The organism is Streptomyces sp. NPDC093586, assembly GCF_044764905.1.
Lineage (GTDB): Bacteria > Actinomycetota > Actinomycetes > Streptomycetales > Streptomycetaceae > Streptomyces.
Map to the genome: position 1 here is coordinate 109,255 of NZ_JBIWJA010000010.1, position 86,272 is coordinate 195,526.

General features: G+C 72.3%; 72 protein-coding genes, 1 tRNA gene and 1 pseudogene (1 of these 74 cut by a window edge). 36 read left to right on the top strand and 38 right to left on the bottom strand.

The features are described from left to right. The 3 genes from cysS to ACIRFH_RS13705 all read left to right on the top strand — a co-directional run. Window positions 1-424: the 3' portion of a cysteine--tRNA ligase gene (gene cysS, locus ACIRFH_RS13695; protein WP_403520020.1), read on the top strand. The gene continues 977 nt to the left of window position 1, outside the view; 424 of the gene's 1,401 nt are visible here — the last part of the coding sequence; its start codon lies beyond the left edge, outside the window; it ends in the stop codon at window positions 422-424. Between the two features lie 115 nt (window positions 425-539). Further along, complete coding sequence (gene rlmB / locus ACIRFH_RS13700) at window positions 540-1,481, top strand: 23S rRNA (guanosine(2251)-2'-O)-methyltransferase RlmB (protein ID WP_403520022.1); 942 nt, start codon at window positions 540-542, stop codon at window positions 1,479-1,481. A gap of 170 nt (window positions 1,482-1,651) precedes the next feature. Further along, window positions 1,652-3,367, top strand: coding sequence for a DoxX family membrane protein (locus ACIRFH_RS13705; RefSeq protein ID WP_403520024.1), 1,716 nt, complete (start codon window positions 1,652-1,654; stop codon window positions 3,365-3,367). A gap of 151 nt (window positions 3,368-3,518) precedes the next feature. Here ACIRFH_RS13705 and ACIRFH_RS13710 read toward each other — a convergent pair whose 3' ends face one another. The 3 genes from ACIRFH_RS13710 to msiK form a co-directional block, all read right to left on the bottom strand. Further along, window positions 3,519-4,256: an NDP-sugar synthase gene (locus ACIRFH_RS13710; protein ID WP_403520026.1), complete on the bottom strand. Its 738-nt coding sequence runs from the start codon at window positions 4,254-4,256 to the stop codon at window positions 3,519-3,521. Between the two features lie 58 nt (window positions 4,257-4,314). After that, the gene (locus ACIRFH_RS13715) at window positions 4,315-4,770 is read right to left on the bottom strand and encodes a hypothetical protein (RefSeq protein ID WP_403520168.1); all 456 of its coding nucleotides are present in this window, start codon (window positions 4,768-4,770) and stop codon (window positions 4,315-4,317) included. A gap of 245 nt (window positions 4,771-5,015) precedes the next feature. Beyond that, a complete protein-coding gene (msiK, locus tag ACIRFH_RS13720) occupies window positions 5,016-6,152 on the bottom strand; it encodes a diacetylchitobiose ABC transporter ATP-binding protein MsiK (protein WP_403520028.1) in 1,137 nt (378 codons plus the stop codon). Between the two features lie 218 nt (window positions 6,153-6,370). Between msiK and ACIRFH_RS13725 the strand changes: the two genes are divergently transcribed. Next, window positions 6,371-6,444, top strand: a tRNA-Thr gene (locus ACIRFH_RS13725). A gap of 45 nt (window positions 6,445-6,489) precedes the next feature. Here the strand turns inward: ACIRFH_RS13725 and xerC are convergent. Further along, window positions 6,490-8,163 (bottom strand): tyrosine recombinase XerC, encoded by a 1,674-nt coding sequence (gene xerC, locus ACIRFH_RS13730; protein ID WP_403520030.1) that lies wholly within the window; start codon window positions 8,161-8,163, stop codon window positions 6,490-6,492. Beyond that, the gene (locus ACIRFH_RS13735) at window positions 8,160-8,843 is read right to left on the bottom strand and encodes a helix-turn-helix domain-containing protein (protein ID WP_403520032.1); all 684 of its coding nucleotides are present in this window, start codon (window positions 8,841-8,843) and stop codon (window positions 8,160-8,162) included. The genes xerC and ACIRFH_RS13735 overlap by 4 nt, the downstream gene beginning before the upstream one ends. A gap of 96 nt (window positions 8,844-8,939) precedes the next feature. Here ACIRFH_RS13735 and ACIRFH_RS13740 point away from each other — a divergent pair, with 96 nt between their 5' ends. From ACIRFH_RS13740 to ACIRFH_RS13760, 5 genes are all read left to right on the top strand, one after another. After that, the gene (locus tag ACIRFH_RS13740; protein ID WP_223001486.1) at window positions 8,940-9,179 is read left to right on the top strand and encodes a hypothetical protein; all 240 of its coding nucleotides are present in this window, start codon (window positions 8,940-8,942) and stop codon (window positions 9,177-9,179) included. 311 nt (window positions 9,180-9,490) lie between these two features. Continuing rightward, the gene (locus tag ACIRFH_RS13745; protein WP_403520034.1) at window positions 9,491-10,744 is read left to right on the top strand and encodes a DUF3631 domain-containing protein; all 1,254 of its coding nucleotides are present in this window, start codon (window positions 9,491-9,493) and stop codon (window positions 10,742-10,744) included. Window positions 10,745-11,233: 489 nt separating this feature from the next. Continuing rightward, entirely contained in the window at window positions 11,234-12,034 is an 801-nt protein-coding gene (locus tag ACIRFH_RS13750) for a DUF2637 domain-containing protein (RefSeq protein WP_403520170.1), read from the top strand. A 344-nt stretch (window positions 12,035-12,378) separates the two neighbouring features. Further along, complete coding sequence (mobC, locus tag ACIRFH_RS13755) at window positions 12,379-12,939, top strand: plasmid mobilization relaxosome protein MobC (RefSeq protein WP_403520036.1); 561 nt, start codon at window positions 12,379-12,381, stop codon at window positions 12,937-12,939. Then, window positions 12,936-14,651 (top strand): relaxase/mobilization nuclease domain-containing protein, encoded by a 1,716-nt coding sequence (locus tag ACIRFH_RS13760; protein ID WP_403520038.1) that lies wholly within the window; start codon window positions 12,936-12,938, stop codon window positions 14,649-14,651. Before mobC ends, ACIRFH_RS13760 begins: the two co-directional genes overlap by 4 nt. Window positions 14,652-14,786: 135 nt before the next feature. Here ACIRFH_RS13760 and ACIRFH_RS13765 read toward each other — a convergent pair whose 3' ends face one another. Next, on the bottom strand, window positions 14,787-15,893 hold the full coding sequence (locus ACIRFH_RS13765; RefSeq protein ID WP_403520039.1) for a helix-turn-helix domain-containing protein: 1,107 nt from the start codon (window positions 15,891-15,893) through the stop codon (window positions 14,787-14,789). Window positions 15,894-15,905: 12 nt separating this feature from the next. After that, on the bottom strand, window positions 15,906-16,589 hold the full coding sequence (locus ACIRFH_RS13770) for a hypothetical protein (protein ID WP_403520041.1): 684 nt from the start codon (window positions 16,587-16,589) through the stop codon (window positions 15,906-15,908). 946 nt (window positions 16,590-17,535) lie between these two features. Between ACIRFH_RS13770 and ACIRFH_RS13775 the strand changes: the two genes are divergently transcribed. Beyond that, entirely contained in the window at window positions 17,536-18,465 is a 930-nt protein-coding gene (locus tag ACIRFH_RS13775) for a hypothetical protein (RefSeq protein ID WP_403520043.1), read from the top strand. A gap of 138 nt (window positions 18,466-18,603) precedes the next feature. On the opposite strand, the gene ACIRFH_RS13780 is transcribed toward ACIRFH_RS13775, so the two are convergent. Both ACIRFH_RS13780 and ACIRFH_RS13785 read right to left on the bottom strand, forming a co-directional pair. Beyond that, window positions 18,604-19,425, bottom strand: a complete 822-nt coding sequence (locus ACIRFH_RS13780) for a DUF317 domain-containing protein (RefSeq protein WP_403520044.1) — start codon at window positions 19,423-19,425, stop codon at window positions 18,604-18,606. Between the two features lie 291 nt (window positions 19,426-19,716). Further along, window positions 19,717-21,042, bottom strand: a complete 1,326-nt coding sequence (locus ACIRFH_RS13785) for a tetratricopeptide repeat protein (RefSeq protein ID WP_403520045.1) — start codon at window positions 21,040-21,042, stop codon at window positions 19,717-19,719. Between the two features lie 155 nt (window positions 21,043-21,197). Here ACIRFH_RS13785 and ACIRFH_RS13790 point away from each other — a divergent pair, with 155 nt between their 5' ends. From ACIRFH_RS13790 to ACIRFH_RS13815, 6 genes are all read left to right on the top strand, one after another. Beyond that, window positions 21,198-21,590, top strand: a complete 393-nt coding sequence (locus ACIRFH_RS13790) for a recombinase family protein (RefSeq protein WP_403520047.1) — start codon at window positions 21,198-21,200, stop codon at window positions 21,588-21,590. A gap of 323 nt (window positions 21,591-21,913) precedes the next feature. Then, entirely contained in the window at window positions 21,914-22,417 is a 504-nt protein-coding gene (locus tag ACIRFH_RS13795; protein ID WP_403520049.1) for an RpiB/LacA/LacB family sugar-phosphate isomerase, read from the top strand. Then, entirely contained in the window at window positions 22,417-23,622 is a 1,206-nt protein-coding gene (locus tag ACIRFH_RS13800) for a DegT/DnrJ/EryC1/StrS family aminotransferase (RefSeq protein ID WP_403520051.1), read from the top strand. Before ACIRFH_RS13795 ends, ACIRFH_RS13800 begins: the two co-directional genes overlap by 1 nt. 14 nt (window positions 23,623-23,636) lie before the next feature. Then, on the top strand, window positions 23,637-25,436 hold the full coding sequence (locus ACIRFH_RS13805) for a B12-binding domain-containing radical SAM protein (RefSeq protein WP_403520053.1): 1,800 nt from the start codon (window positions 23,637-23,639) through the stop codon (window positions 25,434-25,436). Beyond that, window positions 25,433-26,245: a nucleoside phosphorylase gene (locus ACIRFH_RS13810; protein WP_403520055.1), complete on the top strand. Its 813-nt coding sequence runs from the start codon at window positions 25,433-25,435 to the stop codon at window positions 26,243-26,245. Before ACIRFH_RS13805 ends, ACIRFH_RS13810 begins: the two co-directional genes overlap by 4 nt. Before the next feature lie 71 nt (window positions 26,246-26,316). Then, the gene (locus tag ACIRFH_RS13815) at window positions 26,317-27,195 is read left to right on the top strand and encodes a glycosyltransferase family 2 protein (protein WP_403520057.1); all 879 of its coding nucleotides are present in this window, start codon (window positions 26,317-26,319) and stop codon (window positions 27,193-27,195) included. 69 nt (window positions 27,196-27,264) lie between these two features. Here the strand turns inward: ACIRFH_RS13815 and ACIRFH_RS13820 are convergent, their stop codons facing one another. After that, window positions 27,265-28,287 carry a RelA/SpoT domain-containing protein gene (locus ACIRFH_RS13820; RefSeq protein ID WP_403520059.1) on the bottom strand — a complete coding sequence of 341 codons (1,023 nt, stop codon included), beginning with the start codon at window positions 28,285-28,287 and terminating at the stop codon, window positions 27,265-27,267. A gap of 307 nt (window positions 28,288-28,594) precedes the next feature. Here ACIRFH_RS13820 and ACIRFH_RS13825 point away from each other — a divergent pair, with 307 nt between their 5' ends. Further along, complete coding sequence (locus ACIRFH_RS13825) at window positions 28,595-29,362, top strand: HNH endonuclease (RefSeq protein WP_403520060.1); 768 nt, start codon at window positions 28,595-28,597, stop codon at window positions 29,360-29,362. Here the strand turns inward: ACIRFH_RS13825 and ACIRFH_RS13830 are convergent. Then, window positions 29,346-30,590: pseudogene (locus tag ACIRFH_RS13830) on the bottom strand (IS3 family transposase). The gene ACIRFH_RS13825 and the pseudogene ACIRFH_RS13830 sit on opposite strands and share 17 nt — an antisense overlap. Window positions 30,591-31,067: 477 nt before the next feature. Here ACIRFH_RS13830 and ACIRFH_RS13835 point away from each other — a divergent pair. Further along, window positions 31,068-31,367: a hypothetical protein gene (locus ACIRFH_RS13835; RefSeq protein ID WP_403520061.1), complete on the top strand. Its 300-nt coding sequence runs from the start codon at window positions 31,068-31,070 to the stop codon at window positions 31,365-31,367. A gap of 396 nt (window positions 31,368-31,763) precedes the next feature. Here the strand turns inward: ACIRFH_RS13835 and ACIRFH_RS13840 are convergent, their stop codons facing one another. The 12 genes from ACIRFH_RS13840 to ACIRFH_RS13895 form a co-directional block, all read right to left on the bottom strand. Next, entirely contained in the window at window positions 31,764-33,191 is a 1,428-nt protein-coding gene (locus ACIRFH_RS13840) for an NADase-type glycan-binding domain-containing protein (RefSeq protein WP_403520063.1), read from the bottom strand. Next, window positions 33,188-33,757 carry a phage tail protein gene (locus ACIRFH_RS13845; protein ID WP_403520065.1) on the bottom strand — a complete coding sequence of 190 codons (570 nt, stop codon included), beginning with the start codon at window positions 33,755-33,757 and terminating at the stop codon, window positions 33,188-33,190. Before ACIRFH_RS13845 ends, ACIRFH_RS13840 begins: the two co-directional genes overlap by 4 nt. Continuing rightward, the gene (locus ACIRFH_RS13850) at window positions 33,754-35,712 is read right to left on the bottom strand and encodes a putative baseplate assembly protein (protein WP_403520067.1); all 1,959 of its coding nucleotides are present in this window, start codon (window positions 35,710-35,712) and stop codon (window positions 33,754-33,756) included. The genes ACIRFH_RS13845 and ACIRFH_RS13850 overlap by 4 nt, the downstream gene beginning before the upstream one ends. Continuing rightward, a complete protein-coding gene (locus ACIRFH_RS13855; protein ID WP_403520069.1) occupies window positions 35,712-36,164 on the bottom strand; it encodes a GPW/gp25 family protein in 453 nt (150 codons plus the stop codon). Before ACIRFH_RS13855 ends, ACIRFH_RS13850 begins: the two co-directional genes overlap by 1 nt. Before the next feature lie 58 nt (window positions 36,165-36,222). Further along, window positions 36,223-38,145: a VgrG-related protein gene (locus tag ACIRFH_RS13860; RefSeq protein ID WP_403520071.1), complete on the bottom strand. Its 1,923-nt coding sequence runs from the start codon at window positions 38,143-38,145 to the stop codon at window positions 36,223-36,225. Continuing rightward, entirely contained in the window at window positions 38,145-38,867 is a 723-nt protein-coding gene (locus ACIRFH_RS13865; protein ID WP_403520073.1) for a LysM peptidoglycan-binding domain-containing protein, read from the bottom strand. Before ACIRFH_RS13865 ends, ACIRFH_RS13860 begins: the two co-directional genes overlap by 1 nt. 28 nt (window positions 38,868-38,895) lie before the next feature. Continuing rightward, window positions 38,896-39,318, bottom strand: a complete 423-nt coding sequence (locus tag ACIRFH_RS13870) for a phage tail protein (protein WP_217145622.1) — start codon at window positions 39,316-39,318, stop codon at window positions 38,896-38,898. Window positions 39,319-39,368: 50 nt separating this feature from the next. After that, entirely contained in the window at window positions 39,369-43,199 is a 3,831-nt protein-coding gene (locus tag ACIRFH_RS13875) for a hypothetical protein (RefSeq protein WP_403520075.1), read from the bottom strand. A 3-nt stretch (window positions 43,200-43,202) separates the two neighbouring features. Next, window positions 43,203-43,361 (bottom strand): DUF6760 family protein, encoded by a 159-nt coding sequence (locus ACIRFH_RS13880; protein WP_217146371.1) that lies wholly within the window; start codon window positions 43,359-43,361, stop codon window positions 43,203-43,205. Further along, window positions 43,358-43,864, bottom strand: coding sequence for a hypothetical protein (locus ACIRFH_RS13885; RefSeq protein ID WP_403520078.1), 507 nt, complete (start codon window positions 43,862-43,864; stop codon window positions 43,358-43,360). The genes ACIRFH_RS13880 and ACIRFH_RS13885 overlap by 4 nt, the downstream gene beginning before the upstream one ends. Further along, window positions 43,864-44,310, bottom strand: a complete 447-nt coding sequence (locus tag ACIRFH_RS13890; protein ID WP_403520080.1) for a phage tail protein — start codon at window positions 44,308-44,310, stop codon at window positions 43,864-43,866. The genes ACIRFH_RS13885 and ACIRFH_RS13890 overlap by 1 nt, the downstream gene beginning before the upstream one ends. A 79-nt stretch (window positions 44,311-44,389) precedes the next feature. After that, the gene (locus ACIRFH_RS13895; RefSeq protein ID WP_403520082.1) at window positions 44,390-46,000 is read right to left on the bottom strand and encodes a phage tail sheath subtilisin-like domain-containing protein; all 1,611 of its coding nucleotides are present in this window, start codon (window positions 45,998-46,000) and stop codon (window positions 44,390-44,392) included. A gap of 421 nt (window positions 46,001-46,421) precedes the next feature. Between ACIRFH_RS13895 and ACIRFH_RS13900 the strand changes: the two genes are divergently transcribed. The 4 genes from ACIRFH_RS13900 (at window position 46,422) to ACIRFH_RS13915 (ending at window position 51,998) form a co-directional block, all read left to right on the top strand. Beyond that, a complete protein-coding gene (locus tag ACIRFH_RS13900) occupies window positions 46,422-49,250 on the top strand; it encodes a hypothetical protein (RefSeq protein ID WP_403520084.1) in 2,829 nt (942 codons plus the stop codon). 226 nt (window positions 49,251-49,476) lie between these two features. Beyond that, the gene (locus ACIRFH_RS13905) at window positions 49,477-50,043 is read left to right on the top strand and encodes a DUF4157 domain-containing protein (RefSeq protein WP_403520086.1); all 567 of its coding nucleotides are present in this window, start codon (window positions 49,477-49,479) and stop codon (window positions 50,041-50,043) included. Between the two features lie 71 nt (window positions 50,044-50,114). Next, on the top strand, window positions 50,115-50,348 hold the full coding sequence (locus tag ACIRFH_RS13910; protein ID WP_403520088.1) for a hypothetical protein: 234 nt from the start codon (window positions 50,115-50,117) through the stop codon (window positions 50,346-50,348). A 186-nt stretch (window positions 50,349-50,534) separates the two neighbouring features. Beyond that, on the top strand, window positions 50,535-51,998 hold the full coding sequence (locus ACIRFH_RS13915) for an RICIN domain-containing protein (RefSeq protein WP_403520090.1): 1,464 nt from the start codon (window positions 50,535-50,537) through the stop codon (window positions 51,996-51,998). Window positions 51,999-52,050: 52 nt separating this feature from the next. Here the strand turns inward: ACIRFH_RS13915 and ACIRFH_RS13920 are convergent, their stop codons facing one another. The 3 genes from ACIRFH_RS13920 to ACIRFH_RS13930 all read right to left on the bottom strand — a co-directional run bounded on the left by ACIRFH_RS13920 (window position 52,051) and on the right by ACIRFH_RS13930 (window position 55,716). Next, window positions 52,051-54,147 carry an ATP-binding protein gene (locus tag ACIRFH_RS13920; RefSeq protein WP_403520092.1) on the bottom strand — a complete coding sequence of 699 codons (2,097 nt, stop codon included), beginning with the start codon at window positions 54,145-54,147 and terminating at the stop codon, window positions 52,051-52,053. After that, on the bottom strand, window positions 54,144-54,821 hold the full coding sequence (locus tag ACIRFH_RS13925; protein ID WP_403520094.1) for a DUF4255 domain-containing protein: 678 nt from the start codon (window positions 54,819-54,821) through the stop codon (window positions 54,144-54,146). Before ACIRFH_RS13925 ends, ACIRFH_RS13920 begins: the two co-directional genes overlap by 4 nt. 163 nt (window positions 54,822-54,984) lie before the next feature. Continuing rightward, window positions 54,985-55,716 carry a LuxR C-terminal-related transcriptional regulator gene (locus ACIRFH_RS13930; RefSeq protein ID WP_403520096.1) on the bottom strand — a complete coding sequence of 244 codons (732 nt, stop codon included), beginning with the start codon at window positions 55,714-55,716 and terminating at the stop codon, window positions 54,985-54,987. Between the two features lie 358 nt (window positions 55,717-56,074). Here ACIRFH_RS13930 and ACIRFH_RS13935 point away from each other — a divergent pair, with 358 nt between their 5' ends. Then, window positions 56,075-59,275, top strand: a complete 3,201-nt coding sequence (locus ACIRFH_RS13935) for an AAA family ATPase (protein ID WP_403520097.1) — start codon at window positions 56,075-56,077, stop codon at window positions 59,273-59,275. 118 nt (window positions 59,276-59,393) lie between these two features. Here ACIRFH_RS13935 and ACIRFH_RS13940 read toward each other — a convergent pair whose 3' ends face one another. Then, complete coding sequence (locus tag ACIRFH_RS13940) at window positions 59,394-60,287, bottom strand: aminoglycoside phosphotransferase family protein (RefSeq protein ID WP_403520171.1); 894 nt, start codon at window positions 60,285-60,287, stop codon at window positions 59,394-59,396. A gap of 137 nt (window positions 60,288-60,424) precedes the next feature. Between ACIRFH_RS13940 and ACIRFH_RS13945 the strand changes: the two genes are divergently transcribed. Next, entirely contained in the window at window positions 60,425-61,831 is a 1,407-nt protein-coding gene (locus ACIRFH_RS13945; protein ID WP_403520099.1) for an NAD(P)/FAD-dependent oxidoreductase, read from the top strand. A gap of 205 nt (window positions 61,832-62,036) precedes the next feature. Here ACIRFH_RS13945 and ACIRFH_RS13950 read toward each other — a convergent pair whose 3' ends face one another. Both ACIRFH_RS13950 and ACIRFH_RS13955 read right to left on the bottom strand, forming a co-directional pair. Beyond that, complete coding sequence (locus tag ACIRFH_RS13950) at window positions 62,037-63,539, bottom strand: MFS transporter (RefSeq protein WP_403520101.1); 1,503 nt, start codon at window positions 63,537-63,539, stop codon at window positions 62,037-62,039. Window positions 63,540-63,607: 68 nt separating this feature from the next. After that, on the bottom strand, window positions 63,608-64,588 hold the full coding sequence (locus ACIRFH_RS13955) for a zinc-binding dehydrogenase (RefSeq protein ID WP_403520103.1): 981 nt from the start codon (window positions 64,586-64,588) through the stop codon (window positions 63,608-63,610). Between the two features lie 202 nt (window positions 64,589-64,790). Here ACIRFH_RS13955 and ACIRFH_RS13960 point away from each other — a divergent pair, with 202 nt between their 5' ends. Next, a complete protein-coding gene (locus ACIRFH_RS13960; protein WP_403520105.1) occupies window positions 64,791-65,483 on the top strand; it encodes a pentapeptide repeat-containing protein in 693 nt (230 codons plus the stop codon). A gap of 324 nt (window positions 65,484-65,807) precedes the next feature. On the opposite strand, the gene ACIRFH_RS13965 is transcribed toward ACIRFH_RS13960, so the two are convergent. Beyond that, window positions 65,808-66,308, bottom strand: a complete 501-nt coding sequence (locus ACIRFH_RS13965) for a hypothetical protein (protein ID WP_403520173.1) — start codon at window positions 66,306-66,308, stop codon at window positions 65,808-65,810. A gap of 65 nt (window positions 66,309-66,373) precedes the next feature. On the opposite strand from ACIRFH_RS13965, the gene ACIRFH_RS13970 reads away from it, so the two are divergent. Beyond that, window positions 66,374-67,321 (top strand): GNAT family N-acetyltransferase, encoded by a 948-nt coding sequence (locus tag ACIRFH_RS13970; RefSeq protein WP_403520107.1) that lies wholly within the window; start codon window positions 66,374-66,376, stop codon window positions 67,319-67,321. Between the two features lie 21 nt (window positions 67,322-67,342). Here the strand turns inward: ACIRFH_RS13970 and ACIRFH_RS13975 are convergent, their stop codons facing one another. Then, complete coding sequence (locus tag ACIRFH_RS13975; RefSeq protein WP_403520109.1) at window positions 67,343-68,749, bottom strand: M1 family metallopeptidase; 1,407 nt, start codon at window positions 68,747-68,749, stop codon at window positions 67,343-67,345. Between the two features lie 363 nt (window positions 68,750-69,112). Here ACIRFH_RS13975 and ACIRFH_RS13980 point away from each other — a divergent pair, with 363 nt between their 5' ends. Then, the gene (locus tag ACIRFH_RS13980) at window positions 69,113-70,981 is read left to right on the top strand and encodes a hypothetical protein (protein WP_403520110.1); all 1,869 of its coding nucleotides are present in this window, start codon (window positions 69,113-69,115) and stop codon (window positions 70,979-70,981) included. Window positions 70,982-71,273: 292 nt separating this feature from the next. Here ACIRFH_RS13980 and ACIRFH_RS13985 read toward each other — a convergent pair whose 3' ends face one another. Continuing rightward, on the bottom strand, window positions 71,274-71,843 hold the full coding sequence (locus tag ACIRFH_RS13985; protein WP_403520112.1) for a heme-binding protein: 570 nt from the start codon (window positions 71,841-71,843) through the stop codon (window positions 71,274-71,276). A 325-nt stretch (window positions 71,844-72,168) separates the two neighbouring features. Here ACIRFH_RS13985 and ACIRFH_RS13990 point away from each other — a divergent pair, with 325 nt between their 5' ends. Then, window positions 72,169-73,392 (top strand): sensor histidine kinase, encoded by a 1,224-nt coding sequence (locus ACIRFH_RS13990; RefSeq protein WP_403520114.1) that lies wholly within the window; start codon window positions 72,169-72,171, stop codon window positions 73,390-73,392. Then, window positions 73,389-74,042, top strand: a complete 654-nt coding sequence (locus ACIRFH_RS13995) for a response regulator (RefSeq protein WP_403520116.1) — start codon at window positions 73,389-73,391, stop codon at window positions 74,040-74,042. Before ACIRFH_RS13990 ends, ACIRFH_RS13995 begins: the two co-directional genes overlap by 4 nt. A 67-nt stretch (window positions 74,043-74,109) precedes the next feature. On the opposite strand, the gene ACIRFH_RS14000 is transcribed toward ACIRFH_RS13995, so the two are convergent. Next, window positions 74,110-74,685 (bottom strand): TerD family protein, encoded by a 576-nt coding sequence (locus tag ACIRFH_RS14000; RefSeq protein ID WP_019326664.1) that lies wholly within the window; start codon window positions 74,683-74,685, stop codon window positions 74,110-74,112. Between the two features lie 158 nt (window positions 74,686-74,843). Here ACIRFH_RS14000 and arfB point away from each other — a divergent pair, with 158 nt between their 5' ends. Next, on the top strand, window positions 74,844-75,281 hold the full coding sequence (arfB, locus tag ACIRFH_RS14005) for an alternative ribosome rescue aminoacyl-tRNA hydrolase ArfB (RefSeq protein WP_403520118.1): 438 nt from the start codon (window positions 74,844-74,846) through the stop codon (window positions 75,279-75,281). A gap of 107 nt (window positions 75,282-75,388) precedes the next feature. Here the strand turns inward: arfB and ACIRFH_RS14010 are convergent, their stop codons facing one another. Continuing rightward, window positions 75,389-75,859, bottom strand: coding sequence for a GNAT family N-acetyltransferase (locus ACIRFH_RS14010; RefSeq protein ID WP_403520120.1), 471 nt, complete (start codon window positions 75,857-75,859; stop codon window positions 75,389-75,391). 47 nt (window positions 75,860-75,906) lie between these two features. Beyond that, window positions 75,907-76,506 (bottom strand): flavin reductase family protein, encoded by a 600-nt coding sequence (locus ACIRFH_RS14015; protein WP_403520122.1) that lies wholly within the window; start codon window positions 76,504-76,506, stop codon window positions 75,907-75,909. Between the two features lie 390 nt (window positions 76,507-76,896). Between ACIRFH_RS14015 and cdgB the strand changes: the two genes are divergently transcribed. Further along, window positions 76,897-78,558 carry a diguanylate cyclase CdgB gene (cdgB, locus tag ACIRFH_RS14020; RefSeq protein ID WP_403520123.1) on the top strand — a complete coding sequence of 554 codons (1,662 nt, stop codon included), beginning with the start codon at window positions 76,897-76,899 and terminating at the stop codon, window positions 78,556-78,558. A gap of 155 nt (window positions 78,559-78,713) precedes the next feature. Further along, window positions 78,714-79,676 carry a carbohydrate-binding protein gene (locus tag ACIRFH_RS14025; RefSeq protein WP_403520125.1) on the top strand — a complete coding sequence of 321 codons (963 nt, stop codon included), beginning with the start codon at window positions 78,714-78,716 and terminating at the stop codon, window positions 79,674-79,676. Window positions 79,677-79,680: 4 nt separating this feature from the next. On the opposite strand, the gene ACIRFH_RS14030 is transcribed toward ACIRFH_RS14025, so the two are convergent. From ACIRFH_RS14030 to ACIRFH_RS14040, 3 genes are all read right to left on the bottom strand, one after another. Then, on the bottom strand, window positions 79,681-80,613 hold the full coding sequence (locus ACIRFH_RS14030) for a 1-phosphofructokinase family hexose kinase (RefSeq protein ID WP_403520127.1): 933 nt from the start codon (window positions 80,611-80,613) through the stop codon (window positions 79,681-79,683). 220 nt (window positions 80,614-80,833) lie between these two features. Beyond that, window positions 80,834-81,979, bottom strand: a complete 1,146-nt coding sequence (gene nagA, locus ACIRFH_RS14035) for an N-acetylglucosamine-6-phosphate deacetylase (protein WP_403520129.1) — start codon at window positions 81,977-81,979, stop codon at window positions 80,834-80,836. A gap of 7 nt (window positions 81,980-81,986) precedes the next feature. Next, window positions 81,987-82,934 (bottom strand): ROK family protein, encoded by a 948-nt coding sequence (locus tag ACIRFH_RS14040; protein WP_403520131.1) that lies wholly within the window; start codon window positions 82,932-82,934, stop codon window positions 81,987-81,989. 163 nt (window positions 82,935-83,097) lie between these two features. Here ACIRFH_RS14040 and ACIRFH_RS14045 point away from each other — a divergent pair, with 163 nt between their 5' ends. The 4 genes from ACIRFH_RS14045 to ACIRFH_RS14060 form a co-directional block, all read left to right on the top strand. Beyond that, window positions 83,098-84,315, top strand: coding sequence for an extracellular solute-binding protein (locus ACIRFH_RS14045; RefSeq protein WP_403520175.1), 1,218 nt, complete (start codon window positions 83,098-83,100; stop codon window positions 84,313-84,315). A 35-nt stretch (window positions 84,316-84,350) separates the two neighbouring features. Continuing rightward, window positions 84,351-84,602, top strand: a complete 252-nt coding sequence (locus tag ACIRFH_RS14050) for a DUF3263 domain-containing protein (RefSeq protein WP_403520133.1) — start codon at window positions 84,351-84,353, stop codon at window positions 84,600-84,602. A gap of 35 nt (window positions 84,603-84,637) precedes the next feature. Next, window positions 84,638-85,513 (top strand): trehalose-phosphatase, encoded by an 876-nt coding sequence (otsB, locus tag ACIRFH_RS14055; RefSeq protein WP_403520136.1) that lies wholly within the window; start codon window positions 84,638-84,640, stop codon window positions 85,511-85,513. Window positions 85,514-85,650: 137 nt separating this feature from the next. Beyond that, on the top strand, window positions 85,651-86,272 hold a 622-nt coding region (locus ACIRFH_RS14060; protein WP_403520138.1), incomplete at its 3' end, for a hypothetical protein.

Sequence of the window (86,272 nt, forward strand, 5' to 3'; positions counted from 1 at the left end):
ACTGGCCGGCGGGACGGTCGAGCCCGCCGCCGAGGTGCCCCTCGCCTTCGCCGAGGCGATGGACGACGACCTGGGCGTCCCGCAGGCCCTCGCCGTCGTGCACACCACCGTCCGGCAGGGCAACAGCGCGCTGGCCGCCGACGACAAGGAGGCCGCCGTCGCCCGTCTCGCCGAGGTCCGTGCGATGCTCGGGGTGCTCGGTCTCGACCCGCAGGCGCCGCACTGGGCCGGCGAGGCCGAGAAGGGCGAGGACCTGCACGACGTCGTCGACAGCCTCGTACGCCTCGTCCTCGACCAGCGGGAAGCCGCCCGGGCGCGGAAGGACTGGTCCACCGCGGACGCCATCCGCGACCGGCTGAAGGAGTCGGGGCTGGTCATCGAGGACAGCCCGCAGGGGCCCCGTTGGAGCCTCGGCTCCCGCTGAACCCCTCGGTCCGGGAGATCGACTGTGCCGCCCGGCCTCCCGGGCGGCACACTGCATAAGACGCAAGCACCACGCACACCCTCGTGAAGACGCAGAGAGCGGAGACAGGTAACTCATGGCCGCGAACAACCGCCGCATGTCCGGCAAGAAGGGCGCGCAGGTCGGCAGCGGCGGCAAGCGACGCCGGGGCCTGGAAGGCAAGGGGCCGACGCCTCCCGCCGAGATGCGCAAGGGGCACGCCAAGCAGCGCGCCGCCAACGCGAAGGCCCGCCGCGCCACGGGGCGCCCGCAGCAGCGACGCGGGGGCGGCCGGTCGACGTCCGAACTCGTCGTCGGCCGCAACCCCGTCTACGAGGCGCTGCGTGAGGGCGTGCCCGCCACGACACTCTACGTCCAGCAGTTCATCGACAACGACGAGCGGGTGCGCGAGGCGCTCCAGCTCGCGGCCGAGCGCGGCGGCATCAACCTCATGGAGGCGCCGCGCCCGGAGCTCGACCGGATGACCAACGGGCTCAACCACCAGGGGCTCGTCCTCCAGGTCCCGCCGTACGAGTACGCCCACCCCGAGGACCTGGTCGCCGCCGCCCACGACGAGGGCGCGGACCCGCTGATCGTCGCCCTCGACGGCGTGACCGACCCGCGCAACCTCGGTGCGGTCGTCCGCTCCGTCTCCGCCTTCGGCGGCCACGGCGTCGTCGTGCCCGAGCGGCGCGCGGCCGGCATGACGGCGGGCGCCTGGAAGACGTCCGCCGGTACCGCCGCCCGGACGCCGGTGGCCCGTGCCACCAACCTCACGCGCGCGCTGGAGTCGTACCAGAAGGCCGGACTCGTCGTCGTGGGCCTCGCCGCCGACGGCGAGGCCGAGCTCGGTGACCTGGAGGCCCTGGACGGGCCCGTGGTCATCGTGGTCGGCAGCGAGGGCAAGGGCCTGTCGCGCCTGGTCGGCGAGACCTGCGACTTCCGGGTGCGGATCCCGATGCCCGGCGGCGCGGAGTCGCTCAACGCCGGTGTCGCGGCGGGGATCGTGCTGTACGAGGCGGCGCGCAGGCGCGCCTGACGGCGGTCGGGCGCACGGGGCCGCGCTCCACGAGGCGACCGCCCACGGGGGACCGAGTGTTCGGTTCGGTCCCCCGAACGGGGTGTTCCGGACGGTCCGGGCGAGCTTGACGCGGTCCGGACAGATCCGGCGGGTCAAGGCAGTGTCCTAACGACACGTCACTCGGTTAGATGAGCGTGGACACCAGAACACCCCGCACGCCCACGGGGGACAGCTCGTCGGGGTACGACGACGCTCCCGCGCTGAGCATGGTGAAGGTGCCGAGCGATCCGGCCCAGGTCATCGTCAACCACGCGAGTTTCCGGGTGCAGCTCGGTGCCTCCGCGCGGCGGACCCGGTCCCTGCGGATCGCGCGGCACTTGAGCGCCACCCAGGACACCGCCGGTATGCCGGCCGCCGGCACCACGGTCCCCGCGCCCGCCCGGCGCCGTCCCGTCGTCTGGAGCGGCCGGTCCGACCCGGACGACACCGGCGCCCACCGGCTGCTCCAGGCGGTGCGGGCCGGAGCGGGCCGGCACGCCGAGGACCCGCTCGCCGACACCTCCGCCGATGCCGGCGCCACCCAGGTCATCCCCCGCGTCGGCGAGGGCGGCCGCCCCGGCTACGACCCGTACGACGACTTCGGCGACGGCCCCGACACCCAGCCCCTCGAGACCCCCCTCGTCGGCGGCCGGCGCGGCACCGGCCGCGAGGGCTCCCGGCTGCTGCCCGCGATGCGCACCGTCGGCAGCGCCTACGACGAACCCGCCTACGCGACCGACGACTTCGGCCCGGACCCCGCCGACCACGACACCGGCACCGGCACGGGACCACGCGTCCGACGCCACGCCGACGACCCGGCACGGCACGCCTACTATCCCGGACGCCGCATCAATCTCGGCGTCGTGCTGCTGCCGCTGCGCGTCTTCCTCGGCTTCATCTCCGTCTACGCCGGCATGGGCAAGCTCTGCGACCCCGTCTACTTCGACGGCGGCGAACGCGGCTCCATGGTCAAGTGGCTCCACACCCTGCACCCCTGGGACGTCGCCGAACCGCTGCGCCAGTTCGCCCTCGCGCACCCCGTCGGCTCCGGCCTGGTCATCGCCTTCCTCCAGGTCATCGTGGGCGTCCTGACCGTCCTGGGCTGCTGGCAGCGCGTCGCCGCCGCCATCGGCGCGTTCCTGTCCGCCGCGCTGCTGGTCACCGTCAGCTGGAAGAGCACGCCGGCTTATGACGCGCCCGACATCATCTACCTCGCCGCCTGGTCCCCGCTGATCATCGCCGGCGCCCCCGTCTACTCCGTCGACGGCCGCCTCACCGCCGGTGCCTGGCGCCGCCTCGGCCCCCGCGCCGACATCTGGGACCTGCGCCGCTACGTGCTGCGCCGCGGCGCTCTCGTCACCTTCCTCGTCACCGGCGTCACCCTCCTCGTCGGCTCGCTGCTCGGCGGCGCCGTACGGGACGCCGACCGCGTGGTCGTCCCCGGACCCGGCGAGGGCCCGCGCAACGAACTCCCCGGCTCCCCGCTCCCCCAGGAGCCCGGTGAGCGGAAGCGGAGGACGCCGGAGGCCTCCTCCTCCGCGCCCGCCGAGGGCACCGCCACGTCCGGCGCGACCACTCCCGCCGAGGGCGACGAGACCACCCCCGGAGCGACCGGCGACAGCGGCAGCACTCCCGGCGGCGCCCCCAGCCAGACCCAGGGCACCACGGGCCAGGCCCCGCCGCGGCGGACCTCCCCGGTCGGCCAGGTCCCGAGCACCAGCGCCGGTCCGACCTCCGGCGGTACCGCCACCGGGGGCAGCGACGACGGCTCCACCGGTTCCACCGGCAGCGGGGACGGCGACGGCGGCTCCTCCTCTTCCACGGGGCAGCCGGGCAGCCGCCTGGTGGGCGGCCTCCTGGGCTAGGCCGTCCTGACCCGGTGCCGCACCGGGACACCGGCACAGGGCGCGTACGACGACGGGTCCCGCACGGACGACGTGCGGGACCCGTCGACGTAGGGGATCAGCGGCTCAGCGTGTCCGGCTCCCGGGCCGCCTCCGTGGCCCGTCGGGACGTTCAGCGGCCGGCCAGGGCCGCCAGTTCGCGGGCCGCCTCCGTCAGGTCCTTCGCGGTGTCGATCGCCCGCCAGTAGGAGCCCTGCGGGATCGGGAAACCGGCCAGCCGGTGCTCGCGGGCCAGCCGCGGGAACGTCGTCCGCTCGTGGTCGCCGCGCTCCGGGAGCAGCTCGGCGAAGGCGGGCGAGAAGACGTAGACGCCCGCGTTGATCTCGAAGGTCGACGGGGGCGCCTCGATGAAGTCCGTGATGTGCCCGAAGCCGTCCGTCTGCACGGCGCCCCAGGGCAGCCGCGGGCGGGCCAGGGCGAGGGTCGCGACGGCGTCCCGCTCGGCGTGGAAGTCGGCCATGTCGCGCAGTGAGAAACGCGTCCAGATGTCGCCGTTCGTGGCGTACCAGGGCCGGTCCGGGTGGGGGAGGTGCGCGGCGGCGTACTTCAGGCCGCCGCCGCGGCCGAGGGGCTCGGGCTCCACCACGGTGGTGACGGACAGCGGCAGGTCGGCGTTCTCCAGCCACTTCTGGAGCACTTCGGCGAGGTGGCCGCAGGAGACCACCACGTCGGTCACGCCCTCCTCGGCGAGCCAGGCGAGCTGATGGCCGATGATCGGGGTTCCGGTGCCCGGGATCTCGACCATCGGCTTGGGCCGGTCGTCGGTGTACGGACGCAGGCGGGATCCCTGCCCGCCGGCCAGGACGACGGCTTGAACGGGGCGGCGGGACGCGGCGTTCGGATCGGTCATGACCCGAACTGTACGTGGCGCCCCGCCGGCCCCGCGGGGGTGCTCGGCCGCAGGGGGCTCAGCGGTGCGCGGCCAGCACGCCCGAGGCGAAGGAGGTGTCGCAGACGGGGCGGGCGTACGACTGGGCGCGCGTCGGGCCGTAGACCTTGACCGCCGCGCGGCCTAGGGAGCGGGCGATGGACGCGCAGTGCCTGGCCAGTGACGGGCGGTCGTCGACGGCCCGCTGGAGGTCGGTGAGGGCGACGCCCGGGTCCTCCTCCTGGAGCTCGGTCAGCAGCCGGTCGCGCAGCACCTCGTGCGGGGCGCGTGCCCCGGCGCGCGTGGAGGCCCCGGCGGCGGAGGCGTCCGACGCGGTGAGCACCGAGTTCGAGGGGTCCCCCGACCAGTTGACCCGGGTGACCGCGAGGGTCCCGGAGAGCACCAGGACGACGGGCAGGACGAAGGCGAGGGAGCGGCCGATCCGGCGGGCGGGGCCCCGGCCGCTACGCGTCTGCTGGGTGGCGGAGTGCTTCACGGAGTGCTTCACGCGAGTGAGGGTAGCGCCAGGTGATGATTTGGCGACATTTAGTCACCGGTTCGGGGGATAGGGAAGGCCCGGAAAATGGGTAACGGGTTGACGCACACCGCTCGAAACGTCCGGTGTGCCGGGGTATTTGTCGACAACGGGAAGGGCCCCGCAGCAGGCTGCGGGGCCCTTCCCGTCGATGCGGGGGGAATTCACCCGTGCCGGGGACGCCCGTCCCCGGCACGCACCGGGCGTCAGTCGGAGAGACGCGCGCCCGAGGAGGACGAGAACACGTGGAGCTCGCCCGGCCGCGGCACGACGTGCACGGTCGCGCCCTTCTCCGGCACCGCGCGGCTGCTGACGCGGACCACCAGGTCCTTCGTCTCGCCGCCGACCTCGACCGTGCCGTAGATGTAGCCGTCGGCGCCGGTCTCCTCGACGACGTTGACCGAGACCGCGAGACCGGCCGGGGCGTCGGCGGAGTCCTTGGACAGGGACGCCGCGGCGCCGCCGTTCAGCTCCACCACGTCGAAGTGCTCGGGGCGGACGCCGACGGTGACCGTGCGGTCGCCCTTGTCGGACGCGGCCTTCAGGGCGTCCCGGCCGACCGGGACGACGCTGTTGCCGAACTTCACACCGCCGTCGGTGATCGGCACCTCGACCAGGTTCATGGCCGGGGAGCCGATGAAGCCGGCGACGAAGAGGTTCGCGGGCTTGTCGTACATGTTGCGGGGCGAGTCGACCTGCTGGAGCAGACCGTCCTTCAGCACGGCCACCCGGTCGCCCATCGTCATGGCCTCGACCTGGTCGTGGGTGACGTAGACGGTGGTGATGCCCAGGCGGCGCTGGAGCGAGGCGATCTGGGTGCGGGTGGAGACACGGAGCTTGGCGTCCAGGTTGGACAGCGGCTCGTCCATGAGGAACACCTGCGGCTCACGCACGATCGCGCGGCCCATCGCGACACGCTGGCGCTGACCACCGGAGAGCGCCTTCGGCTTGCGGTCCAGGTACTCGGTCAGGTCGAGGATCTTCGCGGCCTCCTCGACCTTCTGCCGGATCTCCGCCTTGTTGACGCCGGCGATCTTGAGGGCGAAGCCCATGTTGTCGGCGACCGTCATGTGCGGGTACAGCGCGTAGTTCTGGAACACCATGGCGATGTCCCGGTCCTTCGGCGGCAGGTGGGTGACGTCGCGGTCGCCGATGCGGATGGCGCCGCCGTTGACGTCCTCGAGCCCCGCGAGCATGCGGAGCGAGGTGGACTTGCCGCAACCGGACGGGCCGACCAGGACGAGGAACTCGCCGTCCGCGATGTCGATGTCGAGACCGTCGACGGCGGGCTTGTCGGAACCCGGGTAAACGCGGGTCGCCTTGTCGAACTGGACTGTGGCCATGGTGATGGGCCCCCTTCTACCGGCAGGAACGTGCCGGACGATCCGTTGTAGGAAGGTGGTGATGTGGTCCACACGAGTGAACTGGATCAGGACGGTACCCGGCGTTCACCTGATCTGTCAGTACCTGTGGGCCTGTGAACTTCGGCGAAATTTTCGCACCTCACCGTTCACCGACTCTGTGTACAGTGGAGCAGCCTCCGCGCGCACCGCCGCGCGACGCCTCCTTAGCTCAGCTGGTCAGAGCGCCGCTCTTGTAAAGCGAAGGTCGTCGGTTCGAATCCGACAGGGGGCTCTTCTAACACCGCGCTGACCTCGGGTTTCTCCCCAGGGAGGCGCTTTACTCGGCCTCGGACTCCTCGTCCGGGGCCGATTGCGTGAGCGGTGCGTGAGCGGATGCGTCATCAATGCCCGACTGGGCTGCGGATTCCCCGGCATCCGCCGGCATCTCCTCGGCGCCTGACTCCACGCCGTCAGGCGCCTCTCGCTCGGCTTCCGCCCCCTCGGCATCACCCGTTCGGCGTGCGCGCGGGACAAGGCGGGCGGCGGCCTCTGCGATCGCGCGGTCGGCTTCCGGGAGCAGGCTCGTGTACGTGTCCGCTGTGATGGCGATCGAGGAGTGGCCGAGCATCTCCTGGATGTCCTTCAGGTCGGCACCAGCCGCGTGGGCGAGCGTCGCCGCGCCGTGGCGGAGGTCGTGGAGCCGGATCGGCGGGAGGCCGATCTCCTCGTACAGCTCGATGAAGCGTCGGGTGACGTTGGCGGGGTGGAGCATCTCGCCGTTCTCCTTGGTGAACACACGGGCGGTCTCCACCCAGGCGCTGCCCCATTCCTCTCGGTCCTTGTCCTGCTGGACGCGGTGCTGCTTGAGGGCCTGGACCGTGTCGGAGTCGAGCGCGATGGTGCGGGCGCCGGCGTCGGTCTTGGGATCGTCCTCGTACACCTCCCAGCCGCTGACGACGAGCTGCTTGGCCACGGTGATACGGCTCTCATGGAGGTGAGTGTCGGTCCACCTCTGCCCGCACGCCTCGCCACGCCGCAGCCCACGGAAGGCGACCAGGTGCCACAGCGCGTACAGGCGGTCCTCCGCGACGTGGTCGAGGAAGAGGCCGGTGTGCTCCGGCGTCCACACCATCACGGGTGATGGCTTCTCGCCGGTGCGCTTCCAGTGGAGAATGCGCTCCTCGGTCCACACCAGCGCCTTGGGGCGCTTGCCCGCCTCCATCGGGACGTGCGCCGCCGGGTTGAAGGTGATGAGCTGCTGGGCGATCGCGGTGTTCAGCGCGGCCCGCAGAGTGGAGCGGATGCGCTGACGCGTGGCCGGAGTGACCATGCGGCGGAAAGGATCCATCTCGGCGATGGCGGCCTTCAGCACCTTGCGGCGGGCGCGGTGCTCGCGCCCCTTCCAGGGGATCTCGGCAAGGTCCTCGATTGCCCTGCGGCGGGCGGCGTTGGCCTCCTCGATCTCGACGTTCGCCTCTGCGATGGCCTCGAACATCTCCGACAGGTGGCTGACGCGCAGGCGGTCGAGCCGGATGTGCCCGATCCGCGGTTTGAGATGGACGCGGATGTTGCTCTCATCTCGGCTGATGGCGCTCGGCCGTCCCTTCTTGGCAGCCAGCCACATGTCCAGCCACTCGCCGACGGTGAGTCGGCTGGTCAGATCCAGGCCGTGGCTGAGGCGCCGCCGCGTCTCCTCGACGTTCGGGAGCGGGGCCTTCTCGTCAGCCACCTTCTCCAGTAGCTCGGCGATATGCGCCAGCCCTTCGGGATCGTCGGATTCGGCGAGCCCGAGGAGGGCACGGACGTGGTCGAGGTCGGCCTGGGCGGCTTTGAGGGAGTCGTAGCCGGCGCGGCTGAATGAGCGGCGGGTGCCGTCCTCGCGGGACGGTAGCTCCTGGCGTATGGAGTACGAGCCGTGCTTGCGGCTGGAGAGCTTGGGGCAGTTCTTGCCGAGCGGCTTGCCGGTCTCGGGGTCGCGGCAGTAGCAGCGGCGGTGGGTGGAGCCCTTCAAAGGCGTTCCTCCGAGGTGTCGGTATCGGGTTCGGGCAGGTCTACGTCGCCGAGTGCGGGCGGTAGCGGGGGTGGGGTGGCCCCCTCGTCGCGGAGGTCGCGGCGGAGGTAGCGGAGCCTGTACTTGGCCGAGACGGCCTGGTCGGCGTACTTGCTCCGCCTGCGCTCGGCTTCCTCCTTCTCGGCGCGGCTGGTGGCCGTCTTGGCTGCGAACCGGGCGCGTTCTTCCTCTTCGAGTGCGGCGATAGCGGTGCGGACGAGACTGGCGTGAAGCTCGAAGTCAGGGACCAGGCCCGCGTCGTGGCCGGGCACCTCCTCCTCACCGGTGAAGCGGCGCAGGGCGTCCCAGGTGGGCACGAGGTGCTGGAAGGGGAGTTCCTGGGCCTGCTCGACGTAGCCGACCGGGAAGATCAGGCAGACCGGGTACGTCTCCAGGGCGGCGGCCAGGACCATGACGTCCACGAGGGGGAGGACCGCCCGGCGCCCGGACTCCATGTTGGCGATCACGTTGCGCGGGATGGGATGGCCGAGCTGCTCGCACCGGTCTGCCAGTTCCTGTGCGCTCCACCCCATCTCCTTCCTTCTGCGTCGGACTTCTCCGGCCACGTTGGCCTTGATCCGGTCCGCCCACTCGGGGACGTCGTCCTCGTCGCTTCCATCATCGAAACCGGGTTGTGTCATAGAGACACATTAGCTTGGCCATCCTGGTTTATAGACGCCTGGAGCCGGACGTGATGACCGCGTTCGCCGAGGGCTGCATGGAAAGGGGCGCACTGTATGCGCGACGACGCGATGACCGAAGACTCGAAGGGCTTGAAGGGGATGAGTCGGGAAGAGGTGCTCGCCCTTCCCGTGGCGGTTGACCTGGACACGAGCAATCGAGCGCTGGGGCTCGGCCGGAGCAAGGGGTATGAGCTGGCGAAGCGGGGCGCCTACCCGTGCAAGGTGCTGCGCCTGGGCAACGCCTACCGGGTGGTGACCGCCGACCTGTGGGAGCTGCTGGGTCTGGCGGCGTGAAGGGGCGGGAACATAGCAGACGGTTCTGCGCTGAGCTGACACAGAAATGCTGGACTGTTGCCCAGGGCGGACGTACTGTCCGTGTTCCCTCGGGGAACCGAGCGAGTGTCCCGACTCGGGACAAAGCCCCTGTTCCGACTCGGGACAGAGCCCTTGTTCCGACTCGGAACGCAGCGCGTGTTCCGTCTCGGAACGCAGCGGGCCTCCGGCGAGGCAACGCCGGAGGCCCGGGAATCCCCGTCGCCCGCATCCAACGAACGATCCGCGCCGCTGGGCCTGCATGCCCGGAGCCGCAGAAGAGGAGCCGCCCAGTGCAACCTGAGAACCCCGCGCCCTATTCCACCCCCGTACCCCCTGTCGCCGCTTGGCCGCCGGTCGCAGTGCCGGGCAAGTCCGGCCAGGGCGAATCCGAGCCCGCCGCGCCGGCCGAGGCTCCGCTGCCGGATCCGGAGCCGACCGCTGGGTCGATGCTGCTGGATGAACTGCGTGGGCAGATAGCGAAGTTCGTGATTCTGCCGTCGCCGGAGGCGCTGGATGCGGTGACGTTGTGGGTGGCGGCGACGCATCTGCAGCCCGCCTGGCAGCATGCGCCGCGGCTGGCGGTGGTGGGGCCGGCGAAGCGGTGCGGTAAGTCGCGGCTGCTGGATGTGCTGACCGAGACGGTCCACGAGCCGATGCTCACCATCAACACCACACCGGCTGCGGTCTTCCGGTCGATCACCGAGGAACCGCCCACGCTCCTGGTGGACGAGGCGGACACCATCTTCGGCACGCCGAAGCAGGCGGAGAAGAACGAGGAGATGCGCGGCCTGCTCAACGCCGGCCATCAGCGCAACCGCTACGTCACCCGTGTGGTCGGCAACGACCACACCCCGCACCGGTTCGCTACCTTCGCCATGGCGGCGCTGGCGGGGATCGGTGACCTGCCCGACACGATCATGGACCGGGCTGTGGTGGTCCGTATGCGCCGCCGGGCGGACGGGGAGCGCGTCAAGCCCTTCCGCTCCCGACGCGACATCCCGGCTCTGCACGACCTGCGCGACCGGGTCGCTGCATGGGCGAGGCCGCTGCTGGATGAGGCGGCGGATCTGGAGCCGGAGATGCCGGTGGAGGACCGGGCCGCGGACACCTGGGAGCCGTTGGTCATCATCGCGGACCTGGCTGCCGGATCCTGGCCCCGGCGCGCCCGCGAGGCGTGTGCACGGATGGTCGCCGCCGAGGTCGAGGCGGAGGAGGACCGGTCCGGCGGGGCCCGGATCCTCGCGGACATCCGCAGGGTGTTCGTGGCACAGCGCGAGCCCGACAGCCTCACCACGGACGAGCTGCTCCACCAGCTCCGCCTGGATGCCGAGAGCCCGTGGGCGGAGTGGGGACGCAACGGGCTGAACGCCAAGGACCTGGCAGCGATGCTCCGGGAGTTCGGCATCAGGCCCGGCAATGTCCGCCTCGCCGACGGAACCCAGCGCAAGGGCTACATGCGCAACAAGTTCCTCGACGCCTGGCGGCGCTACTGCCCCACCGTTCACTCGGTGAACGCCGAGCCTGCCGCCCCCGCTACAGGCTGAGCCCCGCACCCCCCGGGTGGCCGTCCCTGCCGTCCCTGCCGTGATCTCGCAGGTCAAACGGCACGCAGGCAAGACGGCAACCGGGGACAAGACGGCAGCACGATCATGGCGATCGCTGCTGCCGTGAGACGCCGCCCGGATCCGTCTTGTGCCGTCCCATGCGTCCGCGCCGTATCACCGCAGGTCAAAGCCCGGTCTGCCGGGACGGCACAACGGAGCGGTGCCGTCCCGGTCCGCAAGGGATAGGCCGAGACCCCACCGGCCGACCCTCGCCGCCAGGCCGCGCCCGCACACGCGGGAAGCGCCCGGACCCGGCCGGTACGGCACATCAAGGCCCCTGCCGTACCGGCCCTGACCTGCGCTTGCAACGGCCAAGACGGCAAGACGGATCACACCGCCACACCCCCAGGAGCACCCCGCTTGACCCTCCCCACCTCCAACCCCACACCCACCAGTCGTGGGCACCGCCCCGGCGGAGGGCGGCTGTCGATGACCAAGCAGGACATCGAGCGGTACACGCTCGGTGCGGCCGGCTTGGTCATCGTCGCCCTCACCATCAGCGGATTCTGGCTGTCGTACGCGCACCTTGCCGAGGTCGCCGGCCAGCACGGGCTGCGCAGCTCTCCCACCCGCCGCTGGGCCTGGCCTGCGACCCTGGACGCGTTCATCGTCGCGGGTGAACTGCTCATGCTCCGCGCGGGCCTGCGCAGGGTGACCGACAAGTGGGCAATCGCCCTTACGGCCACCGGGTCGGTCGGTTCCATCGCGCTCAACGTGGCCGGAGTCAACGGCACGGGCAGCGCGGGCACCGTGCCGCTGCTCGACTACGTGGTCGCCGCGGTTCCTCCGACCGCCGCACTGCTGGCCTTCGGTGTCCTGATGCGGCAGATCCACCAGCTCGTCGACCAACCCGCAGGCCATCCGGATCCCGCGCCGGTTCTGGCGCCGGAACCACCGGTCGCCGCCCCCGCCACGATCGGCGAGCCGCCGGCCGAGCCGGTCCGGCCCACCGAGCCGCTGGCCGCTGTGCCCAGCCAGCTAACGGAACCACCTTCCGGGATTGCGGAGAGCAGGCCGCGTGGTGGCCGTCCGCCCGGCGCCACGCTTGAGGAACTCGTGGAGATCGGCCGGATCACCCTCGCCGAGCACGGAACGCTGACCCGGTCACTGCTCCGAAAGGCCGTCAAGACCAAGGGGCTGACGATCAGCAGCGAGCGGCAGACCGACGTGATGACCACCCTCCGGCCCGAAATCGAATCCGCCGCCGAGACCGGTCCGGACAGCGGCTGACCGGATTCCCACCGGGGTGACCGGAACCCTTCCGGTCACCCCGGCCAGTCGATCCCCGGTTTCACTCGACGCCCGCTTATCCACATCTGTGGACGGGGCGGTGACCCCCCACTCCGCTGCCCTCTCCTGCGGAACCGCCCGCCTTGCCCATCCCCCTTGGAGCGCCGCCCGTGACGCACGACCCGCACCACCCCGAAAACGCCCCAGACGAGCCGATGGCGCTGACGAAGTCCCCGACGCTGATGAACCGTCTGCGGCGTGCGTTCGGACGGGGTGCCCCTGGCGGAGCCAGTAGTACCCCGAGTCCGACTCAAGGCCGGACTTCGGGGATCTCCGCCCCGGGGGTGGCAGAGACGGCCCGGCGCCAGGGGGCGCAGGACCAGGAGGCCGTGGCCGAGGACGGCCCTGACCCGGACACGCTCCACGCCGTCCAGCGCCAGATCCTCCACCCTGTGCGTCAAGACGCTGCTATCGCCGGCGAGCCCGCCGTGCAGAGCGTCCAGCCGACGATCCGCCGCTTCACCGGCGACAAGCGTGATGACCGCGTCGGCCCCCTGCGCTTCACCGACGACGAGCGCACCCGGCTCAGGGAAGCCGCCGCCGAGCACGGCTACAAGGGCGAATCCGGCTTCGCCGCGGACATCGTCCTGGCGTTCATCAGCGGCCGGTTCACCGCCAACCTGCCCCTGTCCGAGGACCGCCGCCGCACCCACATCTTCCGCGCGCAGGTCCTGCGCCAGCTCAACCGCATCGGCGTCAACGTCAACCAGATCGCCCGAGCCCTCAACAGCGACTACACCCCGCCCGACATCCGCCGGCACCTTGCAGAAGTCCAGGATTTGCTGGAGCTGATCGCCGAGGCCCTGCGCCAGCCCGCCGACCCAGAAACGGAGGCGTCCGCGTGATCGCCGCCATCAAACCGGCCGGGGCCAACACCCGCGGCCTGCTCGCCTACCTCTACGGACCCGGCCGCCACGACGAACACCTCGACCCGCACATCGTGGCCGGCTTCGCCATGCTCGGCATGCCCGACCCCGGCCGCGACGAGAACGCTACCCTCACCGAACTCGCCCGCCACCTCGACGAACCCGTAAGGCTGCGCAACAGCGAGTTCGGAAGGAAGGTCACCGACCACGTCTGGCACTGCCCCGTCCGCGCCGCGCCCGAGGACCGCTACCTCTCCGACGCCGAGTGGGCCGAGATCGCCCAGCGCATCGTCCAGGCCGCCGGCATCGCCCCCGCCGGCGACGACCTGGCCTGCCGCTGGATCGCCGTACGCCACGCCGACGACCACATCCACATCCTCGCCACCACCGTCCGCGAGGACGGCCGCCGCCCCAAACTCCACGACAGCGGCCTGCGCGTCGGCGACGCCTGCCGCGAGATCGAGAAGGACTACGGGCTGCGCCGCCTGAACAAGGGAGACCGCACCGGTACGCGCCGGCCCACCCAGGCTGAGATGCACAAGGCTGAAAGACTCGGCTGGGACCAGAGCAGCCGTGAATGGCTCCAGGACCGCATCCGCGCCGCCATCCCGCACGTGACCGGTGCCGAGGAATTCCTCGCCTACCTTGAAGCCGACGGCATCGAGGTCAAAGCCCGGCGCGGCCCGTCAGGAGACCTCCTCGGTTACGCAGCCGGCCGCCCCGGCGACCTCAACGAGGACGGTGAACAGATCTTCCACTCCGGAGGCAGGATCGCCCCCGACTTGTCCCTGCCCAAGATCCAGGCCCGCCTCGAATCCAGCCGAGTCGAAGAGCATCCCACCGCCCGCCGCAACCGCCCCAGCACCCCCTGGCACCAGGCTGCCGACGCACTCGACACCCTCCACAGCGACCTGGTCGACGACACTCGCGCCCAGGCCCACATCACCGCCCTCGGCGAACTGATCGAAGCCACCGCCCAGAAAGCACCGGCCAACCTGCGCGCCGAACTCCAGGCGGCCTCCAAGGCGTTCGCCCGGGCCCAGCGCTCCCAGATTCGCGCCGAAGACCGCGCTGCCCACGCCCTGCGTCTTGCGGCACGCGACATCGTCCACACCGCCACCGGCCCCGACGGCAGCGCGCTGGCCGCTCTGCTCGCCGGCCTCGTCTGGTCTGCCATCGTCGCCGGACGCTGGCACGAGGCGAAGAACCACGCCCACCAGGCCGAAGCGGCCCGCCAGGCAGTCCAGCACCTCCAGACCGCCGCCGACAACGCCCTCACCCCTACGCTCACCGAACTCGCGGCACGGCCCACCAGGGAGCAAGCGCTTGGCGTTCTGGCCAGCGACGTACGAGCGGCAGTCCCCGACCACGCCGAGCGGATTCTTACCGACCCGGCCTGGCCGGCACTCGCCACCGTCCTCGCCGATGCCCAAGCCCGCGGCTACCAGCCCCACCAGCTCCTCACAGAAGCCGCCGCACAGCGCGAGCTGACCACCGCCCGCCAGCCCGCCCGCGTCCTCATCACCCGCATCCAGCACACCAGCCGAAACCCGGCACCCAACCGCCGAGCCGAAGCCGCCCGCCGACGCTCAACCATCGCGGGTTCGGTTCCCGCCCAGCAGAACCCCAGCCCCCGGCCCTCGACGGTGGCGACGGCACCTGCCGAACAGCAGCGCCTACAGCAGCGGTAGAAGCAGGCCGCCAGGCCGCTCGCGGGTAAACAGCGGCGCCCTCCACCTGGACGCCATGGACCACGCCCCCTCCACGGTGTGGGCCGGCGGCGGACGGGATGGGAGCTGGGCAGAGTGGTGGGTTGCAGCGAGAGCTTATCCGTGCACCAACCGGAGATTGGGACGGGCAGAAGGCGCCGAACCTTCGCTCTCGCCTTCAAGCGCTAGAGGTACCAACCCGAAGACGTGCCTACTCAATTCGTCGACGGTGATATCTAGATCCTCAGCGATCTTCGACAAGGAAAATCCCCCAGCCCTCAAAGCGGAGAACACCTTGCTCAGAAGTTGAGATGTCTCCCGCAAGATACCGTCAGGCTCGCCACGCCGGTAGCCCATCTGGGAGAGCTGCTTGACGGATGTCCGGTAACCCCAGTCTGTAACGAGATCCAGATCTTTCAATCTATAGGCCAAAGCAACTGCGGCCACTTTCCACTTCTTCTTGGCGCTCAGAATCCTCTTAGCGTCTGCACCATGGAGCATTTGCGCATAGATTCCCGAGCGTGGCATCAAGAAGGCTGATGCGAATTGCTGGGCTTCCTGTTCCGCCTCCGCCCCGTGAGGCACTCGGTGTGCGGCATGCAACACAAGGTGCCCGAGCTCATGAGCCGCATCAAAGCGACCCCGCTCACCGCTCTTTTCTAGGTTGAGAAATACAAATGGCGTCTTCTCTTTCCAGCGCAGCGAGAAGGCATCGACTGAGGCGCAGTCAGCAGCCAACGAGAAGACCCTCACACCATGCGACTCCAGCAGGTGCACCATGTTCGGAATGGGCGCCTCACCTAGCCCCCACAGTGCGCGCACACGTTCTGCGGCCTCTTCTGGAGGGAGATGGGGGAGTGTAGGAACGTCCGGGCTGGGCAGGCTGAATCGATCTTCCATCCACTGGTTGATCTCCACTGCCAACCGTCCAGCACTGCGTGCCGCGTCCCTATCTAGTGCACTCATTTTCGAGAGAGCGCGAAAGGAAAGAGCGTCTACTTGAATCTCGTCAACTTCTGATGCAGTAAAGAAGGAAACTGGCACCTCAAGAGCAGCCGCCAAGGAATCCAGGGTTTCAGGCGACGGCTGCTTATGGCCATTCTCAAAGGCCGTGAGGCTGCGCACTGAAACCCCAGATTCCTGCGCAAGCCGAGATAGTGTCATCCGCCTTCGCTTTCGCGCAAGAACTAGCCGCGACGAAGTCAACATGACAACCATCTCCATAGGTAGTGCGGGTTAAATGGCTCCCTTAAACTCCACCGGAACATCAACGGCGACATCTTCGACGACCTCGTCCAGCCGCTTGATATCGAACTCCGGTCCGCGGAACGGGTTATCCGGGAGGATGATCCGTTCACGCCAGGTGTCCACGTACTTCCCATGCATCTGAATAGGCATGGAAAGTTCGAAGGAAAGACCCTCCTTCGTGGACTTGTAGAGAAGGAACCAGGTGGGCAATTCGTTCACGTCTGGCAGCTCAGCCTGCTGACCAGGGATCGGGAACAGCGCGAGCTGTTCCTCATTCCGCTGAACGAGGCGAGCTACAGCAGGCCCCTTGGGGTTCTTCGTGCGGATAGCACCCGACCAGGCAGCCCCCTCGTCACCCACGGGCCCCGAAGCACTGACGGCCGTGATGGCGAAACGCTCGGTCGGATGGAGGCACCGAAGGATCTGCTGAGAGTTGCTGTACCCCCACCCAGCCTTCTTCTGCATCTGCTCCCGGAAGAACCGATTGCAGCGCGACCAGAACGTGTAGCCAGCCATGCCGGGCGAGTCCAGCTCAGTGGCGAGCCGGGCCTCGGCCGATGCCTTGCCCAACGGCGTATAGACGTCATCGGGCACGAGCCCGAGGGTGTGCAGTCGCTGGACTGCGTCGTCACCGACGTGGCACACGGCTTCCATGTGGTCCTCCCCGATCATCGTTCCAAAAATCCTACCTCACGAGAGGGCTGATTTTTGGAACCGGGTGCGATCGAACTTTAGTTCGAGGAGAGGCTACCGTCAAGTAACAAGCAGCCTCGATGCGGGAAAGGCGCGTCAGACATGTCCAGGGGCCCAGGCTCGATACCCAGGCCCGTCTCATGATTACAGGCACTCAGGCATCAGTGCGCAGGTCAAAGCGCACTTTTCTAACGAATGGTCCGTTGGGAACGCACGGACTCGCACGACAGGCTCCAGGCGACTCCGTCTCGCGCCGTCGGTGGCGTGTGTCCTTCGGGGGCTTCGTCGTCCTCTCACTGATCCGAACAGACCAGCGCTAGAGACGGACGTCGCTGACCGAAGCCCGACGACTCGACGGTTCGGGCTCAGGGCGCCTCCCGGTTCTACCTCGGCGCCTCGCCCGACCTATGAACTGGAGGACAAGAGGGACAAAGGCGAGTTGGTGCAGCGCTTTGGCCGGCCGTGCCCCAGCGGTCAGCCACGGAGAACGTCGGACCGTACCTGGGTCCAGGCACGCGAACGGCCCCCGACCAAACACTCAGTTCAAGGGCCCTTCTCACTGCTCATCGTGCGGAGGCGGTGGGATTTGAACCCACGGTGACATCGCTGCCACGACGGTCTTAAAGACCGTTCCCTTAGGCCGCTCGGTCAACCCACCTCGGCCCCGTCCCACCTGGGGCGGAGCGGCTATAGCCTACCGGCGCCACACACTGCGCGGGCGCCGCGGTCCATACGGGGCCCATTGGCACCTCAGGGTGACTCGGAGCAGGGTGACTCGTCAGCCCCTGCAAACGTGTCTGTGGGGTGGAAGTGCAAGGCTGCGCCGGCCACCCACCCTGGATTGCTAGTCCGAGTGCGAACGCGGCGCCCAAGACTCCGGAAGTCGGCTGCGGAACATTAGGCCCACAGGCGAACATCATTCCCTATGAATGAGATCCGCATAGATGCCGTATACCAGGCATCCAGTGAGCCGACCGTCGGCCGCATGTGCCACATCGACCCTGCCCTCGCCTCTGTGCCCCTCACGACCACGGTCGATGCCTTCGATGTGGTGCTCGCCTTCCCCAAGTTCGAGGGCCAGCTTCCTGCTGAGGGATACGTCAGTTGGTGGGGCGACGGCAGCGCACCGGTGGCGCTGGGCCCGGCACGGTTCACCGCGCACACCGTTTTCACGCTCACTTCCGACCTTGATGACGATGTCGTGCGAACAGAACTGAAAGCCGCCATCACGGCCATTAGGTTCGCCGCTGCACGCCTGTCCGACGCGCTGCGGGTCGAGCAGCCGAGCGTCGGAATGGTGGGAGAGATCCCGAAGATGCTTTCTCTCACAGTGAGAGACATCACCCAGGGTCTCGAACTGCCGGCGCCTGAACCACTCAATCCCGGATACCCCATGGTGGTGGGGCTGCCCGCACTCACCGTCGACACGGCCACGAGAGCACTGCGCGACGGTGTCTCGCCCGCACGAGCGCTGCTCGCGCAAGCGCGGTACCTGACGCAGTCGACCAACAGCCCACAGCCCGGGATGGCTATTCTGTTGGCGGCAGTGGCGGCCGAGACGTATGCCAAGGAATCCCTCAAGTCTTGCCGACCCCCCGGATCCACGCCCAGCCTGCGAACACTCCAGCAAGAGCACGGTACCGCCGTCGACCTCTACGGGCCGATTGCGAAAGCAGTGATTAGCCGATCCCTCGAAGCAGATGATCCCGCGCTCTGGTCGGATCTCGGAGCGCTCTTCAACGCGCGGAATAGGATGGCCCATAAGCTCAAGACTCCGACACATCTTGATGCGAGACAATTGGTCGTCGCTGGGATGAGGGCCATGGACTGGCTTTCCTCAGGGCTGCCCAAATAGCGGCCGGGCCAACCTGTTAAATTACTATCCGCCCACGCGTTCAGTTCGACAGAAGTCTTTTTGATGCCGGCCAAGGCGCAGCAGCACGAAGCCGGGCATCCCCTTGGGGAGGCCCGGCTTCCAGGCGTTAGATGGCCGTCAGCGGGCTGGTGCGCGCAGGAGTCGGTCGCGTGTGCTCTCCGGGAGCACCCGGCGCAGCACCGGCGCGCTGGAACTGAGGGAGTCGGCGAATGTGGCGACGAGGTCGTGCGGCACGCTGGCGCTGAACGACGCGGCCCACAGGTAGGCCGCGCCGAGCACCGGCTCGGCCCACGCCTGCCACCCGGTTAGAGCCGTCTCGTCCGCCTCGGCCACCAGCGCGAGTGGGTCGCCATCCTGGATGAGGGGCGGCACCTCGCCGAGGTAGATGTGGGAGGCGAACGTCGGATCAACTGCTCCTGTGCCGGGCTGGTCGACGTCGCGCAGCCAGCCGTGTGCCGTTACCGCGTCGAGGACCAGCTCGGGGCCACCGCGCGGCAGGGCGGGCTGATCTCGGGCGTCGAGCGCGGTGAGGAAGCCGGCGAGGATCTCCCCTGGGACCTCGGGGGTGAAGTAGGCCGACCACTGGGCGAGCGGGCTGCGCAGGTCCGTACGAGCGGTCACGTGCCAGGCGATCGGCAGGTTCCCCAGGTGGAACGGCTCGTCCGGCAGAACCCACTGCGCCCACCGCAGGGAGTCGGGGCTGATGTGCAGGACAGTGCTGCGCAGGGCCTCACGGTCCTCCGGCGCCTCCTCCGGTTCCCGGCGCCCGCGGACGAGCGTCAGGCTCGTCCAACCAAGGTCGGCGAGCGTGTCAGCGACGGCGTCGTAGAGGCGCCCGTCGTCACCGGCCAGGTGCCGGGGCCAGACCCAGTACGCGGACGGGAGGCTGGCCGGAGCGGGTGGATCGATTGGGAAATCGGGATGCAGGTGCGCCTCCAAGGGCTTGGGAGTCTGTCTTTGTGCGCCGGCAGTACGCGGAGCTGGACGGGAGTGCCTGTCCGGCTGTGCGGCGGTCTCGGCTACGGGGCCCAGTTGGCTCCCCGCACGTTTCCTGCGCAGGTCCTTTGACGTGGTGTTAAGCGAGAAGTCGTCTACGTTGACATGCCATCGAGGCGTAGGCCAGCCATGTCCGGATGTTCGCTGTCTGCCCCCGGCGAACTAAGACGCGGGGCCGAAACATCGCTGCCGGACCCCGAAGGACGGCGCCCACCACCAACGCCCGCAAACCTGTCAGACGACCTGTGTGGGCAAGAGTGGAGCAGCCCGCTGCCTCAGTTCCTCAACCTCAGGCAGGTCCTCGTACCGGTCGAGTCGGACGTGCATGTCGTTGGCTGCTTCGGCGATCTTCACGGAGCGGACGCCGTCCGCGCAGTCGAGAAACGCCGTCCAGGTGGCGAGTGCCGTGTCGAGGTCGCCTTGTTGGAGATGGACCCGGCCCAGGTCGGCGAGCACAATGGCGCGGCTGCGGCGTCGGTCGAGGCCGTGGATCTCCAGGGCTTGATGGAGGTGCTGGGTGGCTCCGTCGAGGTCGCCGAGTCGCGCGAGGATCATGCCGGAGTGGTGGGCCCATCGGCCGATGCTGAAGTGCGAGGCCCACGATGCACCAGGCGGGGCGTCGGGAGTCTTCTCGATCGCCGTTTCAGACGCCTTCAGTGCCTGCGTGGCCAATCGTCGGTCACCGTCCAGTGCGGCGGCGTCGGCGAGGGTGGTCTGGTAGTACGAGACGGCCCGCGGGTCGTCCAGGGGCTTGGCCTCCTCGACGCAGCGTTCGGACAGCCGCAGAGCTGCTGCCGCAAACTTCGGCCCCAGGTCGATGGCCTGGACCGCCAGCCCGCGCAGCGCGGTCGCGGACAGTTCCGGGTCGCCGGCCTCTGAGGCGAGGGCGTAGGCGTGGGCGTAATAGTGCTGGGCCATGCCCTGGTTGCCTTCGTCCTGCGCCATCCAGCCGCACAGGTGAACGAGTTCCGAGGTCGCCGCGAACAAGTCTCGTCCGGTGGCCTCTGTGTAATGGCCGTTGAGCCAGCGTTCCACGTCTTCGGTCAGGTAGCGCACGGCCAGGTGCCGGGCGTGACCGCCGCCGACCTCGGCCGCCGTGTCACCGAACGCTTTGATCATCTGCCGTACGGCAGCGACCTCGCCCTTGCCGACGCGTACGCCACCGGCACGGTTCACGCGGCGCCGGACGGCCTCGGGGTCCGGCAGGCCAAGGGCGCTCAGCGCGTAGGTGCTCGACGCTGCGAGGAAGTTCCGGCGTAGCACGTCGCTCCTTCCCAACTCGATGACAGATGCCACGGTATCCAGCGCAGCCGACTCCGGCTCGGAGGATTGAGCGGCCTGTACCAAGTCTGCGTCCAGCTCCAGGACTTGCACGATGTACGGCAACCAGTACGTGGGGACCCTTTTACCGACCACCCATCGCCGCACGGACTGGCGGTCGAGCCCGTCAGGGCCGCGGCCCTCGGCGATCCCTAACTCCCGGGCGAGCTTCGCCGGCCCCCAGCCACGCGCTTGGTATGCCTCCCGCATCAGTTCGCCGATCGTGGGTGTTCTGGCCACCTCGCCCCCTTCTGCGTCACCAGGAGACACACGGTCCGTCCTGGGCTGGCCTACACGGGCCTACGCGGGCCTACAGCCTGGCACCTCCTCACGGTCCGTACCCAGCCCTTCACTGGTCACCACCCCGATGAGTCCCCCACATTGACCGGAAATGGGTGATCAAGACCGTGCACACCAGCAACAGCTCACACGATGGCGCCCTGGCGCCGGCAGTGCTGTACGTGTGCGCCCAGCGCGGCACGGAACGGCCTACTGTGCCCGAGGAACACGCGGTTGACGAAGGGCACGCCTTCGCCGACGAGCACCACATGCGCATCGTCGCCGAGATCACCGATCCCTACGGTGACCCGGACCCGGCCAAGCGGCCCGGCTGGCGACGGGTGAAAGAGATGGCCGAGCACGGGCAGATGACGGCCGTCATCGTCCGGTGGCCCAACAGCATCAGCCCCGACGACGCGTTGCGCTATCCGGAGATCGCCTGGTGCCGGCAACGGGGCGTGCGGGTGCTGTTCTCGTGGTCCCCGCTGGGCGCGCAGGAGGCCCCGTGAGCGGGAAGCACGCCATGCAGGCACCGCCGTCACAGCCCGGCCGGGCCGTCGCGCTGCTCGCCCTGATCGGGCTGATGCCCCCGGCGGTCATCCTCGCCCCGCATGTCACCGACGTCTACGGCTCTAGCACTTCGGCCCCTGTTTCGAGGCCGGACATGCCGGCGCAGACCTGCTGGTGTGGCCCCCGGGCCGCGCTGTAGCGGCCTTCCCCGCCCGTCCTGCGGCGGGCGCCCCAGCACCGGCGGCCGGGCGACGGCTCCCCCCTCCTCTTCCGTCCTGCCGCCGGTTACCAGCCATCCCTCACTCGATCGAGGAGGACAAGCATGAGCACGCAAGACCCCCGCCTGCGCATCGTTGTCGGCTCCGACGCGGCGGGCCGCTTCTACAAGGACGCGCTCGCCGACGACCTGCGGGCGAACGCGATGGTGGCCGAGGTCCTGGACATCGGCGTCGACGAGCCCACCCAGGCCACCTATCCGGAGATCGCCTTCGCCGCAGGCCGGCTCATCGCAGACGGCCAGGCCGACCGTGCCCTGCTGGTCTGCCACACCGGCCTCGGCGTTGCCATCGCCGCCAACAAAGTGCGGGGCATCAGGGCCGTCACCGCACACGACTCGTTGTCCGTGCGGGCCGCGGTGTGCTCCAACAACGCTCAGGTCCTCACCTTCGGTCAGGGCATCATCGGCCTCGGCCTGGCCCGCCGCCTGGCCGTCGAATGGCTCACCTACCGCTTCGATCCCGGATCGTCCGCCGCCGCGAAGGTCCGGGCGATCAGCGACTTCGAGCAGCAGCATCTGCCCGTCCTCATCCCCGGAGGGCGAGCCTGATGCCCACGAACCCGAACACGGTGCCGCAGCACACCGAGGGCCTGCGCTGGCCCGTCGAGCCGGCCCAGGGCGGCTGGTACACCGACGCCGAGCACCAGGCCCTGCTCAAGGTGTGGACCGAGTCCGACGACTGGCGGACCGGCTGGAAGCAGTCCGCCTACTGCGGGGCCTTCGAGGACGCGTTCGCCGCCCACACGGGCGTCGAGCACGCCGTGTCCTTCAACTCCGGCGGCACGGCCATGGAGATGGTCCTGCGGCACCTGCAGCTCGCGCCGGAGGACGAGGTGATCTCTTGCGCCCTCAACTTCGTCGGCCCGCACATCGCGGTCATCGGGCAGGGCGGCCGTCTGGTTCTCGCTGAGCCCGACCCGGCCACCCTCAACCTCGACCCGGCCGACACGGAGCGGGTCATGTCCCAGCACACGCGGGCGATCCTGATCACCCACTGGAACGGGGCTGTCGCCGACCTGCGGCCCTTCCTCGACCTGGCCGCTGCCCACCCCCACCCCGTGCACGGGCCGCCGGTCGTCATCGTGGACGCGGCGCGGGCCTGCGGCGGCCGTACGCCGTCCGGCGCGAGGGTCGGCGCGGAGGGCTGGGCCACGGTCTTCAGCTTCGAGTCGAAGAAGCTCATGACGACCCTGGGCCAGGGTGGCATGGTCACCACCAGCGACCCGGAGCTGGCCGAACGGCTGCGCTGGCTGCGCGCCTACGGCGGCCGCGACCACTGGGGCACCAACCAGATGCTGTCCAAAGCCCAGGCCGCGGTTGGCCTGGTCCAGCTCTCGCGGCTGGACGAGATGAACAGCGCCCGCGTCCTCCGCGCCCACTCGCGCACCCGCGCTCTGGCGGACATCGAGGAGCTGACGCTGCCGCCCACGCTCGACAACGGGCAGCACCTCTACTACCGGCACAACCTGCTCGTCCCCGAGAAGTGGGCGGGTGCCGGCCGGCATGAGCTGATGAACCACCTTGCTAACCGGTACGGCGTCGGCAGCATCATCAGCGACCCGGTGACCTACCTCAGCCACGGCCTGATCCGCGAGCACACGCAGGGCCAGCACTGCCCGCGCGCCGAACAGCTCGCCGCACGCCTGCTGTGCCCGATCCTCCACCCGCGCATCAGCCCCGGCGACGAGGCCGCCATCTGCCACGCCATCCGCCAGGCCGCGGCCGACCTCGCCCGTACCCGCCCCACCGACTGAGAGGTTCGATCCGTATGTCACAGCTCCAGCGGGAGATCGACGACATCCACGGCCGCGAGATCTACCTCGCCGACCCCTACCAGCCCAAGGACCCGGACGGGCTGCTCCGCATGGTCTTCCTCATCCCCTTCGGCCACGCCTACAGCCTGATGTGCAACGGGCCGATGAGCCTGTGCGACCTGATCAACCGCAGCGCCGACGTCCCGGCCGTCGCCGAGCGGGCCATCCAGTACGACTGCCTCGTCCGCGACGGCAACCGGCTCACCACCCCCGGCGGCGAGCCGTACCGCAGCATCGAATCCCCGCTGCCGGTCGGCCAGGCCGACGTCCTCGGCATCTCCGTCATCAACAGCGGCGACATGCACAGCGTCTTCCGCCTCCTCGACCTCGCCGGCGTACCCCGGCGCAGCGCCGACCGCGTTCCCGGTATTCACCCGCTCGTAGTGGGCGGCAACAGCGGCTTGGCCGACCCCGAGCCGCTGGCCGACTACTTCGATGTGATCGCCATCGGCGAGGCCGAACAATCCCTGCCCGAACTCCTGCGCATCGTCCACGCCCACCGCGCTCACCCCGATGGCACGTCGCTGCACGAGCAGATCGCCCGGGTGCCCGGCCTGTACGTGCCCTCCCTGTACGAGTGCGACTTCCTGCCCGGCGGCGGCGTCCGTGACATCCGGCCCAAGCGCATCACCGTCCCCGCCGGCGTCCACGCCCAGTACCTCACCGTCAAGGGCCTGCACCCCGCCCACTTCTGCTACCCGATCACCGACGGCACCGCCGCCGGCCTGCACCCGGTCCTGGGCTGCCTGCACACCTGCGGCTTCTGCAACCTGGGCCTGCCGGACTTCAGGCAGGCCCCGCTCGAGATGCTCACCGACTACGTGGACCGCCTCGAAGCCCACAAGGTCCGCAAGATCATCATCAGTGCGCCCACCTTCACCCAGTACAAGCACCGGGGCGAGCTGCTGGAGCACATCCGCGCCTACGCCCACCGCACACAGGACCAGGGTGAGAAGGTCACCACGATCATCGGCTCCATCCGGGCCGACGAGATCAGCGCCGACTACCTGCGGGCCGTCACCGAACTCGGCGACTTCGGTCACCTGTTCACCGAGCTGAACCTGTCACAAGCGCGGGGCATCATCACCATCGCACCCGAGTGGGCCGCACCCGATCTCGTCGCCCTGTACGGCAAGACGCAAAAGCGCGAGCGGGTGAACAAGGCCATCGACCTGTGCCGGGCGAGCGAGCACGTCAACGCCGTGATGCTGTACTTCATCATCGGAGCGCCCGGCGAACGGCCGGAAGACCGGCTGGCCATCGCCGACTACGCGCGCGATGTCCGCCGCCGGCTCGGCCACCGCGACGGAGCCGTGATCGTCAAGCTCCACCAGTTCATGCCCAAGCCCGGCACGCTCAGCCAGCGGCTCGCCATGACGGACCCGGACCTCGTCCAGGAGTACGGCGACCAGGTCGCCGCCCGGCTGCGGGAGCTGGTCGGGGACGAGGAGTTCAAGCAGCACTACCGGGTAGAGCAGTTCGGCGCGAGCCGGATGCACCTCGAAGTCGTGTGCTCGCGCGGGGACCGGCGAGTCGGCCACATGCTCGAAGACCTCTACGACGCCGGCATCGACCTGCACCACCTCACCAAGGAACAGCTCCTCCAGACGATGGCCAAGCACGGCCTCGACTACGACCGCCACCTTCGGCACATGGACGAGCCGGTGCTGCCGTGGCACGTCGTCAACCATGTGCACACCGGTGCCGAGCTGGAGTTCGCGGCCGCGCTCGCCGAGCGGGAATCACGAGCATGAGCAGGCAGTTCCCGCTGCACCCCGGCAAGCACGCCCTGCCGGCGGTGACTGACCCGGCCGAGCACGCCGAGTACGTGCGCGGCCGGTACCCGCAGGCAACACTCGCCGGCATCGACGGAGCGGTCCTGCTGTACCAGCGGCCCGTGCTGGAGAGGGCGAAGGCCAGCTATCCCAGCCGCCGCCTGAACTGGGTCCGCGGTGAGCTGTTCATGCTGGAACGCCAGGGCCGCCAGGGCCGCCAGGTCGCCGTCTGCGGCGGCTTCGGCCTCGGCGCTCCAGCAGCGGCCCTGGTCCTCGAACAGCTCATCGCCTTGGGCGTCCGCCGCGTCATCACCGTCGGCACGGCCGCCACGCTCCATCCCGACCTGCCGCCGGGGCAGCTCGTCGTGTGCGACAACGCACTGCGCGACGAGGGAGTGTCCCACCACTACCTCCCGCCGGGATCACACATCAAGCCGTCCAAGCAGCTCACGGAACGCCTCGCCGAGCACCTGCGCAATCGGGGTGTGGTCGCGCGGCGAGGCCCGAGCTGGACCACGGATGCCCCCTACCGGGAGACCGGCGCCGAAGTCGGACGCTTTGGCAGGCTCGGCGTTCTGACCGCCGACATGGAGGCCGCAGCCGTCTTCGCGGTTGCCCAGCACCGCGGCGTCGACGCGGCGGCCGTCTTCGCGGTCGCCGACTCCCTCGTGGATCGCAAGCCACGGCAAGGATCGCCCCATACCCGCGCGGCCCTGCACACCGCCCTTCAAGCGGCCCTGAGCACCCTCAGCGCCGCCGCCCGGCCCCCCGCTTCCCGGCTAAGGTGAGGCGTCCGCAAGGTGACGAGAAGGCGACGGGCAGGGACGCCCGCGTCGGGCAGTAAAGGACTCCAACCCCCGTGAGCACTGGCGCATCCCGGCCGGCCGTCGGAGCCGTGGTCCTGACCATGAACGACCGGCCCGAGGAGTTCCCTCGGGCCATGGCCTCCCTCTTCGCCCAGCAGGGCATCGAGCTGGACGTCGTCGTGGTCGGCAACGGCTGCACCCCTGAGCAGGTCCCGGCCGGTGTGCGCACGGTCGAGCTGGCCGAGAACGTAGGTATCCCGGAGGGCCGCAATATCGGCGCCCAGAACGTCAAGGGCGACTACCTGTTCTTCTTCGACAATGACGCCCACATCCCTGACCCCTACGTGCTTGCCCGGCTGGCTGCCGAACTCCAGCAGGATGCGGGCCTGGCCTACGTTCAGCCCCGCATCAGCGACCCTGACACCGGCGTCACCCTGCGCCGCTGGGTGCCCCGATTGCGGGCCGCCGACCCCTGCCGGCCCGGCACCGTCACCGTCATGGCCGAAGGCGTCGTCATGATCCGCCGCACCGCCTTCGACGCCGCCGGCGGCTGGCCCGGCCACTTCTTCCTCTTCCACGAGGGCATCGACCTGGCCTGGCGGCTGTGGAACCTAGGAGGCACCGGCCGGTACCTCCCTGACATCGTCGTACACCACCCCGCGACTGACCCGGCCCGGCACACCAGGTTCTACCGGCTCAACGCCCGCAACCGAGTCTGGCTGGCCCGCCGGAACCTGCCTCACGCCCTGGAGCTGCTGAACCTCACCACGTTCGTGATCCTGACCCTGTGGCGCTTTCGGGATCGCCCCGCACTCAAGGCATCCATCGACGGATTCCGAGAGGGGCTGCGTGGCGGCCACGGCGAACGGTCACCCATGAGCTGGCGCACGGTGACCCGGCTCACCCGCGCCGGGCGACCGCCGATCTTCTAACACGGACCTGAGGAGTCTCCGCCAGCTACAGCGGCACGCGCGCCCGGCTGCGCATCTTTCCGACGCCGTCTAGAGGCACGCCACGACGAACTCGGTGAAACGGCCGGTGTCTGCGAAGTAGTTCGGGTACGCGTCGCGCAGCTGGCTGATCCGGGCGATGTTGATGAGCACCGCGTCCAGGTCCTCGTCGTCCAATGCCTCCAACTCGGTGATCCGGGCCTCCGCGGCGGCCAGCGTCTCGTGTACCGTCACCGTGAGCTGTCCCTCGGTCCGCCAGAGTTCGAGGGTCAGGGTGTTCCGGCGGTCCGTCTTGGCGTGCTCGCCCACGATCGCCGCGTAGCCCCGTAGCCGCTCCAGAACGCCGACGTTCGCCTCCAGGCGCGCCAACTCGGCCGCCAACTCCTCCCGCGTCCCTTCGGCGCCGGGTACCGGGGTGGTGCCTTCCTCGTACGCCATGAGCGAGCCGACCAGGACGAAGAACCTGAGCACGTCCGCGTCGCCCTTCCCGTACTTCAGCTCGCTGCCCGAGAACAAATCCATGGTCTCGACGGCGGTCGCCCAGGCGTGCTGGAGCCGCGTGCGCACCTGCAGCTCGATCCGCAGGCCGTGGTATTCCTTTTTCGAGGCTCCGTACTCGTACACCAGGTGAACACCCCGGTAGCCAGAGTGGCGTGGCCCCGGGTCATCTCGTAGGTAGTCGTAGACCTTCTTGACGCGGTTCTTGCTCCGTGGCAAGTCCACCAGGATGCTGACCAACTCGTCCACCTCGGCGACGGTGTCGAAGACCACCCGGCAGCCCCCCAAGTCCTGCATGGTGGTCACGCTCATCGTGGGGTGGCGCTTCAGCTTGTCCAGGATCGTGGGCAGGCGCTTCCGGCGCTCGGCCACGACGGCGTTCGGGTTCACGTCGAGCGCTCGCTGCCGCACGGTCACGGTCACCGCGTTCAGAGGAAATGCGTGGGCGAGACGGTAGTTGCTCAGGACGGCCCGCGCCTCCCGGATCTCCTCGGGCGTGCCCGTCCCCTTACCGATCGTCCGGCTCGCACGTTGGACGCGCTTGTTCGAGTTCTCAGGGACCACCCACTTCTTCATGGTCGCGACCGTACAGGGCCGCACCGACGCCCGCCTGCGACTATCACCGCGGTCGGCGCGGCCCTTTCCGGAGATCGAGGAGACCGTCCGGCGGCTACCGGTCGATACGGACGCACGGCCGTCGGGATCTTGGCGGAGCTCGACGGCCGTGCGGGAGCGACACCGGACTGGCGGCCGACCGGCTCAGACAGGCGAGCCGGGCAGCGTCCGCAGCACGATGTATCGCGCTGCGTAGCCACGCGAACGCTCGTTGTCAGTGGCTAGGGATAGCCTCCCGTCACCTCAAGCACCGGTGGTTGGAGATCTCATGACTGTGGTTGCCGAAAGCGTCCAGCGAGGCAAGCGGGCGAAGCAGCCGACGTGGGTGTGGCTGATGACACTGACGGCGAACCAAGGTTCTTGTGCCTACTGCGCCGTCAACCCGTCGACAACGCTCGACCACGAGGAACCCATCGCAGACAATGGCGCGGACAGTTGGTGGAACCTTCTGCCTGCGTGTAAGCCCTGCAATGACTGGAAGGGCAAGCGCACGGCGCTGGAGTGGCTGATTGACCAAAAGCTCCATCGTGAGCAACCGACGGTGGGCTTCGACACCCGTCGTATGCCTCTCAGGATGTTCCACGGTTTCGAGGAGCGCCTCAGTCGCATCCGGCGTGAGATTCGCGAGGCGAGCCGTAGGGACTGGTTCCGCCACCACTATGGTGCAACTCGTCACAAGAACAAGGCGGAGATGCTGAGCCATCTGATGACCTGCAGAGAAGAGTTGTCCAGCTACCCCCATCTTCCGTGGACGACGCCCAACGTCTACGCGTCATCAGGCGCCGTGTGCACAAGGCGCATGTGCTGCGGTCACTGGCACCCCCAGGCGAAGAGCTTGGATGGGGTGATCCTTACAGATGACCAGTACACGGCCTTCTCGAAAGCGGCCTTCCACGAGGGCATGTCGGAAGGTGATCTCACAGCCAAACTGATCGCGACATACCTGCTCGGCGGCAGGAATTCGGCACCGTCAACCGGTCGGTGGGCCTTCCCCCGTGATGGTGGACACGCTTCGTTGATCACGCGGCGAGCGTGAGCTTAGCGGTGTGGTGTCGTCGTTCGTATTCGTTGGGGCTGAGGTGGCCGCAGGCGGAGTGCCGGCGGCGGGTGTTGTAGCGGGTCAGCCAGGCGAAGACCGTCCTTCTGCAGGTGGCGGCGTCGCCGTAGTCGTGGGCTCCCTGGAGGGTCTCGCGTTTGAGTGACGCGTGGAAGCTCTCGCAGGCGGCGTTGTCCGCGCTGGAGCCGACCGCGCCCATGGAGCGGGTGACCCGCAGCTGGTCGCAGAGGCGGGCGAAGGCTCTGGAGCCGTATTGGGCTCCGTGGTCGGAGTGGAAGGTGGAGCCTTCCAGGCCGCCGCGGGTGCGGGCGGCCATCAGCAGCGCGTCAGCGACCAGGTCGGTGCGCATGTGGTCGGCGATGGACCAGCCGACGACCTTGCGGCTGAAGCAGTCCAGGACTGTGGCGAGGTAGAGGAACCCGCCATCCGCGAGAGGCAGACAGGTGATGTCGCCCATGTATTTGCGGCCCGGCTCGGCGGCGGTGAAGTCCCGCTGGAAGAGGTCCGGGACCTGGGAGGCCGCCGGATCCGGGACGGTGGTGCGGACGCGTCTGCGCAGGCGGACGCCGGTGATGGCAAAGGTCCGCATGACGCGGGCGATGCGTTTCTCGTTGACGTGCAGGCCCTGGTCGCGGAGCTCGGCGGTCACCCGCGGAGAGCCGTAGGCGCCGCCGGAATGCACGTGGACCTCACGAATCCTCGCGGCCAGGCGCTCGTCGGCCCGCTGCCGGACCTGCCTGGCCTCCCGGCCGGAGAGCCACTTGTAGTAGCTGGACCGGTTGAGGTCCAGGACCTCGCAGAGCCGCTTCACCTCGAAGGCGTCCCGGTGGTCCGACGAACTGGAAGCGGCTCCTCACCAGTTCGTCTCCCCGGCGAAATACTTGGCCGCCTTGCGGAGTATGTCCCGCTCGGTCGCGAGCTTGCGCTCATTCGCCTCGAGCTCGGCCACCCTCGCCTCGAGCTGCCGGATCCGCTCGTCCGGGTCCGCGGACGGCGCCGCCTGCGTGGCTCGGGCGGCTGTCTGCCCGGCCCGGGCGGCGGCCGGGCCGGCACCCCGGCGTTCCCGGTCCCGCAGCACCCACTCGCGCAGGGTGGCCCGGTTGATGCCCAGGTCGGCGGCGATGCTCTTGTACGTCGCCCCGGGGGTGGACTCGTACAGGGCCACGGCATCGGCCTTGAACTCGTCCGAGTAGTCCTTCATCGCCATCGGCGGTCTTCTCGCTTCCTCCGGATCAAGCAGATCCAGTATCAGCGTGTCCACCACTCAGGGGGAGGCCCCGGTAGCTCGAAATGGCGATGCTGACTCAGCACAGGTGAGTCGCGATTGCGTCTCTGCAAGGGCGCCGAGTCGCCTTGGTAGCGAATCGGTGTCCTCGCCATCGTCGGTCACCTGTCCAGTGGAGACGTGCCGCGGGCGGGAGTAGGACCAGCTTGGCAACAACGGTATTGCCGGTCAGCACTTCGAGTGGACATGGCCACTTGCCGCGTGCGCAACGCCAAACGAACGGGAATGGTTCCCTACCGTCACGATATGACCGATAGCACCGCTGAGGCGCCGGAGACCGTACAAGCACCCGCAGAGGAGGCGCCGATGTCGGAGGGCCCCCAAGGGGGAGCAAAAGACGAGCGTCGAGACCACGGCGGAATGCCGTGCACGACTTGCGCACCCGTCCTGGAACACGAGATGAGCCGCGCAGTCTCCATCTACGGAGCCGCCAAGTTGATGGCCTCGTACGGAGACGAGTGGGAGTGCCTCTGGCACTCGCTTGAGGACCGCCGCGATGCCGTGGTCGTCCTGTCCCTCATGGCCGAACAACTGTGCCAAGAGGTCGCTCGGCACACCCAAAGCTCTGAAGAGGCGGTTCTCGGGCGCCTGATCAGCGACCAGTTCCGTGATCTTCCCAGCTTCGAGCCGAAGACGGAGAAGAGCGCGCCGAGCGTCGTCCGCCAAGCACAGAAGATCGCAGAAGCGCCCGGGAAATAGGCATCGTGGTCTACGCGGCGCTGTAGGGATGCCGATAGACAGCAGAGACAGGGGTACCAGCGCCCGCTCTGCCTCAGTCAGGAGGCTCCTGATCGCTCCCGCGCGGGTCGACCCGGCCGCCAACTGCATCTTTGCCTCCCAGGACACGTGCTCCGTGCGTGCGCGATGCGTGAGCGGACGGGTCGGCATGGGGCGTCACGAGCGGGATGGGGCATGCCGCCGCAGGGCGCTGATCAGGCATAACAGCACTCTGCGGCAGCGTCGAGCACCCCCCGGCAAGGATTCGATCCCACTTGTAAAGCGAAGGTCGTCGGTTCGAATCCGACAGGGGGCTCCGGGAAGGCCGACGGTCCCCGCCTGTGCAGGCGGGGACCGTCGTGTGTGCCGGGGTGCGGATCAGGTCTGGTTGGCGCTGGAGGGGCCGAAGAACTCGATCTCCGCGATCGCCACCTGCTTGCCCGCCGAGGCCGCGTGGGCGGACTCGATGGTGAAGCGGACCTTGGTGACCTCGCCGACGCGGAAGGGGCGGCGCTGGCCGCCGGCGCCCTGGTCCAGGGTGAGGGCGCGGGTCGTGGTGCTGCCGTCCTTCAGGGTGATCGTCGCCTTCACGCGGTGCGGCAGCGCCGACTCGCTGAGCTTGTCGGACTTGGTGGAGACGCCCGGCGTGATGATCAGGTCCAGCAGGCGGGTCGGCTCGGTGAAGCTGACCTCGATCCACTGGCCCTGGCCGGACTCTGCGACGCCCGGCCCCCACCAGGTGTTGCTGCGCTTGTCGATGAGGAGCTCCGGCTTGTGACCGGGGTAGGAGCGGGACGCCGTGATCGCGTCCGGAGAGACCGGGGCGCGCTTGGCGAAGTGGTCGCGGGCGGCCTGGACGCCGTCGGGGATGTAGAGGAAGCCGAGGACGGCCAGGGTGGCGGTGACGACGACGGTGACCCAGGTGCCGATGCGGTCGAAGACGCGGCGCAGGCGGGGGCGGTCGCCGGCCCAGGGGGTCTCGCGGCGCCGGCCGCCGAAGAGACGGCGCCACCAGGGGGCGGGGCGGTCGCCGGTGCGGTCGTGGGTCTGGGCCAGCGGCATCGCGCAGCGCGCGCAGTAGTGGCGGTCGGGGCGGTTGGGAGTGGAGCACCACGGGCAGGGCGGGCCGTCGGCGATGCCCGGGTGGTGGGCGGGGGCGCGTACCTGGGGGCGGTCGGCGTCGGGGCGGCCGGGCAGGACGGGGGCGACCGCGGGGGGCGGGGCGGGGCGCGCGGCCTCGGGGTCGGCGACGGGGACGAGGAGGGAGCGGGCGCGGTCGGACAGGGCGTCGTCGGACGGGGCGTCGTCGGACGGGGGGCCGGGGCGGTGCGCCGGGGTGGCCGGGGCGGCGGTGTACGCCGGAGCGGCGGGGGAGCCGGCCGGTTCCGCCGGTTCCCCCGGTTCCGCCGGTTCCGCCGGTTCCGCCGGGGCGGAGGGGGCGGGTGTTGCGGTGATCCGGGGCAGCTCGTCGGTGTCGCGCTCGTCCGGGTCCACCGGCTGTTCGTCCGCCGGGCGGCGTGGGCGGGGCAGGTGCGGGGTCTCCTCGGTGGTGCCGCCCCGTTCGCCGGCGGCGTCCGCGGCGGACGCCGGGGCGGTGCGGTCGCGCCGGGCCGGAGGCACGCCCGTGCCGCCCGGGCCGGGGCGGGAGAAGGCGTCCCAACCGCCGTCCTGACCGGTCGGGGAGGGAGCGGGGTGCGGGGTGCGGGCGCCGGTCTGGTTCCAGCGGAGTACGGCGCCGCACGCGTCGCAGAAGGACTGGCCCGGTTCCGCGCCGGTTCCGCACTCGGCGCAGTTCTGCGTGGTCATCTCTCCGGGGTCCTTTCGGCGGTCACTTCGACGGTGTAGGGCATGTGGGCGGGGCGGGCGGCGGAGACGAGGGCGTCCAGGCGGTGGGTGTCGGCCGGGGTCGGGTCGGGCAGCCGCAGGGTGACGTGGAGCCGGGGGCGCGGGGTGCCGGGGAACGGGCCGAGGGGACGGGCGTCCCAGGTGGCGCCGCCGCTCTCGGTGATCTCGGGCTCGGTGCCGAACGCGAGCCGTACCGCTTCGGACAGTCCGCGCCGGGTGCCGCGTACGCGGTGCAGGCGGGCGGCGGCGGCGACGGCGGCGCGCAGCCGGTCCTCGGGTTCGGTGCCGTCGGTCTCGGCGCCGACCCAGGTGCCGAGCCACCGGGTGAAGTCGGCGGGGGCGAGGGCGGGGTCGAAGTAGGCGTCCAGGCAGTCGAGGACGTTCAGGATCGGCGCGATGACGTCGTCGAGGCCGCCGACGAAGCGCTGGGCGAGGTCGTCGTCGGCGAAGACGGCCGGGAGCAGCGTGCCGATGGGCAGGGAGGAGCCGAGTCCGTCGATGGAACCCCGGTGGGTCGTGGTGGTCACGTGCCGTCTCCGATCACGCGGACGCGGTGGTCGAAGGAGAAGACCAGCGCGGGCGGTTCGAGGTCGATGCGGTCGGTGGGGTCGCCGCGTTTGCCGGTGAGGGGGTCGGCGGGGTGCAGGACGACCTCGTCGACGAGTTCGACGCCGGGGACGCGTTGCAGCACGGCGAAGAGCTCGCCGGTCTGCACGGGGCGTCCGAAGGGCCAGCCCCTGCCGTCCGCGCCGCCGGTGAGGGGGTCGAGGTGGCGGTAGAGGGCGTCGTGGGCCTGGCGGCGTACGCGGTCGGCGTCGACGCCGCGGAAGGCGTGGATGGTGGCGACGACGGTGACGCCCTGGTAGTAGGGGGGGCCGACGGCGAGGCGGGTGCCGATGAGGCGGCGTTCGTCGAGGTGGCGGGTGATGCGCTCGAGGAGGGCGTCGCCGGGGACGAGTTGTTCGAAGCGGAGGCGTCCGCCGGGGTCGGGGACGGCCTGGGGGACGACGAGGACGCGGACGGCGTGGGCGCCGTACTCGTTCTCCTTGCCTTCGAGGCAGGTGATGCGGGCGGTCTCGGGGGCGGCGCGGCGGGCGAGTTCCTCGTAGTCGCGCAGGGTGACGGCGCGTTCCTGGGCGCGGAGGGTGATGGGGGCCCGGAGCTTGGCCTCTTCGACGGTTTCGCCGTCGACTCCGCCGCGGGCGGCTTCCCGGTTGACGACTTCGGAGACGTACGGGATGGAGGTGCGCAGGACTTGTACGGCGCCGCGGGCGACGTTGCCGGCCCGGCCGCCGCCGGTGCGGTAGCGGCGGGCGCGGATGATGGCGCCCTTGGGGGGGACGGCGCCGTACTGGCGCAGGGTGCCGTCGGGTTCGCGGACGGCGGGGCCGAAGGCGATCTCGCCGGTGGCGGCGTCGAGGGTGATGTGGTGGTCGTCGGGGTGGGAGGCCGCGAAGTGGGGGACGACCTGCCAGTCCTGCCAGCCGTCGTCGTCGGTGGTCTGGAGGAGGAGGGGCGGGTCGTCGGCGACGACGGGGGCGTGTTCGAGCCGGAGGCGTTGTCCGGGCAGGCCGGTGGATTCGCCGAGGGGTTCGTCGTAGACGGTCTCGGCGTGGATGGTGCCGGTGGTGCCGCCGATGGTGTAGGCCTCGGCGGAGCGGATGGTCGGTGAGGTGGTGTAGAAGGGCTGGCCGGGCAGGGGGTCGGTGACGCGGCAGCGGATCCAGCCGGCTTCGTGGCCGCCGTTGCGGGACAGGATGTGGCCGCCGGGTATGTGGAGGACGATGTCGCCGGGGCGGTTGAGGCCGCCGGTGCCGTCGCGGTCGACTTCGCAGGTCTGCCAGCCGTCCTCGGTCCAGGCTTCCCAGACGAGGGGTGGCTGGCGGGGGTCGACGCCGACGCCGTCGACGCGGCTGTCGAGTTCGAGGGCGAGCGCGCAGTGCGGGGTGGCGGCGGTGAGGCCGATGAGCATGCAGTCGCCGGGGTTGGGTGCCTCGGCGAAGCACATCAGGTCCTTGCCCTCGGCGAGGTCCGTGGTGCGGTCGGTGACGGGTTCGCCGCGGTGCTGGACCACGAGGTGGCTGAGTGCGGACGGTATGACGGTCAGGTCGCGTTCGGTGGCGAACACGACGGCCTCGTCGCGTTCGGTGCGCAGGGTGGCGACTTCGGTGCCCAGGGGGACGAGGATCGGCTCCTCCTGGGGGGCGCTCAGCCAGAAGGTGACGTCCGTGCGGGCGGCGGACGGGGGGAAGAGGGTGATGCCGACGAGGTCGAGGAAGGCGAGGTGGTTCTTCGCGGGGACGCGGTTGAGGCGGTAGACGATCTGGTCGGCCATGTGGGCGAGCGTCTCGACGAGGGTGATGCCGGGGTCGGAGACGTTGTGGTCGGTCCACTCCGGGGCGCGTTGCTGGATGTAGCGCTTGGCGTCGTCGACGAACTGCTGGAAGCGGCGGTCGTCGAGGTTGGGGGAGGGCAGGGACATCAGCGGTCGCTTTCGAAAGAGCCCGGGTGGCCGGCGGGACCGTCGGGGAGGTCCGGCTCGTCGTGGGAGGGGATGACGTAGAACGGGAAGACGAGGCTGCGGGGGTTGTTGGTGCCGCGGATCGAGTAGCGGACGTCGATGTAGAGGACGCTCTGGTCGCCGCCGGTGGAGACTTCGACGTCGTGGACCTCGATGCGGGGTTCCCAGCGGTCGAGGCTGACGTTCACCTCGTGCTGGATGCGGCCGGCGGTCTGTTCGTTGACCGGGGCGAAGACGAGGTCGTGGATGGCGCAGCCGAACTCGGGGCGCATCGGCCGTTCGCCGGGTGCGGTGGCGAGGACGAGCCGGATGGCTTCCTCCACCTCCTGCTCGCCGCTGACGAGTGCGATCCCGCCGGTGGGGCCGATGCGCATGGGGAATGCCCAGCCGGAGCCGACGAACTGTTCGGCCATCAGGGGGCCACCTGCCTTCTTCTTCCTGCGTTCCCGGTGTGCCGGTGGGGACGTGCGGTCATGCCGGGAGGGGGTACTTCACGGTGTTGACGAACACGGCGCCGAAGAGGTCCACCTTGATGCCCTTGATGTTGACGTTGGCCACGGCGTTGACCGACACCATGCCGGTGGCGTTGATCGAGGTCATGCCGCTCGACGACAGGTTCATGGCGCCGCCCATCGCGTTGACGTTGACCGCGCCGCCCAGTGAGGTGAGGCTGACCAGGGCCTTGCCCTTCAGGGTGAGGGGGCCGCCGCTGTCGATCATGACGGACTGGCGGCCGTGCAGCCGGAGGCTGGTGCCCGCCTCCACCGACACCGAGCGGCTGCCGGTGATGCTGACGCTGCCCTTGCTGTCGACGGTGATCTCGGTCTTGGTGCGGTCGAGGTTGATGATCAGTTTGTTGTTCCCGCTGGCGATCCGGACGCCCTGCTTGCGTCCGCCGGTCTGCTGGCTGAGCAGGTCGACGCGGTTGCCCTGGCGGTCGGACAGGGTGTGCCGTACGGCCTTCTTCTTCAGGCCGTCGTGCAGGGGGACGTCGGAGACCTTGGTGGGCAGGTCCCGGCCGTTGTAGAGCCCGCCGATGACGAACGGGTGGTCCAGTGCGCCCCGGTCGAAGGCGACGAGCACCTCGTCGCCGACGTCCATGGGGAAGACTCCGCCGCCGTCCTTGCCGCCCATCTGTACGCTGCGGGCCCAGTCGCTGACGTAGGCGTCGTCCAGCCAGGGGAACTGGAGTTTGACCCTGCCCTGCTTGAGGGGGTCCTGTACGTCGGTGACGATGGCGTTGGCGACGCTGGGGAGCCGGGCGGCGCTGGCCGGGTCGACGCCGCCGCTGCCGCCGGAGGCCAGGCCGTACAGGGAGCGCCACTGGCGTCCGCTGACGGTGATCCAGGACTCGTAGTGCTTGCCGTCGCCGAAGACGTGGCGTACCGAGGTGACGGTGTACTTGCCCTCGAAGGGTTTGCCGACGTCGGAGAGGGCCACGGGGACACCGGGCCGCAGGTCGGGGTGGCCGTAGACGGCGACCTCGAGTTCCGCGAAGGAGGAGGTGATGTCGGCGGCGAGGGCCTTGGCGGCGTGCTGGACCTCGTCCTGCCTGTCGTAGGGGTTGGCGGTCTCGACGAGTTTGGCGGCCTTGAACTTGCCGGCGGCCTCTCCGGGGGTCGAGCCGATGCTGATGCCCGGGTCGGTGGTGGCGGGCGCGATCTCGGTGATCTTCTTCTTGGTGGTGACGTTCCAGCCGCGGGACTCGACCTTGCCGACCTGGTCGGCGGCGGTGACGGCGGCCCGCAGCCGGAGGATGTCGTGGCCGGCCTGGAGGACGAAGGTGCTCTTGTCGCCGTCCGTCTTCGGGGAGGGTGCGCCGGCCGACGGTTTCGGGGTGACGAACCGGAATTTTCCCTTGGCGTCGAGGGACATGACCATGTTGTTCTCGTCGGCGAGCCGGGAGAGGAAGTCCCAGTCGGTGACGTTGGACTGGCTGATGAAGGTGTAGGTGCCCTTGGTCGGCTGGACGCGGCCGATGGGCACGCCGTCCATGGCGGCGAGTTTGCGGGCGATGTCGGAGGCCTTCTGGTTCCGGTACGCGGCGACGCGGCGCTGGCGCATCATGCGGTGGCCGTAGTCGTAGCCGCGGATGACGGTGAAGCTGCCGGTGCCGTCGTAGTCGGCTTCCAGGGCGGTGACCTCGCCGGTCAGCAGGGGGTTGCCGATGCCCTGGCCGTCGGCGATCGGCGTGATGACGATTTTGGTGCCGAACTGGACGTTCAGTTTGCCGAGGACCAGACGGTAGGGGTCGCGGAAGGTGAGGCGGAACGCGGCGGGTACGCCGACGCCCTGGTCGACCCAGCCCTCCACGAGCATCGGGGCGATGTCGGCGGGGAGTTTGGCGCCGCCGATCTTGACCTCGACGATGCTGGAAAAAGCGTGCCGCACCATCAGTGAGGCACCTCCTCGGTGGCGGGCAGCATGAGTTCGGTGCCGGTCGGCAGGCGGGAGGGGTCGTCGATGCCGTTGGCCTCGGCGATGGCCCGCCAGGCGTTCGCGCTGCCGTACTCGTTCCAGGCCAGTGACTGGAGCGAGTCCCCCGCGACGACCCGGTGCACGCGCTGGGCGGTGAGGGCGCCGGAGGTCGGGTTCTGGCCCAGGGTCGGCCCGGGGATCTCCACGAGCGACACCTGGCAGGTGGCGCGGATGGGGACGCCGCTGGTGCCGAACAGGGTGTACTGCGCCTCGATGGACGAGACGTACGCGGTGAACCGCGCCGTGGAGAACGAGCCCCATTCGAAGACCACCCAGGGCGGCGACGGCTGTTTGGCGGCGATGCTCTCGGAGGTCACCTCGCAGCAGAGCAGCAGGGACTCGACCTTCTTCATCACGGTGTTGCCGTTGGGCTTCATCGAGGAGTCCAGGAAGATCTCCAGGGTCATCTCCCGCGGGTCGGCGCCCATGAATTCCGGCTTCGAGCCGTCCCGCACGGTCATGGTCGGCGTCGCCTTCCACTCGGCGCGCTGGGTGAGGGTGAGCTGCGCCGGGTTGAACTCGAAGTCGAACCTCCGCATCAGCGCGCCGGGCGTGGTGGTCGTGCCGGTGGGCGGCTGGTGGATGGCGAGGTTGGCGCGGACGAGGCTCTTGCCGGCGCCCTTGCTGCTGGTGGCCATGGGTCTTCCTCTCTGCTCTCCGGCGCCGTCAGTCCGTGAATCCGTGGTGGGCGATCTCCAGGACCTCGTTCGCCACGGCCGGGCTGTTGGGGTCGAAACTGGGGCCCTGCCAGCTGACGGGCAGTACGTCGATCAGTCCCCAGCGGGCGACCAGTGACCCGTCCGCGCGCAGCGCCGCGATCTGTGCCGTGGGCCGCTTGATCCCGGTCTGGACGGAGGAGACCCACTTGGCGACCTTCGCCGTGTCCGGGGTGAGGGGGCGGGTGAGCCGGATGTTGGAGAAGGTGACCCTGGTGGGCAGTTGCCAGACGAACCCGTTGTTGCCGCCCTCCTGGCGCTGCTCGATCTCGACCTGGGTCGACAGGCCCTCGCACCCGTTGAAGTAGCCGAGGCTCTCGCCGTCGATGGCGAGGCGGAACCAGATGGTGGAGCCCGGGTCCTGGCGGCGCATCGGGGGGTGACCTTTCTGTCGGGTGAGCGGTGGGGCACGCGGGTGGCCGGTCAGGCGCGGGGGTCGCGGAGTCTGCCGATCCGTTCGCGGTCCATGCGCAGTTCGGTGCGGACGAGGCGGGTGACGCGGCCGATGATCCGGTGCACCAGCTCGTCGAGCTGGAAGTCGGTCAGTTCACGCGGGTCGAACCCGCCGGCCGGGACCGCCGTGTAGGCGGGCGGCCGGTCGTCCTGTGCCGGGGGTGGTGTGGCGGAGCCGCCCGGGTACGGGGGCGGGCTGCCGGGCGGGGGCGGGCTGTACGGGGGCGGCGGTTCGGCCGGGGTGTGCTCGGCCGAGTGGGGCCGCAGGCGGCTGAGGGTCGAGGCCACGGTGGACGCCGCCGCGGCGGCCAGGGCGCCGGTGGTACGGCCGAACACGCGCTGGACCGGGGCCGCGGAGGTGGTGTCCGCGGCTGACCCCGCCGGCGCCGTCGGGGTGTGGACGGGGGGGAGCGGGCCGGGCTGCGTCGGCGGGGGCGGCGTGAGGGTGGCCACCGGTAGCGGGCTTCCGGCGGCGGTGGCGCCCGGGGACGCGGGCCGGCGCAGGGGCACGGCCTTGGCGGGCCTGGGGCGGGCGGCGGCCGTGCGCTGCACGGCGGCGGGGGACGCGGGGGCGCCGCCGGGGGTGCGCTGCACGGCGAAGGGGGTGAGGCCGCCGCCGGAGGTGGGCAGGGGCGCCGTCGGCGTCGGGCCGAGGGGCGCCGCGAGGATCGGTGCGACGGCGGGCGCGGGGGCGGCCGGCCGGGGCGGTGCCGGCAGGGGAGTGGGCGCGGCGAAGGAGGGTGGCGTGAGTGACGCGGGTGGCGTCGCGGGGGCGGCGGCCGGGGCGGTGGCGCGCTGGACCGGGGAGGGCGTACGGGCCGGGGTGCCGGGGATGTCGGGGGCCGCGGCCGGAGGGTGGGGGGCGAGTGACGCGGTGTCGGCCGGGGCCGCGGTGAGGGGGGCACCGAGGGGCGAGCGGCGCGGGGGCCGCGCTGACGGTGCCGGGGTGGAGGGCAGGGGTGCCTGCGGGGTGCTGGGGGTCACCGGGGTCGGGCGTACGGCGTCGGCCGGCTTGGACGACGTGGGCGCGCCGAGGCCCGGACGTGGCGCCGTGGCGCTGCGCTGCACCGGCTGGGCGGGGGTGGGGGACGCGGTCCGGCGCTGGACGGGTGCCGTCGGTCCCGGCCCGCCCGGCTCCCGGCCTCGCTGGACCGGGGGGACCGCCGTCGTCCCGGCGGCATGACCGGCCGCGGATGCGGCGGGGGCCGCGGCGGAGGACGGACCGGCCGGTCCCGGCGGCGGCCCGGACGGTTCCGAGGGTCCTTGGGACGCACGCTGGACCGCGGGTGCCCCGGGGACGACGGGGGCGTCGCGGTGCGGCGCGGGTGCCGGGCCGGCGGGAGGAGTGCTCGGCGTGCCGGCCGGACGGGCCGTCGCGCGCTGGACCGGGGACGACTGCGGTGTGCCGGGGCCCGGCGCCTGGGCAGGCGTGGGGTGGGCACGGCGGGCCGCGGGGGTCTGCGAGGGCTGCGCGGGCTGAGGTGCCTGCGCGCGAAGCCGCTGGACGGGGGGCTGCGCACCGGCCGGGGTGACGGAACGGGCGGTCACCGCCGGGGGCTGGTTCGTGGCCGGGGCAGGGGTCGGGGACGCCTGGGCCGCCGTGGCGCCGCCAATACCGGCCGGACGAGAGGGGGAGGGCGTCGCCTCGCCGCCGTCGATGCTCGCTGCCGGGGTGGTCCGGGCGACGGCTCGCTGGACCGGCGGGGGCGGGGTGCTGCCCGGTGCCGTACCGGTGCGGGGGGTGGCGTCGCGCGGCTCGGGGGCGTCGGCCGGGCCGTCCGCCCGGGGGACCGCTCGCTGGACCGGGGCGTCGGCCGACGTCCTGCCGGCGGGCGCGGACGCCGGTCGGCTGGTGGGGCGATGGTCGTGCGGGGACACGGCCCGCTGGACCGGGGGTCCGGCCGGTGCGGTGTCTGGCGACGACGACGGCGACGACGACGGCGACGACGACGGCGGCGTTGCCGCCGCGCGGCCGGTGGGCGGGGTGCCGGTGCCGGAGGCGGGCGTGGCGGGGCGGGGCGTCGCTCGTTGTACTGGGCGGTCGGTGGTGGGGCCGGTTTTGGCGGGCGCGGGCGCGGGCGCGGTGGGGCGCGGTGTCGCTCGCTGTACCGGGTGGTCTGTCGTGGCGCCGTCGGTCGCGGTGGGGCCGGCCTGCGCGGCGGTGGGTGCGGTCGGGGTGGTGCCGGGGCCGGCGGAGGCGTGCGTGGGCCGTGAGGCCGCCCGCTGCACCGGGGGTTCGTCCGTCGCGGGGCCGGACGGCCGTACGGCGGCTCGCCGCACCGGCGTACCGGGTGTCGTGTCGGCGCCGGCCGCGGGTGTTGTCCGGCCGCCGGGCCGGGAGGTGCGGGGCGCGGGGTCCGGGCCGGGCTTGGCCACGGCTCGCTGCACGGGGGGAGCGGCCGACACGGCGTCCGGCGAGGTGGTCCGGCGGTCCCCGGCGGGGGCGGCCTGCGGGCCAGGGGCCGGGGAGGTCTCCGGGCCGGGGGCCGGGGCGGACGGTGCCGCGGCGCGTTGTGCGGGCGTGCCGGACGTGCTGCCGCTGCCCGGTGCGGGCGCCGCGCTGGCGCCGGCCGGGCGCGCGGCGCGCTGTACCGGCGTGCCGGGTGCCGTACCGCTGTCGCGTACCGGTGCCGTGCCGGGGGCGCCGGGCTGTGCGGCGGCCCGCTGGACCGGGGCGCCGGACGACGCGGTGCCGCTGCCCGGCGTGCCGGATGCCGTTGCGCCGCCGGAAGCCGTGGGAGTGGTGGAGGTGGTGCGGGCGGTGCGCCGGGCCCCGGTGTCCGGAGCCGGGGTGGCGTCGCGGCGGGACACCGCTCGCTGCACGGGAGGGCCGGCGGGAGGAGTGCTCGCCGCGCCGGTCGGGCGTACGGCCCGCCGCACCGCGGCGTCGGGTGCCGGGGGCGCGGTCGCCGTGGTGCTGTCGGTCCGGTGGGACGGGGAGGCGTCCCCGGCGGAGGCCGAGCCGGGGTCCCCCCGGTCGCCGTCCGCCGACGAGGGTGCCGTACCGGAAGGCGTCGGGAGGGAGTCGGTGGTCCGGCGGGTCGCGGGCAGGGCCCGGCGCTGCACGGCCGGCGCACCGGACGGTGCTTTGGTCAGGGCCTGGCGGGGGTGGGGTGCGGCGGGCGGCGGCACCGGGGTGACCCGTACGCCGCGGGCCGGCTGGACGGGGGTGTTCACGGGCGCGGCGGACGACCCCGGCCCGGCGGAACGCGACCGCTGGACGGGCGTGGCCGAGGGCGTGGTCGTCGGCGTGGCGGAGGAGCCGCCCCGCGTCCGCGGCGTGGAGGACGAACCCGCGCGCGCTCCGGACGCCGTGGAGGCACCGTTCCGTGCTCCCGGCGCGGCCTCCGTGGGAACGGCCGGCGTCGAGGGGTCCGCCGGTAGCGCCCGCAGGGGCGCGACCGGCATCCGCTGGACCGGCTGCGCGCCCGGCGGGGACGACAGCGGCGTGGTCCGTTCCGGGTGGGCCGGCGCGTCGAAGGCGCCGGACAGCAGGCTGTCGCCCGTCGCCGGGTTCAGTACGGCGGGGGACGGCGCCTGCGTGAACGACGGGTTCTGCCACGTCGGCAGACGGCCACCGAACCCGGCGTCCGCGACCCCCGTGCGGGCCGGACCCGTCGCCCGCTGGATCGGCGGCAGGCCCGTCCAGGCGGCGGCCACGGGCGCCGGGCCGGTCGTACGCGACGTACTTCCGCCCGTGTCGGAGCCCATGTCCGGGCCCGGCACGGCCTCGGCCGGGGACGTCGTGCCGTCCCCGGCGATGCCGTCCCGACGGCCCCGCAGCCGGTCCAGGAATCCCACTGATCAGCCCTCCGCCATGCCACGCGTCACGAGGGACGCGATCTGGTCCGTGTACCGGCGGCGGTCCTGGTGCTCCAGGTCCAGGATCGCCTCCAGGCTCCAGTGGAAGTGGTAGGCGACGTACGCGATCTCCTCGTGCAGCCGGTCGGTCGCGTACGTCACGATTCCCCCAGGCGGCTCCCGCCGAGTTCGACCTCGAAGGGCTCCGAGCAGTGCGGGCACTCGACGGCCGCGCGGGTGTGGCCCTCCGCGTTGATCTGGCGGTAGAAGTCCTGGAGGAACGCCAGGTCGGAGGCGAACATGTTCTCCACGATCCCGTCGTGCACCGACGACAGCGTGCCCAGCCGGGTGATGACCCGGCCGAGCAGCACCACCGACAGGTACGCCGGGTTCTCCTGCACCCGCACGTCGCGCAGCGGGATCAGTTCGTCCCGTGCCGTCGACAGGCGCATCACGCCGTCCCGGTGCACCGTGCCCGAATCGTCGACGTACCCGCGCGGCAGCTCGAAGGGGAACTCGGTGCGCAGTTGCCGGCGCGGCTCCGGGTCGGCCGGCGCCTCCGTCGGCGCGGCGGCGGGAGCCGAACGGGGGAGATCCGCTCCCGCCGCCGCAGTCTGGGGGGCCTGGGGCGCCGCGGTGGGCGCCCGGCCGGCCGCGCGCCTCATTACTCGACTTCCATTTCTTCGAACACGATGGTGACCGTCTCGGTCAGCGCGGAGGTGTCGCCCGCCTTCAGCGAGCTCGCGTCGATCTTGCTGCACCAGGCGTTGCGCATGTTGTAGCGCTTGACCGGGGTGTCCTCGGCGTCCATCAGGATGATGGAGGCGTTCTTGCGCGCCGAGGCCATCCGGCCGTTGATGGAGTCGTTGATCCACTGGGTGAACGACGCGGACTGGGTCATGCCCCGCACGACGGTGCACTGACCGTCCTTCTTGTTGCCGGGCATCACGGCGGTCTCGAGCTTGCCGGTCGCGCTGTTGTTCTGTACGTGCCTGATGACGTCCTGTTCGATGGTGAGGCCGTTGACCTCGGCGAGGTACTCGACCATCACCCCGTCGATCTGGAGCCCGAAATTGTTCCCGGTGAGGGAGTCACCCTGCATGAGAGCCATGTGTGCGCTGTCCTTCTAAGGGTCCGGAGGAGAGAGGGGAGGGGGGCGGGGCGGAGAGGCGGGGAGGGCAGGGCAGGGCCTACTCCTCCAGCTCCCCGCTGCCGCTGGAGAACTGGGCCAGCCGGAAGACCACGAACTCGGCGGGCTTGACCGGCGCGATGCCGATCTCGCAGACGACCCGGCCGAGGTCGACCGACTCCGGCGGGTTGGTCTCCTCGTCGCACTTGACGTAGTAGGCCTCCGCCGGGCTCTGGCCGAACAGGGCGCCGCTGCGCCACTCGTTGACCAGGAACGCGGAGATGTTGCGGCGGATGCGGGCCCAGAGGTTGTGGTCGTTCGGCTCGAACACCACCCACTGGGTGCCGATCAGGATCGACTCCTCCAGGTAGTTGAAGTACCGGCGGACGTTCAGGTAGCGCCACGCCGGGTCGGAGGAGAGGGTGCGGGCACCCCAGACGCGGACGCCGCGGCCGGGGAAGGCGCGGATGCAGTTGACGCCGATCGGGTTGAGCAGGTCCTGCTCGCCGCGGGTGATCTGCAGTTCGAGGTCGACGGCGCCGCGGACGACCTCGTTGGCGGGGGCCTTGTGCACGCCGCGCTCGGCGTCGTTGCGGGCCCAGATGCCGGCGACGTGGCCGCTCGGCGGAACCAGTCGGGACTGGCCGGACGCCGGGTCGAAGGACTTGATCCAGGGGTAGTACAGGGCCGCGTACTTGGAGTCGTAGCCGGCCGTCTCCTGGCGCCAGACGCGGATCTGACGGGCGTTCAGGCCGGGCGGCGGGTCGATGATCGCGACGCGGTCGCCCATCAGCTCGCAGTGGGCGATGAGACCGAGCTGGACGGCCTTGACGGCCTCCAGGTCGATCGCGCCGCGCTGGTAGGCGGCCATCAGGTCGGGCACGGCGACCATGGAGATCTCGTCGACGGCCTCCAGACCGCCGAAGCCGGTGCGGTCCGCGGAGTCGCCGAGGTACTGGGCCGGGCCGGGGTGCGCGACCTCGCTCTGCGCGGCCGGGGCGGCCTTCTCCACCGGGGCGGCGGGCGGCGCGGGCAGCGCCAGGGTCTGGTTCTCCGGGCGGGCGAGCTGCGCGGACGGCGCGGCCTCCGTCACGGTGATGAACCGGGAACGCTCCTTGACCTGCGTGACGACGTAGGAGCGGGTGCCCTTCTTGGCGCTCACGTCGAAGGTCTCGACCGGCTTGTCGCCGTCCTTGACGATCAGCTTGAAGCGCTCGGCGGCGCCCTCGCCCTCGGGGTCGGCGACCTCGACGGACAGCGGGCCGTGCTGTCCGGGGGCGGTGGCCGTCACGGCGAACGTGCCGAGCTGCTTCGGCTCGGCGGCGGGCAGCGCGGCCGGGGCGGCGGCGCCCGTCACCGCGGCCGGGGCGGACGCCGGGCCCGCGCCGGTGACGGCGGTCTCCTCGGCGCTGCCGCCGACGCGGACGACGTACGCGGCGCTGCCGCCGTTGTTGAAGAACCCGTAGACGGAGTGCGCGAGGTAGTACCCGTCGGTGAAGTCACCGAACGCCGCGACGTACTGGGACCAGTTGGTGACCAGCGTGGGCTCGTTCAGCGGGCCGGTCGGCGCGAGCCCGACGAAGGCCGCCACCGAGGTGCCCACCCCCTCGATCGGGCGCGAGCCGCTGGCCACCTCCTCGACGTAGACGCCGGGCGACAGGTAGGACGGCATGCTCTGCTCTCCTCGGGGTACGAGACAGGACGCCTCTCAGCCTCGCGCGCGCGTTGCCTCCGCCGAAACGTCCTTCGGTGCCGGTGTGGGGGCATGGTCATTGCCCCCGGTCGTGCCCGTTGGGGCAGTCCCCCCGCGTTTCGCTTCGTTTCCCCCGGTGGACCCCTGGCGGTTGCCCGGCGTTTCTGCTTCAACATCACCTATTGGGTGTCAGTTCGCCAGGATGTCATCTTGCGATCACGCCCGGTCGGGGGAACGTGCCGTCCCGTCGCGCCGGGAGCGCGGCCTTGCGGGAGCGGGGGCAGGAACGGTGACCTGGCGTCAGGAAGGGGTGTCCGTGTCGGACCGCTTGCACGAAACGCAGAGACACCGTCCGCCCGGAGCCGCTGCGGCCTCACCCCACCCGCGGGTACGTCGGCCAGTGCCGCTGGCCTCCCTGCAGGCCGCGGCGGGAAACCGGGCCGTCGCCTCGGCGATCCGAAGCGGGGCCGGTACGGCGATCCAGCGCGCGACCGGCACGGCACAGCTCCCCAAGGCCGCAGGGCAGGAGCGGACGACCTCGACGCCGGCGGACGACCTCGGGATCACGCCGGTGACGGAACCCGAGCGGCCGGGCGGCGAGACGCGTCAGGGAGAGGACGCGACGACCGAGCAGCAGGTCGCCGTGGACGAGGTGGAGACACAGAAGAAGAACGTCGCAGACGCGTCACTGGCGCGGGCCGCCGCCGCGGCCGACGTGTGGCAGTCGTCCGGGGAAGCGGTCGAGGCGCGCAAGAAGGCGGCGGCGGCCCGGGGTGAGGCGGAGCGGCTCACGAGGGAGGCCGGGGAAGCGGAGATCAGCCGGACGGGCCTGCTCGAGAAGGAGCGGGGCTTGAGAGAGACGGCCGGTACGGCGGCGGCCGAGCAGCAGGCGGCCGAGGGCCGGGCAGAGAGGCACAAGGCAGTCGAGGGGCAAAGGCGCAAGGCGGTGGACGCGGCCCTTGCCGAGGAGCGGAAGTTCACGCAGAAGGCGAAGAAGGCGGAGGAAGAGCGGGCCGCCGCCGAGGCCAGGGTGGCCGCGTTCACGAAGCAGGCCGCCGAGGCCAGGGAGAAGCAGAAGGCCGCCGAGGCCAGGGTGGCCGCGCTCAAGAAGCAGGCGGAGGAGGCGGAGGAGAAGCGGAAGGCCGCCGAGGCCGCGGCGCAGAGGAAGGCGGTGGCCGAGGACGAGGCGCTGCAGAAGGCGGCCAAGGCCCAGGCAGAGGCGGAGGCCGACGACAAGGTCGCGAAGAGCGTGGAGAAGTGGGCCGACGAAGTGGCCGACGCGCTGAAGGAGGCCGGGCTGGAGGCACATCGGTGGGCGGGGGAGGCCGATGGCGCCGACACGGAACGGACGAGGGCCGAGAAAGAGCAGCAGGAGTGGGCCGCGACCCGGGAAACGGCGCGGGAGCAGGCGGCGGCGGCCAGGGAGCGGGCGGCGGTGTGGGGCAAGGAGGCCGAGACCGCGGCGAAGGAGCACACCAGAGCCAGGAACGAGGCGGCAGAGCACGGGAAGGCCGCGGCGGCGGCACAGCAGCAGGCCGACACCGCCCGGGACCAGGCGGCCGGTTTCGCGGAGACCGCGAGACAGAAGCGGGAGGCGGCGGATTCAGCCCGCGTCAGGGAGCAGCAGCAGGCGGACATCGCGGCCGTCGCACAGCGGCACGCGGCGGCCGCGGCACAGACGCAGTTGGAGCAGGGGACGGCCGAGACCGAGGCGACGACAGCCCTGACCGCGAGGAAGACGGCCAAGAAGGCGGCCGGCGAGGCGGCGGAGGCCGCGAGGAAGAAGGCGGCGGAGGCCGGGAAGCAGACGGACGAGTCGGGGCCGGCCGACGCCGAGAGGGCGGACGAGGCGGGCGGGGCCCTGCGCGAGGTTCCCCAGCGCGCGGCCAAGGCCGTCGGACACGCGACCAAGAAGGCCGCTGCCCAGGTCAAGCCGTGGATCGATCCCGCCGACACGGCGATACTCCGCGGCAGTGCGCCGGTCGGGGGAGCGCTCAGGGCGGACGCGTCCAGGACCGGGGACACCGGGAGGATGGATGGCGCCGTGATTCAACAGCACGTCGAGAACCCGATCAACACGATCAGCGACGTGGCCGGGACCGTGAACGACGTGGTGGCGCTCAAGGACTCGGCCGGTAAGCGTGGTGAATCGGGTCCGGCCTCCCACGCGCACAGGAAGAACTGGAGAGGCAAGCCCCTCGGCCTCCTGACGAACGCCCTCATGAGCGTCAACGATGGCGTGAAAATCGCCGGCAACAGTCTGACGGCGGTCAAGAACACGGGGCCGGTGGCTGCGCTCGGGGACGCCGGCGGCGCCCTCACCATCGCGTTCTCCTCAGTGATCGCAGCCCGTGACGCCAAGGTCATCAAGGACACCCGTGCCAGGCGCGAGGCGCTGAAGAAGCACTTCCAGGGCGTGGCCGCACAGCGTGTCGACGATCTCCAGGGCGTACTGGGCGATTTGGGGAAGGCCACCGCCGAACTGGCCCAGAAAACGGCCGGGCTGGCGGCCTCGCAGGCCGGCCCGGAAGCGGAGGGCCACCTGCAGGCCATCGAAGACGAGCGGGTCCGTATCGACAGCCTCAGGAGCCAGCTGCTGGGGCACATGGCCAGCCTGCGGGACTACGCGGTGGACAAGAAGAAGAGGAAACTTGCGCACCGTGCCGCCAACCTGGGGGGCAACGGCGCGCGTATCGCAGCCGGCGCCGTGGCGATCGCGGCTGCTGCAGGGGCGGTCTCCGGCCCGGTCGGCCCCGCTGTCGCGGGCGGTCTGACGGCAGCCGCCCTGGGCGGATATGCCGTGAAGAAGGGCGCCAAGAAGGCCGGCAAGCGCTACACCTCGGTACGGCAGCCGGACAAGTACGCCCGTACCACCCCGGCTCAGGAAGGAACCGAGAAGCCCGAGGCGCCCACGATGTCCAAGGACGGAAAGGGCGGCAGCAAGCGCGCCGCGTGGAAGGAGGCGCTCACGGTGACGCACTCCATCAAGCAGGGAAAGCGGCAGCTCAGAGCGCAGGAGATATACGCGCTCGCGGCCGGGCCGGCCGTCCCCGCGGGCAAGCACGTCCCCAACGACGTCCGGGAGTACATGCGCGAGTTCCTCAAGGCCCTCAAGTGCGGCCCGGACGACCACAAGCAGTCGAACAAGGCCTGGGAGGATTCGCTCAACGACCCCGAGCAGCAGACGGAGTGGGAAGAGGCGATAGCCAAACAGCTCGCCTCGGTCTGAGCGCCCTCCGCCGGCACCGGGGGGCAACGCCGGGCGCTGCCCCCGGCGTTGCCCCCGCGGACCTGTCGGGAACGGGCGCGTTCCGGTAGGGCTGGTGGCCACACGTCCGGTGTCGAAGGGAGCCATGGTGCGCGCACACGAGGAAGCCACCGAGCGGAAGGCCGCACGGGGTGGTCAGGCTCCGCGTCGGACCGTGGACGCGCCCATCGGAGTGCGCGGTGGTCCGATGACCCCCGCGACCGTCATGGCGCTCCAGCGTTCCGTCGGGAACAACGCGGTCCAGCGCCTCGTCAACCAGGACCGGCACCAGCACGGCGCCGGCTGCGGGCACGACGGGATCGACGACGGCAGCCCGGAGGGCCAGGCCCAGCTCCTGAAGGAGGCGATGGCCACGCCGAGCAGCCCGCTCGAGAGGTCCATACGCTCCGAGGCGGAGTCGTTCTACCAGGTCGACCTGTCCCCCACCCGCGTCCACGACAACCCGATCGCCCAGCGCGCGACCGTGGCACTGGGCGCACAGGCCATGACGGTCGGCAACCATGTCTTCCTCGGCCCGCGGGCGGCCGGCCGCAAGGACGTCATCGGCCACGAGCTGGGACACGTCAAGGAGAACCTGTCCGGTGTCCGTGAGACGGGCAAGGACAACGGAGCCGGAGTCACCGTGACCGACCCGGGCCAGGAATCAGAACGGGCCGCGGAGGCCGACGGTGCCGCCTTCGGCGCGGGCGCGGCCGTCGCCCCGTCGGTCGTCGCCCAACGAGCGGTCGCGGAGCACGAGGACGACGCGGAGTAGGCTCGGCCTCGCAGTGACGGCCCCGGACACGGTGGCGGTGCCGCGGGGGAAGCCGCGGTGGTCGGACGGCCTTGAACACGATCAGCCGCCATGCGATCGTGCCCTCGGCCGTGGCCTTGTTGAGGGCCTTCACGGCATCGCCCTTCGCCGGGTGCTTCATGCCGGCCCTGAGCCTCGCGATCTCGGCATCGCCCTTGGCGATACGATCCTGCGCCTTCTTCCAGAACTTGCTCCTGGGATCGGCGGTGACCTCGCGGCGGATCGGCCCGGACGTCCGGGCAGTGTCTTGCCTGCCCGGCAACTGACCTCGACTGTGCATGCGGGCCCTGAGAGGTATGGAGCGGTGACTTCTTCCGTACCCGACGGCCGGCGTACGCGGGAGGACTGCACGGGCAGACCCGGGGGCACGGTCCTCCGGTCGGGTGCGGAAGGGCAACCGGTGTGCCCCCGCGGCTCCTGACATGGTGGGGACGCGGCCGTAGCGTCGGCGTGTGAGCCTTTGGACTTCGCTGGAGCCCGCGTCCGCGACTGTGGACCCCGGCAGCAATACGCGTGTGCGTCTGCGGGTGCGCAACACCGGTGACGTGGTGGACGAGTACCGGTTCGAGCCCGTCGGGGACGTGGCGCCCTGGACGACGATCGAGCCGCCGACGCTGCGGCTGTATCCGGGGACGACGGGGACGGTGGAGCTGACCTTCGCGCCGCCGCGGACCCCGGATGCGACGGCGGGCCCGAACCCGTACGCGGTGCGGATCACACCGACCGAGCATCCGGACGCGGTCACGGTTCCGGAGGGGAACCTGACGATCACGCCGTTCACCGAGGTGCGGGCCGAGCTGGTGCCGCCGACGGTGAAGGGACGGTTCCGGGGGCGGCCCAAGCTGGCGGTGGACAACCTCGGCAACACGAAGGTGACCGCCTCGGTGGCCGGCAGCGACACCGGGGACCACCTGTCGTACGAGATCCGTCCGGGGAACGTGCAGATCGAGCCGGGGCGGGCGGCGTTCGTCGAGACGACGCTGAAGCCGCGGCAGATCATCTGGTTCGGGTCGAAGGAGGAGCGGCCGTACACGCTGGCCGTGCGCCGGTCCGGGGTCGAGCCCACGAACGTGGAGGGCGTGTACGTCCAGCGCGGGTTCCTGCCGCGCTGGCTCGCGACCTTCTGCGGCGTCTTCGTCGCCCTCGCGCTCGCCTTCGTCATGATCTGGATCGCCTACAAGCCCCAGGTCCGCACCAGCGCCACCGAGCAGATCGAGCAGGCGGGCACCGCCCTCGCCCCCAGCCCCAGCGCCAGTCCCGCGTTGCAGGCGCCGCCCAGCGCGTCCGCGCCGGCCGTCCCGGTGCCCGGGCAGCCGAAGGCCGAGGATCCCGAGAAGGAGGAGCCGAAGGCCGGCGACGGCGACGGTGGCGGCGGCGGAGGAGGGGGCGGTGGGGAGGAACCGGCCCGGAAGCCCGACCCGGAGCCGGCCGTGGTGCCCGCCAGCAACGTCCTGCTGCGCAACGTCGTCACCACGTACTGCGCCGAACTCCCGGGACACGAGAAGGGGCAGCTCGACGGTCCCGTCTGGCAGGCCCCCTGCGATTCGAGCGACGCCGACAACCAGCTCTGGAACCTGGAGGTGAAGTACGCGAAGGGCGGCCCCGGCGGGGCCGCGCTCTTCCAGATCCGGAACACCACGGACCAGCTCTGCATGGACCTCCCGGGCATGGGAGGGAACCCCTACACGACCCCCGTCACCGAGTTCACCTGCGACGGCACGACCAAGGACAACCAGCTCTGGTGGGTCGAGAAGAAGGAGAGCGGCGCCTACTGGATCCGCAACTTCGCCAGCAACAACGCCTGCCTGGACGTCGCCGGCTCCAGCGTCGGCGTCCTCAACGCCAAGATGGTGATCTTCGACTGCACGGCCTCCGACGACGCGGAGTGGGAGATCCGCCGGACGGACGGCACCTGATCCCCGCGGTCCCGTCCCGGCGGGGCGCCGGGACGGGCGGGCCGGTGGTCCGCTACCAGCTCGCCTCGCCCGGCACCAGCCGCCCCGCCTTGCGGTACTCACGGCGGGCGCCCTCCAGGAGGTCGCCCGCCGTCACCTTGTCCCCGCGTCCGGCGGCGAGATAGGCGGCGGTGACCACCGCGCTGCGGATCGAGCCGCCGGCCAGCTCGAAGTCCCGGGCCAGCGGGGCCGGGTCGATGTCGTCGGCGGACGGGACGTGCCTGAGGCCGTGCCGCCACAGCGCCAGACGCTGCCCGGCGTCCGGGAACGGGAAGTCGACCACCAGGTCCAGGCGCCGGGTGAACGCCTCGTCGATGTTGGCGCGCAGGTTGGTGGTGAGCAGGGCGATGCCGTCGAAGGACTCCAGGCGCTGGAGCAGGTAGGCGCTCTCCATGTTGGCGTACCGGTCGTGCGAGTCCTTGACCTCGGAGCGCTTGCCGAAGACGGCGTCGGCCTCGTCGAAGAGGAGCACGGCGTCGGTGCGGTCGGCCTCCGTGAAGATCCGTTCGAGGTTCTTCTCGGTCTCGCCGACGTACTTGTCCACGACCGACGACAGCTGGACGACGTAGAGGTCGAGGCCCAGGTCGGCCGCGACCACCTCCGCCGACAGGGTCTTGCCGGTGCCGGACTCGCCCGCGAACAGGCCGAGGACGCCCCGGCCGCGTCCGCCGCCCGCGCTGAGCCGCCAGTCGCCGAGGACGCGGTCGCGGTGCCGGGCGCGCAGGGCGAGTTCGCGCAGCTGGGTGAGGGGCCCCTCGGGCAGGACCAGGTCCCGCCAGTCCACGGCGGGCCGGATCCGCCGGGCGTGGCTCTCCAGGCCGGAGGCCGACTGGCGGCGGGCGGCGAGCCGGACGTGGCCGGCGGTGACCGGGGTGCCGTCGAAGGCGGCGAGGGCGCGGGCGGTGTGCGCGGCCCGCCGGACGCGGTCGCCGCCGAGGCGGTACGGGGCGACGGTGGCGGCCAGGTCGAAGCCGTCGGCGTCCGCGCCGAGCGCGGCCCGCCAGGCGTTCGTGCCACCGGCCCGGCGACCCGGCGCGTCGAGGACCAGCGGGTCGTCGGGGGACCAGTGCGGGTCGTACGGGCGGGGGTCCGTCAGCAGCACGGTCACGTCCGTCGCGGCGGTCAGCGCCCGCAGCAGCGGGCCCGGCTTCTCGGGCAGGCCCGGCACCACGACGGCCCGGCCGCCGAGGCGGGCCTCGCGCAGCAGCTCGGGGACGTGGTCCCCGGGGTCCGGGCAGCGCAGCGCGTCGACGCCCGCGGCGCGCAGGGCGGCGGCGAGGGCGGCCAGACCGTCGCCCTCGCGCTGTTCGCGCAGGTAGGCGATGAGCGGGCCGTCGTGGAGCCGGGCGGCCAGCCGGTGCGCGAAGTCCTCGGCGTCGGGGTCGGCGGGCAGCGGGTCGGGCATCGGGAGCAGCCGGCCGAGGAGCGCGGCGTCCGGGGTGTCGTCACCGAGGAGATGGCCGACCAGCCGGTCGGGGACGCGCAGGGAACGGGACAGGAAGGGCCGCTCGGGCTCCTCGACCTCCAGCAGGCCGAGGGCGAGCAGCGGTGCCGAGGCGTGCAGACGGGCACGGGCCGCCGCCGTGTGCGCGGGCACCCCGCACAGGTCGAGGGCGAGGCCCACGGTGGCGCGGCGGCGGCTCACGTCGTCGTTGAGGTAGCCGTAGAGCGGCTCGAAGGTGCGGTCGACGTCGGGGGCGAGGGCGATGAGCAGGACGGCGGTGTCCCACTCGGTCAGCCCCGTCCGCCCGGCCAGCCGCGCCAGCCGGTCCTCCGGGACGGCCGGTGTGCCGGCGGCCGGGTGCGGCGTGGCGGTGCCGCCGGTCCCGGGGCCGGTGCCGGCCTCCGGACCAGTGCCGGGACCGGCCTCCGGACCAGTGCCGGGACCGGTGTCCGCCGGCCAGGTGCGCAGCAGGTGGCGCACGGCCTCGTCGGACAGGTACAGGCCGCGCAGCGGGTCGTCGGCCGTGGGATCGCCGGCGGCGCGCTCCTCGGCCAGCGCGGCCACCCGTTCCCGCAGGCCGGCGAGGCGGGCGAGCAGGGCGCGGGCGGGCGCGTCCCCGCCGGGGGCGGGCGGCGGGGCGCCGGGGGCGGTGTGCGGGGCGGTCATCGCGGGTCCCGGGGGCGGTCCGTCGTGTCGCGGCGGGCGGCGCGGGCGGCCGCCACCTGGTGGGGGCGGTGGGAGCGCCCGGTGGCCGCGGCCGGGTCGCCGTCCAGGTCGCGCACCCGGACCGTGACGCCCTCGGTGACCGGGGGACCGGCGTCGTACTCCGGGTAGGAGGGGAAGGGCACGGTCACCGTCACGTCCAGGGACGGCTTCAGTTCACCGCCCAGGGCGGACCAGATCTCGGCGAAGGAGCGGGACTCCGTCTGGGTGCCCGCCACCGTCAGCGGCACCGACAGGCCCAGCGCCCCCAGGGAGCCGGGGAGTTCGGAGGGCGACAGGATCTCGTGCGGCAGCAGGGTCGCCAGTACCGCGGAGAGCAGCCGGTGCTCGTCCTGCGGGGTCTTCGTCCAGGCCGTCACCAGGTACGACAGCCGGAACCAGCGGGGCGGCCGACGGCGGCGCACCACGACGTCCCGCTCGTCGTGCACCGGCAGGTGACCGCGCTGGCGCCGGGTCACGTCCTCCCGGATGTCGTACAGGTACGTGTTGACCACGGGGGCGTTGCGCCGGGCCGCCCAGTCACGGGTGGGCGCCTCGAAGGACACGTCGATGCCCGAGCCCGTCAGCACCCCGCCGCCGAGGAGGCCCTTGAGGACCTCGTCCACCTCGTGGATCACACTCGCGCTCCCGCCCTGCCCGTACCGCCGTGCCGCTCGCTGCCGTTCGTCGTCGATCGTGTCCCGGGTGCCGTCCCCGCCCCCAGGCGCGCCGGGGACGACGGCGGGGCAGGACGTCCTGCCCGTGCGGCCCCGAAGGACCGTTCCCGGCATGCCCGTTCGGTCAGATGTACCCTTCCCGCAGGGCATAGGCAACGGCGTGCGCGCGGTTGCGCAGATGGAGCCGCGTGGTGAGTCCGTGCATGACGTTCTTGACGGTCCGTTCGGAGTAGGACAACTTGCCGGCGATCTCCCCGGTGTCGAAGCCTTCGGCGACCAGCCGCAGGACGTCCACCTCACGGGGCGCGAGCCCCAGCGAGGGGGCGCCGGCGCGGCCCGCCGCCCCCCGGTGCAGGGTGCCCACCTGGTTGATCAGCCGGCCGAGCAGGTCCGCGGGCAGGTCGCCGTCGCCGCGGGAGGCGGCCAGCACCGCCTGCACCAGCCGGTGGTCGGTGGCCTCGTGACGCCAGACGATGGCGCCGACGCCGCACTCGACGACGTCCAGCAGTTCGGTCTCGCGGATCGCGCCGACCACGAGCACGGCGCGCGCGCCCTCGCTGCGCACGATCCGGCGCAGCCGGGTGAGCGTCGCCTCGTCGAGCGCGTCCTCGATGAGCAGGGCCACCGTGCCGGGGCCGGTCTCCTCGCACAGGTCGATCTCCGGATGCCGGCGCAGCTGGCTGACCGCGCCCTCGCGGCTGATCGGGTCCGGGGCGGTCACCGCCACCGGTACGCGGCGGTCGAACACGCCGGTGGTGCCGACGACGTCGGCCGTTCTGACGGCTCCGGCCGTCCCGGCGGTGACTGCGGTGACGGCGGCGGTGGATGCGGTGGTGGTCCGGGGTGAGTTGAACAACCGTTTCCCCCCTGTTCACAAGCCCGCCGACGGGCCCAAGCCTGCGGCGGATGAGCATGTTCCACACTTCTGGGACTGCTGGGAACACGCAATCGTGGAACACCACGAGACACACCACGAGACCAGCGCGGCGGCCCCCACCACCGGGCCGCCGGGCGCGTGTTCCCGCAGACCGGCAGGGCCCCGCGCGAGGACGGGCGGGATCGTGGCGCCGTGCGCGCACCACCGTGAGCAGCACCACGACGGACGGCCCGTCCGCGGCACTTCTTACCCCGGGGTGGCCCACCTCACACCACCACCGTCCGCATTCAGACGTCTCACAGACGGAGGAAGGCGTCATGCACCACAGGAGGCACCGATGACCGGACCGCTTCGCGAACGCGACGACGCCTTGGCGCTGCTCGCGGCCGAGACCGAGCGCGCCCGGGCCGGCACCGGCGGCCTCGTCCTGCTGCGCGGTGCCACCGGCACGGGCCGTACCGCCGTACTGGAGGCGGCCGTCCGGCACGCCGCGGACCGCGGCCTGCGGGTGCTGCGCGCCCGCTGCTCCCCCGAGGGCACCGGGACGCCCTTCGCCGCGGTGCTCCAACTCCTCGGCACCGGGCAGGAGTACGCCGAACCGGTACCCGGCGACGACCACGGCAGCGCGGTCCGGCTCTGGCAGCGGCTGTGCTCGTACGCGGCCGAGGGCCCGCTGCTGGTGGCCGTGGACGACGTCCACCTCGCCGACGACCCCTCGCGCCGCTGGCTGGTCGAGGCGGCCCGGCGCGTCGACCGGTTACCGGTACTGCTGGTGGTCACCGAGCGCAGCCAGTACGACGTCGAGCCGCGGCCCGCCGGGCTCACCCAGGTCCTGTCGCCCTCCCTCGTGCGCTCCCACACCCTCGCCCCGCTCAGCGACGAGGCGGCGGCCGGGCTGGTCCGGGCCGCCTTCCCCACGGCCGGACCGCGCTGGACGGCGGAGTGCGTACGGGCCGGCGCCGGCAGTCCGCTGCTGCTGCACGCCCTGCTCGACGACCTCGGCGGCGCCCCGGGCCGGGGCGGTGCCGCGTCCGAGGAGCCCCCGCCGCTGCCCGGCACCTGCGCCGCGCTGTACCCCGGGGCCTATCCGGCGGCCGTCTCCTGGTGGCTGGACAGCGCCGGGACGGCGACGGCCGACGTGGCGCGCTGTCTCGCGGCGCTGGAACAGGCGTGGCCCGAGGAGGGAACGGCGACCGCCTCGACGGAACAGCCGGTCGGACGCGGGGCGTTCGGACACGCCGTCGCGCCGCCGTACCCGGGCCCGGGTGCCGCTGCCGTGGCACCCGGGCCCGCACACCCGCCGCGGCACGTGGAGGACGCGGAGTGCGCGGAGCACGCGGAGCGGGGCGCGAGCACCGGGTCCGCGGGGTCGGCGGGGCGTGCAGGGGCGGCGGGGCCTGCCGAGGTCGCCGGGGCCGCGGGGTGTGCCGAGGCCGCGGAGGCCATCGGGCACATGGGGTACACCGGGGACGCGGGGTGCACCGGGGCCGGCGGGGCCACCGGGGCTGGCGGGGCCGGCGGGTCCACGGGGCCCGCCGGGAACGGTCGGGACGTGCGGAGCGCGGAGCGGGACCCGGTCGACCTGCTCGCCGAGGCGGCCGGCGCCGACCCCGCGTGGGTCGCCGGCTGGCTCGCCGCCATGACCCGGCTCGGACTGCTGCGCCCCGACGCCGCGGGCCGCCCCCGCTACGCGCATCCGCTGCTGCGCGACGCCGTGCTGACCGGCTGGCCCCGGCACCGCCGGGAGGCGGCGCACCGGGCGGCGGCGGAGGCGGCGCTGCGCCGGGGCGGCCGGGCCGAGACGGTCGCCCGGCACCTGCTGCGGACACCGGCCGTCGGGCTGCCCTGGGCGCTGCGCGTCCTGCGGGACGCGGCCACGGACGCCGTGCACGACGCCCGTCCCGGCGACGCCGCCGGCTATCTGCGCCGGGCCCTGGACGAGCCGTTGAGCGACGGCCTGCGGCAGCGGCTGCTGACCGAACTGGGCTCCCTGGAGTACGGGTCGGACGACACCCCGGCGGCCATCGCGCGCCTCGCCGAGGCCCAGCACCTGCCGGCCGAACCCCGCGACCGGGTGCGTACGGCCGTCGCCCTCGGCACCGCCCTGACCGGCCGCGGGGAGATCCGTACGGCCATGGAGGTGCTGCGCCGCACGGAGGTCCGGCTGGCCGGCCACCCGGACCTGGCCCGCCTCGTGCGGACCGCCGGCGCGCTGCTGTCCGACGCGGACCTGGCGACCCGGCGGGAGGAGTACCGGTGGCTGTGCGAGACCGGCGAGCGCTCCCCGGAACTGGTGGGCACCACCGGACAGGTCCTGCTCGTGAGGTACGCGTCCACGGCCGGACTGATCTCGGCGCAGGAGGCGATGCGGCGGGTGCGGGCGCTGCTCGCGCAGCCCGCCGACCCGCTCGCCGAGCCGTTCCTGCTGGGCACGGCCGCCGCGGTCGCCCAGTGGGCCGACGAACTCGGCGAGGCGGACCGGCTCGTGGAGCGGGGCCTGGCCGGACAGCACCCGGCGCTGCTCCACCCGATGCGGCAGGCGCTCCTCAACACCCGGGCCGACATCGCCGCGGCCCGCGACGACTACGACCGCCTGCTCGCCGACGTTCCGGGCACCGACGCGGCGGGGGGCCCGGCCCGCCCCCGCACCGGCCCCTCCAACCGGGACGCCCACGCCCTCATGGCACTCGTCCACACCGGCCGCGTCGACGAGGCGCAGCGGTTCGCCGCCCGGTTCGACCTGCGGGAGGCACCGGACGGGTGGGAGCTGAACCGCTTCCTCTACGCGCGGGGCGTGCTGCGGGCGGCCGCCGGTGATCCGGCGGGCGCGCTCCACGACTTCCTGGAGTGCGGACGCCGCCAGTCGGCCCGCGAGGTGGTCAGCCCGGTCGTCACCCCGTGGCGGACGGCGGTCGCGGAGTGCCGGCTGGCGCTGGGCGGCGGCCGGGAGGCGCTGGACCTGGCCACGGAGGAACTGCGGCTGGCCCGGCTGTGGAACACCCCGCGCACGGTGGGCCGCGCCCTGCGCGTGCTGGGCACCGCGACCGGCGGGCGGCGCGGCCTGGCGCTGGCGGAGGAGGCCGTACGGACCCTGCGCGACCCGTCGGCCGGTACCGGCACGGAACTGGCCCGGGCACTGCTCGCCCAGGGCCGCCAGCTCCTCGCCGCCGGCGAACGCGGCCGGGCCCGCGCAAGCCTGCGCGAGGCGGCCGGCCTGGCCGAAAGCGTGGGCGCCCGGCGTCTGCTCGCGCTCACCGAACAGGCCCTGCGCGAGGGCGGCGCCCGGGGGCCGGCGGCGGTCCGCACCGGTTCCGGGGCGCTGACCGACAGTGAACGCCGTATCGCCGAACTCGCCGCCGACGGCCGGACGAACGCCGAGATCTCCGCCCTGCTGCACCTGGCCCGCCGCACCGTGGAGACCCACCTGACCCACACGTACCGAAAGCTGCGCATACGCCGGCGGACGGAACTGGCGGCCGCGCTGCGCCGGGACCGCGAGCCGCCCCGGCACCAGCCCCGGGAGACGTGCCGGAGCTGACCCCCGCCCACCACCGGCCGGCCCGGCCCGGAGCCGCCGCGGGCCCGGCCGGGCCGGGAGACCGCCGACGGGCGCTCCTCGGCCGTCGGGCCGCGCGCCCCTTCCCGGCGCCGCCGCTTCACCCCGTCCGCAGCAGGTGCCCGGTCTCCAGCTGCTCCGCCTCCAGCGGGCTGCCGTTCTCCACCCGCCACAGGCAGTTCTGCAGGACGCGGCCGAGGGACCAGGCGCGGGCCCGTTCGCGGTCCAGTCCGAGGACGTCGGTCATGGCGTCGAAACGCCACCGGGTCTCGGCCGGGTCGTAGCGGTTGACCAGGGCGGGGAACAGGTCGAAGCCGGGGTCGCCGGCCAGCGGCTTGGGGTCGATGGCGAGCCAGGGGGCGCGGTCCGAGGCCAGGACGTTCGCGTAGTGCAGGTCCCAGTGCAGCAGCCGGTCGCCGGGCTCGCCGGCGACCTCGCGCACGGCGGCGGCGCAGTCGGCGAGCAGGCGGCGGGCCCCGGGACCGGGGACGCGATCCAGAGCCCGGGGCGTGCGCTCCAGCACGGTCCGGGCGATGTCGGCGAGGCGGCGCAGGCCGGGCGGGGCGGGGACGGCGGTGAGGCGGGCGAGCAGCCGGGCGAGGGCGAGGACGGCCTCGCGGGAGTCCTCGACGTGGTGCAGCGTGCGGGCCGGGTCGAGGCGCTCCAGCAGCAGAGTGCCGGTGGCGGGGTCGTGGCCGAGCAGACGCACCGCCCCCTCGCCGTCCCACCGGCCGAGGGCGAGGGGCTCGCCCTCGGTCTCCTCGTCGGGGACCTGGAGCTTGAGGGCGGCCGGTGTGCCGTCGTGCCGGACGACGGGCAGCACGAGGGCGCACCGGCCGTGCATCGGGGGACCGTCGGGGCGCAGCCCCCAGCGGTCCAGGAAACCGGCCGCCAGCCCGGGCAGCGCGTCGGCGAAGGCACGGCCGGCCGTCCCGTGGTCCTCGGCCAGGAAGGCCGCGAGCGCGTCCGGAACGTCGATCACGCCCGGTGACACTACCGGCGGGCGGCGCACCGGTCACCCCGTTCCACCGGCTCCGCCCGTTCCACCGGCTCCGTACGGGCCCCGCGGGGGCGGAAGTCGACGGAATCCGAAGCAGACAGCGGCCCTCCACCACGGTTAGCGTCCTGCCCATGAGCAGCCCGAGCAGCGGCGTCGTGAACGGTGGCATCTCCTACTGGTACGCGGACGACGGTCTCCCGGCGGTGCGGGAACCGCTCGGCGGGGACGCGTCGGCGGACGTGGTGATCGTCGGGGGCGGTTACACGGGACTGTGGACGGCGTACTACCTGAAGAAGGCGGAGCCGTCCCTGCGGATCACGGTCCTGGAACAGAGGTTCTGCGGGTACGGCGCCTCCGGCCGCAACGGCGGCTGGCTGTACAACGGCATCGCGGGCCGCGACCGGTATGCGAGGCTGCACGGCCGCGAGGCGGCGGTGCGGCTGCAGCGGGCGATGAACGACACCGTGGACGAGGTGATCCGGGCCGCCGCGGCGGAGGGCGTCGACGCCGACGTCCACAAGGGCGGGGTGCTGGAGGTGGCGTGCACGCCCGCGCAGGCGGCCCGGCTGAAGGCGTTCCACGAGGCCGAGCTGGCCTTCGGGGAGAAGGACCGGGAGCTGTACGGGGCCCGGGAGACGGCGGAGCGGATCAGGGTGGCGGGCGCCGTCGGGTCGACGTGGACGCCGCACGGGGCGCGGCTGCACCCCGGGAAGCTGGTGAAGGGGCTCGCGGCGGCCGTCGAACGCCTCGGGGTGACGGTCCACGAGTCGACGCCGGTCACGGAGATCCGGCCCCGGCGGGCGGTGACGCCGTACGGCACCGTCCGCGCGCCCTACGTACTGCGCTGCACCGAGGGGTTCACCGCCTCCCTCAAGGGCCGGCGGCGGACCTGGCTGCCGATGAACTCCTCGATGATCGCCACCGAGCCGCTCACCGACGAGCAGTGGGAGTCGGTGGGGTGGGAGGGCCGGCAGACCCTCGGCGACATGGCGCACGCCTACATGTACGCGCAGCGCACCGCCGACGGCCGGATCGCGCTCGGCGGGCGCGGGGTGCCGTACCGCTTCGGTTCCCGCACCGACGACGACGGCACCACGCAGGCGGCGACCGTCGAGGCGTTGCGGGAGATCCTGGTCCGCTTCTTCCCCTCCCTCGCGGGACTGCGGATCGCGCACGCCTGGTCGGGGGTGCTGGGGGTGCCGCGCGACTGGTGCGCGAGCGTCACCCTGGACCGGTCGACGGGGCTGGGCTGGGCGGGCGGCTACGTCGGTTCCGGTGTCGCCACCGCCAACCTGGCCGGGCGCACCCTGTGCGACCTGGTGCGGCGGGACTCGGGTGAGGGCGGGCGCACCGAGCTGACCGACCTGCCGTGGGTGGGGCACCGGGTGCGCCGCTGGGAGCCGGAACCGCTGCGCTGGCTGGGCGTGCGGGGTCTGTACGCCGTGTACCGGGAGGCGGACCGGCGGGAGCGCGCGACGCACAGCGCGGAGTCGTCCCGCCTGGCCCTGCTGGCGGACCGGGTGGCGGGCCGCCACTGAGCGCTCCGCGCCGGGGCGCACCGGTGGCTCGGCCGGGGACGCCGGAGGCTCGTGGGGCGGTGCGGGCGGTGACCCGCGTGACGGGCCGGGCGGGGTGCTGACGAGGCGTCGGCGGGTCCGTGCGACGGGCGGTGGGGGCGCTGCGGCGGCCCGTCGGGGGTTGTCGCGCCGGGGCGTCGGGAAGGCGGGCGCGGTCCCTTCCCCTTCAGGCCACCGGTTCCGGGACCGGGTGGTCGGCCGGGGTGCCGTGCTTCGGGGCCTTGGCCGTGACCATCAGGCCCGCGACCGCGCCCGCCAGCAGCATGATGCCCGCGGCCAGCCAGATGGCGACCGTGTAGCCGTGGACGACGCCCTCCCGGACGATCTCCTCCCGCCGGGCCGGGTCGGTGAGGTGGGCCGTGATCCAGGACGCGCTGGTGCTGGTGGCGACGGTGTTGAGCAGTGCCGTGCCGATCGAGCCGCCCACCTGCTGGGAGGTGTTGACCGTCGCCGAGGTGACGCCGGAGTCCTGCGGGGCGACACCGGCGGTGGCGGTGGAGAAGACCGGCATGAAGGTCAGACCCATGCCGAGGCCCATCAGGATCAGGGCGGGCAGGATCTCGGAGGCGTACTGCGAGTGCACGGTCATCTGGGCGAGGACCACCATGCCGCCGGAGGCCAGGAGCATGCCGGGGACCATCAGCATGCGCGGGCCCACGTGGCGCAGCAGCCGGGCGGAGATCTGGGTGGAGCCGACGAGGATCGAGGCGGTCATCGGCAGGAACGCCAGGCCGGTCCGCACGGGGGAGTAGTCCAGGACGACCTGGAGGTAGTAGGTCATGAACAGGAACAGCCCGAACATGCCGACGACCGCCAGCATCATCGTCAGGAAGCAGCCGGCGCGGTTGCGGTCGCGGACGACGTGCAGCGGCAGCAGGGGCACCGGCGCCCGGGTCTGCCACCACACGAAGGCCGTCAGGAGGACGACGCCCGAGGCGAACAGCGCCAGGACGAGCGGGTCGCTCCAGCCGCGCGGCTGCGCCTCGCTGAAGCCGTAGACGAGGGCGACCAGGCCGCCGCAGCCGAGGAGCACGCCGGGGACGTCGAGGCGGACGCCGGTGTGGCCGGGCCGGTCGTGCAGGATGAGCAGGGCGCCGGTCACGGCGACGACGGCGATGGGGATGTTGACGTACAGGCACCAGCGCCAGTCCAGGTACTCGGTGAGCACGCCGCCGATGATGAAGCCTATGGCGGAGCCGCTGGCGGCCAGCGTGCCGTAGATGCCGAACGCCTTCCCGCGTTCCTCCGGGTCGGTGAAGGTGGTCGTCAGCAGGGACAGTGCGGACGGCGCGAGGACGGCGGCGAAGACGCCCTGGAGCGCACGGGCGCCGAAGAGCATCGCGGGGCCGACGGCGGCGCCGCCGATCGCGGAGGCGACGGCGAAGCCGATCAGCCCGATGACGAAGGTGCGTCTGCGTCCCACGAGGTCCGCGATGCGCCCGCCGAGCAGCAGCAGGCTGCCGAAGGCGAGGGTGTAGGCGGTGATCACCCACTGGCGGTTGGCGTCGGACATGCCCAGGTCGCGCTGCGCGGACGGCAGCGCGATGTTCACGATGGTCGCGTCGAGGACGACCATCAGCTGGGCCAGGGCGATCACCATCAGCCCCCACCAGCGGCGGGGGCTGGCGTCCGCGGGGGCGGTTCCCTCGCCTGTCGGGGCGGCACTCATTCGGCCAGAAGACCATGGATCGGGGGGTGTCGCATCTCGTTCCGGGCGCCGGTGGGAGCCTTCTGCGGTCAGGGCTCCAGAACCACTTTCCCGGTCGTCCCGCGGCCCTGGAGCGCGCGGTGCGCGGCCGCGGCCTCGGCGAGCGGGAAGCGGTGCACGGCGGGGGAGAGGCGCCCCTCGGCCGCCTCGGCGAGGGCGCGCAGTTCGAGGGTGCGCATCGGGTCGGGTCCGCCCGCCCTCTCCAGCATCACCGGGCCGAGCACCTGCTGGGACACGCCGTCGACGAGATACGGCCTGCCGTCCCGCAGGCCCTCGCCCGACCAGCCGAAGACGAGGTGCCGGCCGCCGGGCCCCAGGAGCGCGACGGCCTCCCGGGCGACGTCCCCGCCGACGCCGTCGAAGACGACGGTCGCCGCCCGGCCGCCCAGGTGGGCGCGGACCTTGGCCGGCCACTCGGGGTCGGTGTAGTCGACGGCGGCGTCGGCGCCGTTCGCCGCGACGCGGGCGGTCTTCTCCGGGCCCCCGGCCAGCCCCACGACGGTGGCCCCGGCGTTCTTCGCGTACTGCACCAGCAGCGTGCCGATGCCGCCCGCGGCGGCCGGGACCACGGCCACGGAGCCGGGCCCGAGGTCGGCGAACTGGAGGATCCCCATCGCCGTACGCCCCGTGCCGATCATGGCGACGGCCTCGGCGAAGCCCAGACCGGCCGGGATCTCGTGGAGGCGGCCGGCGTCGACGGCGGCGAGTTCGGCGTAACCGCCGGGCGCGAAGCCGAGATGGGCGACGACCCGCCGGCCGAGCCAGCTCTCCGGCGTGCCCTCGCCGAGGGCGTCGACGACGCCGGCGATCTCGCGGCCGGGGATCGTGGGCAGGACGGGCAGCTCGGGCGCCGGTCCCCGCACGCCCTCGCGCAGAGCGGTGTCCAGCAGGTGGACACCCGCCGCGCGGACGGCGACGCGTACCTGGCCGGGGCCCGGGCGGGGATCCTCGACCTCTTCGAGGACGAGGTTCTCGGCGGGGCCGAAGGTGTGCAGACGGATGGCGCGCATGGCGGTCCCCCAACGAGTGGCTCATGGTCGGAGCCCCACTCAACGACCTCAAGCCTGCTTGAGGTCAAGCCTCTTCCGGTCGAGCGCCGGGGACACGGCCGTTCACGGCGGACGCGCGGGCGGAAAACGTGGCACGTGGTCGGGCGGTGCGGTGACGCCGCGGGTGGGGGCGGGTGTCAGTGGTGGGGTGCAGCATGGGGGCATGGCGAGGAGAGCGGCGGGCGGCGGCGGTACGGCGGCGGTGCGGGCGGCGCGGCGCCCGCAGGTGCGGCTGCCGGCGCTGGAGCCGTACGACGGCGGGGAACTGGAGCCGGACGGCGACTACGACGGGCTGGAGTTCCGGGAGACGGACCTCGCCGGACAGGACGGGGCGGGCGCCCGCTTCCTGGACTGCGCGCTGACGGCGTGCGCGCTGGACGGGACGTCCCTGCCGCGCGCCCGGCTGCTCGACTCGGTCCTCACCGGCGTACGGGGCGTCGGCACGGACCTCGCCGGGGCCACCCTGCGCGACGTGGAGCTGGTCGGCGCCCGGCTGGGCGGCACGCAGTTGCACGGGGCCGTGCTGGAGCGGGTCCTGGTCCGCGGCGGCAAGATCGACTTCCTGAATCTGCGCCGGGCCCGGCTCAAGGACGTCGTCTTCGAGGGCTGTGTCCTGGTCGAGCCGGACTTCGGCGGTGCGCGCCTGGAGCGGGTCGCGTTCGTGGACTGCGCCCTGAAGGGCGCGGACCTCGGCGCGGCGGCCCTGACGGACGTCGACCTGCGCGGTGCCGCTCCGCTGGAGCTGGCCCGCGGCGTGGACCGGCTGGCGGGGGCGGTGATCAGCCCGGCCCAGCTGCTGGACCTGGCACCGGTGCTGGCGGCGGAGCTGGGGGTGCGGGTGCTGGCGGAGGAATAGGCGGAACGGGGGCGCGGGCGTGCGGGAGGGGCACGTGCGGGTGGGCCGGGCGGGCGAGCCCGGGACGCGCGTGCTCAGGGACCGGGGGCGCGCTCGGCAGGGGGCGTGTGCGCTCGGGGGCCGGCCGTGTGGGGTTGGTGGGGTTGAGGCGGGGCAGGAGTGCGGGCTGGTGTCGCTCGGGGGCTGTGGGCGTTCGGGAAGGGCTGTGCGTGCTCAGGGGCCCGGCCGCGTGGGCCGGGTGCGCTCCCAGGGCCCGGACGCCTGGGCCGGGAGGGGCAGGTGCCGGGGTGCCCGGGCCGGGAGGGGGCAGGGGCCGGGGTGCGCTCAGGGGACGCGGGGGAAACGGGCCTGGAGGGTCCAGATCGCCGGGTTCTCCGCCAGGTCCTCGTGCAGGTCCGCGAGGTCGGCGATCAGGTCGTGCAGGAAGTCCCGGGCCTCCCGGCGCAGGGCGCTGTGCGAGAAGGACAGCGGCGGTTCGGACGTCGGCAGCCACTCCGCCTCGATGTCGACCCAGCCGAAGCGGCGCTCGAACAGCAGGCGGTCGGTGGACTCGGTGAAGTCCAGTTCGGCGTACTGGGGCCGGGCGGCCCGGGAGCCCGCCGGGTCCCGGTCGAGCCGCTCCACGATGTCGCACAGCGCCCACGCGAAGTCCAGCACCGGCACCCATCCCCAGGCCGTGGAGATCTCCTGGTCCTTCTCGGTGTCGGCCAGGTACACGTCCCCGCAGAACAGGTCGTGCCGCAGGGCGTGGACGTCCGCGCGGCGGTAGTCGGTCTGCGGCGGGTCGGGGAAACGGTTGGAGAGGGCGTAGCCGATGTCGAGCACGCAGGTGATGGTGTCATGCCCCACGCCCGGGCCGCCCCAGCACCGGCTCGGGTAGGTTGCCCGGCGTGATCCTCACCTCGCTCACGCTCGCCCCCGACCACGACATCCCGGGCCCCCTCCTCGGCGAGCTGACCGCCCTCTACGCGTCCCACCGTGCCTTCCACGCCCTCAGCGGCGACTTCCCCGACCCCGACGACATCCGTCCGGAACAGGTGGCGGCGGCACTGGCCGACGAGCTGGCGCAGCCGGGCACGGAGGTTCTGCTCGCCCGGGACGCGGGCCGGCTGGCCGGGATCGCGATCACTCTCGCCCGGCACCCCGACCCGGCCGACCCGGACCCGTGGCTCGGCCTGCTGATGGTGGACGCGGACCTGCGGCGGCGGGGCTACGGCAGGCGGCTCGCGTCCCTCGTCGAGGACCGCTTCCGGGCCGCGGGCCACGCCGGCCTGCGGCTCGCCGTCCTCGACGGCAACAGCGACGCCCTCGCCTTCTGGACCGCCCTCGGCTACGAGGCCCTCGGCCACCGCAGGGACCTGCGCGCCGGCCGTCCCTGCACGATGCTGCGCAAGCCGCTGCGCATCCCGCGCCGCGCCGCCCGCGTCGCCGTGCTCGACCCCGACGGCGCGGTCTTCCTCCTGCGGTACGACAACATCGAGGTCGGCGTGCACTGGGCGATGCCCGGTGGCGGCCTGGACGCGGACGAGAGCCCCCGCGAGGGCGCCCTGCGCGAACTGCGCGAGGAGACCGGCTGGACGGACCTGGAGCCGGGCCCGCTGCTGTGCACCTGGGAACACGACTTCACCCACCTGAGCGTGGGCCCGGTCCGCCAGCACGAGCACATCTACGTCGCCCACGGCCCCCGGCGCGAGCCCACCGGACCCCATCTCGCCGCCGCGCACGCCGCGGACGGCATCCTCACCTGGCGCTGGTGGAGCCGCGCGGAACTCGCCGGGGCGTCCGAGGCCCTGTGGCCGCCGGACCTGCCCCGGCTGCTCGACGCGTACGAGGAGTGAGACGACGGCCGGCGCCCCGCCTCACGGACGCTTCGGCTTCCCGTCCCCGTACAGCCAGTCGTCCCAGATCTCCGTGAAGTCCTCGTCGGGTGCCGACTTCTCCACGAACGCCGTGAAGTCGCCGGTGTCCGCGTTGCCGTGGCGGTGGGCGGCCGCCCAGTCGCGCAGCAGGGCGCGGAAGGCGTCGTCGCCGACCGTCTGCCGGATGCGGTGCAGCACCATCGCGCCGCGCCGGTAGACCGGGCTGTCGGAGACGTGGGCGGCACCGGGCGGTTTGCCGGGCGGGAACGCCCAGAGGGCCTCGTCCGACTCCTCGTCGTCGAAGTAGGTCCCGTCGTAGAGCGCGTCGAAGGTCTCCTGCGCGGTGTCGCCGCCGTGGTCCTCCGTCCACAGCCACTGCGCGTAGGTCGCGAAGCCCTCGTTGAGCCACATGTCGCGCCAGGTCTTCGGCGTGACGGAGTCGCCGTACCACTGGTGGGCCAGCTCGTGGACGAGGGTCTCGGTGTCGGGGGCGCCGGGGAAGTAGGGCCGGTTCTGGGTCTCCAGGGCGTAGCCGGCGTCGCCCGGACGGTCGACGATCACGCCGGTGGAGGAGAAGGGGTACGGACCGAAGAGGTCCCGCTCCCACTTCACGATCTCGGGGAGCTGTGCGAGGACCGTCCGGCTCGCGTCTTCCTGTTCCGGATCGACGGCCGTGTACACCGGCAGGCCGTCCTCGGTGACCGAGCGGCTGATCCGCCAGTCGCCGACGGCGACCGTGGCGACGTAGCTCGCCATCGGCTCGGCGGTGTGCCAGTGGAACGTCGTACGGCCGCCCTTGGTCGTCCTGCTGGTCAACTGCCCGTTGGAGACGGCCCCGTAGTCGTCGGGGACGGTCACCGTGAGGTCGTACGACGCCTTGTCGGAGGGGTGGTGGTTGCCGGGGAACCAGGCCATCGAGCCGACCGGTTCACCGAGGCCGACCGCGCCGTCGTCGGTGGGCAGCCAGCCCTCCTCGGAGCCGTCCGGATCGGTCACGGTCCCGGGCTCGCCGGAGTAGCGGACCCGCACGCGGAACCTCCGGCCCTTGTCCAGCTCGTCGGGCGGGCGGACGGTCAGCTCCTGCCCGGCCCGGTGGAAGCGGGCGGCCCGGCCCTCGACGGTGACCTTCTCGACGTCCAGGCCCTTGAGGTCCAGGTTGAAGGCGGACAGGTCCTGGGTGGCGCGTGCCGTGATCGTCGCCGTGCCGGTGACGTGCTCGGCGTCGGGGTCGTAGTCGAGGACCAGGTCGTAGTGGCCGACGTCGTAGCCGCCGTTGCCCGCCTTCGGGAAGTACGGATCGCGCACGCCCGACCCGCCGGGGGTGCCGTCGACGCCACCGCCGCCGCCACTGCACGCGCCGAGGGCGGTGAGGGTGGCGGCGGCTACGAGCAGTCGGGGAAGGCGCACCCGGTGATCCTATGGGGCGTTTCACGTGAAACACCCGCCGGAATCGGCCGTTGGCCCCACGAGGGCTGCGGGGGTGACGGCCGCTCGGCAGGACCCGGTGGTCCTGCCGTAGCGGGTGGCGGTGCCGCGCCACCGCTCGAGGCGGTGGAAGCACCGTTCGACGCCGTCGCGCCGCTTGGGGACCCACGTGTCGAAGGCCGACGGGCGTCCGCCACGGTTGCCGTGCCGACCCCCGCCTGCCCGCCGACGGCGCACCGGTACTGCCTCTTCGGACATACCGCACTGCCCCCGGGTACCTGGCCCGCCATCACGTCGCCGCGTATGCAGAGAGAAGCGGACGGATCATATGCGAGATGAGGCCCCGTGCACGCCCGAGACAACGCCCGGCAGCCCGGCACCGAGAACAGCCGTGCACCGGTCCGTGCCTCAGCGCGCCCCGGCGGACGGCCACCCCGGTCGCTGCTCGACCTCCAGGGCAGTGCCGGAAACGCGGCCGTGGCGCGGATGGTGCGCCGGGACGGGGCCCGCGGGCCGGAGGCGGCACGTCCGCACCGCACCGGCCCCGGGGCCGCGCCGGTGATCCAGCGCGCTCAGGACCCGGAGAAGAAGAGCTTCGAGGCCTTCGAACAGAAGATCCGCCAGGCCACCGTCAGACAGGGCGCGACCCCCGCCACCCTCTCCCCGCTGATCAGCGGCTTTCTGGCCGGTACCGGCCCGGAGGAGCGCGCCGAACGGCTCAAGAAGGCCCGGCGCCTGATCGACGGGCTGCCGGACCACTTCCCGGAGGAGTCCGTCAACGCCGCCCATGCCGCGCTCGACCAGCACGACCACACACGGCCCGCGCTCGCCGTCCCCGGCGCCCACTACGTGTCCGCCAGCCATGTGACGGACCCCATCGGCAACGGCTACATCAACCGTGACATCCCCGGGGTCGTCGTCATCGAGAAACAGCCCTACGTCCCCGTCTACTCCGCGGTGTACGCCGACGCCCTCATCGATCCGGCGCCCAAGAACAAGGACATCGGACAGGACGAGCACGGCCTCGTCCAGATCCACACCGGGGACCCGTCCCCCGGCGAGAAGGTGCTGTGGGTCAGCATCGGCCAGCCGCTGCGCCAGCTCAAGTGGGTGGACAAGTACCGTATCCACGGGAAGGCGGGCAATCCCATGATCCGGTCCTTCCTCGTACCGCTGCACATAGCCAACGCCATCTCGCGCGGAGCCGTCACCGAACACAACTCCGGCGGCGGCCGCACCGAAGACCTGAACGTGGACAAGCACTTCGCGTCCAACCAGTTCGGCATCCGCGACCCCGGGTCGCTGGAGCAGCTGCGGCAGTACGCGCTGCCGGGATCGCTGCGCACCTACACCGACGGCGACACCCAGGGGAACCCGGACTCCTGGGGCGATGTGCGGAGAACGGGTGAACTGCGCGAGAAGCTCGGCGTTCCCGAGACCAACCTCGCCAATTTTCCGGTCTTCACCGAGAAGAGCGGTGAGTTCCTCAGCCACGCCAAGTACGCCGGGAAGACCTCGAAGCTGCGCCGGATCGCGGCGGCCCACACCGGCAACCCCTCTCTCCTGGAGAAGGGCGACAAACCGGTGACGCAGAGTTATGTGAAGGAATTCTTCTGGAAGAACGCACCGCAGGAGCTGAAGGACCAGGCCCGGCCCCAGGGCACACTGAACCGTGCCGGCGAGCGGGCCGCCATCGACACGTTCGTACGGAAGCTCGTCATCCCCTGGGCCACGCAGGCGCGCATCGCGGAGGAGATCCACCAGGGCTTCGACGAGTTCACCCAGAGCAATCCCGGCAAGACCCCGGTCGACTACCGGCTCACGGACGAGCCGGGCACGCTCCGCGGCGAACGCCGTAAAGCGGCGGTCGACCTCGGTGCCGATCAGCGCGAGCTCATGAAGTCCCGCTGGACCATCCTCCAGGGTTTCAAAGCCCTGGACCTGTCCGGGGCGGGGGCGTTCAAGGAGGCCGCCGGCATCAAGGGCGCGCCGCAGGTACTCGGACAGCTCCGGCAGCAGCGCGAAACCGTCCTCGCCGACTACCAGTTCAAGATCGGCGACCGCAACACCCTGCTGGCGAAGAACCGGGAGTACGCCGAAGCGGCCTCCGGCCTCCATGCCGAGCTCTCCGCCATCCTCCCCCAGGACCTGAACCGGCTGCCCGCCCTGCGGGCCATCCTCACCGGGCTCGCCACGATCGCATCGGGGAGCTAGGAGTTGGCGTCACATGGTCTCCGGTCGGGGTTCATGGCCGGGTGATACGCCGCCATGGACTCCCCGATGCCGAGTGGACCTCCGCGCAGCCGTTGCTGCCCCGGTACGAGCGGGGCAGCAGGCGGCTGGACGACCGGACGGCCCTCAAGGGGCCGGAACGGTCCGGTCGGAAGCGGGCCGGCTCCGGCACGGCAGCCGTGGCGGACGCCCGCCGGCCTTCGACAAGCGGGTCCGCAAGTGGCCGTCACGCCCGCATCACCGCTGATGCGGGCGTGAGAGTCGACGAGACCTCCTAGCGCAACGCCTCCGCGCCCGCCTGCGCGAACTTCTCGTCCAGGGCGCCGGACGGAGCACCCGCGACGCCGATACCGGCGATCGGCGCCTTGTCGGCGGTGACCGGGACGCCACCGCCCAGGAACAGCGTGCCCGGGATGTCCTTCAGGTTCGGGGCGTTCTCCAGGCGGCCCTCCAGCTCGGTGGTCGTGGCGTTCCAGGAGACGGCGGTGAACGCCTTCTTCACGGCCGACTCGTACGACTGCGGGCCGGCGCCGTCCCCGCGCATGGTGAGGATCGTGTTGCCGTTGCGGTCGACGACGGCGACCGTGATCCGCTGCCCGTCCTTCGCGGCCGCCTTCAGCGCGGCCTGGGCGGCCTCGGTCGCGGCGCCGATCGTCAGGTGCGTGGAGGTGGTGGTGGTGCGCTTGCCGGCCGCGGCGGCGGGGGCGGCGGCCACCGCGGTGTCCGGGGCGGACTCCGGCGCCGAGGCGTTGGCCGCCACCGTGCCGAAGGTGCCGGCGGCGACGGCGGCGAGGACGGCGCCGCCGGTGGCGATGCGGGCACGCCGGGAAAGGGTCTTCTTCATGGGGGATCTGCTCCTCGGGGTCGGGGCGGACGGTCCGCGTCGAGGCCTGCCGTTCGGATCGGGCCGGCGGAGAGGGACGGTGCCCTCCGAGCGGCCCGGACGGCAGGTCCTGGGCCCCTGCGGGCCGCTTCCGTCCGTCTGCTCTCCACCCTCCGCCCCGCCCCCGGGGTGCGCGGTCGCCGTTCCGGCTGCTGTCCGGCGACGGAACGGGTGACGGCGGGGTCGTCCGATCGGCTGACCCGCCGACCGCCCGGACGGGTCACCATGGGAGTGAACGCGCAGCTCAGCGTGGCAGGACACCATGATGCGAAGGAGGCGTGCGCGGATGCCGAAGCCCGACGACCCGGACACCCGGTGGCTCGGTGCCGTCCTGCACGCGGCGTTCTTCCTGCTGCTCGGCGGCGCCCTCGCCCGCTTCCTGCTGCGCCACCCCGGCGAACCCCGCACCCCCTGGATCATCGCCCTGTCCCTCGTCCTCGCCGCGCTGCACCTGCTCGGGCCCGTGCTGAGCGGCGCCGGGGCGCGGCCCGCCCGGCGGCGCCTGGTCTGGCTGGGCGCGGTGGTCGCGGTGTGGATGGTGCTCGTCGTCCTCGCGCCCAGCTTCTCCTGGTGCGCCGTGCCCCTCTTCTACACCGGCCTGCGGACCCTGCCGGCCCGGGCCGCGCTCGTGCTGGTGACCGTCCTGACGGTGTTCGTCGTCGCCGCGCAGCTCCGGCTCGCCGGGCGCTTCGACCCGAACCTGCTGCTCGCCCCGCCGGCCGTCGCCGCCATCGCCACGGCCGTGTTCCTGCACACCGAACGGCAGGCGGCCCGGCAGCGTGCCCTGATCGACGACCTGATCCGCACCCGCCGCGAACTCGCCGCCGCCGAGCGCCGCGAGGGCACCCTCGCCGAACGCCAGCGGCTGTCCGCGGAGATCCACGACACCCTCGCCCAGGGCCTGTCCAGTCAGCGGATGCTGCTCCAGGCCGCCGAGCGGGTCTGGGAGTCCGACCCGGGCAAGGCCCGCACCCACGTCCGGGGCGCCGCGTCCGTCGCCGAGCACAACCTCGCCGAGGCCCGCCGCTTCGTGCACGACCTCGCCCCGGCCGACCTCGCCCGCGGCGGTGGCCTGGTGGCGGCGCTACGGGCGCTGGCCGAGCGGGAGTCCGGCGACCACCTCGCCGTGCGGGTCCACGTGGACGACGGCGGCCGGTCCCCGCTGCTGCCCGACCGCGTCCAGTCGGCCCTGCTGAGGATCGCCCAGGGCGCCCTGGCCAACGTCCGGGAGCACGCGGGCGCGTCGACCGCCGCGCTCACCCTCACCCTCCTCGACGACCAGGTCGTCCTGGACGTCACCGACGACGGCCACGGATTCGACCCGGCCGCGCTGTCCGCCCCGTCCGGGGTGCGCGGGCACGGGCTGCCCGCCATGCGCGCCCGGCTGCGCGGGCTGGGCGGCACCCTGACCGTCGAGTCCGCCCCCGGCGAGGGCACCGTCCTGTCCGCCGCCGTCCCCCTCGACCCACCCGGCCCGCCCCGGACCGGCCCACTGGAGGCACCCCGATGACCGACCCGGCAGACAGTGGTCCCGCCCCCGTCCGCATCCTCGTCTGCGACGACCACGCCGTCGTACGCGCCGGGCTGCTGGCCCTGCTCGACAGCGCCCCCGGCATCGAGGTGGCCGGCGAGGCCGGCACCGGGGAGGAGGCGCTCGCCCTCGCCGCGCGGCTCGCGCCCGACGTGGTGCTGATGGACCTCCAGCTCGGCGAGGGCATCGACGGGGTGGAGACCACGCGCCGCCTCACCGCCCCCGGCGGGCCCTCCCCGCACGTCCTGGTGCTCACCACGTACGACACCGACGCCGACATCACCCGCGCCATCGAGGCCGGCGCGACCGGCTACCTGCTGAAGGCCGAGCGTCCCGAGGAGCTGTTCGCCGCGATCCACGCCGCCGCGCGGGGACGTACGGCGCTGTCCGGGCCGGTCGCCGGCCGGGTCATGGCCAACATGCGCAGTCCGCGCCCCTCCCTCACCGGCCGTGAACGCGACATCCTGGCCCAGCTCGCCACCGGCGCCGGCAACCGGGAGATCGCCCGGGCCCTGTTCATCAGCGAGGCCACGGTGAAGACCCATCTGCGCCGCATCTACGACAAGCTCGGCGTCGACACCCGCGCGGGCGCCGTGGCGGTGGCCAAGGAGCAGCGCCTGCTGCCGTGACGCCGAAGACCCCCCGGCGCGGAAGCGGACCGGGGGGCCTTCGTACGTGTCGTCGGGCGGGCGGACGTCAGACGTTCACGCCGAAGTCCTGGGCGATGCCGACCAGGCCCGAGGCGTAGCCCTGGCCGACGGCGCGGAACTTCCACTCGGCGCCGTTGCGGTACAGCTCGCCGAAGACCATCGCCGTCTCCGTGGCCGCGTCCTCGGACAGGTCGTAGCGGGCGATCTCGGCTCCGCCGGCCTGGTTGACGATGCGGATGTAGGCGTTGCGCACCTGGCCGAAGTTCTGCGACCGGTTCTCGGCGTCGTAGATCGAGACCGGGAAGACGATCTTGTCGATGTCGGCCGGCAGGGCGGCCAGGTTGACGTTGATCGCCTCGTCGTCGCCGGCGCCCTCGCCGGTGCGGTTGTCACCGGTGTGGACGATCGTGTTGTCCGGGGTCTGCTTGTTGTTGAAGAACACGAAGTGGGCGTCGGAGTAGACCTTGCCCTGCGTGTTGACCGCGATCGCGGAGGCGTCGAGGTCGAAGTCGGTGCCGGTGGTGGTACGGACGTCCCAGCCGAGCCCCACGGTGACTTCGGTCAGGCCCGGAGCCTCCTTGGTGAGCGAGACGTTGCCACCCTTGGACAGGCTTACAGCCATTGTTGGGAGTCCCTTCCTTCGTGTACGTACGGCAAGAAAGCTACAGCTACCCCCATGAACGACGAGAGGGGTACGCAAGGTTCCAGCTCTCTTTACTTTCTTTACCGAATTCGGGACCGAGGATAATCGGGTGACGCGGCCCGCCCGGGGACGGGAACATGGACGGCATGTCCGGTCCCCATGTCATCCGCGGCTCCGTCTCGCTTCCCGAGTCCGAGCTCGTCTGGCGTTTCTCGCGGTCCTCGGGGCCCGGCGGGCAGCACGTCAACACCACGGACACGCAGGTGGAGCTCCGCTTCGACCTGGCGCGCACCGAGGCCCTGCCCGAGGTGTGGAAGCGGCGGGCGCTGGAGCGGCTGGCCGGGCGGCTGACCGACGGGGTCGTCACCGTGCGCGCCTCCGAGCACCGCTCCCAGTGGCGCAACCGCGAGGCCGCCGCGGTGCGCCTCGCGGCGCTGCTGGCCGAGGCGACGGCGCCGCCGCCCAAGCCGCGTCGGCCGACCCGCATCCCGCGCGGCATCAACGAGCGGCGGCTGCGGGAGAAGAAGCAGCGGTCGGAGACCAAGCGGGGGCGCTCCGCGCGGGACTGGGGATGAACGGCTGAGGGGGCGCATGCCGCGTGTCCCTGCGGGTCCGTCGTGGCTGGGCGCGCCCACGCGGCGGAGCCGCACACGTCACGGCCCCGCGCCCCTTCGGGGCGCGTTCAGTCCAGGGTCAGCACGCCCACCGTCTCCTCCTCGGCCTTCTCCCCGTTCGGGCGGAAGCCGAGGCGCAGGTAGAAGTCCTCGGGGCCGTCCGTCCCGGGGTGCCAGGTGACGTAGCACTCCTCGCCGCCGCGGCGGCGGACCTCGGCGGCCACCGACTCCACGGCGAAGCGGCCGTAGCCCCGGCCCTGCTCGTCGGCGGCGATGTTCAGGCGCCACAGCCCGGAGCGCAGCGCGCTGCCGTCGTCGTACCAGTCGATGTCGAAGAAGCCCATGAGGAAGCCGACGGGACGGTCGCCGTCGAGGATCAGGCGGGGCCAGGCCTTGGCGGGGTGGACGTAGGCCTCGGCGAGGGACTTCACCACCGGGGAGACGGCGAACTCCTGCTCGGGGCGCACGCGTACGGCGAGGGCGGCCTCGATGTTCGCGGGGGTGATCTCTTCCAGGCGGAGCGTGGTACCGGTCGTCATGCCCGCACCCTAGGCGGGCACCTCGCGCCGGACGAGCGGATTACCGCTCAGCCCAACTGCCGGTACCGTCCCCGGAAATACGTCAGCGGCCCCCCGTCCGCGCTCGGCACCGAGGCGGTCAGGACGCGGCCGATCACCAGGGTGTGGTCCCCGGCCGGCACGCGCTGCTCGGTGCGGCACTCCAGGGTCGCCAGGGCGCCGCCCACCAGCAACGCCCCGGAGACCTCACCCCGTACCGAGGGGATGTCCTCGAAGAGGAGCCGGTCGCTGACGCGGCCCTTCATCGAGAAGCGTCCCGCGATGTGCCGCTGGTTCTCGGACAGGACGGAGACCGCCCACACGGGCTGCTCGTCGAGCAGGTCGTCCATGCGGGAGCCCTCGCGCAGGCCCACCAGGACCAGCGGCGGGTCCAGGGACACCGACATGAAGGCCGTGGCCGTCATCCCGGCGTCCTCGCCGCGCGGCGCCCCGGGATCGTCGGGGTCGAGCGGCGGCTCCTGCGCGGTCACCAGGACCACGCCCGAGGCCAGCCGGGACATGGCGGCGCGGAACTCGTCGTTGCTCACCCCTTCAGGGTGCCCGAGGGCCGGTGACGGCAACGGGGGCGCCGGGGGAGTGGGGGACGCGAGCGAGGGAGTGTTCGACACTCGGCCACGCTAGCCGCCGGGCCCTCGGCGCGGCATCGGCCCCCGGTCCGAACCGGGACCTAGGACCGGCCTAGGCCCTCCGGAGGAGGGTGTCCGAGAAGCGTGCCCGAGGGGCGTGTCCGAGGGGCGTGTCCGGGGAGGGCGTCCGAGAAGCGCGCGGGAGGAGTCGTGCGCATACCTACAAACATTGCGTTCGGTAAACGCACGCGGAAAACGCAGAATCACCACTCAATTGTTCATCTTTGGTTGTGACTTGAGTCACAAGGGGCGGTAATTGTTGACCCTGTGTACCGAGTGGGCAGCGCGCTGTGATTCAGTGGCGGAGGTTGGTAGGACGATACGCCGAAGAGAACCCTTGATTCGCTGCGAGGTCTCGGGGGGAGGGCGAGCATGGAGACCGAGTCGGAGCCCTACGTCCGTCTTGCGTCCCTGCGGCAGCTGCACCAGGTCATGGCCGACATGAACAAGGCCCGCAGCCTGGCCGACACCCTGCAGGCCGTCGCCGACGGCGTCGTCCAGGCCCTCGGGTACGAGCTGGCGTGCGTCAACCTGGTCCGTCCCGACGGCGACCTCGTCGTCGCGGCCTTCTCCGGCAACCAGGCCGCCGAGGCCCTGATCACCGGCCGGGTCGGCTCCCGCGAGTCCTGGGACCGCCGCCTGGCCATGGGCGAGCGGTGGGGCGACCTGGTCTTCATACCCCACACCGAGGGCTGGATCCTCGACGACGACGACGTCCCGCAGTGGTACACCGACGGACCCGCGCCCCGCTTCGAGGACGAGTGGCACCCCTCGGACCGCCTCTTCGCCCCCATGTACGCACCCGGCCCGCAGCGCGGCGACACCAGCGGCGAACTGATCGGCGTCCTGTCCGTGGACCGTCCGCGCAACGGCCGACGGCCCGGCGCCTGGGGCCGCGAGGCCCTGCAGATGTACGCCTTCCAGGCCGCCATCGCCATCAGCAACGCCCGCCTCCGCTCCAACATGCAGCGCGCCCTGGTCCGCCTCGAACGCGACCAGCAGGCCCTCAGGGCGAGCGAGGAAAGCTTCCGGCAGGCCTTCGAGTACGCCCCCTCCGGCATGGCCATCGCCGAGATGGGCGGCGACCAGCACGGCCGCATCCTGCGCACCAACGACGCCCTGTGCCGCCTGCTGGGCCGCCCCGCCTCCGCGATGCGCCGCTACGCCTTCTCCGACCTCGTCCACCCCGAGGACATCGGCACCCTGCTGCGCACCTCCGCCGAGGGCGGCCGCGCCGAGCTGCGCCTGGGCCGCCGCGACGGCACCTACGTCTGGGTCTCCCTGCGCAACAGCGTCGTCGCCGACGCCGCCGACGGGCCCCGCTTCCTGCTCACCCACGTCGAGGACATAGAGGAGCGCAAACGCCGCGAGCTCCAGCTCGCCCACCGCGCCTCCCACGACTCCCTCACCGGCCTGCCCAACTCCGCCGAGCTGCGCGCCCGGCTCTCCGCCCGGCTGTGCCGGCGCCCGCAGTCCACGCACGCGGCCGTGGCCGACGCGATGGACGCGGCCTACGGGCACCCCGTCACCGACTCCGGGGGCCACACCTTCGACTTCCGCTCCGGCTCCGACCCCTACGGGGTCTACGACCACCACGTGCACACCGTCGCCCCCGGCGAGGGACCGGACGACGGCACCAAGGGGCTCGCGGTCCTCTTCTGCGACCTGGACGGCTTCAAGTCGATCAACGACCGGTTCGGGCACAACGCGGGCGACGCCGTCCTCATCGAGGTCGCCCGCCGGCTCGGCGGCGGGGTGCGCGACGGCGACACGGTGGCCCGGCTCGGCGGCGACGAGTTCGTGATCCTCGCCGACGGACTCGGCCGGGCCGACGCCGAGGACCTCGCCGTACGGCTGCGCAACGAGATCATCCAGCCGATCCGGGCCGAGGGGCGGGCCGTCCGCGTCGGCGCCAGCTTCGGCATCGGATGGGCCCACTGCGGCATGACGGCGGACGAGGTCCTGAAGTCCGCGGACGAGCGGATGTACGTGGAGAAACGATCTCGGCCCAAACAGCACCGCCGTGCCGGTTGATCCCCAGGTCAGTGCGCTGATGCGGCCCGAGTCGCCCTTCCGGGTCGGTGGCCGGGGGTCTCCCCGTTCGAACGAATTCGAGAACGGGGGAGGGTAGGCTCGCTCTCTCACCACCTCTACCGCACACGCACCGCATCTGGTTAGGAGACCTAGGGATGACGCCCGGCAACAACGGCGCGAGCACGCCCGAGGACGACGACCCGTTCGGCTACCTGTACGCCGACGGGCAGGCCAACGGAGCCCAGCCGCCGTCAGGCGGCTACGGCTATCCGAACTCCGTCAACCGGGTGCGTCCCGTCGGCACACGGCAGTACGGGGCGCAGGGACAGGCCGCCCCGACCGCCGCGTACGGCCAGGCGGCCCCGCAGCAGCAGGGCGCCTACGGCAGGCCGAACGCGCACTACGCCGCGCCGGAGACGCTTCCCGGCGGCGGCGCCCCCACCGCCCCGCAGCAGCCGCCCCGCGGCGCCGGTGGCGGCGGACGCCGCGGCCCCAACACCAAGGGCCTGCTGATCGGCGCGGTCGCGGTGGTCGCCGCGGTCGTCGTCGGGATCGCCGTGGTGATGGCCAACGGCGGCTCGGACGACGACAAGAAGGGCGACGAGGCGGGCGGCGACACCGTCCCGACCCAGTCCCAGACCACCGACCCGAGCCCGTCGGCGAGCAGCAGCGCCGACGACGAGGTGAAGCTGCCGTCGGCCGAGGCGGGGGCGTTGCAGCTGTCGCCCGGCGTGGCGACGGCCTCGGAGGTCGAGGGCGCCCAGTCGGCGGGCGGCGCCTACGTGGCGAACCTCAACCAGCCCGGCGCCTCGGTCACCTGGACCGTCAACGGCATCCCCGAGGACGGCGTCTACACCCTCTTCGCCCGCTACAGCGCGGCCGGCGAGGACCAGTCGATGACGCTCACGGTCAACGGCAAGCCGTTCGGCAGCAAGATGAACCTGGGCAACTTCGCGCACGCCGCGGACGGCGACTTCGCCAAGGGCTGGACCAAGACCTACGTCTGGCCCACGCTCAACAAGGGCACCAACACGCTCTCGCTGTCCTGCGCGGACGGCGACAGGTGCAACATACTGCTGGACCAGTTCTCCCTGAAGAAGGGCCAGGTCAAGAGCTAGCGGGTCAGGCCGCGTCGGCCTCCGCCGTGACCGCGACCCCCCGGCCGAGCAGTTCCTCGTACGCCGTCCGGTCGAACTCGCCCGCCACCGGTGCCAGCACCGTCGCCGCGGACAGGGCGACCGCGCGGGCCAGCCGGTCCGGCCAGGGCAGGTGCTCCACCAGGCCCGACAGCAGGCCCGCCACCGCGGAGTCGCCCGCGCCGGTCGGATTGCCCCGGACGTGCGCGGGCGGCGCCGCCCGCCACCGGCCCTCGGGGGTCACCGCGAGCAGGCCCTCGGCGCCCAGGGAGGCCACCACCGACCGGGCGCCGCGCCTGCGGGCGGCCTGAGTGGCCCGCAGCGGCTCGTGCGAGCCGGTCAGCTCGGCCAGTTCGTCGGCGTTCGGCTTGATCATGTCCGGACGGGCGGCCACGCCCCGGCGCAGCGGCTCCCCGCTGGTGTCCAGCAGCACCGGTACGCCCGCCGCGCGCGCGGTGCGCACCAGCCCCGCGTAGGCGCCCACCGGCACGCCCGGCGGCAGGCTGCCGCACAGGGCGACCGCCGAGACGCCGGCGAGCAGGTCCTCGTAGACCCCCTGGAAGGCGTTCCACTCGGCGGGGGCGACGGCCGGGCCCGGCTCGTTGAGCTGCGTGGTGTCGCCGGTGCGCTCGTCGACGACGGCGATGGTGCGCCGGGTCGCCCCGGCGACCGGCACGAGCGCGTCGGTCACTCCCCGCACGCCGGCCAGTCCCTCCCGTACGGCGCGTCCGGTGGTGCCGCCCGCGAAGCCGGTCACCGCCACCTCGTGTCCGAGGGCGGCGAGCACCCGGGCCACGTTCAGGCCCTTGCCGCCCGGGCGTTCCGTCACACCGGTGACCCGGTGGGAGGCGTGGGGCCGCAGGGCCGGGACGCGGTAGGTGATGTCGAGAGCGGCGTTCAGCGTGACCGTGAGTATCACCCGTGCCGACCTCCCCCGGTGGTCTGTGTCCGCCATGTGTGCCGAAGACGCCGTCCGAAGACGTCGTCCGGAACCACGTCGTCCGGAGCTGCGTCGTCCGGAGTCACGATCATGCCAAACGGACGGCCGTCGGCCCAGCCCCCGGACCGGCCGCGATCGGCGGCCCGGAGGCGTGTCCGGGCACGGGGCCGGGTGCGGCCCGTGCGGGCCCGGGGACGGATCAGCCCAGGTGGGGACCGACCACCCATTCACCCCGGCGCATCACGCCCACCAGGTCGAACCCGGCGTCGAGGACCACCAGGTCGGCGTCCTTGCCGGGCTCCAGCGAGCCGACGCGGTCGGCGAGGCCGAGCAGCCGGGCCGGATTGGCGGAGATCGCGGCGACGACGTCCTCGACGGGCAGCCCGTCCACCGTCACCGCCCGCTTGAACGCGCGGTCCAGGGTGAGCGTGGAACCGGCGATCGAGCCGCCCTCCACCAGCCGGGCCACGCCGTCGGCGACCTCGACCTCCATCGGGCCGAGCATGTAGCGGCCGTCGCCGAAGCCGGCCGCGTCCATCGCGTCGGTGATGAAGGCGACCCGGGAGGCCCCCGCGTGGTGGAAGGCCAGCCGGAGCGCGGCCGGGTGCAGATGGGTGCCGTCGTTGATCAGCTCGACGGTGATCCGCTCGTCCTCCAGCAGGGCGGTGATGGGGCCGGGGGAGCGGTGGCCGAGCGGCGGCATGGCGTTGAACAGGTGCGTGGCGACGGTCGCGCCCGCGTCGATGGCCTGCAGCGTCTGCTCGTAGGTCGCGTCGGTGTGCCCGACGGCCGCGATCACGCCGTGCTCGGTGAGCAGGCGTACGGAGTCCAGGCCGCCCGGCAGCTCGGTGGCCAGCGTCATCATCTTCGCGTGGCCGTGCGCGGCGTCGATCAGCTTGCGGACCTCGGCCGGGTCGGGGTCGCGCAGCAGTTCCTCGTCGTGCGCGCCCTTGCGGCACGGGGAGATGAACGGCCCCTCGAAGTGGATGCCGGCGATGTCGCCCTGCTGGGCCAGCTCGGCGAGCACCCCGGCGTGCCGGGCGAGGAAGTCCAGGTCCCCGGTGACGGCGGAGGCGACCACCGTGGTGGTGCCGTGCAGGCGGTGGGCGCGGACGCCCCGGAGGATCTCCTCGGGGGTGCCGCCGGCGAAGGAGGCGCCGCCGCCGCCGTGGTTGTGGAGGTCGACGAAGCCGGGGACCACCCAGTGGCCGGTGAGGTCGACGGTCTCCGCGTCCGGGGGCGCCGTGTCCGTGATCCGCGTGCCGTCGACGATCACGCGGCCGCCGTCCACGGTGCCGGTGGGCAGTACCACCCGGGCACCGGCGAGAACCTTGCTTGGGGCCATCAGGTGGTTACCTCCGGGGAGTCGCGGTCGTGGGAGTGGGGTCGAGCAGGTCCCAGGCCAGGAGCCCGGCACCGAGGCAGCCGGCGGTGTCCCCCAGGGCCGCGGGGACGATCCGCGGCGGTCTCTGGAAGGTGACGCGCCGCCGCACGGCGTCCCGCAGGGGTGTGAACAAGGTTTCCCCGGCCTCCGCGAGGCCGCCACCGATGATGAGGACGCGCGGGTCCAGCAGGGTGAGTGCGGTGACCAGCCCGTCGGCGAGCGCGTCCACGGCGTCCTGCCACACGCGGGCGGCGCGGGCGTCGCCCGACTCGACGGCCTTGGCGCAGTCGGCGGCGTCCGCCTCCGGGTCGCCGCACGCCTCGGCCCACGCCTGGCTCACCGCCGACGCGGACGCGTACCGCTCCAGGCAGCCGCGCTGCCCGCACGGGCACGGGGCGCCGCCGGGGCGCACGACGACGTGGCCGATCTCGCCCGCGAAGCCGTGGGCGCCCGCCTCCACCCGGCCGCCGATGCCGATGGCGCCCGCGATGCCGGTGCCCAGCGGCACGAACAGGAACCGGTCGGCGCCCCGCCCGGCACCGATCCGCCCCTCGGCGAGTCCGCCGGTGCGCACGTCGTGCCCGAGGGCGACCGGGATGCCGCCGAGCCGCTCGCCGAGCAGCGCACGCAGCGGCACGTCGCGCCAGCCGAGGTTGGCGGCGTACACGGCGGTGCCGCGCTCCTCGTCGATGATGCCGGGGACGGCGACACCGGCCGCGAGGGCGTCCTCGCCGTACCGGTCGGCGCCCAGGGCGCGCAGTTCGGCGGCGAAGTCGAGGATGCCCGCGACGACGGCCTCGGGGCCGCGCTCGCGCCCGGTGGCGCGGCGGGTCCGGTGCAGCAGCTCGCCCCCCGGCCCCGCCAGGGCGGCCTTCATCCCGGTGCCGCCCACGTCGAGGGCGATGACATGTCTCACGGGGACAGTGTGGCCCGTACACCCGGGAGAGGTCTAGTCCACTCGCGTGGTGTAGACCTTAGTCCGGTAAACGGACAAGCGGTTCGATCGACACAGGGCAGGGCGGGGCAGGAACGTGCGGCGGCGCAGGACAGGAACGATCGCGGTGGCAGCCGCCCTGGGGATGACGGCGGCCCTCGGCGGCTGCGGACTCGTCGGCGGCTCCGACGAGGTGACGCTGAAGCTCGTCGCGGCCGACTACGGCGACAGCAAGGACAACAGCTCCCAGGGGTACTGGAACGAGCTGGTCAAGTCCTACGAGGCCAAGCACCCCGACGTGCACGTGGACGTCACCGTCTACTCCTGGAACGACGTCGACCGCAAGGTCCGCGAGATGGTCGAGGCCGGCGAGGCCCCCGACATGGCGCAGATCGGCGCCTACGCCGACTACGCGGCCAAGGACCTGCTCTACCGGGCCGACGACCTGCTCTCCATCCCCGTCCAGGCCGGCTTCGTCCCCCAGCTGGCCGCCGCCGGGCAGGTACACGGTGCCCAGTACGGCCTGCCGTTCGCCGCCTCCACCCGCGTGCTCTTCTACAACAAGACCCTCTTCGACAAGGCCGGCGTCACCCCGCCCAAGACCTGGGACGAACTCGCCGAGGCGGCCGAGGCGCTCAAGGACAAGGGCGTGAAGTACCCGTACGCGCTGCCGCTGGGCGCCGAGGAGGCGCAGGCCGAGACGATGCAGTGGATGCTCAGCGGCAAGGGCGGCTACACCGATGACGTCGGCACCTACTCCGTCGACTCGCCGCAGAACGTCACCACCTTCACCTGGCTCAAGGACGAACTGGTCGGCAAGGGCCTCACCGGTCCCGTCGCCCCCGGCAGACTCGACCGGGCCGACGCCTTCGCCGCCTTCGCGAACGGCGACGTCGGCATGCTCAACGGCCACCCCTCGCTGATGAAGACCGCCTCCGCCAAGGGCGTGAAGTACGGCATGGTGCCCACCCCCGGCGTCGACGGCGCGAGCAAGAACACGCTCGGCGTGACCGACTGGATGACGGCCTTCAGGAAGAACGGCCACCAGAAGGAGATCGGCGACTTCCTCGACTTCGTCTACGACGACGAGAACGTCCTCGACTTCTCCCGGAAGTACGACCTGCTGCCGGTCACCACCTCCGCGTCCGAGGTGATGAGCGTCGCGTCCGAGGACAAGGACCTCAAGCCCTTCCTGGACGAACTGCTGCTCTCCGAGCTCTACCCGGTCGGCAAGACGTCCTGGGCCGCGGTCAGCGCGGACGTGAAGAAGCGCATCGGCCAGGCGGTCGCCCCCGGCGGCAGCCCCGCCGAGGTGCTCGGCCAGATCCAGGCGACGGCGAACCTGGCCGACAGCGGCGAGTAGCGCCGCTGTCGGCGGCGGGCGTTACGGTGCCGTACATGGACCCCGCAGACCCCGCAGGCCCCGCAGACCTCGGAGCGAGGGAGCGCGGCATCCTCGCGCTGGAGCGCCGCGGCTTTCCGGGCCCCGGCGCGAAGGAACGCGCGATCCGTGAGGAACTGGGCCTGGCCCCCGTCCGCTACTACCAGCTCCTCAACGCCCTCCTGGACGACCCGCGCGCGCTGGCCTTCGACCCGGTGACGGTCAACCGGCTGCGCCGGGTGCGGGAGTCCCGGCGCGGCGAGCGCTGAGGTTGTTTCCCGCGCCCGCGGGATAGGTTCGCCGTATGGGCAGCCACAAGGAATCCACCCCCGACTCCCCGGTCCCCGCGGACCACCTGCCGACGCCCGCGACCGAGGCCGGCCGCGAAGGGCTCGCCGCCCTCCTCGCGCACCCCGGCCGCGCGGTGATCGCGCTCGACTTCGACGGCACGCTCGCCCCGATCGTGCCGGACCCCGACCGGGCCCGCGCCCACCCGGACGCGGTGCCCGCGCTCGCGGCCCTCGCCCCGAAGGTCGCCTCCGTCGCGGTGATCACCGGCCGTCCGGCCGAGGTCGCCGTCCACCACGGAGGCTTCGCGGACGTCCCCGGCCTGGACCACCTCGTCGTCCTCGGCCACTACGGCGCCGAGCGCTGGGACGCCGCGACCGGCACCGTCACCGCCCCGCCGCCCCATCCGGGGGTGGCCGCCGTACGGGCCGAGCTGCCGGGGCTGCTGGACGCCGTCGGCGTCGGGCGGGACGCCTGGGTCGAGGAGAAGGGCCGGGCGGTCGCCGTGCACACCCGCCGCGCGAGCGACCCGCAGGCCGCCTTCGACGCCCTGCGCGCCCCCCTGGCCGACCTGGCCGCCCGCCACGGCCTCGTCGTCGAACCGGGCCGCCTGGTCCTGGAACTGCGCCCGCCCGGCATGGACAAGGGCGTCGCGCTGCGCGAGTACGCCCGCGAGACGGGCGCCGCGTCCGTCCTGTTCGCCGGCGACGACCTCGGCGACCTCCCCGCCTTCGCGGCGGTCGGCACCCTTCGCACCGAGGGCACCCCGGGCCTCCTGGTGTGCAGCGGAAGTGACGAGGTGACGGAACTGAGGGAACGCGCGGACCTGGAGGTGGACGGCCCGGCCGGGGTGGTGACCCTCCTGAGCGCCCTCGCGGACCGCCTGGCCTGACGCCGATGTCACGAGGATGTCTTCGAATGTCACAGACCTGTCCGGACGCCACGGGCGAGGCAACCGGATCTCGTGCCGGACGCTCCTCTGAACCGTAAGGCCGGTCGATACGGCCCCCAACCGTGGAGGACAACGTCATGCCCGCTCGCAAGTTCCCGGTGCTCGCCCTCGCCGTCCTGGCCGCCGGTCTGACGCTCACCGCCTGCGACGGCGGCGGCACCGCCGACGGCGCCGCGTCCTCCACCACGGCGACGGCCGCCACGCAGTCCTCCACGGCCACGCAGCCCCCCACGGCCAAGCAGTCCCCCACCGCCACGACGGGCGCCACCGGCGGCGGCTCGGCGTCCGGCGGCGGCTCGGCGTCCGGCGGTGGCTCGGCGTCCGGCGCCTCCGGCGAGGAGGGGACGAAGTGCACGGACCAGAAGGACTACACCGGTGACCCCCGGTCGAACGCGGAGATCAACTCGATCGGCGCGGACACCGGCACCTGCCCGCAGCCGCAGAAGGGCGCCGGCGCCCCCTCGAAGTCCCTCGCGCTGGACCTGAAGTGCACGAACCAGCTCGACTACGCGAACGACCCGCGGTCGAACGCCGAGATCAACTCGATCGGCGCGGACACCGGCACCTGCCCCGCGCCGAAGGGCGGCAAAGCCTCGTCGGGCGACCTCGCGCTGGACCTGAAGTGCACGAACCAGCTCGACTACGCGAACGACCCGCGGTCGAACGCCGAGATCAACTCGATCGGCGCGGACACCGGCA

Coding starts and splice junctions, on each gene's coding strand:
- rlmB (WP_403520022.1), top strand. CDS start 540: ATGGCCGCGAACAACCGCCGCATGTCCGGCAAGAAGGGCGCGCAGGTC.
- ACIRFH_RS13705 (WP_403520024.1), top strand. CDS start 1,652: ATGAGCGTGGACACCAGAACACCCCGCACGCCCACGGGGGACAGCTCG.
- ACIRFH_RS13710 (WP_403520026.1), bottom strand. CDS start 4,256: ATGACCGATCCGAACGCCGCGTCCCGCCGCCCCGTTCAAGCCGTCGTC.
- msiK (WP_403520028.1), bottom strand. CDS start 6,152: ATGGCCACAGTCCAGTTCGACAAGGCGACCCGCGTTTACCCGGGTTCC.
- ACIRFH_RS13735 (WP_403520032.1), bottom strand. CDS start 8,843: ATGACACAACCCGGTTTCGATGATGGAAGCGACGAGGACGACGTCCCC.
- ACIRFH_RS13740 (WP_223001486.1), top strand. CDS start 8,940: ATGCGCGACGACGCGATGACCGAAGACTCGAAGGGCTTGAAGGGGATG.
- ACIRFH_RS13750 (WP_403520170.1), top strand. CDS start 11,234: ATGACCAAGCAGGACATCGAGCGGTACACGCTCGGTGCGGCCGGCTTG.
- ACIRFH_RS13765 (WP_403520039.1), bottom strand. CDS start 15,893: ATGGAGATGGTTGTCATGTTGACTTCGTCGCGGCTAGTTCTTGCGCGA.
- ACIRFH_RS13770 (WP_403520041.1), bottom strand. CDS start 16,589: ATGATCGGGGAGGACCACATGGAAGCCGTGTGCCACGTCGGTGACGAC.
- ACIRFH_RS13775 (WP_403520043.1), top strand. CDS start 17,536: ATGAATGAGATCCGCATAGATGCCGTATACCAGGCATCCAGTGAGCCG.
- ACIRFH_RS13795 (WP_403520049.1), top strand. CDS start 21,914: ATGAGCACGCAAGACCCCCGCCTGCGCATCGTTGTCGGCTCCGACGCG.
- ACIRFH_RS13800 (WP_403520051.1), top strand. CDS start 22,417: ATGCCCACGAACCCGAACACGGTGCCGCAGCACACCGAGGGCCTGCGC.
- ACIRFH_RS13805 (WP_403520053.1), top strand. CDS start 23,637: ATGTCACAGCTCCAGCGGGAGATCGACGACATCCACGGCCGCGAGATC.
- ACIRFH_RS13810 (WP_403520055.1), top strand. CDS start 25,433: ATGAGCAGGCAGTTCCCGCTGCACCCCGGCAAGCACGCCCTGCCGGCG.
- ACIRFH_RS13820 (WP_403520059.1), bottom strand. CDS start 28,287: ATGAAGAAGTGGGTGGTCCCTGAGAACTCGAACAAGCGCGTCCAACGT.
- ACIRFH_RS13825 (WP_403520060.1), top strand. CDS start 28,595: ATGACTGTGGTTGCCGAAAGCGTCCAGCGAGGCAAGCGGGCGAAGCAG.
- ACIRFH_RS13835 (WP_403520061.1), top strand. CDS start 31,068: ATGAGCCGCGCAGTCTCCATCTACGGAGCCGCCAAGTTGATGGCCTCG.
- ACIRFH_RS13840 (WP_403520063.1), bottom strand. CDS start 33,191: ATGACCACGCAGAACTGCGCCGAGTGCGGAACCGGCGCGGAACCGGGC.
- ACIRFH_RS13850 (WP_403520067.1), bottom strand. CDS start 35,712: ATGTCCCTGCCCTCCCCCAACCTCGACGACCGCCGCTTCCAGCAGTTC.
- ACIRFH_RS13855 (WP_403520069.1), bottom strand. CDS start 36,164: ATGGCCGAACAGTTCGTCGGCTCCGGCTGGGCATTCCCCATGCGCATC.
- ACIRFH_RS13860 (WP_403520071.1), bottom strand. CDS start 38,145: ATGGTGCGGCACGCTTTTTCCAGCATCGTCGAGGTCAAGATCGGCGGC.
- ACIRFH_RS13865 (WP_403520073.1), bottom strand. CDS start 38,867: ATGGCCACCAGCAGCAAGGGCGCCGGCAAGAGCCTCGTCCGCGCCAAC.
- ACIRFH_RS13870 (WP_217145622.1), bottom strand. CDS start 39,318: ATGCGCCGCCAGGACCCGGGCTCCACCATCTGGTTCCGCCTCGCCATC.
- ACIRFH_RS13885 (WP_403520078.1), bottom strand. CDS start 43,864: ATGAGGCGCGCGGCCGGCCGGGCGCCCACCGCGGCGCCCCAGGCCCCC.
- ACIRFH_RS13890 (WP_403520080.1), bottom strand. CDS start 44,310: ATGGCTCTCATGCAGGGTGACTCCCTCACCGGGAACAATTTCGGGCTC.
- ACIRFH_RS13895 (WP_403520082.1), bottom strand. CDS start 46,000: ATGCCGTCCTACCTGTCGCCCGGCGTCTACGTCGAGGAGGTGGCCAGC.
- ACIRFH_RS13905 (WP_403520086.1), top strand. CDS start 49,477: ATGACCCCCGCGACCGTCATGGCGCTCCAGCGTTCCGTCGGGAACAAC.
- ACIRFH_RS13920 (WP_403520092.1), bottom strand. CDS start 54,147: ATGACCGCCCCGCACACCGCCCCCGGCGCCCCGCCGCCCGCCCCCGGC.
- ACIRFH_RS13935 (WP_403520097.1), top strand. CDS start 56,075: ATGACCGGACCGCTTCGCGAACGCGACGACGCCTTGGCGCTGCTCGCG.
- ACIRFH_RS13945 (WP_403520099.1), top strand. CDS start 60,425: ATGAGCAGCCCGAGCAGCGGCGTCGTGAACGGTGGCATCTCCTACTGG.
- ACIRFH_RS13950 (WP_403520101.1), bottom strand. CDS start 63,539: ATGAGTGCCGCCCCGACAGGCGAGGGAACCGCCCCCGCGGACGCCAGC.
- ACIRFH_RS13955 (WP_403520103.1), bottom strand. CDS start 64,588: ATGCGCGCCATCCGTCTGCACACCTTCGGCCCCGCCGAGAACCTCGTC.
- ACIRFH_RS13960 (WP_403520105.1), top strand. CDS start 64,791: ATGGCGAGGAGAGCGGCGGGCGGCGGCGGTACGGCGGCGGTGCGGGCG.
- ACIRFH_RS13985 (WP_403520112.1), bottom strand. CDS start 71,843: ATGAAGAAGACCCTTTCCCGGCGTGCCCGCATCGCCACCGGCGGCGCC.
- ACIRFH_RS13990 (WP_403520114.1), top strand. CDS start 72,169: ATGCCGAAGCCCGACGACCCGGACACCCGGTGGCTCGGTGCCGTCCTG.
- ACIRFH_RS13995 (WP_403520116.1), top strand. CDS start 73,389: ATGACCGACCCGGCAGACAGTGGTCCCGCCCCCGTCCGCATCCTCGTC.
- ACIRFH_RS14000 (WP_019326664.1), bottom strand. CDS start 74,685: ATGGCTGTAAGCCTGTCCAAGGGTGGCAACGTCTCGCTCACCAAGGAG.
- arfB (WP_403520118.1), top strand. CDS start 74,844: ATGGACGGCATGTCCGGTCCCCATGTCATCCGCGGCTCCGTCTCGCTT.
- ACIRFH_RS14010 (WP_403520120.1), bottom strand. CDS start 75,859: ATGACGACCGGTACCACGCTCCGCCTGGAAGAGATCACCCCCGCGAAC.
- cdgB (WP_403520123.1), top strand. CDS start 76,897: ATGGAGACCGAGTCGGAGCCCTACGTCCGTCTTGCGTCCCTGCGGCAG.
- ACIRFH_RS14025 (WP_403520125.1), top strand. CDS start 78,714: ATGACGCCCGGCAACAACGGCGCGAGCACGCCCGAGGACGACGACCCG.
- nagA (WP_403520129.1), bottom strand. CDS start 81,979: ATGGCCCCAAGCAAGGTTCTCGCCGGTGCCCGGGTGGTACTGCCCACC.
- ACIRFH_RS14045 (WP_403520175.1), top strand. CDS start 83,098: ATGACGGCGGCCCTCGGCGGCTGCGGACTCGTCGGCGGCTCCGACGAG.
- ACIRFH_RS14050 (WP_403520133.1), top strand. CDS start 84,351: ATGGACCCCGCAGACCCCGCAGGCCCCGCAGACCTCGGAGCGAGGGAG.
- otsB (WP_403520136.1), top strand. CDS start 84,638: ATGGGCAGCCACAAGGAATCCACCCCCGACTCCCCGGTCCCCGCGGAC.